The following is a 107252-nucleotide window of genomic DNA, read 5'->3' as shown; positions in this document are numbered from 1 at the left end:
TTTCCCGGCGCCGTCGATACCGAGCGTCTCGGGGATGAGGAACAGGCGTGACTCCCGACCCAGCAGTTCACGGACCGCCTCGGCCGACGGCGTCGACTCCAGCGTGACGTTGACGCTGTGGGTGTGCATCTGCGTGGTCGGCACCTTCATCCCCATCGTGTCGATGTCGAGGTCCGGGAACACCGTCTTGACGTCGGGGCCGTGGTGGGAGGGAATCTCGACGGGGTCCGGGAGTGTGTCGTTGATGGGGCCGCGCGAGGTCTGTCCGGGGTCGCCACCCCGGCGGACCAGTGTGACGCGCGCCTTCTCGATGCCGTAAGTCTCCTCTAGAGGGGCGAACAGGCGTGAGAGACCGGTCGTGTTGCAGGAGACCACGCGGGCGCTGTCGGCACCCACGGCGGCGTCGTAGTTGGCGCGAGCGACGAAGCTCACGTCGGCGACGTCGGGGTCCTCGCCGCCCTGGAAGATGGCCGGCGTGTCGTGGTCCTCGTAGATTTCGGCGTTGGATGCGCCGACGCCGCCCGGCGTCGTGTCGACGACGACGTCACTGACCTCGACGAGGTCGTGTACCGTGCCGGCGGTGTCGAGACCGGCGGCGTCGAACGGAACCCTGCCGTCCTCGCCGGCCGCGTAGAGGTCGTAGCCGCGGTCGTCTGCGATAGTTGCCTCGAAGTTCGGGGAGCGCTTGGAGACGCCCGCCACCGTCATATCCGGCTGGACACGGACCGCGTCAGCGACCCGTTTGCCGATGGTGCCAAAGCCGTTGATGCCCACGTGGAGCATGGACGACTGTTCACGGGGTGAGAGGATATTCTTTGCGGTTAATGATGATAGAAATTAACTCGGATAGTTGTACTATCGGACCCTGTTACCACGACACACGGCGGTGGTTTCGACGTTCGTCCACCCCCGAGTTTCCACCAAGAGTTAATCCCGACCGGGCCGAGGCGTCCGTATGGACAACTCCTCCCTTCGCGCCCCGGCGGAGACGGCCGTCAGGCAGTGCATGAACCTCCAGTCCGACGAGTCGTGTGCCGTCGTGACCGACGACGAGCGCGAGGCCATCGGCGAGGCGCTGTACCGTGTCGCCGCCGAGATTACCGACGACACCGTCTTCCTGCGCTACCCGCCGGGGAGCCAACACGGCGAGGAACCGCCCGCCCCCGTCGCCGGCGCGATGCGGACCGCCGACGTGGTGCTGGCGCCGACGACCAAGAGCCTGAGCCACACCGAGGCCCGCAGCGAGGCCAACGCCGCCGGCGCGCGGGTCGCCACCCTCCCCGGTATCAGCGAGGGCGTGTTCCTGATGGGGCTAGACGCGGACTACGAGGCCATCCGACAGCACTGCGAGGACGTCCTCGCACAGGTCGCGGACGCCGCCGAGATTCGGGTCACCTCGCCGCAGGGCACGGACATCACGTTCGGCGTCGGATCCCGGGAGTGGAACGTGGACACCGGCATCGTCCACGAACCCGGCGAGATGTCGAACCTCCCGGCCGGCGAGGTGTTCCTCGCCCCGGAGACGGCCGACGGCACCTTCGTCGTCGACGGGACGATGCGCCCTCACGGGAAACTCGACGGGAGGGAACTCCGCTTCGAAGTCGCGGACGGCTACGTCACCGACATCGACGACCCGGCTATCCGCGAACAGGTCGAGACGGCCGCCGACGAGGTGGGCCGGGACGCCTACAACCTCGCGGAACTGGGCATCGGTACCAACGTCGCCGTCACCGACCTCGTCGGCTCCGTCCTGCTGGACGAGAAGGCCGGCGGCACCGTCCACATCGCCATCGGCGACGACCACGCCATCGGCGGCGACACGCACGCCCCCATCCATCTGGACGGCATCCTGACCGAGCCGACCGTGTACGCGGACGGGGTGGAAGTGGACCTGCCGCGGGGCGAGTGAACGGTCGGGCCGGCGACCGGTCCGTGCCACGGAGAACCACGACGAGAGCCGTGGCGACGACCATTTAGGCCCGGGCGGTCAACACGGAGGTATGACCGAAGCGACACCCGGAGAGCGCGTCGCGCTCCCCTGTCCGGCCTGTTCGCCGGACTTAGAGACCGTCCACGAGGTCCTCAAACCCGGCGGCCACGTCACCGTCCGCTGTACCGACTGCGACCACGTCCACAAGGAACAGTTGCCCGAGGAGACCACGCTCCAGAGAGACGTCGTCGTCTCCCAGGACGGCGAATCGTTCACCGCGCAGGTCGACGTCCCCGAGGACGCGGACCTCGCCGTCGGCGAGGAGTTCCTGCTGGAGACCGAGGAGGCCGTTCTCACCGTCCGCATCACGAGTCTGGAGACCGACGAGGGCCGCGAAGAGGAAGCCTCGGTCGAGGCCGTCGAGACCATCTGGTCCCGCGCGGTGGGGAACGTCGCGGTCAACGTCACGATGCACCCGAAGGACGGGCGCCACGACGAGACCGAGAGCTTCAAACTGCAGGTGCCCGGCGACTTCGAGTTCGTCGTCGGCGAGACCGAGGCGTTCGGCGACGAGGAGTTCACGGTGGAGGGCATCCACGTCCGCGACGACGCCCACGGCTACGACCACAAGAAGATGGACTTCGACGGCGACAGCGCAGTGGCGAAAGACATCAACCGGTTGTACGTCCGCGACGAGTCCTCGACGGCCTGGTCCGCCTGGTAGGATGCCCGACTGGGCCCGCGCTCGCACCGAACTGGTCGACCGACTCCGGGAGGGACGCGTCGACGACGAGCGAGTTCTCGAGGCGATGGAGGCCGTCCCACGACACCGGTTCGTGCCAGAGGAGTACCGGACCGACGCCTACCGCGACCGGCCACTCCCGATAGGCCGAGACCAGACGATCTCTGCGCCCCACATGGTGGCCATCATGGCGGAACTACTCGACCTCCAGCGAGGCGACCGCGTCCTCGAAGTCGGGACCGGATGTGGCTACCACGCCGCCGTCACCGCCGAACTCGTCGGTTCGGCCGACATCTACACCGTCGAGTACCACGACGAACTGGCCCGGCGAGCACGCGAGACGCTCGCAGAGACGGGGTACGGCGACGTCTCGGTCCGCGCGGGCGACGGGAGACAGGGGTGGCCAGAGTACGCCTCCTACGACCGCGCGTACCTGACGTGTGCGGCCTCGAAGTTCCCGAGCGCCGTCGTCGAACAGGTCCGGCCCGGAGGGCTGTTGCTCGCACCCGTCGGTGGCCAGCGCCGACAGACGCTGGTCCGTGCCCGTCGACGCCCCGACGGGTCGCTGGCCCGTGAGGACCACGGCGCCGTCCGGTTCGTCCGGTTGCAGTAAGCCGACGATACCGCGGCGACCCGCGGGGCGCGTGATTCATATAGCTCCGGCCGGAATCTCGGATATGGACCCTGCGGTACTGCGCGGCGACATGGTCGACAGCCTGCAACACGACAGCAAGGGTGTCGTCCAGAGCGCGTGGCTGTCGGCGGCGATGCGTGCGGTCCCGCGCGAGGCCTTCGTCGGGGAGCAACAGGCCTACTCCGACCGCCCGTTCGAACGACTCGGAACCCGCGTCCTCTCGCCCAGCACCGCCGCCCGGTTGCTCGAAGCGCTGGCACCCGAGGACGGCGACGAGGTCCTCGTCGTCGGGGCCGGCGTCGGCTACACTGCCGCCGTCCTCGCCGAACGGGTCGGCGCCGCGAACGTGCAGGCCATCGACATCACCCGTCGACTCGTCATCGACGCCCGGCAGAACCTCGCGAAGGCCGGCTACGAGGGCGTCCTCGTCGACCGACGGGACGGCGCCGACGGCCTGCCGGAGTACGCCCCCTACGACCGGATTCTGCTGGAAGCGGCGGCCATCGAACCGCCCCGTGCCCTGCTCGCGCAACTGGCCGACGACGGGCGACTGGTGATGCCGCTGGGCGCCAACCAGCAGACGCTGGCCATCGTCGACGCCGACGGCGAGGCCCAGCGGCTCGGCAGCGTCGCGTTCCGGCCGATGCTCGTCGAGGGCGAACAGGCCGACACCGTCGAGCGCAACCGGACCCGCCGCGAGGACCAAGAGCACGCCCGACGGAACGCCCAGTCCCGCACCGGGTGGGAGCAGGACTGGATAGACTGGGACTAGCCGCGCACGACGAGCAGGTCCGTGTTCGACCGGCTGTCCCGATAGCTGCTGCTCGCCGGCGGTTTCACGTCGAAGACCACCGTCCCTTCCTGCTGGTTCGCCCCCAGCGACGGCGACAGCGAGAGGGTGGCGTTGCCGGCCGCCCCCGTCTCCGCCGTCGCCACGCTGTCGAGCGTCGCCGTCCCGCTCTTCGCGACGACAGTCGCGCCGGAGACGGGCGCGCCTTCGGGGTCGACGACGGTGACGGCCACCTCGCGCTCCCCGGGCGTCGTCACCTCCGGGTGGGGTTGCACGTCGACTTCGGTGACCTGCAGCGTCTCGATGCCGGAGATGGTACTCATCATCACGCTCAGGCAGGCGACGCCGACGACCAGCGCGATGACCAGCCGAATCGGCAGTCCCTCGATAGCCCGTTCGTCGCGCCACAGTGAGTCGCTCATGGGGTGGCGTGGTCCCGGCTCCGCACTTGAACCCTCGGCCGGAGGTTCAAGTCCGAAGGCACGGCCAGCGCCGGTATGGTCGTCGTCGGACGAGCGGCCGAGCGCGGGCCCACGGCGCGTCTCGGTCACTACCGAGCGAGAGACGGGAGCCACGGCGCGCCGGTGGACGTAGACGTCGACCGGCCACACGCGGGGCTGGTCGTCGGCAAGCGCGGGTCTGGCAAGACGTACACGCTGGGCGTCCTGCTGGAGGAACTGGCCGCCACCGAGGGCGTCGCACCCGTCGTCGCAGACCCGATGGGCGCGTTCGCCCCGCTCTCGGACGCCGCTATCGACGCGACGGTGGTCGAGCCACGGGTCCGGGCCGACGCGCTGGACCCGTCGCTGTGGTGTGCGCTCCTCGGACTCGACCCGGCGAGTGGTCCGGGGTCGCTGGTCTGGCGGGCGGCGACCCGGCGGGAGACGCTGACGGGGATGGCCGAGTGGGTCGACGGGAGCGACGCCGACGCGGCCACGAGGCGGGCCGCGAGCAACCACCTCTCGCTCGCCGCCACGTGGGATGTCTTCGACCCGACGGGACTGTCCTTGGAGTCGCTCTGCGGCGGGCGCGTGACGGTCCTCGACCTCTCTGGCGTCGACCGCGCGCCCGCGAACGCCGTCCTCGCGGCCGTCGCCGGGACGCTGTACGACGCCCGTGTGGCCGAGAGGACGCCACGACTGCCGTGGCTCCTCGTCGACGAGGCCCACGCCTTCACCGACGGCGTCGCGGGCCGGGCGCTCCGTCGCCTGCTGACGCGGGGACGCCACCCGGGCGTCAGTTGCTGGCTGGCGACGCAACGCCCGAGCGCCCTGCCGTCGGTCGCCGTCTCGCAGGCCGACCTGCTGCTGGCCCATCGGCTGACCAGCGAGGCGGACGTGGCGGCGCTCGTAGAGGCGCGGCCCACGTACCTCGACGGCGGTATCGAGGGCCGCCTCCCGACGGCGACGGGCGCGGCGCTGGTCGTCGACGACGTGACCGAGTCCGTCCACCACGTGCAAGTCAGAGAGCGACGGACGCCTCACGGAGGCGAGAGTCCGCGCGTCTCCGAGCGGGTGAGCGGCGCACATCACAACTGACGAGTAGGGCCACCGCGAGGGGTCGGTAATGACCGAATCGCACGCCCTCTCGCGGGCCGAACCGCTCCTGTTGGTCGCGCTCGGGGGGTTCGTCGGGGCGGTCGCGCGCCACTCCGTCTCGATTGCGGTGCCCGGGGGAGGGACCGTCGACGGCGCCGTCGTCGGGACGCTCCTCGTCAACGTCGCCGGGAGTTTCGCGCTCGGGGTGTTGCTGTACGAGGCCCACCTCGCGGACGTCCTCTCGGCGGAGACGCGTCTGGTCGTCGGCACGGGCTTTCTCTCCTCGTTCACCACGTACAGCACGTTCGCCGTCCAGACGAGCGGGCTCCCCCCGATGCTCGCGGTCGGGAACGTCGCGGCCAACTACGCGCTGGCGTTCCTCGGCGTCGTCCTCGGCCGCCTCGTCGCGAGGTGGGTGTCGTGAACCCCCTCCTGCTCGTCGGCCTCGGCGGGACGGCGGGCGCGCTGGGCCGTCACCTCGTCGGGACGCGCCTCGAACGCAACCGGGCGGACACGCTCACGGTGAACGTACTGGGGAGCGTCCTGCTGGGCGCACTCGTCGTCGCGCCGGTCGGCGAGTCGGTCGCGCTAGCCGTCGGCACCGGGTTCTGTGGGGCCTTCACGACCTTTTCGTCGTTCGCCTTCGAGACGGTACGACTGGCCGAACTGGGCCACCCCCGCGAGGCGGCGCTGTACGCGGGCGGGACGCTCGTCGTCGCCCTCGTCGGCGTCGCGCTCGGCGGGGTCGTGGCGACGGCGCTGGTCTGACGGCGAGAGCGACTCAGTCGGCGGTCGACTCGTCCTCGGCCGAGATGCGGCCGACGTCCGCGGCCGTCGTGTCGCCGAGGCGACTGCGGAGTTTGCCCGCGAGGACGGTGACGACGTATATCGCGACGGCGACGAGGACGATGACGCCGCCGGCCGTCGCTTCGCCGTAGTAGGCGACGCCGATGCCGAGCGTCACGGCGAGTTCGGCGAGGACGACGGAAGTGAGCAGCGACGAGCGGAAACTGCTGGCGACCTGTGCCGCGCTGGCGACCGGGACGACGAGCATCGCGGCGACGAGGATGACGCCCATTATCTGCATCGCGCCGACGACGACGAGCGCCGTCAGCATCACCATCAGTCGGTTGTACCAGCCGACCGGGATACCCGAGACGGCCGCCGCCGTCTCGTCGAACGTGACGTACAGCAGTTGGTTGCGCGTGACGGCGACGGTGGCGACGACGACGCCGAACAGGACGAGCAGGATGGCGGCGTTCTCGGCCGAGACGGTCGAGAGATTGCCGAAGAGGTACTGGTTGATGCCGACCGCGAGGCCGCCCGCGTTGAGGCTGATGAGGACCGTCCCGAGGGCGAACCCCGTCGAGAGGACGATGGCCATCGAGACGTCGTTGTACGCGTCGGTCGCCTCCGAGATGAGTTCGATGAGCAGCGCCGACAGCATCGCGACGACGACGGCGGTGAGGTACGGCGACACGCCGAGGTCGACGACCGCGTTGAGGAACAGGCCCACGGCGACGCCGGCGAACGCCGTGTGCGCCAGCGCGTCGCCGATGAGCGCGAGTTGCCGGTGGACGAGGAAGGTGCCGATGAGCGGCGCCATCACGCCGATGCAGAGGCCGACGAGGACGGCGCGGTGCATGAACCCGTACTGGAGGAGTTCGAGGCCGGTGACGCCACCCAGCCACGACAGGAACGCCGACCAGAGGCCGAGCAGCCAGTACAGCGGCCAGAGGACGGCGTCGGTCGGACTCGACTGGAGTAAGAAGGCGGGCGCGCCCATCAGGCGTCCCCCCCGACCGGCATCGCCGTCCCGAAGGCCCGGGCCAGCGCGTCGCTCTCGACGAACGCGTCGGTCGGGCCGTCGAAGTACACCTCGCGGTTGAGACAGACGACGCGGGCGGCGTGTTCGGTGACGGCCCGGAGGTCGTGTTCGATGAGCAGGACGGTGATGCCGTCGGCGTGCAGCGATTCGAGGAGGTCGTAGAAGGCGTCGACCGACTCGGCGTCGACGCCGACGGTCGGTTCGTCCAAGACGAGGAGGTCCGCCTCGCTGGCCAGCGCCCGGGCGATGAACGCACGCTGGCGCTGACCACCCGACAGGTTCGTGATGCGGCGGTCCGCGAAGTCGTACATGCCGACGGTGTCGAGCGCTCGGTCGACGATTCGGTGGTCCTCGGCCGAGAGGCGGCCGAACCCGACGTGCGGGTAGCGGCCCATCCGCACGACTTCACGGACCGTGATGGGCATCTCCTTCGAGGCGCTGGCCTGCTGTGCGACGTAGCCGATTCGGGCGCCGTCGTCGAACTTGTGGGCCGGGTCACCGAACAGGCGAGCGGTCCCCGCGTCCGGCCGCAGGAGACCGAGCACGAGTCGCATGAGCGTCGACTTCCCGGAGCCGTTGGGGCCGACGACGGCGACGTACTCGCCGGGGTCGATTCGCAACGAGACGTCCTCGACGACGCGGGCGCTGGTGTAGCCGAACGACACGTCGGCGAGTTCGACGACCGGGTCGGCCTCGCTCATTCGAAGTTCCTCCACTCCTCGGCCCAGCCGTCGTACCCGGCCTCGGCTGGCGGTTTGTTCCCGAGGACGACCTCGAAGGTAGGCATGTTGATTCTGTAGGCTATCTCCTCGTAGCCCCAGTTGTTCTCGACCCAGTCCTCGCGGACCCCGGCGTACGGCGTGACGGGGAAGTACGCCTCCACCTGCGTCTCCGCCAGAAGCTGTTTCGCGGGCTTGCGGGACTCGAAGACGCCGTTGGCGATGTACCGGATGTCGTTGTCCTCGATGACCGCCTTGGCCTCGGTGATGTCGGAGGGCTTCACGTCGCCGCTGGCGGCGAGGTTCGTCACGAGCGGCCGCATCCGGACGCCGTAGGTGACGCCGATGTACTGGAACGCGTTGTGGGCCGCGAGCTGGACGACGTCGCGGTCGGCCGCGTCGAAGATAGCGCGGTAGTCGGCGTCGATGCGCTGCAGGACCTCGGACTTGTACTGCTCGGCGTTGCTCCGTAGCGTCTCGGCGTGGTCGGGAGCGAGTTCGACGAACCCGTCGGCGATGTTGTCGACCGACGTGGCGGCCCGTCCGGGGTCGAGCCAGAAGTGGGGGTCCTTGCCGCGCTGTGCGCCGACGCCCTCCTCGTCGCGGTCGAGCGTCGCCGCGAGGTCGACCAGTTCGATGCCCTCGCGGACGTTGACGAGGTGAGTGTCGGCGTCGTCGTCTTCGAGCGTCTGGATGGCCCGGTCGGCCCACGGCTGGAAGTCTTCCCCGACGTGGATGAACGCGTCGGCGTCGACGATGTCCTTCGTGACGCTGGCGTTCGGCTCCCAGCCGTGCCCGTGCAGCCCCGTCGGGACGAGGTTCTCGACCGTAATCGGCGTGTCCGCCGCGACGTTCCGTGCGAAGTCGTAGAAACTGAAGAAAGACGCCACCGCGACGGGACCGTCGCCCGACTGTCCCGACCCGTTCTCCGCACTATCGGACCGACCCGTGCTACCGCCGATACAGCCGGCGAGTCCCGTCGCGAGCAAGCTGCCACCGGCGGCGAGGGCCTGTCGTCTGGATACTCCTCGCCCGTGACTGCGCTGACCGTCGTCGTTCGACATGGAGGAAAGAGAAGGGGCGAACTAAATAATAGTTGTGTTCTAAGGCAAAGTTTAGACCAGTCTAATTCTCTGAGACAACCACGGCACAGCGCTCAAGGCGCCGGCCCTCCTGACACCGCTATGGACCCTGCGGAGCTTCGTGCGGCGATACCCGCACTGGACCGGTGTACCTACTTCAACACGGGTGCGAGCGGCCCCAGTCCCCGGCCCGTCGTCGACGCGGCGACCGACTTTCTGGAACGACACGCCTTCGAAGCGCCCGCCGGCGAGGGCCCGTACGCCGTCGCGTGGGACGCCATCGCCGCCGCACGGGAGGTGGCGGCCGACCACATCGGCGCTCGGCCCGACGACGTGGCGTTCACCCGGAGTACCGCCGACGGCGTCAACCTCGTCGCGAGTGCCATCGACTGGCAACCCGGCGACGTGGTCGTCCGCACCGACCTCGAACACCCCGCCGGGACCCTGCCGTGGGACCGACTCGCCGACACGCACGACGTCGAGGTCCGGGTGCTCGAGACGGAGCGGGGCCGTCTCGACCTAGACGCGGTGAGAGACGCCGTCGCGGACGCGCGACTCGTCGTACTCAGTTCGCTGACGTGGACCCACGGCACCCGGTTGCCGGTCGGCGAGGTGGTCGACATCGCCCACGACGCCGGCGCGCAGGTACTCGTCGACGCCGTCCAGTCGGTCGGCCAGCACCCCGTCGACGTGACAGAGTGGGGCGCGGACTTCGTGACGGCCGCGGGCCACAAGTGGCTGCTGGGCATCTGGGGCGCCGGCGTGCTGTACGTCGACCCGGGCGCGCACGACCGACTCCGACAGACCCGCATCGGCTACCGGAGCGTCGAGGAGATGAACGCCGACGAGTACGCCTACCACACCGGCGCCAGACGGTTCGAGGTCGGGACCACCTCGCCGGCACCCTACGTCGCGCTCGCGGCGGCCATCGAGACGATGGAGTCGGTGGGCCTCGACACCGTCGAGACGCGGGTCGAGCGCCTGACCGATCGCCTGAAAGACGGCCTCGACGACCGCCTGCTGAGCCCCGAGCGGTACGAGTCCGGCCTCGTCACGTTCGCCGTCGAGGACCCGGAGGCGACCGTCGAGCGACTCGCCGCGGACGGTATCGTCGTCCGGTCGCTCCCCCACCCCGAGGCCGTCCGGGCGTCGGTCCACGCGTTCAACGACGAGGGCGACGTGGACCGGTTGCTCGACGCGCTGTAAGTCGGTCAGGCGCGCGAGCCGTGTTCGACGATCAGGTCGCCGAGGTGCCGCACGCGAACGAGCGGCGTCACGGCGGTCCGTAGTTCTCCGACGTCGGTCTCGACGGCCGGCGGGACGTCGGCGAGCGACGCCGGGTCGTCCGCACCGTCGGGAGGTCCCGCGTCCCCGTCACCCGCACCGAGCGTCCGTGTCTCCACGGTCGCCGTTCGTGTCGACAGTTCGAGCGTCAGCGTCTCGCCCGGCGAGACGCGGTGGCGGTCGCTCCCGAGACCGACACGGGCCGCCTCGCCGACGCGGGACACCGACGGGCGGCGAACGGCCAGCGGCGCGGCCAGTCGGACCGCGGCGACGGGACGGTAGTCGGACGCGAGTCGCCTCGGAAGCCACCGGACGGTCTCGTCCCGAGCGGCCAGCGCCGTCGAGAGGCGGTCGCCCGTGTCGGTCACGCCGGCGGCGTCCCGCACGACGAAGGCCGCGTCGTCGAGTCGCCTCCGGTCGGCGGCCGTCAGGGTACCGTACGGGTCGGTGACGAGTCGCCCTTCGTCGGTCGCGACGCGGTAGGGGGGCGCCCCGTCGACGTGCAACGCCCGGAGGGTGGTGTCTGGTGGGGTGTCCACGTCGAACTCGACCGCGACGTCGACCACCCGCGTCGTGGTCCCCGCAGACGCCGTTCCGGCGACGCCGAGGAGCGATCCACCGCCGAGGACGCCACCGGCCCTGAGGACACTGCGTCGGGTCGCGGTGACCCGTGCCGTCGAGTCGTCGCTCATCCCTCACCCCCGAATACCGCCTCGGCCGTGCGCTCGACCGCTAGCTTCGTGCAGTCGGTGTAGTTCGGGTCGTACCCCCGGAAGTGCGGGTGGCCGTTGGCACAGGCCCCGTGGGCGGCGTGGCTGTCGTGGTAGGTCACCGCCATCGGCGACACCTCGCCGGAGGGGGAGACCACGCCCGTGTCGTGTTCGTGCATGTGGCTCCCGCGCTCGACCAGCACGCTCGTCTTCGCGAGGTGGCGGTAGCCGACGAGGGCGTGTCCGAGTTCCTGCTTGGTGAACGCCTCGACGCGGGCGGCGTCCTCGGAGGCCGTCCCCACGACCATCCGGCAGTTCGTGGTGAAGGCGAGTTCGTCGAGTTCGTCGGCGCTGAACCCGCCGCCGCCGTCGAACCCCCCGGCGACGCCGTAGTGCAGCCCCCGAGCGCCGTACAGTTCCGGGTGGCGCTCCGTGTACGTCTCGAAGGCGTCGACGAAGGCCGCCTTCGTCGTGTCGTCGTAGTCGGCCCCGCCGTCGTCGGCCACGAACGGTTCCGAGGGCGCCAGCGTGAACGCCGCGTACCCGCCCAGCGCCCCGAACTCGACGAACTGGTCGAGGCCGTCGACGACGGCCGCCGCCACCGGGCCGCCGTCGACCCACTCGTCGTAGACGGCGTCGTCCGCGGGGTAGAGGAACACGGCAGTGCGGGGACGGCGGCCGAACTCGCCGTCCAGCAGGTCGAAGTGCGGTGTCGTGTCTGCCACGTCGACACAGAGGGACCACAGAATCATATAGTCTCGCCGTCACTTCGGGCGGGAGCCGGGGTCGCCGACTCGACTGCGGCCTCCGGTTTGATTGGGACCGGGAGCCTACGCGAACGCATGGACGAACGGGCAGTCGTCACCGCGTTCCTCCGCAACGACGGCGAGGTGTTGCTCCGCCGGCGGAGCGACGCCGTCGGGTCGTACCGGGGTCGGTGGGGCGGCGTCGCCGGACACGTCGTCGACGACGAACGGGAGCGCGAGCGACGCGACCCCGAGACGGCGGCGTGGGCCGAGATAGCCGAGGAGACCGGCCTCGCCGGAGCGTCGACACTCGTCACCGGCGGCGACCCGTTCCCCGTCGAGGACGCCGACCGCGACATCCGATGGCTCGTCCACCCGTTCCTGTTCGACTGCGACTCGCGGGCGGTCGAGACGAACGAGGAGACGACGGCGACGGCGTGGGTCCACCCGCCGGAGATACTCCGCCGCGAGACGGTCCCGCGCCTCTGGACCTCCTACGACCGGGTGCGGCCCCGCGTGGCGACGGTCCGGGACGACCGGACCCACGGGTCGGCGTGGCTCTCGCTGCGGGCACTCGAGACCCTGCGCGACGAGGCGGCACTGGCCGCCGAGGGACGGGCGGACGAACTCGAATCGGCCGACCGCGACGGCGACGACTGGACGGGGCTGGCGTCGCTCGCGCGACGACTCCGGGACACCCGGCCGTCGATGGCCGTCCTCGCCACCCGCGTCGACCGCGTGATGTCGACAGCCAGCGACGACCGGACGCCCGCGGCCGTCGAGACGGCGGCCCGGCGGGCCATCGAACGGGCCGTCGACGCCGACCGTAGAGCGGCCGAACGGGCCGCCGAGACGCTCCCGGGCCGTGTGGCGACGCTCTCGCGGTCGGGTACCGTCACGGCGGCGATTCGGGCGGCCGACCCCGACGCGGTGCTGGTCGCCGAGTCCCGGCCCGGCGGCGAGGGCGTCGGCGTCGCCGAGTCGCTGGCCGACGGGACGGCCGTGACGCTCACCACCGACGCCGCCTTCGCGTTCGAACTCGCCGACTGGGACGCCGACGCCGTCCTCGTCGGTGCCGACCGAGTCCTCCCGGACGGCCGCGTCGTCAACAAGGTAGGGACCCGCACGGCGGCGCTGGCGGCGGCCGCGGCGGGCGCCGACTGTCTGGTCGTCGCGTCGAGCGACAAAGTCGCGACGACGGCCGACTACGACCTCGAACCCCGCGACGCCGCCGAGGTGTACGACGGCGACGCCGACCTGACGGTGGCGAACCCCACCTTCGACGTGACGCCGGCGGCGGCGGTGACCGCCGTCGTGACAGAGCGGGGCCGACTCGACGCCGACGAAGTCGGGGCCGTCGCCGCCACGCACCGGGAGTGGGCCGCGTGGGACGAGGAGGGCGACTGAGACGGCGCGGTCAGTTCTCGTCGAGGACGACTGGGACGCCGGCCTCGGCCACGTCCGCGGCGAACTCGCGGGAGTCGGCTTCGAGGTTCGAGAACGTGTTGTAGTGGACCGGCATGACCAGACGGGGTTCGATGGTCGCGGCGAGGGCGGCGGCCTCGTGGCGGTCCATCGTCGCCCGCGGGCCGATGGGGGGACAGAACAGCGAGGTGTCCAGCGTGCGGTGGCCCGGCAGCACGTCGCTGTCGCCGGGGTAGTAGACGCGGGTGCCGTTCACCTTGACCATGAACCCACACCCGAACCCCTCGGGGTGGTACGGCGTGCCGTCGGAGAGGGTGTGCGGGCCGTCGGGTTCGTTGTGGGCCGGCGTCGTCCAGATTGGGACGTCGCCGACGGTCACCTGCGCCTTGGCGTCGACCTGCCGGACCTCGTAGGGCAGGTCGACGATGGCCGGGAGGTCGCGTTCGACGTCGCGGCCGTCGATACCTTCGAAGGCGACGACCGTCGTCTCCTCGTTGGCGACCCGGTCGATGCCGTCCGGGTCGTAGTGGTGGACGTGCGTGACACAGACCACGTCGGCGTCTTCGGGGCGGTAGTCGGTGCTCGGCGGGTGACCGACGCCGTCCGCGTACGGCTCCCACTCCCCCGTCAGGACCCCGTAGCGTCCGGGGTCGGTGTAGACGACGGTGTCGTCGCCGGCGACGCGGATGGTGGCGTACCCGAGCCAGTCGACGGTCACCCCCTCGTGGTGGACGGTCATTGCCTGCCGTACGCACCGCGGGACGGATAAGTCGGCGGTTTCGGGCGGCGGCCTCACTCCGCCGGCCGACCGTCGACCGTCGTCTCGACCGTCTGGTCGCCCAGTTCACCGTCGCGGATGGCGGTCCGCAGGGCGAGTTCGGCGACGTTCCCGCCGTGTTCGGCGGTCCGACGGATGCTGTCGAGGACGTGGGTGAGCCGGTACGGGGCGGTCGGCGACTCGAACAGGCGGCGGTCGAGCGCCTCGACGTCCGCCCGGAGCGCGTCGCGGGCGTGGAGCGCCTCGCGGGCCGACTCGACGCCCGCGTCGCCGACGATGGCGCGGACCGCGTCCTCGACGACGTCCCGGGCCGTCGCGGCGAGGTCGGCGACGGACTCGGCCGTGGCGTCGTCCATCGGGTCGTCGAATGCCTCGGCCGTCGTCGCGATGCGCTCGGCGTGGTCGGCGACCCGTTCGAGTTCTCTGGCCGTGACCCAGCAGACGAACAGTTCCGAGCGGGTCAACCCCAGCGCGTCCATCTCGTCGAAGCGGGCCAGTCCGCGCTCGAAGTAGCGGTCGACCATGGCGTACAGGCGGTCGGCCTGGTCGTCCCTGTCGGCGGGGCTGTCGACCGTCGTCGGACCGGTCAGGGCCGCCGTCGCGTCGCGGTGCATCGACAGCGCGACGAACTGGAGTTGCCGGACCGACTGTCTGATGGACACCTCGTCCGCGTCCAACAGCGTCCGGACCGTCATCGTCGTCGGCGTCGACTCGGTGACGGTGACGCCGGTGAGCGTCCGGGCGACGCGCTCGACGGCGCGCTGTTGTGCGTCGCCGAACCCGTCGGGCGCGTCGAGTTCGAGTACGTCGACGCCCGCGGCGTAGGCCGCGCGGAGGGCGCGTTCGATACACGTGGGGTCGGCGTGCGGGACCGTCAGGCTGAGGCGGCCCGTCGTCTCCCGGTCGCGCTCCTGTGCCTGAACGACGAGGACGCCGTCGATGTGCGTGTGGAGGTCGACGACCGACCCCGTCTCGATGCCGGCCACCTCGGCCCACTCTTTGGGGAGCGAGACGGTGTACGTGCCGCCGCCGACCTGCTGTATCTTGCGTGTTTCCATCGGTCGTGTGTCGTGGTAGTCACACCCACGCGGCGGGACGACGCCTCGCGTAGGGCACGATACGGTCGTGGTCGGTGCGCCGGACGCCGGCGCCCCGAGGCGTTCACCCGAACTTGCCGGTGATGTAGTCCTCGACGCGCTGGCTCTCGGGGTTCTCGAATATCTTGTCCGTGTCGTCGTACTCCACCAACTCGCCGCCGGTGAGGAAGACGGCCGTCTGGTCGGAGATGCGGGCCGCCTGCTGCATGTTGTGCGTGACGATGACGACGGTGTACTCCTTCGAGAGTTCCTCGACGAGGTCCTCTATCTTCGAGGTGGCGATGGGGTCCAGCGCCGACGCCGGTTCGTCCATCAGGATGACCTCGGGGTCGACGGCGAGACAGCGGGCGATGCAGAGCCGCTGTTGCTGGCCGCCCGACAGGCCCAGCGCGTTGTCGTCGAGTCGGTCCTCGACCTCGTCCCACAGCGCCGCCTGCTTCAGCGAGCGCTCGACGAGTTCGTACTCCGCCTCGGTGTCGTCGCGGCCGAACAGGCGCGCCAGCAGTCCCTTCTCGATGTTGCCGTGCTTGCGCGGGCCGTAGGAGATGTTCTCGCGGATGGACTTCGGGAAGGGGTTGGGCGACTGGAACACCATCCCGATGCGTTTGCGCAGTTCGACGAGGTTGGCGTTCGGGTCGTAGATTTCCGTCCCTTCGAGTTCGACCGACCCGTCGATTCGGGCGGCCTTGATTCGGTCGTTCATCCGGTTGAGACAGCGCAGGTACGTCGACTTCCCACAGCCCGAGGGACCGACGAGCGCCGTCACGGAGTTCTCGGGGATGTCCATGGAGACGTCCTTGAGCGCGTGGTCGTCCCCGTACCAGACGTTCAGGTCCTCGACGGAGAGCTTCGGCGTCCCCGCGAAGTCGTAGTCGGTCCACGCCTCGCGGACCCGCTCGTCGCTCTCGCCGGCCGTCGTCGTGGTCGTCTGGCTCGCTGTACGCCCCGTCGTCTCCGTCTCGCTGTCGTCAAGCGCGTTACTCATAGGTTAGCTTCCTCCGGAAGTAGGTCCGCGCCGTGATACCCACGGCGTAGAAGGTCAGTACGACCAGCAGCAGGACGAACGCCGACGCCCACCCCATCGAGGGGGAGCCGCTGACGCCGGCGGCGATGACCGCCCACACCTGCGTCGGCAGGGAGGCCGACGCCGAGAGGAGGGCGTCGTTGGCGACGAACGGCGGTTGCGCGGTGAAGCGGAAGCCGTCCAGCACCTGTGCCGACTCCGTCGCGTTCAGCGTCGACCCGAGCACGAGGATGAGCGGGGCCGTCTCGCCGGCGATGCGGCCGACGCCGAGGATGACGCCGGTGATGACGCCGGGCATCGCGGCCGGCACGACGACGCTCTTGATGGTCACCCACTGGGAAACGCCGAGCGCCGCGCTCGCGTCACGGTACTCGTCGGGAACGGCCTTGACCGCCTCGCGACTGGTGATGAGCACCAGCGGCAGGAGCATGAACCCGAGGACGAGCATCCCCGCGAGCAGGGACTCGTCGCCGCCCAGCCGAGGGATGAGGAAGGCGGCCCCGAACAGGCCGAAGACGATGCTCGGCGTACTCCAGAGCGCGTTCGTCGCTATCTCGACCAGCGCGGTGAAGCGGCCCTGTTCGGCGTACTCGGTGAGGAAGACGGCCGCGCCGACGCCCAGCGGCACCGCGAACAGCGTCGCGCCGGTGACCAGCCACACCGTGCCGACGACGGCGGGCAGGATGCCGCCGGGTTCGGCCCCCAGCGGGACGTACGTCTGCATCGTCATCGGCCACGAGAGTGTGCCGGCGTTGGCGACGCTGACGCCGAGGGCGGTGAACGACACCTTCGTCACGGCGACGTGCAGCCCCAGCAGCGTCAGGAAGCCGGCGACGCCGGTCAGGCCGAGAGACGTCTCCTCGCCCAGTAAGCGCCGCTGGAGCGTCTCGTCGGTCCGGCGTTTCGCGCGGGCGACCAGCGCCGTGGCCGCGAGTGACGCCACCGCGCCGGCCAGCGCGACGGCCGGGACGACGTTGACCGGGCCGACGCTGGGCGTGACCGTCGCCGTCGCCTGCAGGAAGAGGGCCGCCGTCAGCAGGGCGAGACCGCCGAACACGCCGAGCGTGAACAGCGTCGCGGCGTCCTGTGCGCGGTCGGCCAGCGCGCCCTCGCCGACGAGGACGCCGCCCAGCGGGAGCGCCGAGAGCGCGAGGGCGGCGAGGGCGGCCAGCACGACCACGGCGAGGCCGAGCGTCCCGCCCAGCGGGAGGCCGAGCGGGGTCGGGCCGACCAGCAGGAACAGGCCGGTCAGGGCGACGGTCCCCGCGACGGCGAGCGGGAGCGTCCGCCGAGCCGTCTCGACCCACTCGAAGCGACGCCCGACGTTGCGGAGCGAGCCGTACGACCGGAAGAAGTAGACCGACAGCGACAGCGCCGGGACGACGAGCAGGAGCGACCCGACCGTCGGTTCCGGCGTCACGGCGAGTGCGGTGTCGAGCGACCGTTGGGCCCGGTTGACCTGTACCGAGTAGGTGAACGGGTAGGCCAGTCGGTCGCCGGTGAGGAGGACCGAGAGGAGGACGGCCGCGACCGAGCCGACGGCGGCGAGCGGCAGGAGTCGGAACAACTGGCGCGCGCCGGTGTGCCAGTCACTCGTCCCCGCAGGCGTCCGCGCGGCGTTCGCCACGACCACGAGGAGCGGCGCGAGCAGGACGAGCGCCGAGAGCGCCCCGATGGTGAACCCGTGGAGCGCGTAGCCGACGCCTTTCACCGTCACGAACACGACGATGGTCGCCATGACGGCGACCATCAGGAACGCGTTCAGGTTGATGACGAGGAAGGCGCCGAACTCTCGGCCGCGGGCGCCGAACCCGGCGCGGCACTTCGCGGCCGCCCACGCCGAGAGAACCGCCCCGACGAGGACGAACAGCGGGACGACCGCGCCGCCGGTGAACCCGCCCGACAGCGACTGCGGGTTCCACTGCCAGCCGACGCCGACGGCGGCCGTGGCGATAGTGAGACCGAGCGTCCCGACGACGAGCGCCGCCGGAACCGTCGACCCGACGTCCTCGCGCGGGAGGACCGTCAGGGCCGTGAGCACCAGTCCGGCACCCAGCGCGACGGCGACCCACGCCGGCGAATCGAAGCCGACGAGCGAGCCACCGACTGCGGTCCCGATGGCCAGTCCGAGCGCGCCGAAGACGACGCCGGCGAGCAGGCCGGCGCTCGTGTTCGGACCGGTGTCGACCGCCTCCACGCGCGAGGCGAGGCCGGCAGTCGCGACGGCGACGGCCTCGACGACGAGCGTGAGGCCCAGCAGCGTCGCCAGCGTCACCGGGACCGCGTAGGCCAGCACCGTCAGACCGAGCGTGCTGCCGACCAGTCCGAGCGCGATGCCGCGGACCCGATGGGATTCGACGGGCGTGACGTTGGCCCACGAGGAGACGCCGACGATGCCGACGCCGCCGCCGACGACGGCCAGCACCGTCACGAGCGACTCGCCCAGTGCCGCGCCGCTGGCGTTCAGCGGGACGGCGTCGACGAGCGTGACCATCCCGAGCGCGAACGTCAGGACGCTCAGCCCGATGGCGGCGTCGAGGCCGCGGTCGTAGACGTTCGACTCCGCGTTGACCAGTGTCGTCTCGTCGGCGTATCCCTCGCTCATGCTTCACCCCGGAGTTTCTCTCGCATCTGGCGCTCGATGTACTGGGAGACGACGCTCATCCCCGCGACGATGACGAACAGCATCACGCCCGCGACGAACAGTACGTCGACCGTACTCTCCGAGGCGCTCCCGTAGTTGACCGCGATGAGGCTCGTCAGCGTCGCGCTCGCGTCGAAGAAGTCGAACAGCGGGTTCGCGAGGCCGACGCCGGCGGCCATGATGGCCGCGACGGCCATCGTCTCGCCGATGGCCCGGCCCAGTCCGAGGATGACCCCGGCGGAGATACCCGAGAACGCGGCGGGGATGGAGATGCTCTTCATCGTCTGCCAGCGAGTCGCACCCATCGCGATGGAGCCGTCACCCATCGCGTCGGGGACGCTGGAGAGGGCGTCCTCGCCGACGGAGACGACCGTCGGGAGCGCCATCACGCCGACGACCACGCCCGCGATGAGGAAGCTCGCGCCGTCGTCCAGGAACGACCGCTGGACGAACCCGTTCAACACCTGAAAGCCGATGAACCCGTAGACGATGGAGGGAATCCCGGCCAGCACCTCGACGCCGGGTTTGATTACCTCGCGCAGTCCGTCGCTGGCCACCTCGGCGATGAACAGCGCGCCGAACAGGCCCAGCGGTCCGGCGATGGCGCCCGCGACGAGCGTGACCATCACCGTCCCCCAGATGGCGGGAATCAGCGAGTAGGCCCCGCCGGCGGGGTTCCAGTAGCTCTCGCCGACCGGCAGAACGGATTCGAGCCAGAAGAACCAGCGCACCTCCCCGCCCTGAATCGGGACGAGCAAGAGCCCCAACCCGTGTTCGACGAACGCCGGGAGGGCGCTGGCGAAGAGGAAGATGGTGATGAAGGTGACAGTCAACACCGTCAACACGGTGGCGATTAGCGTCAGCAATCGTGCTATCTCGGCTTGGTACGTGACCCACCCCAGTGCGGTCACGAAGATGAACGCGCCGACCATCGGGACGGCGATGGCCGGGCGGAAGAGGAACACCAGAATCGTCGCCGCGAGCGTCGCCGCCGACGCGCCGACCGCCAGCAGTGACCCCTCTGTCGCGTCCCCGCCGAGTATCGTCTCTCGTGTGTTCGTTCGTACGTCGTCTATCATGTCGTTGTATCAAAAATCGATGCGGAAGTCGTGGTCTCTCCCCGACTGCTGTCCTCGACTCGCAGCGGTCAGACCTGGTCGGGCAGCTTGGCGCGTTGCTCTTCCAGACGGCGCTGACCGAGCGTGAAGTAGTTGTTCGGCGCGACGAAGGTTTCCTGCCCGAACGGGTGCAGGCACATGTTGATGACGGAGGCCTCCTTCTCGGAGGTGCCCTCCCAGGTGTATATGTGCAGGTCGCGCGAGAGCGGGTACTCCTTGGAGTCCAGGCCGTTCTGCTCGTCCTGGTAACTGTAGGTCGTCCCCTCCCACTCGAGGGCGATGGGGGCGAGGCCGTCCGTGTTGATGAACGCCAGCGCGAGGTAGCTGATGGCGTTGTCGGCCTGTGCGATGGCCTGTGCGAGGCGCTGGTTCTGGCCGTAGCGGTTGGCGACCTGCGTGTCCTCTTCGGGGTTGCCGAAGACGTTCGAGACGAAGGAGGTGCGGGTCCCCGAGCCCTTGACGCGGCCGAGCACCTGAATCTCCTTGTCCGGGCCACCGAGTTCGCTCCAGTTCGTGATGCGACCCTTGTAGAGGTCTTTGAGCTGCTGTCCGGTGATCTGCTCGACGCCGGCGTCGGCTATCTCCTGGGAGACGACCAGCGGCTGGCCGTCGACGGCGACGACGTGGTCGACGAACTGCTCGTAGGAGTCTCGGTCCGGGAGTTCGTCCTCGACGTTCCCCGAGGAGTTCCCGATGTCGTGCTGGCCGTTCATGACCTTCTCGACGCCGGTCCCGGAGTGCGAGAGGCCGACGGCGAAGGTGAACGGCGGGTCGCCGTCCTCGCCGGGTTCGAAGCCGTAGAGGCCCGCCCAGTAGTCGGCGAGATTCTTGTCGGTGTCGATGTCGTACTCGCCGTGAGGCCAGTATTCGGAGTCGCTGGCCGGTCGGTTGGCGTTCCAGTAGGACGCCGCGGTGTTGGAGACGGGGTAGACCGTCGAGGACCCACCGGCCTCCAGCGGGGAGATGGAACCGGACTCGCTCCCGCTGTCGGTGCTGTCGGTGTTCTCCATGCTCTCCGTGGACTCCCCGCCGGAGCTACCACCGTCGGAGCTACCGCCGTCGGAGCTACCGCCGTCGCCGCTCGAACACCCGGCGATGGCTGCCGCACCCGAAACCCCTGTGGCCGCGATGAACTTGCGCCGCGAGACACGGTCGGACAGCGTCTTTGAGTCCTGCGTCATCACCTGAAACAGGCCGGAGGAGTATTAAACTCGTTTATAATAGGGGTATTTTGGAGTATGAGCGGCCCGGTCCGCTCCGTATCGAGCGTAGTGGTACAGTCGGCTATATAGGCCGTGTAGCTCTCGGTTCGGGGCCGCACGTCGACGGTCGGTTCGGTGGGCGACGTCGCTCGCCCCGCCCCGACTCGGGCTCGTTTACAACGGGGGTTGTGGTCGTCTGCAAAATCTATTTACTATCCCTCTGGATAGTGCTGGTATGCCCCATCCTGGGCCACCGAGGTTTCTGGCTGTCGGAGAGGCCACACAACTGGCCCCACGCGACCCGGACCCGGACGCGACGTATCGCTGGCGAATCGCCGAGCAACCGGCGGCGAGCGCGGTCACACTCGACGACGCCCCGGTCGTTCGGTTCGAACCCGACGCACCCGGCGTGTACACCGTCGCACTCGACGCGCCCGAGGAGAGCTACGAACTGACCGTTCGCGTGTTCCCCGGAGACCTGTCCGTCCCCGGCCACTTCCTCGACGAGTTCGCCGGGCGGAGCGGGGGCGCGGGCGACGGAACCAACACCGGCGTGCCGATGAGCGCGAGCGGGAGCGGGTCCGGCGTGGCCGCCCACGCCGGCCGCCGCGGCGGTGCAGGCCGGCCCCGTGTCGACCTCTCCGTCGACGTCGACGACGGCGTGGTGACGGTGCGGGCGGACGCGACGGCGGGCGTCGGCGGCACCGACGACGGGACGCTCGGCGTCGACTTCCGCGTCGACGACCGTGACTCGACCCCGCGCAGTTTCCGTGTGAGCACTCGGAAGGCCGTCTTCGGACTCGACGACGTCGACGGCTCGGTCCGGGTCCACGCCGTCGCGCTGGGCAAGCAGTACGGCGTTCCCACCGTGGTCACGGTACACGGAGACGGCACCGTCGAGTTCCCCAACGAACCGCCGACGTGGAGCACGGAGATGTCCGTCTACGAAGTGTACGTCCGGGGGTTCAAAGACCCCGACCCGGACCAGTCGGTGTTCGAGGTCATCGCCGAGAACCTCGACTACGTCCAGAGCCTCAGCGTCGACACCCTCTGGCTGACGCCCGTCCTCCAGCACGACGGGTTCGACCACGGTTACAACATCACCGACTTCCACTCGGTCGCCGACGACCTCGGCACGGAGGCGGAGTTCGAGCGGTTGGTCGAGGCGGCCCACGAACGGGACATGCACGTCCTCTTCGACCTCGTGTTGAACCACTCGGCGCGGGACCACGAGTTCTTCCAGCGGGCCGAGAGCGGCGACCCAGAGTACCGGGACTGGTACGAGTGGGAAGACGACGGGAGTCCCGCGACGTACTTCGAGTGGCCGTACATCGCCAACCTGAACTTCCGGAACCTCAAAGTCCGGCGCCACCTGCTCGACGCGGTCGAGAAGTGGGCCGGCTACGTCGACGGCTTCCGGTGTGACATGGCGTGGGCCGTCCCCATCTCGTTCTGGCGGGAGATTCGGGACCGCGTCCGCGCGCAGGACGAGACGTTCCTCCTGCTGGACGAGACCATCCCCTACGTCGCCGACTACCACCATCTGGCCTTCCAGACCCACTTCGACACCGAACTGTACAGCGCGTTCCGGTCCGTCGGGGCGGGCGACGCCGACGCCGAGGCCATCACGGACGCCATCGACGAGCGGACGCTGACCGGGTTCCCCGACGGCGCCGGGTTCCTCTGCTACGTCGAGAACCACGACGAAGAGCGCTACGTCGACGCCTGCGGTCGCGCCGCGACGGAGGCCGCCGCGGGCGCGCAGTTCACGCTCCCCGGCGTGCCGATGCTCTACGCCGGGCAGGAGATAGGCGAGCGAACCCGCCGGGGCGAGATTCACTGGGACCACGCCGACGAGGACCTGCGCGAGCACTACCGACGGCTCGCCGAGACCCGCGAGACGACGCCGGCGCTGGGGCCGGCCGGCGACTACGAACCGGTCCCCTACGAGAGCGACAGCGACGCCGTCGTGGCGTTCGCCCGCGAGGCCGACGAGCGCTACGTCGTCGCGCTCCACTTCGGCGAGGGGACCGCGTCCGTCTCGGTCCCCGGCGAACGAGTGGCGACGCGGGACGTGGTGACGGGCACGGACGTGGCCGGCGACGGCGACACCGTCACCGTCGAGAGCGTCGCCGTCCTCCCGACGGAGAACCAGCGAACTGACACAGGAGATATCTAAGTATGATACCGACCTACGACGAAGGATGGCACGAGGACGCAGTCGTCTACTCGCTAGACGTCAAGACGTTCAACGACAGCGACGGCGACGGCTGGGGCGACTTCCAGGGCGTCATCGACCGACTCGACTACCTCGACGAACTGGGCGTGGACTGTCTGTGGCTGCGCCCGTTCTACCCGAGTCCGCTCCGGGACAACGGCTACGACGTGGCCGACTACCGCGGGGTCGACGACCGACTCGGGACGCTCGCGGACTTCCAGGAGCTGTGTGAGCGGGCTCACGACCGCGACATCCGAATCCTGACCGACCTCGTGTTCAACCACACGTCGAGCGACCACGAGTGGTTCCAGCGCGCCCGCGAGGACCCCGACTCGGAGTACCACGACTACTACCTGTGGACCGACGACCTCGAGGGCGCCTACGAGACGATCAACATCTTCCCGGACCGCGAGGACGGCGTCTGGACCTACGACGAGGCCGCCGGGAAGCACTACTTCCACCAGTTCTACCACTTCCAGCCGGACCTCAACGTCGCGAACCCGGCGGTGCAGGAGGAGATATTCGACGTGTTGCGCTTCTGGATAGACCAGGGCGCGGACGGCTTCCGCATCGACGCCGCCCACCCGATGCAACAGGCCAAAGGCCACCACGGCCACCGGCTGGACGACCCGATGGGGCTGTTCAAGGAGATGCGCCGGGTGGTGCGCGACGAACAGGGCGACGCCGTCCTGCTGGCCGAGGCCGACGACCAGCCGGAGAACCTCGGCCACTACTTCGGCGACGGCGAGGCGTTCGACCTCCTGTTCAACTTCGTGCTGAACGTCCACCTCACCTACGGCGTCGGCGTCAAGGACACGTGGCCGCTGTACCGGGCCAACGAGATTCTGCCCGACATCGAAGGCTTCGGCCAGTGGGCGACATTCCTGCGGAACCACGACGAGTGGAACCTCCTCAAACTCCCGAACGAGACCATCGACCACGCCCGCGAGTACTTCGGCGACGAGGAGGGCGACTCGTGGATATTCGGCCGCGGCCACCGCCTCCGACTGGCCGACATGTACGACGCCGACCACGACCGCATCGCGATGGCCCACAGCCTCCTGCTCTCGCTGCCCGGGACGCCGGTGTTGCTCTCGGGCGACGAGATCGGGATGGGCGCGGATCTCTCGCTGCCCGAACGGGAGTCGGTCCGGACGCCGATGCAGTGGGACGACAGCGAGAACGGCGGCTTCTCGTCGGCCGACCCAGCGGACCTGTACAACCCCGTCGTCGACGAGGGGCGGTTCAGCTACGAGCACGTCAACGTCGCCGACCAGCGCGACGACCCCGACTCCCTGCTCTCGCGCGTCCAGCGACTCGTCCACGCCCACCACGACCACCCGGTCATCAACGACGGCGAGTACACTATCGTCGACTCCGGGCACAAGGACGTCTTCGTCCACCGTATCGACCACGAGGGGACGGCCCTCATGTGTGTGCACAACTTCGCCGACGAGTACCGCGAGCCAGTCGTCGGGTTCGAGGTGCCCGACGTCGCGACGGAGAAAGTCGTCGGCACCGGCGGCTACCACGTCGAGGACGGCGGCGTCACCTTCCTGCTGGACCCGTGTGACTACGTCTGGCTCGAAGCGGACCTGTAGCACGGGCGCACACTGCGCCCGCTCGGTCCGACCACGACGTCCGGACGCAGCGGGGTCGGCGGGGCGTCGGTCCCGAGTCGGACACCAGCGGCCGATGGACGACTTTTTCAGCGTCGGTAGTGTACCCAGTGTCGGTGGCGATGACGAGCAGTTACCCCCGCTGAGCCCCTTGTGACGATGCGTTTTTCGACCGAGCCACCACACTCTCACCGAACAGCGAGGGCTATCGAACGACCACGGTCGGCGATAGACGGCAGCTTCGAGTTTGTTCGTCTCCGGCGTCGAAGTGCCTCTCAGAGACACGCACAGACGACGGTTCGACGGTTCGGCGAGGGCATCGAGGCGTATCCCGAGGGCCAGTCACTCGGTGAAGTCGTCCGGTTCGCCCGCTTCCTGCGGACCTGTCACGAGTGCCGCCGCGACGCCGAGATGGCCGACTCAGAACGGGGCGTCCGGGCCTTCGTCGGCCGCTGCTTCGGCCGCCTCTGCCGCCGTGGCGTCTTCGAGCGGCCCGTCCCACCCGTCGAGGCCGGGTCCGAAGCTCTCGACCGTCCCGTCGAACCCTTCGTAGGAGGCCAGCAGGCGGGCGGCCTGCACGCTCGATTTCCCGTGGGGACACACCGTCACGACGCGGTCCGCGCTCTCGAACCGTTCGACCTCGTCGACGAGCGACTGGAACGGGACGTTCTCGCTGCCGGGGATGTGGCCTCGCTGGAAGGCCGCCGGCGGGCGGATGTCCACGACACGGGCGTCCTCGTCGTCGAGTAGCGACCGGAGTTCCTCGGTCCCGATTTCGCCGTCCATGTGGGACTGCTAGCGGTCGATACCTAAACGTTCACCGGACGTAGACGCCGACGCCCACCGACTCAGAGCAAGTCCTCGGCCCGTGCGAGCAGGATACCCTCGATAGTGGCGTCGTTGGCAGGTTCGCGGCGGGCGACGTCGAGTGCGTCCGCGATAGGGACCGTCGTCACCGAGAGGAACTCGTTGTCGTCGAGGCTCTGGTCGACCGGCGTCAACCCCTCGGCGAAGACGATGCCGCGTCGGTGGCGCAACACGCCCGTCGAACACCAGAACTCCTCCAGCAGCGAGACGCCGCTGGGTTCGAACCCCGTCTCCTCGCGGAGTTCGCGGGCGCCGGCGGTCGTGTAGGACTCGCCGTCCTCGACGATGCCGGCGGGGAGTTCGAGACACTGCTCGCGGATGGTCGGCCGGAACTGGTCGACGAAGACGAGTTCGTCGCCCGTTCGCGCGACGACGACGACGGCGTCGGGCAGTTCCGCCCAGTAGTAGTCCTTCTCGGAGCCGTCGGGTTGGCGCACGCGGTCGTAGCCACCGGTGTACCACCCCGTCTCGTACTCCGCTTCGGATTCGACGACGGGCCAGTCGTGGGTCGGCTCTCGGCTCATGGTTGCTGTGTCACCGCGAGGCGGTAAAGCGTACCGTCGTGGCGGACCAGCACCGTCTCGTCGTCGGCCGCCTCGGGCACTCGCTGGCGGAGGGCGTCGAGTTCGTCGAACGGCGAGTGCGTGAACGCGCCTTTCAGCCCGACTGGGCCGCGCCAGTAGGGGTCGGATCGGCCAGCCCCGTCGCTCCCGTTGGCCGTCGCGTTTGCGAGCGCCGCCGTCGTGTAGGGGTACCGCTGGGCCGAGAGGGCGCTCGCGTTCACGGCGCTCCCGTTCGCGTCGACGGCACTCGCGTTCTCGGCCGTGGCGGTGAGGTAGTACGGGTCGCCGCTCTTGAGGTAACTCGGGAGCGCCCCCAGCGCCAGCAAGAGGACGACGACGACGGCCACGCCGATAACGAAGTTCCGGGTGACCGTGCGCATCAGACGACCTCGCTGTACACGCGACCGAACGCCTGCCGGCGGAGGGTCCCGACGGCGGCCCTGCGCTCGGACTGGAACGTCGCCGCCACCGCCTCGTCGGCGAACGGCGGGGCGTGCCAGACGACGTTGTCGACGTTCTCGGACCCGACGACGGTGACCTCGTGGTCCGTGTCGGCCCGCCACGACTCGAACTCCTCGCTGGTCCCGACGGTCACGGCGAGCGACTCGGCGAAGAGGACGTCACGCGCCGTCTCGACCACGTCGCTCGTGACTCGCTCCTCGTACTCGTCGGCGTCCAGTCCCATCGCCTTCGCGACTTCCTTGACCACGACCTGTGCGGTCGGGCCGAACGACTCGTAGCGGTCACGCGCCTCGGCGACTGTGGTCGGCGAGAACTGCCCCTCGGTCTCCATGCGCGGGTCTAGGGGACGGCGGGCTTATTCGGTTTCGCCTTCGGACGCGTCGTCCGCCTCGTCGTCCAACATCTCGCGGGTGAGGTCACGGGCCTCGGCGAGGACTTCCCGGTCGTCGTCGCTCATCGACCGCCCGCGCTGACTGTCGGCCCCCGGCGGCAGGTCGCTCGTCGGGGCGCGGTCGTGTCCGTCGCCGTGGTCGTGGTCGTGGTCGTCGAGGCCGCTCTCCTCGAACACCTGCGGGAACTCCGTCTCCTCGGCGTGGTCGACGACGGCCTCGGCCAGTTCCGATTCGCCCATCTGGCCCCAGTCGTCGACGGTGTCGTCCAGCCACGTCTCGTGGTCGTCGCCACCGGTCAGCGCCGTGAAGGCGAGGTGGTTCGCGAGGTGGCCGGCGTCTGACTGCGGGTCACCACACACTGGACAGGCGTATCCCATCGTACGTCCACAGAGACGGCCCGGACGTATATGCCGTCGGGTCTCAGAGCAAGCGGACCATCACGAGCGCGTTCTCGCCGTTGCTGTAGTAGTTCGGGATGGTCTTGCGGTGTTCGAAGCCGAACTGTCGATACAGCCGTCGCGCGCCGTGGTTGTCGGCCCGGACCTCCAGTTTGACCGACCCGGCGCCCGTCACCGCGAGGACGCCGAGGGCCCGTTCCAGCAGTGCGCTGGCGACGCCCTCGCGCCGGTACTCGTCGCGGACCGCGATGTCCTTGATGTGCCCGAGCGGCGTCCCGTGGTTCGGGACGGTGTCGGCGACGACGTAGCCCGCCACCGACGGGACGTCCTCGGGGCCGTCGGCTTCGGCCACCAGGAATCCCTCCTCGCCGAGGTAGCTCTCAAGCGCCGAGAACGGCCACGGTTGCGGGAACGCCGACTGCTCGATGCGGTGAATCTCCAGCAGGTCGGCCCGCTCTGCCTGCCTCACCCGTGGGCTGTCGGCCCCGTCGGGTCCCTCCGGTGCGACGGTCGTCACGTCTCGGGGTATGGTGTGATAGCACAAAGGTGTTGCCGCCGATTCGTCGGCCAGAACGCGACCGTGTGCAGAGCGGAGTATCGCGTTTGAAATTCAGGGGAGACGACGTATCGCGAGACGGCGAGGCCGGAAGCTTCTTAATTATCACCGTCGAAGCTACGGGTGCACCCACTTTGGGTGCCACCACCCCCCACCCCCACCCCCTCTTTCCGATCTCTACCGTTCCGAGTGCCGACGCGAGTCCGACAGCCGTGTGGCCGGGCGTCGAGTCTGTCGCGTCGGCGTCGGACGAGATGCGTGGCGTCGGTGACCGCCGCTCACGACGTTCGCGGCTGCTCGCGACGCTCGAACCCCCTTACTCCCACCGAAACTGCCCGTCCTCCTGTACGATTTCCCCGTCGACCTCCAACCGCGACCCTTCGCCCATCGTCGTGATGAGGTCCTCGTGGACCGCGCTGTCGTTGCCGGCCGCGCCCTCGGGCAGGCAGGCGTCGTAGGCCCGTCCCAGCGCCAGATGGACGGTGCCGCCCATCTTCTCGTCGAAGAGGATGTTGTCGGTGATGCGGTCGACGCCGCGGTTCATCCCGACGCCGAGTTCGCCGAGGCGGCGCGCGCCCTCGTCCGTCTCCAGGACCTCCTCGACGACGGCCTCGCCCTGCGCGGCCGCGAAGTCGACGACTGCGCCGTCCTCGAAGGTCAGTTCCACGTCCCGCACCCGCCGACCCTGAATCGTCATCGGCACGTCGAACGTGACGACGCCCTCGGTTCCCTCGGGGGCGGTGAACACCTCGCCCGAGGGGAGGTTGTGCGAGCCGTAGGCGACGCTGGCCGCGGAGTTGACCGCGGTGCGGCCCGCGATGGACATCGTGAGGTCGGTGCCGTCGGCGACGATTCGCACCGTCTCGCCGTCGTCCAGAATCGTCTTCAGTCGTGCCTGTTCCTCGGCCAGCGCCTCCCAGTCCCGGAGCGTGGCGTCGTAGACGAAGTCCGCGTAGGCCTCGTAGGCCATCCCGGCCTGCTGGGCCATCGCCCGCGTCGGGTGCTGGGTCGACACCCAGTCGGTGTCGAGACGGGCCTCGCGGATGCCCCGCCGGGCCTTCGAGTGGGCCTGTCGCCGGTCGCTGGGCACGTCGGCGGTGCCGGCGGTGTTGTGCGTGCCCTTCAGAATCAACACGCTGTCGGCCCGGTCGTACATCGCGAGTTCGTACTCGGGGTCGGCGTCGAACTCGCCGTCGTGGGCCCGGAGGTAAGCGCGGCGCAGTTCGTCGGACCCGTACGTCGCCAACAGATTGGCGTCCCGCCGTCCGAGTTGCTCGGCGACGGCGACGGCGAGGTCGTGTGCCCCCTCGTCGACCTGTACGACGACGTCGTCGCCCGCCTCGATGCGGGCGCTCCAGTCCACCAGCGTCCGTGCGTGTTCGCGTACGCGGTCGTCCATGCGCCCGTCGACGGGCGGCGAGTGGGAAAGCGTACCGCTGTCGGTCGGGTCACCCGATTCGCGCGAGCGTCGACGCGCGGTCGTGTGCACCCATCTGGCTGGTACGGACGCCGCAGTGACGAACAGGGGAGAGCGGACTCGCTCGGAGTTGAAAAACGCCCCCAACATCGCGGGCCGCCGTTGACCCGGAAATCGTCCCTAGGGCCCGCCATGAGTGGGAAGACGCTCACACGGCTCGGGCACCGGTCACTGCCTGCGCTGACGGGTGACAACCGGTTTCTCACGGTGTCACGGGTGGGACTGGTCGCCGTCTGTCTGGCGTTCCTCGGCCTCCGGGCGGCGGGCGTGTCGCTGTCCCTGTCGACGCAGGCGGGCATCTACCTGTTCGGGATGGTCGCGCTGAACCTGCCACACGGAGGCTACGAACACTTCGCGAACCTCCGGCGGCGCGAACTCGACTTCCGGTGGCGCTACCTCGGCTGCTATCTGGGGCTGGTCGGGGCGTTCGTCGCCCTGTTCGTCGTCGCGCCCGTCGCCGGACTGGCGCTGGCGATCGGCGTGGCGGTGGCGAAGGGGGGATTCGGTGGCCTCGCGGTGCTCGACGCGACCAGCGGCACCGACCACCTGCCAGCGCGGTGGCAACGGGCGCTCGCCGCCCTCGTCCGCGGCGGCGCGGTGATGGCCGTCCCGCTCGTCGCGTGGCCCGGCGTCTTCCAGACGTTCAGCCACCACATGGTCGCTATCTTCGACCCCGGGGCGCTGTTGCCGTACACGCCGTACTTCGAGACGACGCGGTGGGTCGTCGGCGGCGGGTGGCTGGCGGCGGCGCTAGCACACGTCGGCGTCGGCTTCCGCCGCGGCGGCGGCCGGTCGTGGCTCGTCGACGCCGCCGAGACGGCCCTGCTGGGGGCGTACTTCGTCGTCGTCCCCGTGGTCGTCGCCGTCGGCCTGTACTTCCCGCTGTGGTACTCCACGCGGCAGGTGGGCCGCGACGTGGCTATCGACGCCGCGCGCGGGACCGGCGGCCCGGACGTCCTCGACTTCGAGGAGCCACAGCGCGTCGCGCTGGCGGCGTGGGGCCTGCTGATGGCCGGCGCGGTGCTGACCTTCCTGCTCGCCGGCCTGCTGTACCGCTTCGCGCCGAACCCGCTGGGGTCGGCCTCGCCGCTAGTCGGCGGCGTCGCCTTCTGGAGCGTCTTCGTCTCCATCGTCGCCCTCCCCCACGTCGTCGTCGGCGACTGGCTCGACCGTCGGCAGGGCATCTGGTTCGTGCCCTGAGTCCACGCTCGGAACCGGAACCCCTACTTGTCCGCTCGGCGAGTCCTGCCGTATGGAACTAGGCGTCATCGGACTCGGACGCATGGGACGTATCGTCGTCGACCGCGTGCTCGACGCGGGCCACGACGTCGTCGTCTTCGACATCGACGACGCGGCGGTGGCCGACGCCGCCGACGCGGGCGCACGGGCGGCGGACTCTATTCCGGACCTCGCCGACTCGCTGGGCGAGGACAAGCGCATCTGGCTGATGGTCCCCGCCGGCGACCCCGTCGACGCCGCGCTGGACGAACTCGACGGACTGGTCGACGGCGACGACGTGGTCGTCGACGGCGGCAACTCCCACTTCGAGGACTCGGTCCGCCGGGCGAAGGCGACCGACGCCGCCTATCTCGACTGTGGCACCTCCGGTGGCCCGGCCGGTGCGGAACTGGGCTTCTCGCTGATGGTCGGCGGCCCCCAGTGGGCCTACGACGAACTGACGCCGGTGTTCGACGCCGTCGCCACCGGCCCGGCGGGCCACGACCGCATGGGGCCGGCCGGGTCGGGCCACTACGTGAAGATGGTCCACAACGGCGTCGAGTACGCCCTGATGCAGGCCTACGGCGAGGGGTTCGAACTGCTGGCGAACGGCCGGTACGACCTCGATTTGGAGGCCGTCTCCCGGACGTGGAACAACGGCGCGGTCATCCGTTCGTGGCTCTTAGAGCTGTGTGAGGAGGCGTTCCGCGAGGAGGGCAACGACCTCGGCGACGTCGCCGACCGCGTCGAGGGCGGGTCGACGGGGACGTGGACGGTACAGGAGGCCCTCGAACAGGAGGTGCCCGTGCCGCTCATCTATCAGGCGCTGGCCGAGCGGTTCGGCTCTCGCGCCGACGACGGCCGGTTCTCCCGCCGCCTCGCCAGCCGTCTCCGGTACGGGTTCGGTCGCCACGAGGTCCCGCGACGGTCCGAGTAGCCGTCCGAGACTGCCGGTTCGCACCTGTGGTTCGACCCGCGTCGACGTCGAGTACCCATCATTCTGCGGTACGCTGGCGCGAACGACGGCCGCTCGAACCGGAACAGAACGCGGCGAAACGGGCGAATCCAAAGCTTAGTTAAACCAGTACTCCATAGCCGCGCACATGGTTGAACTCGCAGGGCTCCTCGGCGGGGCCACGCTGACTCTCATCGTGGTGGCGTTCCACTACGCGAAGGGGACCGGCTGGGAGGCGCCGGAAGACATCTCCCAGGAAGTCCTCGAACAGCGCGCCGCGTCGGTCCAGGAGACCGACTTCGCCGAACCGTACAACCGCTCTATCGGCGGTGGCGGTGCGGCCGCCATCCCCGCCGGCGGTGCGGAGGGTGAACTCGCCGAGGGCGAAGAAGCCGAGGAAGAAGACGAGGGCTTCGACCCCGAGGACATCGCCGACGACGAGGTCGAGTACTACGACGTCGAGTTCGCGAAGGAAGGCGAGACCATCGAGGTCGCCAACAACGAGACCATCCTCGACGCCGGCGAAGAGGAAGGCTGGGACCTCCCCTACGCCTGCCGGCAGGGCCAGTGTATCTCCTGTGCCGGCCACATCCAGGACGGCCCGGCCGAGGACTACATCCGCCACAGCCAGAACGAGTCACTGTTCGAGGACGACATGGACGACGGCTACTGTCTGACCTGTGTCGCCTACCCCGTCGACGACTTCACCATCGAGACGAGCGAATCGCCCTGACTCGCGGGTTCACAACTCTTACAAGCGGTTGCGGAGTATCTGGAGACGTGGGCGGCTAGTTCAGCGGACAGAACGCCTGGTTCCGGACCAGATGGTCGGGGGTTCGAATCCCTCGCCGCCCGTATTCTGTCGCTCGCAAATCGCGAGCGACGTATTCGGTACGAGGGAGTTGAATCACGCGAGACGAGCGAAGCGAAGTCTCGCACCGGGTTCGAATCCCTCGCCGCCCGCTTTCTGCGACGGACGTGCGGAGCGCGCCCCCGCCAGCGGAAAGCGGGTTACGGGTCTCTGCGCTGGTCCGCGGCTCTCGACGTACCGAGAGGGACGAATCCCGACGGGCGACGACGCGCCGGTCGTGGGACACGACGACGGAGAAGGTCGTATGGGTTCTATCGTATCTGCGTCACATCCCACTATCGAACGGCAATACGTGGACTGTATCTGTGGCCAAGGAGAGCCATCCGACAATCACGGTTATTTGTCATCGATGCGTACATTATGGGTGCTATGCCACTGTTCATGGACGTCCACAGAGACGTCGAGGCGAGCGTCGAGGACGTCGTAGAGGCCCACAAGAAGGACCTCGAGACCCAAGAGAAGTACGACGTCGACTATCGGAACTACTGGTTCGACGAGGAGGAGGGTGCTGTCTTCTGCCTCTTCGAAGGCCCGAACAAGGAGGCTGGTGAGAAGGTCCACCGGGAGGCCCACGGGCTGACCGCAGACGAGATATACGAAGTCGAACAAGGGGAGTGACACCGACCGCCACGGGCGGTGTCGTGGACTCCCGAACCGGACCGTGACCGTTGGAAACGCGGCGCATATTTTTCACGACAGAAAGCCAGAGAGACCGTATGGTCGAAGAGCGCACCGGTCCGGACGGGCCACTCCGCGCACTCGGTGTCGCCGCCGGGTTGCTCGTCGCCGGACTGGCCGTGAGCGTCGTCTTCGGCGTCGTGTTCACCGTGCCGCTCGTGTTGTTCGGCCCGTCCGTGGGCAGTCCGGGTGGGTTCCTCGTCCTCGCCGCGGCCGGCCAACTCGCATTCCTCGTCGTCGGCTACCTGTACGTTCGACGGCACGGCGGCGTGCGGGTTCGCTGGCCGACGCGGGTGGACGTTCGCTACACGGTCGGTGGACTCCTCGTCACCCTCACCGCCGCAGTCGGCCTCAGCGTCCTGTTCGCGTCGCTGGGACTGGCGCCCGAGGGGAGCGTGTTCGAGGGCCCCATCATGGCCGACCCGCGGGTGGCGCTCGGACTGGCGGCGCTCTCTATCGTCCTCGTCGCACCGGCCGAGGAACTGCTCTTCCGCGGGGCGATTCAGGGGCGACTCCGGCAGTCGTTCGGCCCCACCCTCGCAGTCGTACTGTCGAGTCTCGTCTTCGGGAGCATCCACCTGCTGAACTTCACCGGGTCCGTCGCCGGTGCGCTGGCCGGCGTCGCCGTCGTCACCGTGGGCGGCCTCGTCTTCGGCACCATCTACGAGCGGACGGGCAATCTGCTGGTGCCCATCGTCACACACGGCAGTTACAACGCCCTCCTGCTCGTGGGGACGTTCCTCTCGATGTGAGCGGCGACGGGACGGTTTTATTCCTTCGACGGGCGTCGCTGCCGGCATGACAGTCCGAATCGGTGCCATCGGCCTCGGCGGACTCGGCCGGCGGGAGTGTCGACAGTACGCGGGCTTCGACGACGTCGAACTCGTCGCCGGCGTCGACGTCGCGGCCGAGGCCCGGACGACGTTCGAGGACTCGTTCGACCGCCCGGCCTACGAGTCGGTCGGGGAACTGCTCGCCGGACACGCCGACGAGTTGGACGCGGTCAGTGTCTGTACGCCACACACCCTCCACCACGACCACGCGATGGCGGCGCTGGAGCGGGACCTGCACGCGTTCGTCGAGAAGCCGCTGACGACGGAACTGGCGACGGCCCGCGAACTGGTCGAGACGGCCGCCGACCGGGACCGGGTGTTGCAGGTCGGGTTCCAGCGACACTTCGACCCGTTGTTCGCCGAACTCCGGCGCATCGTCCAGTCGGGCACCATCGGGACGCCGCACACGGTCAACGCCTATCTGGGCCAGCGGTGGATAGCCGAACACGAGGGGACGTGGCGGACCACGCCGTCGCTCTCCGGCGGCGGCCAACTGTTCGACTCCGGGACCCATCTCGTCGACGCGACGCTGTGGGTGCTGGACGCGGAACCGACGGCCGTGACCGGCGTCGTCGACGACAGGGGCCACGACGTGGACGTCAACAGCGCGCTGGCGGCGACGCTCGACGCCGACGGCCGGCGAGTCACGGCGAGCGTCTGTGTCAGCGGCGACGGCACCGACATCGTCCCCGACGACGGAATCTCTATCTGGGGCACGGAGGGCCACGTCTCGCTCGCCGGCGGCGACCTGACAGTGACGACGCCCGACTCGACTCGCGAGGTGCACGTCGACGGCGACCGGGATTTCGAGACGCTGACCGAGCGGAAACTCCGCAACTTCGTCGACGCCGTGGAGGGGACGGCCGACTCCGTCGTCACCGGCGAGTACGGACTGGCTGTGACGGCGTTCCTCGAAGCCGCCTACGAGGCGACCCAGCGGGGAGAGACGGTCCACGTCGAGGACCTCACAGGTCGGTAACGACTTCGATGCCCTCGGTGTCGTAGTCGGACATCGCCGCCAGTCGGTCCGAAACGTCGTCCAGCGCCACCCGTCGCGTGACGAGTTCGCCGGGGTCGACGGTGCCGTCGGCGACCAGCGCCAGCAGTTCGTCGTACCGTGAGGGCGGCATCCCGCGGGACCCGAGGAAGTCCACGTCCCAGCGCGTCATCCGGTCGGTGGGAAGGGGTACCTCGCCGCGTTCGGCGTCGGTGGTCAGCCCGACCTGCACGTGTCGCCCTCGCGAGCGGAGGCTCTGGACGCTGTTGCGACAGGTCTCGGCCCGCCCCAGCGCGTCCACGGAGACGTGTGCGCCGCCGTCGGTCAGGTCCCGGACCGCCGTCGGCACGTCGTCGGACGCCGAGGCGTCGACGGTGGCGCTCGCACCGACGGCGCGAGCCAGTTCGAGCGGTGCGTCTCGCACGTCGACGGCGACGACGCGGGCGCCCAGCGCGTTCCCAATCTGCACCGCCGCGAGGCCGAGGCCGCCACACCCGTGGACAGCGACGCGTTCGCCGGCAGCCAAGTCTGCCCGGTGGGCCAGCGCGTGGTAGGCCGTGACGTACCGACAGCCCAGCGCCGCGGCCGCCCCGAAGCCGACGCCGTCCGGGAGGTGCGCGAGGTTGTAGTCGGCGCGTGGCACGGCCACCCGTTCGGCGAACGCGCCGGGCGCGTCGGGTTCGAACCCTAGCGCCCACCCGTCCGCACAGACGTTGCCGTGGCCGTTCCGGCAGTGCCGACAGGTGCCGTCGCCGAGGTTGAACGGGACGACGACGCGGTCACCGACGGCGACGGACTGGACCTGTGTGCCCGTCTGGACCACGCGGCCGGCCGGTTCGTGACCGAGCACCTGCCCCAGCGGTACGTCGTCGTCGGCCCACTCGCCGTGACCCTGCCACGCGTGCCAGTCGCTCCGGCAGATGCCACAGGCTTCGACGGCGACGACAGCCCCGTCCGGCGCTGGGTCGGGCGGGTCGACATCGCGAATCGTCAGCGGGTCGCCGTACCCCGTCAGTACTGCTGCGCGCATGGCTCCTCGTTGGAGCGGGACGGTGAAAACGGCGGGGGCAGGGCGGGGATTAAACCGCGTCCGGCCCCCAGAAGCGGGTATGACCGACAGCGAGTGGATAGGCGAGACGTTCACCAGCGACGTCGGCTGGTCGCATCTGGAGACGCTCGTCGACGTCGGCGACCGGATGGCCGGGAGCGAGGGCGAACGCGAGGCCGCCGTGAGAACACGGGACGCGCTGGGCGAGTACGCCGAGGACGCCCGCCTCGAACCGTTCGACGTGCAGGGGTGGGTCCGCGGCGACAGCAGCATCGCCGTCGACACCGCCACCGTCGCCGCGGCCGACCGCGAGGTCATCGCCCTGCCGCGCTCCCCGTCGGGGTCGGCCACCGGTGAACTGGTCGACGTGGGGTACGGCCTGCCGGAGGACTTCGAGGACGCCGACTGCGAGGGGAAGGTGGCGATGGCCCGGTCGGACGTGCCCGACTGGTACGAGCGCTACATCCACCGCCGGGAGAAGTACTACCACGCCGTCGAGGCCGGGGCGGCCGCCTTCGTCTACCGGAACCACGTCGAAGGGATGCTCCCGCCCACCGGAAGCGTCGGCACCGAGGACGCGCCCATCGGCGAGATACCCGCCGTCGGCGTCGCCAACGAGACGGGTGCACGACTGGCCCGCCGTTACGAGGGCGACGCCGTGACCGTCGCCGTCGACTGCGAGACGCCCGCCGCGACGAGTCAGAACGTCCACGCCGAACTCGGCCCGGACACCGAGGAGCGGGTGCTGGTGACGAGTCACGTCGACGCCCACGACATCGCCGAGGGCGCCAGCGACAACGGCGCCGGCACCGCCGCCGTCGTCGAACTCGCCCGGGCGCTGGCCGCCCGCAAGGACGAGTTGGAGAGCCGCGTCGAGTTCGTCGCCTTCGGCGCGGAGGAGGTCGGACTCGTCGGGTCGGGTCGACTGGCCGAGACGCGCGACTTCGAATCGATACGGGCGATACTGAACCTAGACGGCGTCGTCCGCGGCCGTACCCTCCAGTTCTTCACGCACGGGTTCGACGCGCTGGGCGAGGCCGCCGAGTCGGTGGCCGACCGGTTCGACCACCCCGTGACGACGAGTCCGGAACAGAGCCCCCACAGCGACCACTGGCCGTTCGTCAAGTGGGGTGTCCCCGGAATCCACGTCATGAGCGAGACGGGCGAAACGGGCCGTGGCTGGGGGCACACTCACGCGGACACGCTGGACAAACTGGAACCTCGCACCCTCCGCGAACAGGCAATTTTGCTGACCGAGCTCGCCGTCACGCTCACCACGGAGTCGTACGACCGGGCAGACCCCGAGACGATAGCCGCGGCACTCGAAGCCGAGGCCCTCGCGGAAGGGATGAAGATTACCGGCGACTGGCCGTACGACGACTGACCGCGCCGGGGTGAGCCGCACCGAGCGGGTGAGTTTTTCCGGCTATAGAGTGTCTAAGAGTGGCGTTTTCGAGACCACCACTCGGAGTTAAAAGCTGGGCAACAACTATTAATGCACCAACCGTAGTTATAGTCTAGTGATAACGCATGACGCCCGGTGACGACAGCCACTCGGCGCTCTCGCTCGACGCCGGGGACTTCGATGGCGAGGGGGTAGGTCCGCCGCCCGACGAGCTTTTCAAGGCGCTGGCGAACGAGAAACGGCGACGCCTGCTCGCGATACTGACGGAGGAATCGACCGCCTCGCTCGACGACCTGACGGACGTCCTCGTCGGCTGGGAGGCCACGGACAGCGGGCCGGCGGGTCCCGACGAGTGGGCCAAGATGAAGATAGAACTCGTCCACGCACACGTCCCGCTGCTGGCCGACACCGGCCTCGTGGACTACGACGAGAGCACCGACGAAGTACGACTGGCGTCGCTCTCCGACCCCGTCTGCGACCTGCTCAGGTTCGCCACCGAGTACGAGCGGGCCGTCGAGACGGGACAGGCACCGACACCCGACTCGTGATACGACACCCGTGTCGATGACGCTCGGGTCGATTCTCGCCGACGTCGCCGCCGAACGGAAGCGGGTCGTCGTCTACGCCCCCGACGACACAGGAAGCGACCTCTCCGAGACGCTCGCGACCAGAAACTTGAGCGTCGAGCACCGGAAGATACCCACCATCAGCGCCGAGGCGTTCGTCGTCGTCAGGGACGACGGCCGGTTCCGTGGTGCGCTCTCGCTGTCGGACCTGCTCGTGTTTCTCGCCCCGCCCATCAACCGGCCCGAGGACCTCGACTCGGCCGACGCCGAGTATCGCGCCCTGTTCGAACTGCTCGACCAGACGGTGTTCGTCACCCTCGACCGGCGCCAGTTGCTCGCCACCTCACGCGAGATAGAGGACCGGGCGTGGCGGACCGGACGGGGGCGACTCTACGTGGGCTTCCAGTCGGTGGCGGCGTTCGAGGCGCAGGCGACCCTCTACCGTGACCTCGCGGCGACCAGCGACGTCGACGTCCACGTCTACGTGCCCGATGGCGCGCCCGACGGCTACCTCGACGACGCCCCGTTGACGGCCCACACGGACGTCGACACGGAACTCGCCCGGTACTGGTTCGTCCTGTTCGACGCCGGCGGGGACAGTCAGAGCTGTGCGCTCGTCGCCGAAGCGACCGACGAGGACCACTACCGCGGCGTCTGGACGTACGACCCCGACCTCGTCGCGCGCGCGTTCGACGCGGTGACCTGACGTGGTGCCGCGCTCGGGCGGCGAGGGGAGTCATATAACGAACGAGACAATATTCGAAATATGTTTTTCCCGGGTAGATAGCGTGTAGCTCGCCTCCTCGGTGGTGAAAGAACTTACTCGGTTTGAAAGTAACATATTTCGTAGACTATTTACCGGAGCGACGTCTGTGTACCGGTGGCGGGCCGTCAGGCCGACTTCGGCGACCGGGCTTCCCACCCACCAGCCGGTCGCCAGACCCCATGCCCACATGGCGTCTACACCATTTCCACGGCCGACCCATGCCTGCCGTCGTCAGTCAGCCTAACGTGACCGCTCTCGTGTCAGGAGCGGTCCCGTGCACCAATCCAATCGCTGGTGCCGCGCCGACCCCACCACGGCGTGGCACCGACCTGCCAACGTCTCCGAGCGCCGCCGATACTCAGTCCCCGAACGCCCGTTCAGCGTCGGCTTTGGCCTGCGGGATGACGCGCTGTTCGGCGCGGCGCATCGACCGGACGGCCTCGTCGGTGAACTCCACGGTCAGCGACGGCAGCGCCCGTGCGAGTCCGCCCAGCACCTCACCGGGGTCTATCTCCAACTCGAACGCGAAGGCGTCCCGTTCGTCCCGAAGCGGCGTACTGAACTCGAAGTGTTCCTCGACGACGTCGACGGCCTCGTCGTAGTCGTAGGCCTCGACGACGGCCGCCCAGAAGTCGTCGCTGTCGGCGGCGACGAGGGGGACGAGGGCGTCCCCGAACGCCCGCTGGCGGTCCAGCAGTCGCCGGCGGATGGCGTCGCGTCGCTCGCCCCGGACCGACGGCCGAAGCGCGTTCCAGTACAGGTCCCGGGCCAGTACCTCGTCTTCGTACGCCTCGAACGACGCCTCGGTGTCGGCCGCGTAGTCCAGCACCGGGTCGAACTGGTGGAGGATGGTCCGCTGGTACTCGCGGAGTTTCGGCCGGACGACGTGGCGTTCGAGGGGGTCGCTGTTCTTCAGGAGTTTGCTCGCGGCGCGACTGCCGCCGCTGCGTGACCCACGCAGGACGGCGGCCACGTCGAACGCCGCGTACGTCTCGTCGACGAGGTCCGAGAGGTACGTCTCGAACCCGTCTTCGACCGCTCGTCGTGTCACACCCCTCCCTGAGGACTGCACCGACCTATCGTTTGCGGCGGGTGCGCACCACACACGGTGTCTGGCCACGGTCCGAGGGGTTTATCTCCGACCTCGGTAATCACGGAGTATGACTCAGCGAATATCGTCCGTCGAGGACCCGGTCGCGACGACCGGCGAGCGGGAGCTCGTCGTCGGCGGCGACCGGCCCATCCGCATCTCGGCCGGGCATCGGCTCATGCACCACGACGGGAAGTGTTCGCGCCCCCACGGCCACAACTACGAGGTGACGGTCCGCGTCACCGGTACCCTCACCGACGAGGGGTGGGTCGTCGACAAGGGCGACGTGACCGGCGTCGTCGACGAGTGGGACCACCGGTTCCTCGTCGAACGAGGGGACCCCCTCGTCGAGGCGTTCGAGGCCAGCGGCGACGGCGACGCCCTCGTCGTGTTGGACCACCCGCCGACGGCCGAAGTGATGGCCGTCGTCCTCGAGTCGCGTCTGACCGACCGCCTCCCGGACACCGTCTCCGACGTCTCGGTGTCGGTCCGGGAGACGAGCGAACTCCGTACCCGCTGATGCCGGTCGCCGACGACGCCGACGGCGTAGACGAGGCCGTCGACCGCTCCGGTTCGGCGGGCGACCTGCCCGTCAACGAACTGTTCTGCTCGTTGCAGGGCGAGGGCCGTCTCGCGGGCGTCCCCTCCGTGTTCGTCCGTACCAGCGGCTGTAACCTCCGGTGCTGGTTCTGTGATTCGTACCACACCTCGTGGGAACCGACCGGCGACTGGTACAGCGTCGAGGACGTGGTGGCCGCCGTCGAGGGGTACGACGCCGACCACGTCGTCCTGACCGGCGGCGAACCGCTGGTTCACGAGGCCAGCGTCGACCTGCTGGACGAACTGCACGACCGGGGGTACCACACCACCGTCGAGACGAACGGGACCATCTATCGGGACGCCCCGATCGACCTCGCGAGCGTCAGCCCGAAACTCGCCTCCAGTACGCCCACCGCCGACCGGGACCCGAAGGGCGACGGCGAGTGGGCCGACCGTCACGAGGACCGGCGACTCGACGTGCCGACGCTGTCGGAACTGGTCGAGAGCTACGAGACGCAACTGAAGTTCGTCGTCACCGGCCCGGAGGACGTGGCCGAGATAGAGAGTCTCGTCTCACGCGTGCGCGAGGCGGCCGACGCCGCCGTCCCCGACGACCGCGTCCTTCTGATGCCGGAGGGCCAGACCCGAGACGAACTCGAAGCGACCCGCGGGGTCGTCGCCGACCTCGCCATAGAGTACGGCTACCGGTACACACCGCGCCTGCACGTCGACCTCTGGAACGACGCGCCGGGCACCTGAGACTCTACCAAGATGACACACGACGACCGCGCCGTCGTCCTCGCCTCCGGCGGGATGGACAGCGCCACGGCGGCCTACGAAGCACAGTCCCGCGGGTACGACGACCTGTACCTGCTCCACACCAGTTACGGCCAGAACACCGAGCAACGCGAGTTCGAGTGCGCGCGAGCGCTGGCCGACCACGTCGACGCGGCCGACTTCTGTCACGTCGAGACGAGCCACCTCCAGCAGATAGGCGGGTCGTCGCTCACCGACGACGAGATGGCCGTCGCCGACGCCGACACGGAGAGCGACGAGATTCCGAGTTCCTACGTCCCGTTCCGGAACGCGAATCTGCTGTCGATGGCCGTCTCCTACGCCGAAACCAACGACTGCGGGGCGGTGTTCGTCGGCGCCCACAGCGAGGACTTCTCTGGGTATCCCGACTGCCGCCCGGCGTTCTTCGAGGCGTTCGAGCGGGTGGTCGACGTGGGGACCAAACCCGAGACGGACATCGGCATCGAGGCCCCGTTCGTCGAGGACTCGAAGACGGACATCGCCGAGCGCGGACTCGAACTGGGGGTCCCCTACGCCGACACGTGGTCCTGTTACCGGAGCGACGAACCGGCGTGTGGCACCTGTGACGCCTGCGCCTTCCGTCTAGAAGCGTTCCAGCGGGTCGGCGAGCGCGACCCGATACCGTACGCGGAGCGGCCGGAGTACGCCGACTGACGGCGTCACTCCGCCTCGGCGTCGGCGGCGACACCCTCTACGACGTACTCGGCGGAGGTTCGGGTCGTCGCCATCGGCACGTCGTGGACGTCACAGATTCGCAAGAGCGCAGAGATGTCCGGTTCGTGTGGCTGTGCGGTCAGTGGGTCCCGGAGGAAGACGATGGCGTCCATCTCGTCTTCGGCCACCAGCGCGCCGATTTGCGTGTCGCCGCCGAGGGGACCGCTCTGCTTCCGGTCGACGTCGAGAGTCGTCTCCTCCATGATTCGTTTCCCGGTCGTGCCCGTGCTGACGAGGTCGAACTCCGAGAGGATGCCCTCGTACGCCGTCACGAAGTCTATCATCTCGGGCTTCTCGTCGTCGTGGGCGATGAGTGCGACGCGTACCATGTCGCGGCCAACGTCGGCGGCCGGCAAAGTGGTATCGCCCGTCAGGCCACGGTGACGTCCCCGTCGGCCGTCACGGTCACCTCGTGGCCCGCTACCTCGAAGCTGATTCGCTCGCGGTCACCGTCGCCGACCACCGCTCGGAGGTCGGCGGCGTCGACGTACGACTCGATAGCGTCGACGTCGTCACGGTCGAGGTCCGTCGCCGCGACGACGGCGTCGACGATGACGTCGGCCGCAGGTTCGGGGCTGACCCACTCGTCGCTGCCCTCACCGGCGGCCCCGCCCCGTATCATGTACACTGTTCCGTCGTCCGATTTCATGGTCACACCTATCCCGTCGAAGGGTATAACCAGCTATGCGTGGTTTCAGAACGTGAAACAACCGGCCCGACGACGAGACGCCACGGTGCGTCTCAGTTGTTCGGGAGTCCGAGCTGGTGGCGGTCCGGTGCCGCGAGCGTCTGCTCGACGAGCGTCCCCGTCCCGCGTCGCAGTCGCTCGGAGGCCGCCTGACTGGAGATGTCGAGGACGCTGGCCAGGTCCGAGAGCGACGCGTCCCGCGGGACGGTGAAGTACCCCGATTCGAGCGCGAGCAAGAGCACCTCCCGTTGCGGGCCGGTGACGCCGAACGTCTCCGTCGCTTCGTCGGCGTCGTCCTCGACCATCGAACGGACGTCGACGTCGAGGTTCTCCGCGACGACGTGTTCGCGGAACGTGAGGACGGCACTGCGGTCGGGGAACCGGCCGCGGACCGCCCAGCCGTCGTCGTCGAACGTCGAACGGACGAACACGCCGTCGGTACGCAGCAACCCGTCACCGACAGTGTTCAGCGGCGCGTTCGTCGTGTGAACGACGTACCAGTGACCCCCGGCCTCCGGTCCGACGTGGACCGCTCTGGCGACGCTGTCGTCGCGGACCAGCGTCGCGTCGACGCTGCTCTTCTCGTCCGTGCCGACCCAGACCACGGCCCGACACCCGTCCTCGGTACACTGGAGATGTTGCATCGTGACTCCGTCGTCGGCCGACCTGCCGACGTCACGAAGGAACCCTGTCTCTACGTGAAATTCCACAATCATGTCCTCACGTCCGGGCGGCGGCGACATAAAACTCAGGCAGACGACCGTCCGACAGAAAACCGGTGTCCGGGTGGACCGAGGGAACGTGCTGTCAGAGGCGTGGCCCGGCGGTCCGAGACACCAGTGAGTATTACTCCGTAGTATTACTTAAATATGCCCGTCGAGTCCGGCATATCCGCACCACCTACCGTATCCGGACGCCGGCGCAGGTCGGTCCGGTACCGACGACGCTCAGTCGAGGTTCTCGCGCTGGTAGCTCCCCTCGTAGGTCCCCTCGTGGGCCGCCTCCGCGAGGACCAGTTGGGCGATGCGGGCGCCGCGCTCCAGTTCGACGGGGTGGTGGACCTCCAAGAGCCCCTCGCCACGGCCCTCGTAGCCCGCGTCCCAGACGGCCGTATCCAGCATACAGGAGTTCCGGAGCAGCGAGGACCGGGGGTACAGGAAGCCGACGTGTCCCTCCGGGACGACCACCCGGTCGGCGTACTCGACGACGTAGCCGCCTCGCTCCAGCGAGTAGACGCCGTCTTCCGGGTCGAGTTCGCGACGCTTGCCGACGGTCTTGCCGTCTCGTTCGATACGCCCGGGTTCCACTTGCTCGTACACCGCACCCAGCGTCAGGTCGACGCCGTTCGGCTGGACCTGTGCCTCCCGCACGTCGCCGAGCCTGTCGGCGACGAACGCGCCACTCTTGAACATGACGGTGGGTCGACCCCCACGGCGAAAACGCTGCTGTTTGCCCGCCGCAGCAAATCGACCGACGCCGGTAGCGGTCGATGAAAAATAGGGCGGAATACGCGGGATTTATACGCGCTGGCAATCGACATGGGGACGTTATGGGACAGACGCTCACGGAAAAGATTCTCGACGACCACCTCGTCGAAGGGGAGCTGACACCCGGAGAGGAGATCGGTATCGAGATCGACCAGGTACTCACACAGGACACGACGGGGACACTCGTCTGGCTGCAGTTCGAGGCGCTGGGCCTCGAAGAGGTCCAGACGGAGCTGGCCGCCCAGTACTGTGACCACCAGACCTACCAGTTCGACTTCAAGAACACGGACGACCACCGCTTCCTGCGCTCGGCGGCAGGGACCTTCGGCGCGCACTTCTCGCGCCCCGGCAACGGTATCTGTCACAACGTCCACAAGGAGAACTTCGCCGCGCCCGGCAAGACGATGCTCGGCTCGGACTCCCACACCCCGACCCCCGGCGGCCTCGGCGAACTCGCTATCGGGTCCGGTGGGCTGGACGTCGCCGTCGCGATGGGTGGCGGCGCCTACTACATCGACATGCCCGAAGTCGTCAACGTGCGTCTCGAAGGCGAACTGCCCGAGTGGGCCACCGCCAAGGACGTCATCTTGGAGCTGCTCCGCCGCCTGTCGGTCAAGGGCGGCGTCGGCAAGGTGCTGGAATACACCGGCCCCGGCGTCGAGACGCTGACCGTCCCCGAGCGGACGACCATCACCAACATGGGCACCGAACTGGGTGCCACCTCCTCCATCTTCCCGACGGACGAGCAGACGGAGGACTACCTCGAACGCCTCGGCCGCGAGGACGAGTTCGTGGACATCGGCCCCGACGAGGACGCCGAGTACGACGACGAGATCGTCGTCGACCTCTCGGACCTCGAACCGCTCATCGCCGAGCCCTCCATGCCGGACAACGTCGTCCCCGTCCGCGAGGTCGAGGGCGTCGACGTCGAGCAGGTCATCATCGGCTCCTGTACGAACGGTGCCTACGAGGACATCCTGCCCTCGGCGAAGATGCTCGAAGGGCGTAACATCGACAAGAAGACCGAGATGATCGTCGCTCCCGGGTCGAAGCAGGCCTCCGAGATGCTGGCCCGACAGGGCTGGACCGCGGAGATGATGGCCGCCGGCGTCAACTTCTCCGAGGCGACGTGTGGTGCCTGTATCGGCATCGGCCACGTCCCGGCTTCGGATTCGGTCTCCCTGCGGACCTTCAACCGCAACTTCGAGGGTCGCTCCGGTATCGAGGACGACAACGTCTACCTCTGCTCGCCGGAGGTCGCCACCGCGGCGGCCATCAAGGGCGAAATCGTGGACCCGCGCGACCTCGCCGACGAACTCGGCGACCTCGAAGCGCCGGGTCTGGAGATGCCCGACGAGTACATCGGCAACTCCGAGTCGGACCTCATCGCTCCCGACGAGGCCGTCGACGACGACCTCATCAAGGGCCCGAACATCGGCGACGTCCCGCTGAAGGACCCGCTCGAGGCCGACGTCGGCGGTGAGGCCCTCCTCAAGATGGAGGACAACATCACCACGGACCACATCATCCCGGCCACGCAGGACATCCTGATGTACCGGTCGAACGTCCCGAAGCTCTCGGAGTTCACGCTCTCGCGCGTCGACGACACGTTCGCCGAGCGCGCGCTGGAAGCCGACGGCGGCGTCCTCGTCGCCGGCGAGAACTACGGGCAGGGTTCCTCGCGTGAGCACGCGGCGCTGTGCCCGATGTACCTCGGTATCGAGACCGTCCTCGCACAGAGCTTCGCCCGCATCCACAAGGCGAACCTCTTCAACTTCGGGATCGTCCCGCTCACGATCGACGAGGAGACCTACGAGCGCATCGAGCAGGGCGACGACGTCAAGATCGTCGACGACACCGCCGAGGCCGTCCGCTCCGGCGACGAGGAGTTCACGATCCGCGTCAACGACGACTGGGAAGCGACCGGCTACCTCGACGCCTCCCCGCGCGAGCGCGAGATCCTCGCCGCCGGTGGCAAGCTCTCGCACACGAAACAGCAGCACGAAGAGGGCAGCGGCGCGCCCGCAGACGACTGAGCGGAATCCACAATCACGGTTTTTCTTTCGCTGCGTCCGTGAGCGACGGGACTGTCGATACCGGGCCAGTCGGCCGTGAACGAGTGGACCGGCGTACCGGTCCCGAGCGAAGACGGGGAAAGGCAGGCCGCCCAGCGTGAGCATCCGGCGGCGCAGCCGCCGGTTCGACCGCGGCGAGCCGACCACCGCGCCGAAGGCGCGACGGGAGGCGATGCCGCGATTTTCCCCCACGTTTTTGCCCGAGCGAGCGCGCCACCGCCGCGCTCGCGACGGTGCAAAAAGTGGTCGCTAGATAGCGAGGAACTGCGTCACCAGCCACTTCGTGAACGTCCCGGTGATGGCACCGATCCACGAGAGGACGACGAAGTGCATGTAGGTGTTGGCCTTGTGGCCGCCATCGACGGTCCGAATCATCAGCGCCGACAGCATCGCCGAGAACATGATGATGACGACCAGCAGGAACTCGATGAGCGGGATGTTGTAGACGCCGGTGTTGATGAGGGAGTTCACGTCGAGTCGGCTCCCGGCGTTCAGGTCCAGCGACATCTGGGCGAGGATGTTGACGACCTGCAGACCGATGAAGAAGGCGAAGGTGGACGCGGCCGTAATCCCGTACAGCAATCCGACGAGCGTCGTCGTCGCCTGTTTGCGCTTCTGGCGCAGCTGGAGGACCTGATTCATGTTGGCGGCGATGAGTTCGCCCAGTTGCTTCGGCGACCCACCCATCTCCCGACCGATGAGGTACATCTCGGAGAACGTCTGGATGAGGTACGAGCGACAGTCGGCGGTGAAGAAGCGCCACGCCGCCGTCGGTTCGATGCGCATGTTCAGGCGTTTGTACAGGTCGTCGATGTTGTGGGTCAGCGGCCCGAAGTCCTTCTTCCGGAGGGTCCGGAGCACCATCCCCGTCGTCGACTGTTTCGCCCCTTCGGTGGCCCCCAGCGCGCGGATGAAACTGGGGAACTCGTCGTCGCGGGCCTTCACGCGCTGTTCTTCCTGCCGGAAGACGATGCCGGGGACGAGCATCGGGGTGATCGGGACGACGGCGTAGAACGGCAACGGCACCGAGTCGAGGAAGAACAGCAGGTCGTTCAGCGTAACGGGCGAGACGCCGAACAACCCGCCGACCGTGACGAACGCGAGCAGTGCCGAGAGGCCGACGCCGACGTACATCGACTTGTCCAGCCGCTCCTCGATGGGCGAGGGGTACTCCTCCGGATGGAACCACACCGGGTCGTAGGGCGCCATCGAGCGGATGGCGAGGAAGAAGCCCGACTGGACGAAGATGAACATCACGATGACGGCGCTGACGGTCATCGTCGGGTTCGTCCCCGTGAGGACGGGGAGGACGACGGCGAACACCAGCGCGAACGTCATCGAGAGAATCATCGAGAGGTAGAGGTCCTTCATGACCTCCAGACTGTCCAGCGAACTCCGGTAGACCGTGGTGTAGTGCTGGATGATCTGCTCCTGTTCGGAGAGCAGGTAGTCCTCCAGCGACTGACCGGCCCCGAGCGTGTAGGCCAGCCGGTCGAGGAAATCCGAGAAGGCGTCGCTGGGCACTTCCTTGGCGCGGCGTCGGCAGGCGTCGTCCAGGCTCTGGTTCCACGTGTCGACCAACTGGACGATGCGGTGCATCTCCATGGCGAGTTCCCCGTACTCCTCCTCCTGTGCGAGCGTGCGGAACACCTCCATGCGGTCTATCTTCGTCGTCGCCAGCACCGTCATGTGGGTGATGAGGAGGTGAAAGCGGTTGTTGAGTTCGCGCTTGCGCTGACTCAGCAGAATCTTCGGGTAGAAGACGGCCGACACCATCGCGAGAAAGCCCAGCAGTGGGATGGGTGCACGGACGGCCATCGGGAGGTCGAGTAGGAGTGCACCGACAGTCGAGAGAACGAAGAAGGCGACCGACGGAAGCAGGATGAAGAAGAGGTACCGCTCCAGCGGAATCGTCATCTGGCGGTACGACTCGACGAGACTCTGGATAGTCTCGGTGATGGTGAGGTCGATGCCGGTCTCGGCTTCGCTCTGGGCCATCGTCAGTTGGGCCTGGAGACGTTGAACGGGATGCCCTCGACGCCGTCACGCTGGAAGTCGGAGATGAAGTCGTTGACCTCGTGGTAGCCGAGGATGCCTTCCTGCATGGCGCGTTCGATGAGGTTCGCCCGGAACTGCAGGTCGTCGTAGATGTCGCGGGTGTCCTCGTACCCCAGCAGCGTCGCAATCTGCTCTTCGAGGACGTAGGAGTTGTTCATCCCCTGGAAGACGATTTCGTCCTCGACGGGGTCCCAGTTGAACACCTGCCGGGTGACGACGCCGTCCATCTCCTTGGAGTAGCCCTCTATCTCCTGGACGCTCGTGACCCGGCGCAGGACCTTGTCGCCCTGCTTGACGCGGTTCTGGAACAGGGCCACGTCGGCGACGTCCATGAACGTCTCGGGGACGTTGATGGGTTCGCCGGTAAAGCGCTGAATCATCGAGACGATGTCGCTGGCGTGGAAGGTCAGCATCACCGGGTGGCCGGTCTGGGCCGCCTGGAACGCCATCCGACCCTCTTCGCCACGGACCTCGCCCACGATGATGTAGTCGGGACGGGACCGGAGTGCGGCCGCCACGAGGTCGAACATGTCGATGCTGGTCCCCTCGTCCTCGCCCTCGCGGGTGAGCAGTTGCTGCCACGTGTTGTGCGGCGGGAGCACCTCTGCGGTGTCCTCGGCGGTGTATATCTTCGCGTCGTCGGGGATGAACGAGGTGATGGCGTTCAGCGTCGTCGTCTTGCCCGAGGCCGTCTCGCCGACGACGAACACCGTCTGTTCGTTCTCCAGACAGAGCCAGAGGTACGCGGCCAGTTCCGGCGAGAGGGTCATCCACTTCGTAATCTGGAACACCGAGAGGGGAATCTCGTCGCCCTGCCGGATGGTGAGCGAGGGCCCTTTCAGGCTCACGTCGTCGGAGTAGATGAGGTTCAGTCGCGACCCGTCCGGGAGCGTCGAGTCGACGATGGGGTCCGAGTCCGAGACGGGGTCGCCCATCCGTTCGCCCATGTTCCGAAGCCACTGGTCGAACGCCTCCTCGCTCTGCCACTCGACTGTCGTCTCCAGCATCCCGTAGACCCCGTGGTCGACGTGACACTCGCTCCGGCCGATGACGTGGATGTCCTCGTTGGCCGGGTCGCGCATCACCGGTTCGAGCGGTCCGAGACCGACGATGTCCCGGTTGAGGCGGTAGAGGATGTTCTCGTACGTGGACTGGGTGACCTCGACGCTGCCGACGTCGGTGAGGTTCGACAGGCGAGTGAGGACGCCGCTGTCGGTGTCCTCGTCGCGGACGCGCGTGGTCTCCTGCAACAACTCCTCGATTCGGTCGTCGTACTCCGCCTCGTCCTCGGGTGCGGGTTTGTTGACGCTCTTCTGGAGGAGTCGGTTTCGGACCTTCCCGAAGACAGCCTGTTCCTCCTGGTCCAGTTCCGGTTCGATGGCGTAGTACTTCGTGTCCTGTCCGACGTCGCCGTAGACGTGACAGAAGATTGGACCACCGACGGGGTAGAGGACGTTCGGGCGGTCGGACTCGAACTCACCGTCGGCCTCGTCGATGAGCATCGGGAACTCCCCGGTGATCTGTTTGAACTTCTTGAGGTGGTCCCGCAGGTGGGGGCGACGGGCGGCAATCTGTCGCAGTTCGTCCGAGGGTTTCGCGCGTCCGTGGTCTGTCATATCTTAGGTCACCTCCTATGCGACGCTCCGCGATTCGATGACGATGCCGGTCCCCGACCGCACCGAGAACCCGACGGTGTCACCGACCTGTTCTCCCATGCCGGCGAAACGCAGGACGTTTATCTGCCGGCGTACGTCGTTGCCGACCTCTATCATCTCCAGTTCGATGAACACGTCGGCGATGGCGCGGAACGGCCCGATGGCCTCCTCGTCCAGCGTCGACGGGTCGACGGTGAGCATGATGCACTTCCCCTGTGAGATGATGTCCCTGAAGAAGGAGATTATCTCCAGCGCCGCCTGTCGCTCGTCGTTCTGGCGAACCAGCGCCTCGAACTTCGGGTCGTTCCGGAGGATGGCGTCGAACGTGTCGATGACGACGACGTCGGCGTCCCACATCACCTCCGCCTCCATCAGGCGGCGGAGCAGTTCCTTGCGGTCCTGTTCCTCCTCGCCGCCCGAGAACGTGTTCGAGTCCCCGATGTCGGCGTGCAAGAACAGGACGTCCTCGTCTAGGATGTGGTCGACCATGTCGTACGACAGGGAGTGCATCTGGTCGAGGAAGCTCCCGACGGTGAGTTCCGTCGAGAGGTACGTCACGTCGTGGCCCTCCTCGCAGAGGCCGTAGGTGAACCGCTGGCTCATCGCCGACTTGCCGGCCCCGTAGTCGCCCTCGACGAGGATGATGCTGCCCGGCGGGATGCCCCCGCCCAGTTCCTTGTTCAGTCGGTCGTGGTCGTCCAGTCCCAGCGAGAACAGGTCGGTGCTTGCGAGACTCATACTCGGAACCTGAACACCTCCTCGTCGCCGTTGACGATGACCTTGACGCGGTGGTCGCCCGCCGACAGGCCGGACGTCGCTATCTCGACCCGGACCACCGTCCCGGGTCGCCAGACGCTCCCGCTGTCGAGCAGCGTCACCCCGAAGTTCGAGACGAACTGCCCGTCGAGGAACAGGTCCATCTGTCCGGGGTCGGCCCCGAGTGGTTCGGACCCGGTGTTCTTGACGTGGAGCGTGACGTTCTCGTCGCCGTTACTGTCGTAGACGGCGTCGCTCCCGCTGTCGGAGATGATCTCGACGTCGGTCCGGACGTCGCTACTGACGTCCAGTCCCTGTTCGGAGACGGCGTTGCTCAACTGGCCGATGCTGTCGGTGAACACGCCGGCGACGCTCGCCGCTATCATCATCGACGCGATGAAGATGATGAGGTGAGAGACGGAGACGCTCGCCATCTAGCTCACCACCTGCGTCGTCTCGACGGCCGAGACGCCGGGGCCGGTGACCACCTTCACCCGGCCGGGGTCCGTCGTCAGCCCCGTGGCGTTGACGACGAGTCGTTCCTCGGGGAGCCAGATGTCCGTCGTCTCGTCGCCGTCGACGGCGGTCCGGTAGCCGGTGAGGTACACGTTGTCCGCCAGCAAGTCCACGTCGGCGACGGTCAGGTCGGTCGACCCCGTGTTGACGACGGTGACGTTCAGCGAGTCGGCCGTCGTGTTGTAGGTCACGTCGGTCACGTCGATGGCGGTGTTCTGCTGTTCGAGCGTCCGGTCGGCCTGTGCGTCGCGGGCGTCGTTGACGTTCTCGAAGCCGTTGGCGGTCGCCGAGTAGAACATCCCGAAGCCGATGAACATGGCGACGAAGACGAGGGCCGCCGAGCCACTAACGCTGAAGCCCATCGGCACCACCCCCGACGAGTTTCGAGAGCGCGACGGCGTCGGCCCCGCTGTCGTCGTCCAGTTGCGAGATGTAGCGGAGGCTCTCGGTGTGGTGGTCGATGGTGAGACCACTGCCGGTGTCGTCCACGTCGTCGAACCCGCGGAGGTACTCCGTGAGGCTGTCGGCGACGGACGCGTCTATCCAGCCGATGGTCTCGTAGTAGTCTATCGCACGGGACGCCTCGCGGTAACCGGCCCGACTGACGAGGAACTCCAGCCACTCGACGACGATGAGGTCCGCCGCGAACCCCTCTGGCATCGTCTGGAGGTACGGTTTGCCGCCGTCGCTGTCGGCGTCGGGGTCCGCCTCGGTCGTCGGTTCGGGGTCCGGTTCTGGCTCCGAGTCGGGCGTGACTTCGGGTTCCGGGTCCGGCGCCTGCTCCGGGTCTGGGTCCGGCGTGGCGCCGGGTTCGGGCTCCAGCTCAGGGTCCGGGTCGGACGTGACTTCGGGTTCCGGGTCCGGTTCGACTGCCTCCGGGGCGTCGTCCATCGCGTCGTCCTCGATGACCTCGTCGAACAGGTCGTCGTTCTCGAGGCCACCGTCGTCGTCCTCCAACAGGTCGTCGTCCGCAGAGAGGTCCTCGTCGTCGTCCAGCATCTCGTCGCCCGCCTCCATCGCCGCCTCGTCGGCAGACTCCTCGCCCTCGGCCCAGTCGGCGTCGCCGGACTCGTACTCGTCTTTCAGTTCGGCGAAGGACTTGCCACCCTCACCGTCGTCACCGTCGTCGGTACCCCCCTCGTCCACGTCGAGTCCGTCGTCCATGCTCATGTCGTCGTCCTCCTCGAAGTCGTCGAACCCCTCGTCGAACGACCCGCCGTCGTCCTCGAAGTCGCCGCCGCCGAAGTCGTCGTCGGCGAACATGTCGTCGCCGTCGTCCATCGACATACTGCCGCCGTCGTCCTCGACGAGGTCCTCGTCGAAGAAGCCCTCCGCGTCCGCGGTGGCGACGTCGTCGTCGATGTCCTCCTCCTCGTCGCCACCACCGTCGTCGTCGAACAGACCGAAGGAGCCACCACCGCCCATGCCGCCGCCCATCCCGGCGTCGACGTCGTCCGCGAAGGGGTTGACCCCGCGCGTGACCATCTCGTAGATGTCCAGCAGTTTGCGGACGTTCTCCTGGACCTCGTCGACCGACTCGGAGATGGACTCGTTCTCCGTGCGGACAGTGTTGACCGTCGAGGAGAGACTGCCGACCTCGTTCTCCAGTTCGTCGATGCGGTGTTCCAGTTCGTCGGTGTCGGGGCCAGTCGCGTCCTCCATGTCCCCGAACTCGTCGTCACCGAACCCGCCCATGTCGTCGCCGCCGTCGTCGAGACCGCCGAGGCCGCCGAGGTCGTCGCCCCCGCCGCCCTCCTCGGCCATCAGTCCACCGCCGTCGGCCATCTCGTCGTCGCCGTCGTCGTCGCTCTCGTCGTCCGACATGATGGAGTCGAACATGTTCTTGATGCTCATACCGACGAGGCCCCCGGAGAGGAGCACCAGCAACGCGGGCACGAGTGCGACCACGTCCGGGGCCAGTGCCTGCAGCGTCGGCAGGAGAGCGAGACTACTCATTAGCCAGTTAATTGCCGCAAACGCCCTTGAATATTCCGTCTAGCCTATCATCGTTGATAATAAAAACACTATTTCCGACTTTTATGGTTTAAATTCCTTGTTCAGATTAGTGCATTTTTATCGGGAGGAACGCTTCGAGTGGAGATTGGCCGCGAAAGCGGCTGACGGGCGCGTTTCCGGCAGACGGGCGTCAGACATCGTCACCGATACTGGGGCGACCCCAGTTATCGGACGGCGAAATCAAAGCGTCGTCGACTCGGTGTTCGCGCTCTTGACCACGAAGTCGCCGGTGTCGGACTCCAGTCTGAGCGAGCGACCGTGGTCCCCGCCGACGTCTTCGCCGAGCACCGGGATGTCGAACGCCGCTAGCGTCTCCTTGACCTGGTCGGCGTTCCGAGAGCCGATAGAGGGGCCGTTCTCGGAGAAGTCGAGCATGTCGCTCCCACCGGCTATCTTCGCGCGCATGCCGTCACGCGAGGCACCCTCGGCTTCTAGCGCCTCGACGAGGGCCGCGACCCCCGTGTCGGCGAACTTCGCCCGGTTCCCGCCTTCGACGTCCTCCGCCGTCGGCAGCATGACGTGGACGAGTCCGGCGGCACCCGACACCTCGTCGTAGATGCCGACGCCGATACAGGAGCCCAGTCCACTGGTCGTCAGGACGGCCTCGTCGGTGGTCACCCGATACTCGGCGATACCGACTTTGATACGCTCTGGTTCGCTCTGTTGGGCACGCTCCGTCTGGCTGCCGTCGTACACTTTCATTATTCGAATATCTGTTCGACGTCCGCGTCGGTCTCGTCGGCGCGCTCTACGTCTAGGTCTTCGAGCGCTTCTCGCAGTTCCTTCTCGTTCGGCAGCGCGTGTATCTCGGCGTTGAACTCGATGTCGTCGGTCCGCATCGTCGAGTTGATGATGAACGCGTGTTCCTGATGCTGGCCGACCTGTGCCGCGAGGGGGTCGACGATGGACCGCCCCATGTCGTGGACCAGTCGCGGCGGCGTGTGGTCGACCGACGTCTGGAGGACGTTCGCCCACCCGTCGACGAACCCGCTGGTCATGATGTTGCCGAGTTCCTCGATGGCAGCCTTGTGCTGGTCGGTCACGCCGTCGCCCTCGACTTCGACGGGCATCATCGCCTCGGCGACGTTGACCGCCGAGACTTCGTCGAACAGCACCATCAGGTAGCCGCTGGGGGTGCCGGTGAACTCGACCACCGTCCCGACGTAGGTGTCGGTCCCGATCTGCTTCGGGACGTCCTCGATGGGCGCGAAGCTGATCTCGGTCACCTCCGCCGTCGTCGGGATGCCCGTCATCATCTCGACGTTGCCGGCGGCCTGTTGGGTGCCGCTCGTCGTCATCTCGTTGAACGTCTGGAGTTTGTCGATGGGGATGGCGTCGCCGTCGGTGTCGCCGTGTTCCATCATCATCTCCGCGAGCGGGTCGTACTCGGGGAGCATGTAGATGTAGAAGTTGACCGACTCGCCGACCCACTCTATCTCCGACTTGAAGACGAACACCTGCTGGTGCTCGTCGGGTTCTGGGGCGTCGGGCAACACGTCGGCACCCGACCGCTCGATGTACTCGGGCGGCGAGTGGTCGATGGTGGAGTCGAGGTAGTCGGCCCACCCGTCGATGAACCCGCTCATCATGATGTTGCCTATCTCCTCGACGCTGCTCTGGGCCATCGCGGGGTCGTCGCTCGCCCCCGGCATCAGTGAGTCGGCGATAGTGTCGGCCGAGTCCCGGTCGAAGACGAGGACCGTCTCCCCCTCGAGTGCCCCCTCGAACCCGAACTGGACACCGACGAACTCCGCCCCGGTGAGGTCGTCGCCGACGTCGGCCCGGTCCAGCAGCGTAATTTTGGTCACGTCGACGACGGCGTCGATGCCCGTCATCTGTGCCAGCGACTGTGTGGCCTGCTGGGCCCCCTCGTGTGCGAGTTGGTTGAACGTGCCGAGCGACTGGATGTCGACGTTCATCTATGACGGGACGACGTCCTCGATGGCCTCGATGACGCTCGGCTTCTGGAACGGTTTCGTGATGTACCCGTCCGCACCCGCCTTGACCGCCTCTTTCATCTTCTCCTCCTGACCGACGCTCGTACACATGATGACGTTCGCGTCAGGGTTACTGGACTTTATCTCGTCGGTCGCCTCGATACCGTCCCGGATGGGCATCACGATGTCCATCATCACGAGGTCCGGCGTCTCTTCTTTGTACACTTCGACGGCCTCCACGCCGTTCTCGACTTCCCCGACGATAGTGTGGTCCTCCTCGAGAATCTCCCGGAGGAGGTTGCGCATAAACTCCGAATCGTCGGCAATCAGTACGTCTGGCATGACCTATCGAGACGAAGTACCGTGATGAGCTAAATAAAGGTGTCCCGTAAATTATCGCCTCTGATACCGGTGTACTGCGGTCGGACGGGACGCTCGTCGTCGCCCCGCTCACAGCGTCGGCAACAGGTCGGCGACGACCCGGACGAGGTCGAAGGCGTAGGTCCCGTACTCGAAGTACACGAGTCCCGACAGCGCCAGAAACGCCGTCGTGAACCCGGCCGGGAGTGCGAGTCCGGCGGCGACGGTGCGGGTCGTGACGCGCTCTGGCGCGAGCGTCCGCCCGACGACGGCGAGTGCGCAGACGGTGGCCGCCGCGAGGTTCCACAGCGCGTGGTACTGCACGGCTTCCCCCAGCGCCAACCCGAGGCCCACGATGCCGCCGAGGACGACGGTGACTGCCAGCAGGAGACTCCCGACGTAGGCCCGCCACAACCACGCAGTCTCGTCGACGACGGCCGTCCGGACGGCGGGCACCCGGCAGACGCCGTACACCGCGAGCGGTACGACCGGGTGGAGGTATCGCACCGTCAGCTGGCTGAACAGCGGTAACCGGGGGAGGTAGACGACGGTCAGGACGACGGCGAGCGCCACGACCAGCGAGTCCGTCTGCCGGCGTGGCGAGAGCGTTCGGGGGTCGGGCGGGCGGAGCGAGTCGAACGTGACTCCGGTCAGTCGTCGCCCCGCGAGCACCGGTACCGCCAGCAACGCTCCGAGTATCGGCGTCGCCTCCAGCAAGGTGAGTTCTATCACCTCGTAGTCGTTGAGTCGATAGCTGACGCCCGGTACGTGCCCGCTGCGGACGAAGACGTGCGAGAGGCGGGCCGGTTCGTCGAGCGTGTCGACGCCGTCGGCGACTGCCCCGCCGGCGAACGTCCAGATGGGCTCGACCGCGCCGGCCGTCGACGACGCAGTGTCCACTGTCGACTCGACGAACGAACCGACGGGGTCGGTATCAGGTGGTGTACGTGCCGACTCGCCGTCCTGTGTGCCGCTCGTACCGTCCCCACCGCTTCCAGTACTACCACTCCCTCCGTCCGTACCGGAGTTCGCACCGTCAGTTCCCCCACTCCCGTCAGCCCCGCCGTCCGTGTCTGGCGAGAACTCGACGTCCCCACCGTCGACGTTCGGCAACAGGCGCGGCGGTTCCGCGGGGTTGCCGGAGATGGCGTAGTTCGTCGCCAGCATCGGCGTCGCCGCGAGCAGGAGGACGAGGCCGACGACCAGCAGGTCACGAGGCCGGTTCGACCGCGCGGTCAGGAGGTCGACGATTCCCAGAACGCCGACGACGAAGAACGCCTCGAACGCGTGGACCCACGTTATCGCGCCGGCGAAGGCGTACGCCGCCGCTCTGGCCCGGAGTGCGGTCCGGCCGTCGGTCCGTCTGCTCACGGCGAAGGCGTACACCGTCGCGAGCACCAGCGCCGCGACCAGCGTGTGCCGTTTCGGAATCGTGGCCCAGAAGCCGACGGGCGTCGCGAGGCCGAGTGCAGCGCCGGCGGCCAGCCCGATCCTTCGCCCGTGCCAGTCGGCGACCAGCCGGTACAGCAGGAGTCCGGCCGTCGCCGCCGCGGCCATCGTCGAGAGCTGGTAGGCCGCCAGCGCGAGTCGGTCGGGGTCCAGATTCGTCGCCGTCAGGACGCTCCCGGCGAAGAGGAGTGCGACGACCACCGAGCCGGCGGTGACCGTCCGCTCCCTGTCGACGCCGTCGAGTCGGCCGACCTGTGTGACGAACGCCAATCCGAGGCCGGCCCACAGGCCGGCGAGGAGGAGTCGCGGGTCGACCACCGTGGCGACCCCCTCCAGTGCCCAGACCAGTGGCACCGCCAGCGCGAGTTGCCCGTAGTTGCGCCCGTACAGCAGGCCGTCGTACCGGTGGAGTCCGGGCTGTGATCCCAGCGTGAGCGAGTAGCGAATCTCCGTGACGTGTAACTGCCCGTCGGCGAGTGCGACCAGCGTGTTCGCCGTCGCGTACGTGTCCTGGATGAAGACGCCGACGCGCCACGTCAGCCCGAACCAGCAGAGCAGACCCAGCCACAGGACCAGTCCGTACCGGTCGGCGAATGCCCAGCGTGCGGCCGTTCGGAGACGCCGCCGTACGCGCTCGGGGCCGCTCACGTCGCCACCTCCACGGTCACGTTCTCTCGGTAGACCGTGCGGTCGGCGGTGAAACTCTGGACGCGGACCGTCAGGGTGCCGTCGTAGGTCCCCGCGTCCGCAGTCCCGGTTGCCATCCCGTGGTCTTCGGGTTCGAGTCGATACGTTCCCGGTCCGGTTACGACTGTCGTCTCGACGAGTTCGACGTCTACGTTCGGAATCGAGACGAGATAGACGAGTCGCGGTCGCCCGGTGACCGACTCGACACTGACCGTCGCCGTCGGCGGTCGAACGTACTCCACGCCGGTTCCGAACCGACCGTCCGTCACACGAATCGACGCCGCCTCGACGTCCACCGACGAGACGGTCGCCGTCCCCTCACCGAAGTCAGTGGCTCGCTCGTTCGTCACGTCGGCGCCAGCGAGCGGACCCGTCGAGAGCGAGACGACTACCACGAAGAGTGCGACACCGGTCGTCAGATACCGTCGGACCATCACCTGACGGAGAACGACCCCGGCCGGAGTTAAAGTTCTCGGCGTTCAGAACTGCACGCCGTTCTGTGCTTCGACGGCTTCGACGAGGTCGGCGATGCTATCGTCGGGCGAGAGCCCCGTCGACTGCACCATCTGTTTGAAGCTCCCCGGCGGATACTTCACCGGGACGTTCGACTCCGACAGGAGGATGCCGAGCACGTCCTTGACCGGCGTCGACCCGTCCATCTGCCGGCCGTACCAGAGCATGAAGCTCTCGAAGGCGGTGACGATGTCGTTGGAGACGAGACGTTGCTGGTCGACGTCGCCGTCGAACTTCGCGGTCACGTCGAAGCCGTAGCGACTGTTCGAGTCGGCCATCTGCTCGGCGAGCCACTCGTGGACGTTCGCATCGGTGAACTCCGGTGTGTCCGGTTCCGGATTCGGCGCCGGTTGTGGGGCCGATTCTGACTCTGCAGAGACCTGATTGCCGTACGAGTCGTCGGTCCGCACGTCCGGCGAGACGACGTACCGACCCTCGTCTATCTCCGTGACGTGGTCGTCGTCCGCGATGTCCAACTCCTCCGGGGAGAGTATCTTGCCGTCCTCCGGATTCGGTTCGTCTGACCCCGGGGCCATAGCCACTAGTGCGTAAGGGAATGGTATAATTCCGTCGCTGGTGGGGGGTCACTTCCGAGAGACGCGTCGCTGGTGGGAGTTCGCTAGCGAGAAAAGAGAAAGTGCGCCGGCTTACAGCGTGACGGCGGAACTACCAGACAAGGTTTCTGGAACCACCAATCTAACCGTAGTGGTACCACCCGATTGCGTGTTAAGTCGGATGGTTGCAGTTTCACCTTCGGAAAGGCCGGACCCGCTACCGGAATCAGTGTTCTCCTGAATGTAGTGTGCGTTGAATTCTAGGGTAGCACGATCCGACGGATCGTTAAGAACTGGGCTAGAGCTGCCATCAGTGACAATAGAACCATCATCGTCTTGAACGCTAGTCACGGAATAAGTAGCCTGCCCAGGCCCAGTATTGTCGTAGGTCAAGTCTTCTGATCCAGATGAATCAACCCACTGTGCGATAGTACTTCCTAAGTCAATGTTGTCAGCACCGGGTGCCTTCTTCACCGTGACTTCCACCTCATCAACGGTGTTGCCAGAAATGCCGACACCGACTGCACTGACAACCTGCAGACGATTCGTAACTTGTTCGCTGCTCTGCTGACCAGTCTCCTCCGCACTGCTCTGGAGGAAACCAGCCGTGTTGATCAGGACGCCCGCGGCGATTGCGGCGACCAGCACCATCGCGATGAACACGATGAGGGTACCGATACCGACCTGCCCGCGGTCGTCGTCGTTTCGTAGTTCCGTGAACATTGAATATTCCGGGCCTGTCTGACCCTACTATCACCCAAACTTTCGCCAGTAATAATACCTCCCCCCAAAATATCTATCCTGATAACGCAGTCCTCAGACCCTAACACAGCATTTCACGTGAATTCGGCCGTCGGAATCGGCCCGTTACAGACGGTGAACCACATCGTGTGAAAACGGCGGGTAGGCGGTTCCGAACTGTCCGGTCCACAGTGAACACCCGCTTCCGTAGCCACTGTCGCCGTCGCCGAGTAGTGGTAAATACGTAGTTAATTGGTTACGAGTGTCAGAGAGACTAGATGAATAGCGGAGAAGGGCCTGCGACACGACAGACGGGCACGTGTCGACTGGTGGTTACTCGTAGGTGACCAGACTGTACATCACGAACAGGTACCCGAACGTCGTCAGTCCGCTGTTGACCAGGAGCAGTGAGCGCACCCCTTCGAAGTCGTTGACGAACGCGCTAATCATCGTCGCAGCCGCACCCGCGACGGCCAGCGAGAACCCCAGCGAGAGGTGGAGCATCGCTTGCCGGGACGTCTGGACGTACGCCCGCATCGCCATCCCGACCATAGTGAGGCCGGCAACCACGAACACGAGCGTCGAGATGGCGTAGAGGAGTTCTATCATCGGCACTACCAACGGCTATGCGAAACCCGTTATTAAATCCACCCTCTAAAATATCTGTCCTGATAATCAGAAGATAACGCCGGTGCTGACCCTATCCGTCCGAGAGCGTCCGCCACGCCTCGTCGAGTTTGTTGGTCACTTCCGAGCGCTCCTCGACGTGGACGCTCAGGTCGTCCTCGAAGTCGACGCTGACCTCGTCCACGTTCCGCCGGTACACCTTGATTCGACGTCGGTCGTCGGAGAGAATGTTGTCGTGGAGTTCCAGCAGGTCGTGTTTGGTGAGTTCGTCGATGCGGCGGTAACAGGTAGCGATGGGGATACCGAGTTCGTCGCTCAACTCCTGCGCTGAGACCGGTTCGTCGGTAGCGTCGAGAATCTCGGCGCTGTATTTGTTCCCCAGCGTCTGGAGAAGATCCGCTGAAGCCATCGTTATCAAAACATGAATTTGGCATTTAATAAAGCTATCGCCGATGATACTACGTGAGTTCGGCCGAAACAGTCGGTTAACCGAGGGATCGGCTAAAACCCCTTTTCAGACCCTGAAGCGTGCGTTTCATCGATTAATAACGGCTTAAGCTCGCCCTATATCGGGGACTCTTCTTCGCTCATCATCGAGAACGCGCTGGCGTTCTGGTGGACCTTGATGCCACCCCAGTCTATCTCCATCGGGTAGATGTCGGTCTCGATGTTCTGTTTCCGCATCTTCGCGACCCAGACGTAGCGGTTGACGCCGGTGTCCGTCGGCGTCTGTATCAGGTAGATGTTCCCGTCGGTGAGGAAGTTCTCGAGTCCGATCTCCGTGTCGGGGAACACCGCTCCCTGTTCGTTGGTCAGGAGCGTCGTCAGCCCGTTCTCCCGGAGGATATCGGTGAACTTCAGGAGGTAGGTCCGTTTCTCCTTCTCGTTCTCGAAGAACAGTTCGAACATCGCCAGCGAGTCCAGGACGAGTCGGTCGTACTCCTCGTCTTCGAGGTCGTCGAGGAGGAGGTCCATCGACGAGGAGAAGTCGTTCTCGCGGAGGAGGACCTGCTTGTCGTACACCTTGATGTCGCCGTTCTCGACGAACTCGGGCCACTTGTCGAAGCCCAGCGACTCCGCGGCCTGTCGGAGGTCGGACTCGTTCTCCTCGAACGAGAGGTAGATTCCCTTCTCGCCGAACTGTTCGACGCCGTTGTAGAGGTACTGGAGACAGAGAATCGACTTCCCGGCACCGGGGTTGCCGCTGATGAGGGTCGTCGAGTTCGTCACGATACCGCCGTTGAGGATGTCGTCGAGGCCGTCGATGCCTGTCTTAGTTTGCTCTATCATGTTGTATGAGTCGGAAGGAGGTTGTGTAAGCCTGTGTCGTAGGTTGTGAAAAGCCTTGTTCACGAACGCCCGGGAATAGCGGTTTCAGCCCTCGCTATGGACGATAGCGGGGTCGACCCAGATGACGAAGTCGTCGTCTCGCTTGACGACGCCGCGGATGGACCCCGTGTCGTTGGCGGGCGACTGGTCGACCTGCTCGGGCGATATCTGGACCACCTGGAACACCTCGTCGACGAGCCATCCCGCCGCCCCCTGACTCTGGACGATGGCAGGGTCGAAGACGATGATGCGTTTGCCGTCGGCGTCGTCGTCGATACCGAAGACGACCTTCGGGTCGACGATGGAGGTGGTGCGACCGCGGAGGTCCATGACGCCCTCTACGTGTGCCGGCGCGTTGGGGACCTGTGTGAGGTCACCGACGTCGACGATTTCGGTCACGTAGTCGATACTGACGCAGTAGGTCTCCTCGCCGAGTTCGAATTCGAGTACCTGGCCGGTTGTGGCTGACTGGGCTGACATAGGTCCCGGAGTACCAGAACGTGGTCCGTAGGTGTGTATAAAGATGTCTGCTGGGCTATCAACTTTGATTACGTGGGCGGAGTCTTTATTTCGGGGCGAACGGGAGTACGGGACAGGAATGCAGATGCTCCGCCCGCGAACGACGACCACGTCACAGGAGCACGCGTGACGATGGCCGGTGGTGTGCGTGCAGTCGTCGCCGACGACTCCCACTTCATGCGAAGTGTCATCTCCGACATCTTGTCGGAGGGGGAAATCGACGTCGTCGCACAGGCCCGGAACGGACGGGAAGCCGTCGGGGCGGTCGTCGAACACGACCCCGACGTGGTGACCATGGACGTCGAGATGCCCGAGATGAACGGCATCGAGGCCACCGAGCGAATCATGGCCGAGCGACCGACGCCGGTCCTGATGCTGTCGGCCCACACCGACGAGAACGCCGACGTTACCTTCGAGGCCCTCGACAAGGGGGCAGTCGACTGCTTCACCAAACCGGGCGGCGAGGTGTCGATGGAGATGTCGCGGCTGAAAGACCAACTCGTCGACATCGTCGCCTCCGTCGCCGAGGTGGACGTCGGCGGGGGCGGTCGGTCGACACCGCGGGCGACGGACCAAGCGAGTGGCCGGTCCGGGACCGAGACGGCGGCGTACGCGGCGAACCCGACGCTCGTCGTCGGGTCGTCGACCGGTGGGCCGAAGATGGTCGAACAGGTGTTGTCGTCACTGCCGCTGTCGGCGGACCTCCGAATCCTCGTCGTCCAGCACATGCCCGAGGGGTTCACGGGCCGGTTCGCTGAGCGCATCGACGCACGGAGCGACTACGACGTGAGAGAGGCGACGGACGGCGCACGGATCGGCGGGGGCGAGGCACTCGTCGCCGCCGGCGACCGTCACATGGCGGTCAAGAACTACCGGAACGGACGCCTCCGCGTGAAACTGACGCAGGGCGAGCCGGTCAACAGCGTCCGGCCGGCCGTCGACGTGACGATGGCGACGGCCGCCGACACCATCGAGGACCCCCTCGTCGGCGTCATCCTCACGGGGATGGGCGAGGACGGTGCGGACGGCATCCGGCGCATCAAAGCCGCCGGTGGCCGAACTATCGCGCAGGACGAGGCCACGTCGGCCGTCTACGGGATGCCGAAGCGCGCAGTCGAGACCGGCTGTGTCGACGACGTACTCCCGATAGACGACGTCGCGACCGGAATCTTGGACACGATTACGACAGAGGTGACTCAATAATGGACGACCAGTATCTCGACGCATTCATCCGCGAGAGCGAGGAGGCGATAACGGAGCTCAACAACTCACTGCTCGAGTTGGAATCGGACCCCTCCGACGAGGAGGCGATGGACTCTATCTTCCGTACCGCACACACGCTGAAGGGGAACTTCGGTGCGATGGGGTTCGACGACGCGGCCGACCTCGCGCACGCGATGGAGGACCTGCTCGACGCGATGCGGCAGGGCGAGATGGCGGTCACGTCGGACGTGATGGACCTCGTCTTCGCCGGCGTCGACCAGATAGAGGTCATCGTCAGGGAGATAGAGGCCGACGGCGAGTCACAGACCCGGACCGACGAGACGGTAGCCGAACTCCGGGCCGTCCTCGACGAGGGTGCCGAGGCCGCGGGCGACGCGGCGGCCGACGGGACCGGCGACAACGGTGCCGACGCCGAGATAGCGACCGACGTCGACCTCGACCCGAGCGAGGCCGACGGTCGGGTCGTCCACGCCGTGGTCGGGGTCGGCAACTCCGACATGGTGGGCGTCGACGCGATGCTGGCGCTGGAGGCCATCGAAGACGTCTTCGACATCCTCGCGTCGGACCCGGACCGGGCGGCCATCGAGGACGGCGAGTTCGAGGCGACGTTCGACCTCTATCTCGACGCGTCCGACGCCGCGACCGTGGACGCGGAACTAGGCACCGTGGGCAAGGTGGCCACTTTCACCGCGACGGACGTGACCGACGACCTCGCGGGCGGGCGCGCCGCTCCGAGCGCCGAGTCGGACCCGGCACCCGCCGCCACCGAGGGCGAGGGCGAGGAACACAGCGTCGACGAGATAAAGTCGGTGCGAGTGGACGTCGACCAGTTGGACGACCTGCACGGCCTCGTCGAACAGCTGGTGACCAGCCGTATCAAACTCCGGCGGTCGGTCGAACAGGAGGACCTCGACTCGGCCGGCGAGACGCTGAACGAACTGGACAAGATTACGGCGAACCTCCAGAACACGGTGATGGACATGCGGCTCATCCCACTGAAGAAGGTGGTCGGGAAGTTCCCGCGGCTGGTCCGTGACCTCGCCCGCGAACTCGACAAGGACATCGAGTTCGAGATAGAGGGCGAGGACATCGAACTCGACCGGACCATCCTCACCGAGATCTCGGACCCGCTGATGCACATCCTCCGCAACGCCGTCGACCACGGCATCGAACCGCCCGCAGAGCGTGCGGCCGCCGGGAAACCCGAGACCGGCCACATCACCCTGCGGGCCTCCCGGGAACGCGACCACGTCATCATCGAAGTGGTGGACGACGGCGCGGGGCTGGACGTGACCGGTATCAAGGAGAAGGCCATCGAGAAGGGGGTCCGCTCGGCCGAGGAGATAGAGGCGATGGACGACTCCTCGATATACGACCTCGTCTTCCACCCCGGGTTCTCGACGGCCGACGAGGTGACCGACACCAGCGGTCGCGGGGTCGGGATGGACGTCGTCCACGACACCGTCACGCAACTCGACGGGTCGGTCAACGTCGAGTCCACCGAGGGCGAGGGGACCACCGTCGCCCTGCGTCTCCCCGTGACGATGGCCATCGTGAAGGTGCTGTTCGTCGAGGTGGGCGACGAGGAGTACGGCGTCCCCATCAAGAACGTGGACGAGATTACGTCGACGGAGGCCGTCAAACAGGTCAACGGCAAAGAGGTCATCAAGCACAACGACGACATCTACCCCGTCATCCACCTCGACGACACGTTCGACGTGCCCGGCGAGACGGCCAACGGCGACGGCATGCTGATTCGCATCCGCGAGTCCGAGCGACAGGTGGCGCTCCACTGTGACTCGGTCAACAGTCAGGAGGAAGTCGTCGTCAAACCGCTGGAGGGCATCCTCTCGGGGACCCCCGGCCTCTCCGGGACGGCCGTGCTGGGCGACGGCAACATCGTCCACATCCTCGACGTGGTGACCCTATGAGCAAAGGTACCGACCGTCAGTTCGACCGTCTGCTGGAGTTCATCGGGGCGGAGATGGACTTCGAGTCGGGGTTCTACAACGACGCCTACCTCGACCGGCGCATCACGGCGCGGATGCGCCGGACCGACTCGGACACCTACCGCGAGTACGAACGCCTCCTCGAACGCGACGACGGGGAGCGCGAACAGTTGCTCGACTCCCTGTCTATCAACGTCACCGGCTTCTTCCGGAACCCGGAGGCGTGGGAGCGGTTGCGCCCGGTCCTGCGCGACCTGACCGCCGAGAACCGCCGGGTGCGACTCTGGTCGGCGCCGAGCGCCGACGGGCGTGAGCCGTACTCGGCGGCGATGCTGGCGCTCGACGACCCCGAAATCGACGCCAGTCGCGTCGAGATTACGGGGACGGACATCAACGCCGACATCCTCCGGGAGGCGCGACGGGCCACCTACGAGACGTCACAGACGACGGACATCGCCGAGGAACTGGCACCGCTGGACGACTACAGCGAGTACGTCGAGGAGGACGGGAACACGTTCCGGGTTCGGGACGTCGTGACGGACATGGTCACGTTCCAGCAACACGACCTCATCCGCGGGAACCCGAAGCGGGACTTCGACCTCGTCTTCTGCCGGAACCTGCTCATCTACATCGACACCGAGTACAAGGTCCCCATCTTCGAGACCATCCGGGGGTCGCTCCACGAGGGCGGCTACCTCATGATAGGGATGACCGAGACGTTGCCGACGGAGTGTCGGGACTCGTTCGACCCGGTCGACAAGCAACACCGCATCTACCGACGGGTATGAGCCTCTACGAACTCGAACGCGACGGCGAGGTCCAGGAACTCATCCGTCTGCTCCGGGAGAGCGACAACGAGCGAGTGCAGGTCCGGGCGGCCGAGTTACTGGGGAACTTCCCGGAGCACGACGACCGCAGAGACGTGGTCAACGCGCTCGTACAGGCCGCACAGGCCGACAGCGACGCCATCACGGCGGCGGCCATCGACTCGCTGGACGAACTCGGCGGGGACGCCATCGAGCAACTCATCGGCGGGATTGCCGGCATCGACCTCGACGACGACGCGGCCGACTGGGTGCGTGCGAAGGCGTTCGTGCAGGCGCTCGACGCCGACGTGCCGGAGTTGCGGATGGCCGCCGCCAACGGCCTCGGCCGACTGGACCAGACCGACGCCGTCCCGAAACTCGCGGCACGCTTCGAGGACCCCGACCCGCGCGTGCGGGCACGGGCCGCCCGGTCGGCCGGGAAGATAGGCGACTCGCGGGCGACCGGACCGCTCGAATCCCTGTTGACCGACCCGAAAGCGGCGGTACGCCGGGAGGCCGCCGAGGCGCTGGGCAACGTCGGGAACCGGCAGGCCCTGCAGGCCCTGCTTCCGATGTACGAGGACGACAACGAACAGGTCCGGCGCATCGCCGTCGGCGCGTTCGGCAACTTCGAGAACGACCGCCCGGTCGACTACCTCGTGGAAGCGCTCTCCGACGAGTCGCCGGGCGTCCGCCGGACCGCCGTCTACTCGCTCGTCGAACTGCTCTCGAACGTCCCGACCGAGCAGAGCCACGCCATCCGTGAGACGGTGGTCGAGAAGCTCTCGAACACCGACGACCGGAGCGTGGTCGTGCCGCTGGTCGAGATTCTCGAAGAGAGTACGCAGGCCGCCCAGCGGCGCAACACCGCGTGGCTACTGGGCCGAGCGACCAGCGAGGAGGAACGGGGACGCGTCATCGACGCCCTCGTGAACGCCTTGCGCGACGACGGCCAGATGCTCCGGCAGTTCGCCGCGACGAGTCTGGCGGAACTCGGCGGCGAGGACAACATGGTCGAGCGCCGCCTGCTGCGGGTCGTCCAGGACGACAGCGTCGACCCGCAGGTCCGCGGACAGGCCATCTTCACGCTGGGGAAGGTCGGGGGCGAGCGCTCCCGGAAGGTGCTGGACAAACTCATCGACGAGACGGACCACGACGTCGTCCGGAAGAAGGCCTTCTCGGCCATCTCGAAACTGGGTGGGCGGCGATGACCGACGGCCGGCCGGCACAGCCGGGCAGACTAAGGCCGACCGGACCGAACCACCGGGCGATAGCTGAGTAGCGATGGCCGACGGAGAACACCCACTGGTCGACACGAAGGGGAAGTTCGTCCAGGTCGTCAAAGACGGGCGCAAGCGCAACGACATCGAGTGGCTCCCCGGCCGTATCCTCCTGTCGAACAAGCGGCTGGTGCTGGCGACCAACGACGGCAAGCGGACCATCCCCCTGTCGAAACTCACCAGCGTCTCCGCCAGCCAGATGAACCAGTCGCTGGCACAGGTCGACGGCTACGTCAAGCTACGGGCCGGCCGCGACGTGACGCTCGTCGCGGCACAGGCCGACGACGAGTTTCAGGAGGAACTGTACCGGGCGCTGCTGGACCAGATAGTCGTCCTCGTGAAACACCCCGCCGTCGAGGGCGGCGTCGTACGGGACACCGGGTGGGAGAAGGCGCGCCTGAAACTCGACGACGAACACGAGGACACGCTCAACCTCGCCATCGCCAGCGGCACGTTCGTCGAACTCGACATCGACGACGTCGGCACCGTCGAGGCCAAGACGAAGGCGATTCGCGGGACCGAGCGCCCCCTGCTGGAGGTCGAACACACCATCGACGGTACCAGCGTCGAGACGCACATCTCCGGCGGGCGGCGCCACGTCTCGCTCGTCGAGGGACTGGTCCGGCAGGGCGAACAGCGCAACGCCGCCGACGACGTCGACCTCGCGCCCGAGGAGACGCAGGTGCTGATGGCGCTGTACTCCGGCATCTCCCCGTTCAAGATTCCCGACTTCGTCGACATGGACGTCGACGACGTCGAGGCGGTCTACGACCGACTCGTCGAGGCCGACATTCTCGAACCCGTCCGAACCCGCCGCGAGGTCCAGTTGGAGGCCCGCGGGCGCTCTATCGCCGGCGACGCCATCGCCGACCAGTAGTCAGACCGGCGGCGAACTGCCCAACAACCGCGCGTAGTGTATCTGCTCGCTGAGCGCACGCGAGACTGGCAGGAGGAACTCCCCACTGCTGGGGAACAGCGACAGACCCGCGATACCGAGCGGTCCGGCGGCGACGGCGGCGACCACGACGACCAGCGAGAACCCGGCGAGCAAGCGCCGCTCCATAGATACCGGCGGTTGGCAACGGCGGTATATGACTGTGGTGGGGCGGTTATCAGGTCGGAGAACCGGCGCCGGGTCAGTCGGTGGCGTCGGTGCCGCCGTCGGTCACCGTCGCCCGGCCGGCGTCCGCGAGACGGTCGAAGTCGAACGACGCGTCGGAGACGCGGGCGGCGACGACGGCGACGGCCGTCGAGACGAGGAAGGCGCCGGCGAAGGAGGTGAGATACAGCGGGTCGGCCGCCGGGAGGAGGTCCCCGACGACGGGAACCGCCGTCGTCACGCCGCGCAGGTCCGGGAAGTACGCCAGCCCGACCGCGAGGCCGGCGAGACTGCTGAGGAGGGCGCCGGGCCCGGTGAGGCCGCGGGAGTAGAGCCCGTAGACCAGCGGGAAGGCGACGGCGGCGCCCAGCAGGTCGGCGAAGAAGAACAGGCGCAAGACACTCCGAGCGCGCAGGCTGACGTAGACGGCAGCGACGGCGACGACGACGGTGAGCGCCCGTGCGCCGAGTCGGAGGGTGCGGTCGTCCGGGTCCGCGAGCAGTCGCGGGAGGTCGGCCGTGACGAGACTCGCCAGCGCCGAGAACAGCGAATCGACGGAACTGACCACGAGCAAGAGTGCGAGGAGGACGACGCCGAGGAGGAGCCACTCGCCGAACGCGCTCTCGACGAGGACGAAGAAGGCCACGTCGGCGTTGTACGCCGAACTGGAGATGTCGGTGACCACGTCGGCGTGGCCGGCGGCGACGACGCCCAGCAGTGCCGCGACGAAGACGATAACCCCGTTGAGGAGGGTGGCGTTGCGGAAGCCGCCGGCGACCGTCTCGCTGTCGCGGGCGGCGTAGATGCGCTGCCACCACGTCTGGTTGACGAGTTCCGCGCCGAGGATGGCGAAGGCCAGACCGAGGCCGAACTGGAGGCCCGGGAGGAAGCCCGGGTCGACGAGCGTTGGGTTCGTCGCGACGACGCCGTCGTAGACGGCGGCGGGGCCGCCCAGCGAGAGGAGGACGCCGGCGGCGACGAGTGCGAGGAGGGGGAGCACGAGGACGGCCTGCACTGTGTCGGTGACGATAGTCGCCCGGAGGCCGCCGTACCCCGTGTACAGGAGGACGAACCCGCCGACGAGAATCGCGGTCTGCCACTGCGGGACGCCCGCCACGAGCGAGAGCGCTCCCGCGATGCCGGTGAGTTCCGCGGCGACGAAGACGAACATGTACAGCGCGCTGACGAGGACGACGAAGCCGTACATCGCCGATCCGTAGCGAGCGTGGGCGTACTCGGTGAGCGAGTGGCCCTCCGGGAGGAGTTCGCGGACGCGCGGGCCGAGTTTCGAGTAGGCCAGCATCGGCACGGCCTCGCCGACGGCGTAGCCGACGACCGCGGCGATACCGAACCCGGCGCCGGCCTCGGGCGCCGAGAGGAGTATCCAGACGCCCATCACCGAGGCGACGAGCGTCGCCGTCGTCCGCCCCTCGCCGACGGAGTTGCGGGCGGTGAGGAAGTCGTCGGCCGAGCGGTCCTGTCCACGGGTGTACCAGACGCCCAGCGCGGCGAAGGCGACGAGAGTGACGACGGTCAGTCCCAGCGCGACGGCGGTGGTCACCACGAGCGGTCACCCCCGTCGGTCGCCGCCGTGTCGGCCCCGTAGGCGGCGTCGAAGAACGCGACTTCGAGGTCGACGGTCCGGCAGAACAGGTCGGCGAGGCGGGCCTGTCGGCGCTCGCTGGCGGCCGCGCCGGCGCGGTCCAGTTCCGTCCGAAGCCACGCGACGAACGACTCGAAGGCCGGGACGGCGTGGAGGTCGACCCACTCGGCGAGGTAGAACCGCTCCGGCCGGTCGGCGTCGCCCGCCGCGGTCGCCCACGCGAGGTACACCCACTCCGCGGGGACGAGGACGGCCAGCGTCTCGGCGTACCCGCCCTCACGCGAGGCTCGCAGGAGGAGGTCCCGGAACGCCGCCGTCGTCTCGGTCAGCACCGGGTCCTCGTAGGTCGACTCGGGCACGTCGAGAGCGTCGAACGAACGCTCGAAGTAGTCGTTCTCGTCGTCGGTGAGCGTCCCGAGAAAGTCGACCAGTCGGGACTTGGCGGCCATCGACGGCGCGTCGCCGACTGCGTGACCGAACGCGCCGACGAGCGTCTCCAGAAAGGCGTAGTCCTGCACGAGGTACCGCCGGAAGACGGCGTCGTCGAGCGCGTCGGCGTGGAGTTCGCGGGTGAACCGATGGTCGGTGGCGGCGTCCCACGACGACCCCGACTGTGCGCGAAGCCAGTCGGTGAATCTGGGGTCCGGGCGGTTCTCGGCGTAGGCGGCGTAGGTGTCCGGCACCGCCGACGGGTCCCCGGTCACACCGACCACTCCTCCTCGCGCCACGCGGCGTCCCAGAAGCGGTACTCGTAGCGGGCCGACGTCTCGAAGATGTCGCGATAGCGCTCGCGTTCGGCCGCGGTGGCGTCGGCGGCCACGTCGTCCATCAGGTCCTTGCACCACTCGGCGAGGTCGGCGAACTCCTCGCCCACGTACATCTCTATCCACGCCGCGTACTGCTCGTGGTCGGGGCGGCCCCGTTCGTCGAGTCGCACGGCCGTCTCGTGGAACCCCCACATACACGGCAGGAGTGCGGCCACGAGGTCACCGAACGTCCCGGTGGCGGCGACGCGCACGAGGAAGTCCGTGTACGCCCGCGTCGTCGGCGACGGGTCGGTCGCCTCCAGTTCGGCCTCCGAGATACCGAACTCGGCGGCGTACTCCCGGTGGAGGTCCATCTCGGTGTTGATGGTCGCGTCCAGCAGTTCCGCGAAGGTGCCCATCCGTTCGAGGTCCGGGGCGTTGGCGGCCCCCAGCGCGAACACCCGTGCGTACTCCACGAGGTAGACGTAGTCCTGTCGGACCCAGTAGCGGAAGGGGGCCTCGTCCAGGGTCCCCTCCCCGAGCCGTTCGACCATCGGGTGGTCGACGACGGCGTCCCATATCGGGTCGCCCACGTCGGCCAGTTCGTCGGTGAAACTCATGGATGTGCGTCGTCGGCCCACGGCAATATAACTTGTTGATACAACCCGATTATAAACGACGGGCCGCCGATGTCGAACTGTTAAGCCGCGGGTCGTCCAATCCCGTGGTATGTCGCTCCGGTTGCCGAGCGAGATCGTCGTCGAGGACGTGTTGCCGACGCTCCGGGTGTTGCTGGCCCGCGAACTCGCGGACCACGGGCTCACCCAGCAGGAGATAGCGGCGCACCTCGGCGTGACGCAGGCGGCCGTCTCGACGTACGTCAGCGGCGACCCGGCGCTGGAGCCACGTATCGTCGACCACCCGCGGACCGCGGCGACCGTCGAGCGAGTCGCCGACGGACTGGCGACCGACGAGATGGACCCCTACGACGCGCTCGCGGCCGTCTTAGAACTCGTCCGCGCGTTCGAGGACCGGGGCCCCATCTGCGAACTCCACGAGGAGGCGATGCCGGGCCTCGAAGGACTGGGCTGTGACCTCTGTGTCCGGGGCGCGAACCCCGAACTCCGAACCGAGCGCGCGGTGCTGGACAGCGTCCGCGAGGCCAGTCGCGTCCTCGCGACCACGCCCGGCCTCGCCGCGTTCGTCCCGAACGTCGGCACGAACGTCGGGACGGCGCTCCCGGACGCCGAGCGTCGCTCGGACGTGGCCGCCGTGCCGGGCCGCATCTACGTGATGGACAACGGCGTCGAAGTGCCCGCGAACCCCGAGTTCGGGGCCTCGAAACACGTCGCGACGACGATTCTGGCCGCGATGGCCGTCGACCCCGAGCGCCGGGGGGCGCTGAACCTCGCGACCGACGACGCCCTCCTCGCGGCCGCCGAGTCCCGCGGCCTCGACACGATGGAGTTCGACGCGGGCTACGAGGACCGCGGGGACCGTCTGCGAGAGCAGTTCGAAACGCGCGGCGCGGTCCCGGACGTCGTCTTCCACCGCGGCGCGTTCGGCATCGAACCCATCACGTACATTCTGTCCGAAACCGGCGCGGACACGGCGCGACTGGCCGCCGAGTTGGTCGAGGCAGCGACCGAGGGGTAGCGATTCGCGTGCAGAGACGGTCTGGCGGTGCGGTGGCCGGGAGCGAGTGGCGCGACGCATCGCGCCCGAGCGACCCGGGGGCAGGCAGGGCTCACGCAGGACACCGAACTCGCGGCGTCGCCGCGACTTCGGCCGTTTTTCCCCAAGTTTTTGCAAGCGGGGGTGCCCGCAGCGCCGACGGCGCGAGGACACCCCCGCAGTAAAAAGTGGGAGCCTAGGCGTTGACGTCCTCTAGGAACCGACTCGCCACGACCTGTCCCTTCGGCGTGAGCGTCGGGCCGTCCGACCCGTCCTGAATCAGGCCGTCGGCTTCGAGGTCCTGCAGGAGCATCGACACCGCGGCCGAGTCCTTCCCGAGGATGCTCGCCAGCGGCATCCCCTCCATGTCGCCAGTCGAGTACATGGCGACCAGCACCTCCTTCTTGTCCTTCGTGAGGTCGACGTTCTGGAGTTCCTCCATGAGGCCGGAGTACTCCCGGCGGAGGTACCGCCCGAGGATGGCCATCTTCCGGCTGGAGGCCAGTGCCGCGAGCGTCGTCACCGCGGTGCCGTCCTGCATGTGCCGGACGACGAGCACCGGCCGAGACGCGCCGGCAATCTCTCTGGTCGTCCGCTCGAAGTCGGAGACCGTCTCAAGGGCGATAGCGAAGGTGTCGTCGCCGCGGCGGAACTCGACGGTGCCCGGCGTCAGGTAGAGGCGGGCCGACTGGAACTCGTCGTCGGTGACCCGGCCGCCGACCCGGGCGCGCTCTTTGACCGTCGTCTCGGTGCCGTTGACGATAGCCTTGAACAGAAGCGTCCCGAACTTCTCTATCTTCTCGTCGTCGGCCTCGACGGCGGCGACGAGTCGACGGCCGTTCTTCTCGAAGGCGATTGTCACCGTCGACTTGAAGAAGTCCCCGAGGTCCGGCGGGACCTGGCCGATGGCGATGTCGAAGATGGAGTCCAGCGGAATCGTCAGTTTGTCGTCCTCGCTGGCGGCGAGGACGAGGCGTTTCTGCGAGAGGACGACGCGCCCCTTGATGGGGTCACCGCGGCTGGCCACCTCCGAGTTGAACTGGCCGACGAAGTCCGCGATGACTGATTCCGACATGTCGCTCGTGGTACCGGTTACAGCCGCCGGTCTATTGAGCGTTTCGCGCCAGTATCAGTCGGGAAAACCGAAGTCGACGGCGTCATCCGTCCAAATCTTGTGCGATGTCGGACAACGACGAGTCGGGGGCGTCCGTCGCGGTGTAGACGACGCGAGTGCCCGGTGTTCGGAGGCCGTACTGGTGGCCGGCAGTGACGACGTCGAGGTGCGCCGACCCGCCCAGCGAGACGGTGCCGTCGCGGACCCACTCGGCGAGACGGTTCTCGCCCTCGTGGTCGCGTGCGACGCGTCGGTTGTCGGCGACGTGGGTCACGACGACGTCGCCCTCGATGCTGGTCTCGACGGCCGCGTAGTAGTCGTCGCCGTCCAGCGCCATCTCGACCACGTCGCCGTCCTGCAGGTCGACGGTGTCGGGGAGGACGACTCGAGGGCGGTTGGTGCGGCCGATGGCCTCGACGGGGACGCGGTGTGTCTCGACGGCGTCGTGGTCGCTCGGAACGCGCTCGCTCACTCGTCGTCGGCGCCGAGGAGGTCGTCGACCGACTCGCTGCCGCGGCCGACGATTTTGGCGTTGATCTGGCGGGTGTCGTCGCTGACCTCGCGGCCGCGGATGGTGATGCGCTTTCGCTCGCCGTCGGTGGTCGGTTCGAAGCCGACGCCGCCGTCGGACATGATGGACTTCGTCTGGGACCCGCGAACGTCCGGTCGCATCGGTCGGCCGGCGGTGTCGGAGCCACCGGTGAGTTCGAGCGTGTAGCCGTCGAGGCCGACGGCACCGGCATCTACCTCGTCGCCGAGTTCGCGGCCGATGAAGCGGTTCGCGTCCTGTCCGTCGACGTCGATCTGGTACGTGTGGCCGCTCTCCGGGTCGGAGACAGCGACAGTGAATTCAGCCATACCTGTTGTGTATCTATGACGCTTCAAAAGCGCATCGAAGCGTCGGTGCCATCCCTCGTGACCGTCCCCCACGGTCTGTCGAGGGCAGTCTGCGAGGTCGAAACGCTAACTGGTTAGGTACTGCCGGCACCAGCGGGTGGTGCGTCGGTGGGTGTATGGACGAGACGGCGGCGACGGACGAGCGAATCGGCAGCGACGAATCGGCACGGGACCTCGGCGACGCGATGGGGACGCTGAGCGAGTCGATGGACGGCTTGAGCGACGAACTGACCGCGCTGAACGAGGCAGTGGTGGCTCTGCAGGCGACCACCTGCCGGGCGAGCGACCACCAGCGAGCGGTCTCGACGTCGCTGTCCCGGGCGGCCGAGACGCTGTCGGGCGACGCCCCGACGCCGACGCCACGGGCCGGCCGCGACGGGTCGGCGACCGCCGCGTCCTCGGCCGTCGCCGACGACTGACTCACTCGTCGGCGGCGACGATAGTGCTGATGCGGGCGTTCTCCTTGAGTTCGAGTCCGGCGCCACCGACCGAGAGCGGGACGCTGGGCAGTTCGTCGACGTGGAGCGTCGGGTGCGTCGCGCCGCGTTCGAGGAGTTCGGTCCGTGGCTGGACGGTCACCGTCGCCTCTCCGGTCAGCGACTCGTTGAACGCGACGAGGTACTGGCCCTCGCGGAGCGTCCACCACTCGTAATCGTCGTCGGGGTCGCGTTTCGCGCTGGCGTGGGGCGTCGTCGTCGCCGGTTCGAGTTCGCCGCCGCCGAAGTCGACGCGGCCCGGTTCGACCACCTCGGACACCGCGGCGACGGTCAGGTCGAAGCCGGGACTGTCCGTCTGAGTCGGTTCGTGGACGACGTCCGTGACGTACTCGCTGAGGTCGACCATACGTGGCCGTGTCGGCCCGGCGGCGCAAAACTGTGGGGGCGGTCGGACAGTCGATGCGTCGACGCCGACCGCTCACGTGATGTCGATGCGTCGCCCCTCGCGCGCCCGGTCGTCGATGGGGAGCGTCACTTCCAGCACGCCGTCCTCGATGGTCGCCGTGATGTCGGCCTCGCGAATCGGGCGCGGGAGTCCCACCGAGCGGTGGAAGACTCGCGAGCGCTCGCCCGGTTCGTGACGTTCGGCCTCGACGTGGAGCCGCCGGTCGTGCCACCGCAGGTCGACGTCCTCGCGGTCGAACTCCGACAGTTCGACGAGGACGACGAACGCGCCGTCCTCGCGGTACAGTTCGACACCTTTGGCGGGATGGTGCGTCACCATACGTGTTACTTCGGCAACAAGAGTGAAAAAGGCGATAGGCGATTCTCGGCGACGGAGACGGCGTCCGGAGCGGACTGAACCGGAGAACGCCGTGCTTTTGCGTTCCGAACGACTCGGAGCCAGTATGAGCAAGCACACGGAGTTTCTGGCGGGCGAGCGGCCCGACGACGTCCTCTTCTTCCTCCACGAGGACGCCGTCTCGAACCCCGGCGCGCTGGCGGAGTACGCCGAGAGCGTCGAGGACGGCCACGTCCTCGTCCTCCCCGGCGACGACGGGCGCAACGCCTTCCAGTCGGCCACCGGCATCGACCCGATGGGACTCGCACAGGAGGCGATGGGGACCGAAGGCCACGTCAGCGACGACCTGACCGGCGCAGTCTGTCCCGTCGAAGAGGAAGAACCGGAGGAGAACCACACGACGCGGTTCGTCTTCGCCTTCGCCGAGGCACAGAACGAGGAGGTGGGCGGCCTCTACGCCGAGGGTGACGTGATTCACGCCTACGCCGTCTGTGCCTGCGGCGAGCGGTACAGCGACAAGTGGGTCGTCGACGAGTAATCGCGCCTCGACCCGCTACCGCTCGGTGTCGACGCCTTCTTCGTCCTTCACGGCTCCCTTCGGTCGCCGTTTCGGTTCGAGGCCCTCGCTTCGCTCGCGCCTCGCTACTCCTCTTCCGGCAGTCGCTTGAACGCGTCCACGATGGCCTGTTTCGCCACCGCACCGTGAGTCGTCCGAGTCCACCTTTTTCTTCGTCGGGTGGTCTCGCTCCGCTCGACCACCACTCCTCGAAAAACGTGGGCGAAAAAGGCGCTCGCTCCGCTCGCGGACCTACCGCTCCGTGTCGACGCCTTCCTCCGCCTCTTCCGGCAACCGCTTGAACGCGTCCACGATGGCCTGTTTCGCCACCGCACCGTGAGTCGTCCAGTGGTGGGCGTAGTCCATCATGTCGTCGTAGATGTCGGGTTTACAGCCGGCGGCTTTCGGGTGGCCGCCGCCGTTGACCTGCCGGGCGACTTCGTGAGCGCGTTCGAAGTTCTCGGTGCCCCGGATGGAGGCCGAGCCGGCGGGTTTGACGACGACGGCGGCGTCGGCACCCTGTTCGCGCAGGGCCTCGGCGACCTCGTTCTGCGAACAGCGGCCGTAGGTGACGCCGACGGTCCACCCGCCGACCTCGCGCAGTTCCGCGCGGTCGACGGCCTTCTCGATGAGGGCCTCCTTCTCGACGCGCTTCTCCGCCAGGAACTCGTGGACCTCGGGCGAGAGGTCCGGGCCGTGTTCGGCGACGGCCTCGATGTACTCCTCGGGGTCCGACCAGTACGAGAAATCGGCGAGGTCGTCGCTGCGCTCGTCGTCCCGAATCCAGAGGTCGTGGTCCCGCGTGACCGCCGCGAGGTCGGCCCATCGCTCCTCGAACTCGTGGTCCAACTGTTCGAGGGCGACGTCGGCGGTACACACCTCGTCGCTCTCCCCGACGGTCCGCTCGACGCCGGCCTCGTCGACCAGTTCGCCGAGGGCCTCGTCCCACTGGTGGTGGTCGAACCACGCGACGCGTTCGACGCGGGCGACGAGGTCCGAGAGTGCGCCGAGGTCCGACTCGCTGTCGGGACAGAGGTCACAGACGAAGACGGTCGCCTCGGGTTCGGCGTACTCGGCGGTCCACGCGAGCGCCTCCTGCAGTTCGTGCGGGCCGGCCGGGAGCAGGGCGCCCTCGCCGTGGGCTTCGCGAATCAGGGCCGTGCAGGCCAGTCCGTCGGCGTCGGGGTCGGCGACGACCACCACGCCGGCGTCGGAGAGCGTCTCGGCGGCCTCGGCCTCGGCCTGTTCTTCCTCGTAGGAGTCGGGGATGAAGAAGCCCTCGCCGGGGAGGACAGACTTACGCTCGATAGAGAGACGGTCGTCGTCGATGAGCCAATCGTCCATGCCCGTACGTGCCGGCCGGCGGCAATGAACCCGGCGGTCCGTCTCAGACCGCTTCGCGCTCGGGGTTGGCCTCGCCCTCTAGCTGGCGCACCGAGAGCACCGGCATCGGCGCCTGTCGGACGATTTCCTCGGCGACGCTGCCGAGCAGGAAGCCGTGTTCACCGTGTCGCCCCCGGGTCCCGGTGGCGACGACGTCGGCGCCGTGGTCGACGGCGTACTGGCATATCTCGTCGGCGGGGTCGCCCTGCCGGACCGCGGTGACGACGTCGTCGTCGGCCTCGGCGGCGGCGGTCTCCCGGACGAACGAGAGGGCGCGCCCGCCGGTCGTCGCCAGCGCGCGTTCCAGTTCCTCCCGCACCTCCTCGGGCGTCGCATCGACTTCGCCGGAGTCGACGACGTACAGCGCGTGGACGGTCGCGTCGAAGTGCGCGGCGAGGTCGAGGGCGGCTTCGACGGCCCGTTCCGCGCTGCCGGACCCGTCTGTCGCGATGACCACCGTGTCGAACATGTCTCGGCCTACCGGGGGGACGACCAAAAAGCCGCCCCATCGGCCCACAGCGCCCGCGAGGGGGTGGCTTTTTGTCCGGGCCGGTCACAGAGACAGGTGATGGACATCGACCTCGTACTCGTGCCGGTCGACGGCAGCGACCGGTCCGAGCGGGCGGCCGAGTACGCTATCGCCATCGCCGAGCGATACGACGCCGACCTCCACCTGCTGTTCGTGCTCGACGAACGCCTCCGTCGGGACATCGACGACGGGCACGTCGACGCCGAGGCCGTCGCGGAGGAACACCGGGCGTTCACTGGACGGGTCCGTGAGGCGTTCCGGGACTCCGGCCACGACGGCGCTCTCGACACCTCGACCGCGACGGCGTTCTCGGAACACCGCCTGATGCAGACGCCGGGGAGCGTCGTGCTGGACGTGGCCGAGGACGTCGAGGCCGACTTCATCGTCGTCCCGCGAGAGGGCGACGGCGGGGAGGCGGTGGGCCGCGCGGCGCTGTACGTCTTAGAGTACGCGAGCCAGCCAGTCCTCTCGGTCTAGAGCCGTATCGCCATCTCTATCTCGAAGCTCTCCGCGTTGCTCGTCTCGAACCCGACCTTCCGGTAGAGGTTGGCGGCGGCGTCGTTCCACCGCTCGACCGTGAGCCACACCTTCTCGATGCCGGCGTGTTGGCCCTGTCCCAGCAGCGTCTCGACGAGGGCGGTGCCGATGCCGGCCCCCTGAAACGACTGGAGGACGAAGATGGCGAGTTCGTGTTCGCCGTGTCGGTCCGGCACGAGCGTCGCGTGACCGACGACGTCGCCGTCGTACCGGGCGACGACGTTGACACAGTCGCCGTCCAGAATCGTGTCCAACCAGTCGCGGATGCCCGCCTCCTTGGCCGGCGGGATGCCCTGTGCTCGGTCGGCCGGGTCGAAGTCGACGTACATCGCGACGACGGCCTCGCGGTCGGCCTCGTCGGCAGGGACCAACTCGACGTCGCGGCCCTCCTTGTCGGTGACCGTCCGGGGCGGCGTTGGGAACTCACCGGCCGGTTCGTCGGGGTAGGTCCGGCTCATCTGACGAGCGTGACCGGCGTCTGGGCGTTCAACAGGACGAACTCGACGACGGAGCCGAGTTGAATCTTCCCCAGCGTGGAGCGCTCGCCGCCGCCCAGCACGATGCGGTCGAACCCTTCGCTCTCGGCGATGTCGACCAGTTCGCTGCCGGGCGACTCCCCGCCGATGTACCGTATCGACGCCTCGAAGCCGGCCTCGGAGAGCGTCGACTCGACGCGTTCTCTGACCTCCTCCGCGTCCGTGTCCGCCTCCTCGTTGTCGAAGATGGCGATAGTGAGGTCGTCGTCCGTCTCCTGTGCGCGGTCGATGGTCTCCTCGAGTGCGTGGTAGGACAACTGGCTGCCCCCGACGCCGAGCAGGATGTGCATACGAGTGGGTTCGGTCGGCATCGCTGAAAAAGCCACCTGACGAGCGAGCGCGAGCGGTCGGGGCGATACGCTTTTTCGGCGCGGGCACACACTGACGGCCATGACACCGCCGGACAGCGACGAGGAGCCGACACGGGTAGTCAGGCCACACGAACCAGACGACGCGCCCGACGACGGGGCAGAGGGGTCGGGCGCCGAGGACGCCGTCGACGGCGGCGTCACGCCGGCCAGCGACGTGCCCGAGGACGTCCGGAAGTACGAGCGGTTCACGAAGATAGAGGGGGGCACCTACGACCGCGCCAACGAGTTCCTGCGCGAGCGGACGTACGTCACCGCCCGCGAGTGGGCCATCGCTCGCCTGTGTGCGGACTTCCGCACCGAGACGGGCGTCGAGATGACCAAAATCGGCGAGAACCTCCCCGAACTCGTCCCGTTCATGACCGACACGTACACGCCACAGGCGGTCAACCAAGCACGGGCGTCCTTCGAGGAGAAGGTCCGTAAGGCCGGCGCGACGTTCCTCTACGGCGCGATGTCGGACTTCTTCACCGCCGAGGAACTGGACGACGTGATGTACGAGGCCACCGAGGTGGCGAAGTTCCTGCTGGAGGTCGAGGGCGTCGACCTCGCCGTCGAGGAGGAGATGGAGGCCGAGGACCGCATCTCGACGGTCATGCGCGAGGTCCGCGAACACTCGGCGGCGCTCCGGCACGACGAGGTCTGCTGTCCGGAGTGTGGCCACGAGTTCGACGTCGATGACCGATGAGTCGCGAGCGGTCCTGAAGAACGACCTGCTCGTCGGTCTCGCGGTCCTCGCCGTGGCGTTCTTCAGCGACGGGGTCGCGGCGGTCACGGCGGTCCCCGCCGTCACGGTGGCGATGGCCGGCCTGCTCGCCGTGGCACTCTACGTCGTCGAACACGACGCCGTACCCGGCCTGTTCCCGGAGGTCGTCGCACTCGCGTCGCTCGTCCTGCTCGTCAGCGTCGCGGCCGGGATGGCGGTCCTGCTCCCGCACCCGGTCGCCGTCGTCGCGACGGCGGCGCTGGTCGGCTTCGGCGTCGGCCTCGTCGGGTACAGAACAGTCTACGGACTGCTCCGGCCGGTCCCCCAGTACCGTCTCGACCGACAGCGGTAGCCTCAACTCACGCCGAGGACCTTCCCGCACTTCTTGCACCGGTAGACGTCACGGATGTCGACGCCGATCTGGATGCGTGGCGGCCCCTCTCCCTCCTCGACGAGTGTCAGTTCGTCGACCTCGTCGTGTTCGAGGTCGTCGGCGGTCTCGAGTTCGGCGCCGCAGTTCTCACAGCGTGGCATACGTTCCTCTCACCGTGTCGAGGTAAGACCACAGCGCGGGTATGCGTTGTGTACACACACCCCGAGACCGGGCACGGTGCCTCACTCCAACACTTCGCCGTCGGCGTCCCGGACGTTCTCGCCCTGCTGGTCGTAGAAGACGTCCTCGTCGATGTCTCGTTCGTACACCATCGTCCCGCGGACCATCGTCCACTCGGGGAAGACGGCCTCGAAGCCCTCGAAGGGGGTCCAGCCACAGTCGGTGTGGAGGTCGTCGCCGCGAATCTCCGTCGTCTCGGTGGTGTCGACCAGTACGAGGTCGGCGTCCTTGCCGGGTTCGATGGCGCCCTTCTGTGGCACGTCGAAGACGTCGGCGGGGTTCGCGGCGGTGAGGTCCCGGACGCGCTCGTAGGTCAGTTCCGTGTCGGGGTCCCGTGCTTCGGCCAGCAAGAGTGGGAGGACCGTCTCGACGCCCGGCACGCCGGAGGGGGCGTCCCAGATGCTCGCGTCCTTCTCCTCGCGGGTGTGGGGCGCGTGGTCCGTCGCGATCATGTCGACGGTGCCGTCGGCCACGCGGTCGTACACCTCGCGACGGCGCTTCTCGCGGCGGAGCGGCGGGTTCATCCGCCCGAACGTGCCCAGTTCGCCGAGGTCCTTCCGCGAGAGCAGGAGGTGGTGGGGCGTCACCTCCGTCGTCATACCGGCGTCGGCGGCGACGTCGATACCCTCCGGGGTCGACGTGTGGGCGACGTGGATGCGGGCGTCCATCCGCTGGGCGGCCTCGCAGGCCCGCTCTACGGCCTTCGCCTCCGCCTCAGCGGTCCGGTAGGCGCTCCACGCGTCGGCGTCCGTGCGAGCGCGGGCGTCGTCGTTGAAGTAGTCGGCGTCCTCGGCGTGGACGGTGACGGTGACGCCCTCGTCGGTCGCCAGTTCCAGCGCCTCCTCGAAGAGGTCGGTCTCGATACCCATGTCGCCGGTCGAGTCCGCGAGGAACACCTCGCCCAGCGCGAACAGGCGTCGGCGCAGGAGGACGTTCGGTATCCAGTCGGCCGTGACGCCGCCGTTGATGCCCCAGTCGACTATCGAGTCGGCCGCGAACTCGGTCTTCCGGTCGAAGGCCTCGCCGTCGACGGTCGGCGGGTCGGTGTTGGGTTGGTCGACGACGGTGGTGACGCCGCCCGCGGCGGCGGCCCGAGAGCCGCTCTCCCACGTCTCTTTGTGTGGGTAGCCGGGCTGTCGGAAGTGGACGTGTGCGTCCACCATTCCGGGGAAGAGTCGCTTGCCGGTCGCCTCGATGGTGTCCTCGTCGTCGGGTTCGAGGTCGCGGCCGACCTCGGCGACGGTCTCACCACGCACCCGGACGTCCCGTTGCCGGCCGTCCGCGAGCGTCGCGTTGCGGATGAGCATACCGTCCCTCGTCCGGGCGCACCCCTAAGTGTCTCGGAAGACGCCCCGCCCGAGTCAGCCGATAGTCTCGCGGGCGGTCACGGACCGGTCGCCGACGAGTGCCCGTTCGAGCGCCTCGACGACCGTGTCCGGGTCGCCGCGGCCGCCTGCACGCGACACGCTCCCGACGGCGTCGGGGTCGAACGGGACGGCGAGCGCCTCGTACACCGGGTCGAGCACCGCCGCGACGGCGTCGTGGTCGCAGACGACGACGATACCGGCGGTGAGCGCGACGTTCTGGCGAACGCGCTGGGCGAGGCCGGCGATTTTGCCGTCGGCCTGCAAGGAGTGGGTGCCCGGACAGAAGGAGTCGGGGGGTTCACCCTCGACGGCGTCGACGCCCACGTCGCCGAGAGCGCGCTGGACCGCCGCCGAGACGCGGTCGTAGCGGCCCCCGATGTCACCGCGTCCGCCGTCGACCGGTTCCGCGAGGGCGAACGCGACGGTGGTGCCGGTGTAGGCGACGGCGCGCCCGCCGACGGCCCGTTCGAGGACCGGGTAGCCCCGGGACTCGGCGGCCTCGCGGGCGCGGTCGTACCCCCCGGCACGGCGGTCACGCCGACCGAACGCCACCTGTCGGTGCGGCGTCCAGACGCGGAGTGCGGGCGTCGCGTCGTCGGCGACACCGGCGACCATCTCGCGGGTGCGCTCGTAGTCGCGTTCGTAGTCGCTCGTCCGGCCCCGGAGGAGTCGCATAGCGGTCGTAAGGCCGACGTGAACTAAACGCTCCCGCCGGTACGTGGTTGCGGACAGGCGACACACGGCGGTCACGACGGGACGTGTCGCACACCCGCGGCCCCCGTCGCGGCGGGACTCAGCGCACTGCCGGCCGTGGTCCCGTCTTCGGGCATAAACTCTCGGACGACAGGCACATGCCCCGCGACACCCAAACTGTGGCCGATGGCCGTCACCGTCGCCGCGGACGTACTCCACCGGTACTACCGCTTCTCGCTGTACAACTCGCCGTTCGACGCCCACGACGAGGGCTGTGCGATAGACCTCTACCCCGAGGGAGCGCGAGCGCCCTCGCCCGTCGCCGGCGAGGTGCTGGACACGAAGGCAGTGCGTGCGCCGCCGAAACCCTACGCCGCCGAACACGACCACCTGATTCTGGTCGACACCGGCGACTACGTCGCCCGCCTCCTGCACGTCGACCCGAGCGTCGAAGCCGGTGACAGCGTCGCCGTCGGCGACGACGTCGGGGAACACGTCAGAGCGGGCTTCTTCGCGCCGTGGGTCCCGAACCACGTCCACCTCGGGTTTCGGGATCACGACGCCGACCCCTACCGGGCGTCAGGGTCGCTGCCCGTCGACGTGGCTGTCGACGTCGAACCGCTGGCGTGGGACGGCACCGGCACCGTCGTCGAGACGGGCGAGACGTGGGCGCGACTCGACAGTCCCGCCCATCCCGCTCCGGGCGAGCGATTCGCGGGGGTGGCGAACGACGCGGATGGCGTCCTCGACGGCGGCCTCCCGCACTACGAGTGGGGCGGGCTACTGGGCGCCGGTGTGGGCGACGGGCCGAGGCGAGCGAGCGTCGCCGGCCAGCAGGTCGGCACTGCCGAGGGGCGAACGGTCGCGTGGGACGACGTGACCGTCCGCGCGAACGGCGACCCGGTGACGGGGCTGGCGCTGTTCTGTTCGCGGGACGACGCCGGCGTGAAACTCGTCGGCGAGGGCGTCGATTTGGCGATGGGCGACGCCGTCGAGGTGACCGTCGACCCCGCTTAGGCGAACGAGATGTCGTCCCGTTCGGCGAGTTCCCCGAACAGCCACTCGGCGTGTTCGAGGGCGTAGTCCCGATGTTCGGCCTCGATGAAGCCGACGGCGTCCTCGGCGAGGATGGGGCGATAGTCCCGCAGGCCCGCACTCGACGCGGTGTGCAGGACGCAGACGTTCGCCAGCGTCCCGCAGACGACGAGGTCGCGGACGCCGTGGGCGTCGAGCCACCCGCCCAGTTGCGTCTCGTAGAAGGCGTCGTAGGTGTGTTTCTCCACGACGAGGTCGGCCGCGTCGGCGTCCAGTTCGTCGACGAGTTCGGCCTCCCACGACCCCTCGACGACGTGTTCGCCCCACCGCTCGAACTCGTCGTAGTAGTGGTTGTCCTCGAACTGTTCGGCCGGGTGGACGTCGCGGGTGAAGACGACGCTCGCGTCGGCCTCGCGGGCCCGGGCGACCAGTTCGCCGACCGGGTCGATGGCCGCCTCGCTGTCCGGTGCGTAGAGGCTGCCGTCGGGGTGACAGAACCCGTTCTGCATGTCCACCACGACGACGGCCGTCTTAGTCGGGTCCAGTTGCATACCCGATAGTTCGGCCGCGAGGCCTACCAACCTTACTCCGGGCGTGTGACTTTTCACCGCGCTCCCCTTCAGTAGGGTAGATGCGCCGCCAGTCCGCCGTCCTCCTGTGTGCCGTCGCCCTCCTGCTCACCGGGTGTCAGGGGTTCGGGAGTAGCCTCGGTTCGCCCGACCAGACGGCGACGCCGTCGCCGACGGCGGACGAGGTGTTCACGCTGGAACTGGACACCAACGAGAGCGACGGCGACGACCGTGCGAGCGAGACGGCGCCACCGGACCCAGAGACGGACGTCCGCGGCTGGGAGAACGGGGTCTGGCACAACGAGACGCTGGCGGTGACCACCGAGGACGGCCTCAACGAGAGCGAGCGCGAGGCCGTCGTCGCCCGGTCGATGGCTCGCGTCGAGTTCGTCCGGGAACTGGAGTTCGAACGGACGGTGCCCGTCACCGTCGTCTCTCGCGAGGAGTACCGTAACCAGAGTCGCGGCGGCGACCCCGGCGAGTCGCTCCGCCGGTTCGACAACGCGAAGTTCGAGGCGCTGTTCCTCGTCGGGGAAGACCGGGACTCCATCGCGGTCCAGCGGAGCCAACTCGGGTCGAGCGTGCTGGGATACTACAGTTCCAGCCGAGAGGCCATCGTCGTCGTCTCCGACGCGGAGACGCCCACGATAGCGGAGTCGACGCTGGCACACGAACTCGTCCACGCGCTACAGGACCAGCGGTTCGGCCTCGACAGTGACGCCCGGACGCGAGACGCGATACAGGGGCGCAACGGCCTCGTGGAGGGCGACGCCGTGGCGACGACCGACGACTACACCGCCCGCTGTGGCGTCCAGTGGGAGTGCCTGCCGAGTGCGGCCGGTGGCGGCGGTGGCGGTGACCGACACTTCGGTATCGGTTTCCTGCTGTACTTCCCGTACAGCGACGGGGCGGGGCTGGTCGAGGACCTCCGCGACCGCGGTGGGTGGGCCGCCGTGAACGACGCCTACGACGAGACCCCCGACGGCGCTCGCGAGGTCGTCACGCCGGCCGAGTACCCCGACTGGGAGCCACGAGACGTGACACTGGCCGACCGCTCGACCGACGAGTGGGAGCGCGTCAGACCGTCGACCGACCGGGCCCGGCCCGACTACGCCGTCGTCGGCCCGTCGGCCATCGCCGCGACGGCGGCGTACACGCTCGCCGACGACTACAACGAGTCGGCCGTCGTCACCCAGCGCGACGTGTTCAACTACGACGGGAACGGACTCGACGACACCGACCCGTACAACTACGCGCTCCCCGCGACGACCGGGTGGGACGGCGGCCGGATGCACGTCTACACGAACGGGTCGGAGACGGCCTACGTCTGGCGTACGGCCTGGGAGACAGAGGCAGACGCCGCGGCGTTCGCTCGGACGTGGACGGCCGTCCTCGCACACTGGGGCGGGACCCAGACCGCAGACGAGACGTGGGTGCTAGCCGAGTCGAGTCCGTTCACCGACGCCGTCGCCGTCCACGTCTCCGGCGACACCGTCACCGTCGTCAACGCCCCGACGGAATCGGAACTGAACGAGGTCTACGATGCGTAAGGAACTACTACTCGTACTGACTGTCGTCCTCGCTGGCTGTACCGTCCCCGCCTTCGGCGGCAACGACCACCCCGACGCCCCGAACGGCGAGGACAGTATCGGCTGGGAGAACGGCTACTGGTACGACGACCCCGTCGACGTGACCACCGAGGACGGCCTCAACGAGAGCGAGCGCGAGGCCGTCACCGCCCGGACGATGGCCCGCATCGAGCAGATTCGGAACCGCGAGTTCATCGAGTCGGTGCCCGTCGACGTCATCTCGCGAGCGGAGTACCGCAACCGCTCGCGGGGCAACGGGAGTTCGGGCGGCCCGCCCGAGGACCCGTGGAACGACCAGGTGTGGGAGTCGCTGCTGCTCATCGGCGAGGAGTCGGGGAGCAGCGAGGCCATCGACGACACGCTCTCGACGTCAGTGCAGGGCTTCTACTCGCCGAGTCGGGACGAGATCGTCATCGTCAGTCCCACCGAGACGCCACACATCGACCGGCGGACGCTGGCACACGAACTCGTCCACGCGCTGCAGGACCAGCAGTTCGGACTGAACGGCTCCGCCGAGACCCAGGATCAGCAACTGGCCCGCGACGGCCTCGTGGAGGGCGAGGCGAACTACGTCCAGTACCTCTACCAGCGCCGCTGTGAGGACGACTGGAGCTGCGTCGCCCGCCCCGAGCGGAGCGGTGGCGGCGGCGGTAGCGGCCCGCGGTACCCCGGCCTGTTCACCGTCATCTACCAGCCCTACGCGACGGGGCCGGCGTTCATCGACAGCGTCTACGGCGACGGCGGGTGGGACGCCGTCGACGCCGTCTACGAGCAGTACCCCGAGAGCACCGAACAGGTCATCCACCCGGAGAAGTACCCCGACGAGGAGCCCGAGAACGTCACCGTCCCGGACCGCTCGAACGACGAGTGGAACCGCTTCGACCACGACCCGGTGGCCGACACCGTCGGTGAGGCCTCCATCTTCGCCACGATGTACCACAACAACCAGACCGACGCCAGTCGCTACCGCTACGAGAGCGAGCCATCGGCCGGGTGGGGCGGTGACAGCGTCGTCCCCTACCGCAACGCGTCGGGTGCCGGCGGCTACGTCTGGGTGAGCACGTGGGACTCCGAGGAAGACGCTCGCCAGTTCGCACGGGCCTACCGGGCGGCGCTGGTCGAGGAACACGGGGCGACCCAGCCCCGGACGAACGTCTACGTCGTCCCCGACAGCAGTTCCTTCGCGGACGCCTTCCGGGTCACGCGGTCGGGCGACACCGTCCGCATCGTCAACGGCCCGACGGTCGAGGACTTGGACGGGATTCACCGGCCGCGCGGGTCCTGAGCGCGGTCGGGTAGTCCTATCCGTTTCGGGGGGTCTTTTATACGTCGGTCGGTCGTACCGTGTCTCAGTGACGGGTGACCGAGGGGGCAGTAGTTACGGATGGCGCACAGAGGCTGGTCGCTAATGCCGACGCTGACGGCACGACGCGTCGTGGTCGGGGCAGTCGTCGTTCTCACCGGGGCCGGAATCCTCGCGACCGGCGCCGGGGACGTCTACGCCGACGCCATTACACAGGACGACCCGCTGTGGACGACCCTGCTCGAGAACACCGTCTCGCTGAGCATCGGCCTCTCGCTGGTCGTCGGGGGGTACTGGTTCGCGACCGAGGCCGACCGCCTGCAGGTCGAGCGGATGAGCCGCTGGGTCGGGGTGGCCGTCGGTGCAGTCGGTGTCACGGCGGCCCTCGTCCTCGGCGCGCAGGCGTTACAGTCCCGGTTCAAACCACTCATCGTCGTCGTCGCCATCACTGGCCTGACCGTGCTCTCGGGCCTCGGCCTCGGACTGTACGACGCGGGCAGACTGGCGACGGAGCGAGCGCTGGCGCGTGAGCGAGACAAGTTCGTTGCCCTGTTCGAGAACGTCCCGAACCCGGTCATCGCCGTCCGGTTCGAAGACGAGGAGGTCCGAGTCGAGATGGTCAACCCCGCGTTCGAGGACGTGTTCGGCTACACCGAGTCCGACCTCGCCGGACGGGACCTGCGCGACGTCCTGCGGCCACCGGACGAGGAACCGGAGCGTATCGACGGCGAAGAACGGTCGGTGGCCCCACAGTCCGCCGCCGGGGCCGACGAGAGCGACTGGACCGAGGTCGAAGTGACCCTAGAGACGGACTACGGACAGCGGGAGTTCGTCCGCGTGACGGCACCCATCGACGACGAGACCGAGGAGGAGGAGTACGCCTACTACGTCGACGTCACCGACCGGAAGCAACGTCGAGAGCGCCTCCAAGTCCTCTCACGGACGTTGCGCCACGACATCCGTAATCGAATGGACGTGGCGTACGGGACGGCGGAGGTGCTGGAGGACACGCTCGACGGCGAGTCCGAGTCCCTGGCCGGGAACATCCAGGGCGCTATCGACGACCTCCGACAGATTAGCGAACAGACCAGAGAGGTCGAGAAAGTCGTCTCCGGGGAGTACGAACCGTACGCGGCGGAACTGGCCGACGTCGTCACCGACGGAGTCGAGCTGGTCCGAGCCGACCACCCGAACCTCGACGTCACCGTCTCGCTCGCGGACACGCCCGCAGTCAGGGGGAACGACGCGTTGCCGGTCGCCGTCGGCAACGTCGTCGAGAACGCCGTCGTCCACAACGACACCGACGGCTCGTCGGTCGAGATTAGCGCCGAGGTCGCCGCAGAGAGTGGGTACGTCGACCTGCGAATCGCCGACGACGGACCCGGTATGCCCGACCGTGAGGTCGAACTCCTCAAAGACGAACGGGACCGGTCACAACTCGAGCACACGAGCGGCCTCGGCCTCTGGGAGGTCAGTTGGATTCTCCGTGACCTCGGCGGGTCGCTCGACTTCGCCGACAGAGCGCCGCGCGGGACGGTGGTGACTCTGACGCTGCCGGTCGCCGACGCACACGAGTGAGGACCGGCGGCCGGCGAATGCGTCGTCGAGCGCGTCGGGGAGGAACGCGACGCGGAAGGTCAGTTTGATAGACAGATTATTGTAGCTTGGGCAACATCATCCAGACTGATGCACACATCGCCACAGACGATGGAGCACCCCGAGACGACGTACGCCTGCCCACTGTGTGAGCATCGCAGTGAGACGGCGACCGACGTCTACGTCCACCTGCAGGTATCACACCGCAAGAGCGAGATAAGCGAGGCGCTCATCGAGGCGACGACCGACGCGGGCACGCGGTCCGAACTCGCCGACCGGTGACCGTCGGCACCGCGAGCACCTCCTGCGACCCAGCGAGCACGCCGTGACGACCGGTGGACCGGGGTCCTTTTTGAACTACCTTCCGAAAGCCGGGTATGAGCGAGGAGTTCGACGTCGTCCCGCCCGAGACCATCCGCGAGGGTCGGGCGACCGACGCCTACTTCGACCGGACGATGGAGGCACTGGAGCACGCGGGGAAGAACCCCGACGTGGTCGCCGAGGTGACGGCCAACCAGTTCGCCACGGGGGCGTGGAAGTTACTGGCCGGCCTGAAAGACGCCGCGCACCTGCTGGAGGGGCGGGCGATAGACGTCGACGCCCTCCCGGAGGGCCAACTGTTCGACGGCGGCCCGGTGATGCGCATCGAAGGCCCGTACCGGGAGTTCTGTCGGTTAGAGACGGCGCTGCTGGGCTTTCTCTCCCACCCGACCGGCGTCGCGACCCGCGCGCTCGAAGCGCGCCGGGCGGCCCCCGAGACGTCGCTCCTCTCCTTCGGGTCCCGGCACGTCCACCCGTCGCTGGGCGCGATGATAGAGCGGTCGGCCCTGCTGGGCGGCCTGGACGGCTTCTCGAACGTCGCCGCCGGCGACGTCCTCGGTCGGGAGGCCGGCGGGACCATGCCCCACGCGCTGGTCATCTGCTTCGGCCGCGGGCAACAGGAGGCGGCGTGGCGGGCCTTCGACGCGGCCGTCCCCGAGTCGACGCCGCGCATCGCGCTGACCGACACCTACACCGACGAGGTGGACGAGGCACTGCGGGCGGCCGCCGCCGTCGACGACTTAGACGGCGTCCGACTCGACACGACCGGCTCTCGGCGCGGTGACTTCCGCCACATCGTCCGCGAAGTGCGCTGGACGCTGGACGCGCACGGCCACGAGGACGTGGACATCTTCCTGTCGGGCGGCCTCGGCCCCGACCAACTCCGGAGTCTCCGGGACGTGGCCGACGGCTTCGGCGTCGGAAGTTACGTCTCGAACGCCGACCCGCTGGACTTCTCGCTCGACATCGTGGAAGTCGACGGCGAACCCGCGGCCAAACGCGGGAAGTTGACGGGCAAGAAGTCGGTGTACCGGACCGCCGACGGCGGCCACCACGTCGGCCTCGCCAGCCACGAGGGCCCCGACGACGCCGTCTCGCTGATGGAACCGCTGCTCCGGGGCGGCGAGATAGTCCGCGAGTTCGACCTCGATTCGGCCATCGAGCGCGCCGCCGCCGACGCGGAGACGGTCGGCTTCACCGACGACTGACCGACCGACCGTCTCTGCCGGGTACGCGACCGACGGTCGCTGCCAGCGAGGACCGAGAGCGCAGGCGTTTAGACCACGACGCGCCAACGCTATCGCATGGCAGACCGCATCATGAAGGTCAACGCGTACACGACGTTCGACCTGCTCGACGGCGAGGTAGAGGGCCACGGCTTCGACGAGGAGGCGCTGGCGGTGCTGAACGTCACCGCCCCGCGGAAGAACCCCGACCACGTCGAACTCCAGTTGGAGATGGACAACACGCAACTGGACGCGGTGAAGCCCCACGCCGACACGGTCACCCTGTCGGCGGCACAGGCCCGCGAACTCGCGGCCGAACTCGAAGAGTACGCCAGCAAAGTCGAGGCCGCACAGTCCGAGTAGACCGCTGTCGGGCGGTCGTCACCCACCGTGAACGACCCGGTAGTTCTTTGATGTGTCGTCACTTACCACGGGCCATGTCGACCGACACGCCCGGCAACCCCGCCGCACGGGAACTGGGGTACTGCCCGTGCTGTGGCTACCGGACACTCCCGAAGGGGCGGCCGGGGTCCTACGAGGTGTGCCCAGTGTGTCACTGGCTCGACGACCCGACCCAGTTCGGCGACGTCGACTACGTCAGCGACACCAACCACGTCTCGCTGGCGACGGCACGGGAGAACTTCCGGAAGCACGGGGCCTGTGACCCGGACGAGGTCGAGGCCTGCGTCTCCGCCGACGGGTTCGACCGGGACCCGAACTGGCCCTACGACCGCTAGGCCGCGAGCGAGATGTCCAGATACAGCATGACGATAGCGCCGGCCATCAGCCCCAGCGTCGCCACCCGTTCGTGGCCGCTCCGGTGGGTCTCCGGGATAATCTCGTCGGATATGACGAACAGCATCGCCCCCGCCGCAAAGCCCATCGCGTAGGGGAGTAAGGGTTCGACCAGCGTGACGGCGACGGCCCCCAGAATCGCCAGCGGAATCTCGACGACGCCGGCCCGGACGCCCGCGACGACGGCGTAGAGGCGGCGGTCAAGGCCCGCGTTGACGGCCGCCACCGACACCGCGAGGCCCTCCGGGACGTTCTGGATGCCGATGGCGAGCATCAGCGCCAGCGCACCACCCAGTTGTGAGGGGTCGGTGGCGGCCGCGCCGAACCCGACGCCGACGGCCAGCCCCTCGGGCATGTTGTGGAGCGTAATCGCGAGGATGAACAGGACGACGCCGGCCAGTCGCTGGTCGTCGACCGGCAGCGACTCGCTCGGGTGGGCGGCGTCCTCTCGCTTGCTCCCGGTCAGGAGGTAGTGGGCGTGGGGGATGAACCGGTCGGCCTGGTCCAGAAAGAGCGCCCCCAGTCCGACGCCGACGAGCGTCGGAATCGGGTTGCCGCCGGAGTACTCCTCAATGCCGGGGATGATGAGGCTCGTGAACGCCGCCGCCAGCATGACGCCGGCGGCGAACCCGAGTGCGGTGTCCAGCGCCTCCTGGGAGGGGTCTCGCCACACCAACACGAGCGAGGCCCCGAAGAGGTTCATCCCGGCGATGACGAGGCCGCCGACCAGTCCCGTGACGAGTGGGTCGGTGCCGACGAGCGACGAGAACGCCTCGGCGAGTCCTGACTGCATCGTCGTGGCCTGCGTCGGCGTGGCCTTTGTAGCTACCGCCCGCCGACCCCGGAAGGCTTTTTTCCGCCGTCGGCGGAGACGGGGGTGATGGAACGTGCCACGCGCGGTGCCGCGCTCGTCGCTCTGAGTTGCCTCCTCCTCGTCGGAACGCTCGCGGTCGGTGCGGCGACGGCGCCGGACCGCGGCGTCGCCGGCGACGGGAGCGAGGGGGCGACGCTCGTCGGGTCACAGGGCGGTGGCCCCGGGTGGCACGAGAAAGGGAGCGTCTACCTCGTCGAGAACGGCTCTATCGCGTGGCGCGAGGACAGCGCCGACAGCTACTTCGACGTGACGATGCTGCCGAACGGCACCGTGATGGCCGGGTTCATGCACTCGGGGTACGACTCCGGGTGTGGCCCCTACGAGGCCCCGTGTACGAAGACCGGGTTCCGCATCATCGACCCCGACGCCGACGGCGGGCCGAGCGTCGTCTCCGAGTACGCCTTCCCCGTCCGCACCGCGAAGAACAGCGAGACCCACGACGTCGAACGGCTAGACTCCGGCGAGTACCTGCTCTCGGACATGGAACACGAGCGCGTCTTCACCGTCGAGGACGGGACGGTGACGTGGCAGTGGAACGCGTCCTCGTTCTACGACGCGCCGCCGGACGTGACCAAGCGCGACTGGTTGCACATCAACGACGTGGACGCCGTCAACGAGACGCACTACCTCGTCTCGGTGCGTAACGCCAACCAGATTCTGCTGATAGAGCGCGGCGAGGGCGTCGTCGAAGTCATAAACGAGGACCGCGGGAGCGACGACAGCACCTGCCGCGTCGGCGGCCAACTGTCGGACTTCGACGGTGACGGCGACATGCGCTGTGGCAACCCCGAGGTTCTGAACCACCAGCACAACCCCCAGTGGCTCGGCGAGGGGGCAGTCCTCGTCGCGGACTCGGACAACGACCGCGTGGTCGAACTCCACCGCGAGGACGGCCGCTGGGAGCCGGTCTGGACGCTCGAACGGGCGGGCGGCATCGACGTCCACTGGCCCCGTGACGCCGACCGGTTGGACAACGGCAACACGCTGGTCACCGACACGCTGAACAAGCGCGTGTTCGAGGTGACGCCGAACGGCACCGTCGTCTGGAGCACGGGGACGCCCAGCGACTCACCCATCCCCTACGAGGCCGAGCGACTCCCCGAGGGCGAACGGGTCGGCGCGCAACTGTACGGGACGGCCGACGGGGCGGCCGGGACCGGAACCGCCACGGAGGCGGCGACCGGGACCGGGACGGCCACCGACGGCGGCCGGATTCCGGGGCTCTCGCTGGCGTTAGTCGGCGTCCGGGCCGTCGCGCCGTGGGTCCCCTTCTGGTTCGGCGAGGCCCACCTCGCGCTCTCGGTCGTCGCGCTACTCGGGGTGGCCGCCGGGAGCGTCGACTGGTACCGCCAGCGCGACTAGAACGGGTCGCCGGTCCCGACCAGACGACGCATCTCCATCGCCGAAGAGAAGTCCTCGCGGGAGACGACGTGGACGCCGTCCGGCCCCTCGACGAGAGCGGCGCTCGCCCGGGACGTGTCGAGTTCGACCAGCGCGTCGAACGCCGAGAGGTCGGCGGCCAGCCGTGGCAGGTCCGTCTCCATCAGGTCGGCGACGGTGTCCGAGGAGCGTTCTGCCTGCGAGAGGGCGTGGAAGTCCGCGACGGTGACGACGCCGACCACCTCACCACCCTGCGTGACGGTGAACTCCGTCGAGCGGTCGGCGAACATCCGGTCGACCAGGTCCTCGACGCTGGCCTCGGCCTCGATGGTCAGCGCCGCCGGTCGGGCCACGTCGCCGACGGTCAGGCCGTCGAGCAGGTCCGACAGCGCGACGGTCCGGGACTCGCCCGTCGCGGCGGCGTAGATGAACAGCGCGAGCAAGAGGAGCAAGGGACTGAAAGAGAGCGCACCGACGACGGCGAAGAGGACGGCGAAGGCCGTCCCGATGCGGGCGGCGATGCGCGTCGCGGAGGCGTACGGGCGGGAGCGCGCGAGCAACGCCCGCAGGACGCGGCCACCGTCCATCGGGAACGCCGGGAGCATGTTGAACACCGCGAGGAAGACGTTCGTCACCGCCAGCCAGCCGACGACGAACAGCGTGACGGTCGCACTGGCCGGCAGCGCCAGCAGGCCGGCGTAACAGACGACGCCGACGAGGATGCTGGTTATCGGGCCGGCGACCGCTATCCAGAACTCGCGGTTCCACTCTCTGGGCATCTGCTTGAAGCTCGCCAGCCCGCCGAGAATCCACAGCGTGATGGACTCGACTTCGAGGTCGTAGCGCATCGCCGCCCACGCGTGGCCGAGTTCGTGGAGCGTGACGCTGACGAACAGTCCGACTGCCGCCAGCGTCCCGACGAGCCACGGCGTCGACCCGGCCTGTAAGCGAGCGAGGTCGAGCGTCGTCCCGGCGAGGCCGCCGACGAGGCCGGCGTACAGTTCTATCTGTGACCCGCTCCCGATGAGCCACGCGAGCACCGGCAAGAAGACGAGCAGTGAGATGTTGACGCGGATGGGAATGCCCCACACCGTCGTGACGTGGAAGTTTCGCACGACCGAACGAAGGCGTGCTTGCGAATAATACCTTTGGCACAGGACCGTCACAGACCGCAAGAGACAGGCGTAGCGCCGACCGACCGGCGACCATGGTCGACTGGGACGTGTATCTGGTGACCGGCGAGTCGCTGTCGGCGGGGCGGACCACCCGGGAGATAGTCGAGGCGGCCGTCTCGGGCGGCGTCGGCGTCGTCCAGTTGCGCGAGAAGGACCGCACCGTCCGCGAGCGCTACGAGATGGGCCGCGAGATTCGCGACCTGACCCGCGAGGCCGGCGTGCCCTTCGTCGTCAACGACCGCGTGGACCTCGCACAGTCGCTCGACGCCGACGGCGTCCACCTGGGCGACGACGACCTGCCGGTGGCCGCGGCCCGCGAGATACTCGGCGAGGACGCCATCGTCGGGCGCTCGGTATCGACCGTCGCGGACGCCGAGGCCGCCGAGGCCGCCGGCGCGGACTATCTGGGCGTCGGCGCGGTGTACGCCACGGGGTCGAAAGACGACATCCCCGACGAGGAACACGGCATCGGGCCGGAGCGCGTCGCCGACGTCGCCGCCGCCGTCGACCTCCCCACCGTCGCCATCGGCGGCATCACGGCCGAGAACGCCGCCGAGGTGGCCCGCGCAGGGGCCGACGGCGTCGCGGTCATCACCGCCATCACCGGGGCCGACGACCCCGAGGCGGCGACGGCGGCGCTCCGCGAGGCGGTCGAACGCGGCCGGGCCGAGCGGTGACTACGCGGTCAACTTCCGACGCAGTCGACGCTCGTCGACGCGGTACTTGAACGCCGGCGACCCGTCGAGCAGGACGTAGGGGACGCGTTCGCCGTACCGTTCGCGCAGTTCCTCGTCGGTGTCGACGTCGACCAGCGAGAGGTCCAGTTCGACGCCCTCGTCGGCGGCGACCCGTTCGATGGTGTCGACGGCCTCCGCACAGAGGTGACAGTCCTCGCGCGTGTACACCGTGACGGACACGTCGCTCATCACCCGGCCGTACCCGCTCGACGGGCAAATGCCCATCTGTTTCGCCGAGAGGTTTCTGTGTGTCCGGTCCCAACGAGGGTCCATGGCAGGCTGGACCGCCGACGACATGCCGGCGATGGAGGACCAGACAGTAGTCGTGACCGGGGCCAACAGCGGCCTCGGCTACGAGGGGACGAAGGCGTTCGCCCGGAAGGGCGCGACCGTCGTGATGGCGTGTCGGAGTCTCGACCGGGGTGAGCGGGCCGCCTCGGAGATTCGCCGCGCCGACGGCAGGGGCGAACTCGACGTCCGGGAGTGTGACCTCGCCGACCTCGACAGCGTCGCGGCGTTCGCCGAGGTCGTCCGCGAGGAGTACGACGCCGTCGACGTCCTCTGTAACAACGCCGGCGTGATGGCCATCCCGCGACAGGAGACGGCCGACGGCTTCGAGATGCAACTGGGCGTGAACCACTTCGGCCACTTCGCGCTGACGGGCCACCTGCTCCCCGCGCTCCGAGCGAGCGACGGCGAGGCCCGCGTCGTCACGCAGTCCTCCGGCGCCCACGAGATGGGCGAGCTGGACTTCGCGGACCTCCAGTCCGAGCGGGACTACGGGAAGTGGTCGGCCTACGGGCAGAGCAAGCTGGCGAACCTCCTCTTCGCCTACGAACTCGAACGGCGGCTGGACGAGAGCGGCGCCGACGTCCGCAGCGTCGCCTGTCACCCGGGGTACGCCGACACGGACCTGCAGTTCCGCGGCCCTCGCGAGATGGGGTCGTCGCTCCGGATGGCCGGGATGAAGGTCGCAAACGCGCTGTTCGGTCAGTCGGCCGCACAGGGGGCGCTGCCGATGCTGTACGCCGCCACCGCCGAGGCGGTCATCGGCGGCGAGTACGTCGGGCCCGACGGCTTGCTGGACATGCGCGGCCACCCCGAGTTCCAGCAGTCGAACGCGGCCTCGCGGGACGAGGCCGACGCCGAGCGACTCTGGGACGTCTCCGAGGAGTTGACCGGCGTCACCTACGACTTCGGCGGGTGAGCGGGACGGGCGGACCGGCCGCCGACTTGGCGCTCGGGCCGACCGCTTTTGTTCGCCCGGCTACTGGGGGGAGGTATGGACGGTACACTCGACCACACGATGATTCGCGTCGCCGACCTCGAGGAGTCGCTGGACTGGTACCAGACACATCTGGACTACGAGGAGAAGGACCGCCACGAGGGCGACGGGTTCACCATCGTCTACCTCGGGCCCGAGGAGATGCACGAGGACGGCGCGATGCTGGAGATTACCCACAACGAGGGCGAGACGCCCGACATCGGGGACGCGTGGGGCCACATCGCGGTGCGGGTCCCCGAGGGCGAACTCGAAGCGGCGTACGAACAGCTGATGGAGGAGGGCGTCGAGGACTACCGCGACCCCGAGTCCTGCGGCGGGCGCTACGCGTTCGTCAAGGACCCGGACGGCCACGAGGTCGAAATCGTCCAGCGCGACCACGGCGCGAAGTGGAGCCTCGACCACACGATGATTCGCGTCGAGGACGCCGACGCGGCGCTGGGCTTCTGGACCCGCAAGTTCGGCTACGACGAGGTGGGGCGCTGGGAGTCCGACACCTTCGCGAACTACTTCGTCGAACCGACCGACGCCGCCCCCGAGGAGATGTCCGTCGAACTCACCTACAACTACGACGGCCGGAGCTACGAGATGGGCGACGGCTGGGGCCACCTCTGTGTCCGACTCGACGACCTACAGGACGACTGGGACCAGCTAATGACCCGCGAGGCCGCGGACTACCGCGACCCCGAGAGCTGTGACGACATGTACGCGTTCACGAAGGACCCCGACGGCCACGAGATAGAACTGCTGGAGCGGGACTCCGAGGCCGACTCGCTGTTCCCGTTCTGACCGGGCGAGCCGGGGGCATCGGCGCGGTTCCGTGCCCGCTCGATGACAGTACTTTTTCCCGGGTCGAACGAGAACCCACGGCCAATGCAACCCGTCGAGATAGCGGTCAGACTGCTCGCTGGCCTCGGCCTCATCCTCGCCAACGGCTTCTTCGTGGCCATCGAGTTCGCACTGACTCGCGCCCGGCAGTTCACCGAAGGCGAGTTCGTGAACGACGGTAACGCCGCCCTGGAGCGAGCGTGGGAGATGACCAACGACCTCGAGATATATCTCACCACCTGTCAGGTCGGTATCACCGCCTCCTCTATCGCGGTGGGTATCGTCGCCGAACCAGCGCTCGCGGCCATCTTCGAACCGGTGTTCGCCGGGTCGCGACTGGCCGGTATCGGTCTCGGTGCGCTCATCGCCTTCCTCATCATCAACCTCGTCCACCTGACCCACGGTGAGCAGACGCCGACGTATCTGGGGGTCGAACGAGCGCAGTTCGTCTGTCGCTACGGGGCGACGCCGCTGTACTGGTTCAACTGGCTCATCTCGCCGCTCATCACGCTGGGCGACGCCGTCGCGAAGTGGACGCTGGGACTGTTCGGCATCGAGATGACGGGTGCGTGGCTCGAAACCGAGGAGGACGTCATCGAGTCCCGCGCGGACCTCCGGAACAAACTCGGGTCGGTGCTGAGCGAGGGCGACCTCTCCGAGGAGCGCCGTGAGGAGGTGCTGGCAGCGCTCCACGCCGGCGACCAGCAGGTCCGGGACGTGATGGTCCCCCGCGATGAGATGGTCGTCCTGTCAACGACGCTCGGCGAGACCGAGAACGCCCGCCGGGTCGCCGAGACGCCACACACCCGGTACCCGCTGGTCGGCGAGAGCCTCGACGAGTTCCTCGGCATCGTCTACGTCCCCGAACTCGTCCGCGAACAGGGCGAGGAACCGCTGGACGGCACCCTACTCGACGGCATCGACCTCGAGGCCGTCGCGGCCCCGCCGATGACGATGACGGCGAACACCAGCGTCAGCGACGCCATCGACCGGTTTCAGGCCGAGAGTCAGGAACTCGCGCTGGTCATCGAAGACGGCGAGGTGCTCGGGATGCTGACCGTCACCGACGCGCTGGAGGCCGTCGTCGGCGACATCCGCGACCCGATGGACGAACAGGCCGGCGTGGCCTAACGCGGCGGCGTGTAGAAGTTGACCGTCTCCAGCGGGGCCTCGCCGTCGTTCTCGATGCCGTGGCGTTCGCCGGCCTCGATGCGGACCAGGTCGCCCGCGTCGACGCGTTCGGTCGCCCCGTCGACGGTTACGAGGCCGGTGCCAGAGGCGACGAACAGCCACTGGTCGCTGTCGGCGTGGTAGTTCTCCGGGCCGCCGACGCGCCGGCCGGGGTCGACGGTCATCTCGGCGGCCTGTGCCTCCTCTGTCTCCATGACGACCTCGAAGTAGCGGTCGAAGTCGAGACGCGTGCGTTCCATGCCCGTGCGTTCGGTCGCCGCCGTGGTGTCGGTTGCGGGCCGTCACTCCTCGCGCCGGGCGAGGGCCCCGACGCGGTCGGTGAGCAGCGTAGCGACCCCCTCGAAGTGAGAACTTGACCAGAGCGCCACGACGACGGCCCCGACGGTGTTGAACACGAGGTCGTTGACGATGTCCGTCGTGCCGTACTGGGCGAGGACGGCCTCGCCGCCGACCAGCGTCGCGAGGCCGCCGCTGGCGAACTCCAGTATCTCCCAGCCGACGCCGACGGCGAGGACGAACAGGACGACGAACGTCGCCCGGAACTCCCGGTCGAACGACACGGCGCCGGTGTGGTCTTCGACGGCGCGGGCGACGGCGTAGCCGACGCCGGCCACGAGCGTCGCCGACAGCGTGTGGGTCAGGCTGTCGTACCAGCCCAGCGACTGGTAGAGACCGACGGCGCCGACGGCGTGGAGCGTCGACGCGAGCGCGAGCCACAGCACCAGCCCCCCGTGCATCCGATAGCCGTACTCCCGCCGGAACAGAGCGGGCAGGAGCGTGACCGCCAGCGGCCCGCCGCTGTTGACGAGCAACGTCGGGTCCCGCCGGAGGAGTGCGACCCCGCTGATACCGACCAGCCCGAACTGGAGCGCCCGGGTGGCGAGGCGGGCACGCCGGTCGCCGTCGGACGACGTCGTCGGCCCCTCGGGTGCCGTCGACTCGCGGTCGGCGTCTTCCCGGAGGTGGTCGACGCGGGCCGAGTACTCGAAGTACTGGTCGAAGACGACGCCGGCGACGACGCCGACGCCGGTCGCGCCCACGAGGTCCCACATCAGTTCGGTCTTGTCCGTCAGGAACGCCGTCCCCAAGAGCCGGTCGGCGGCGAAGGCGGCCACCGCCCACGCGCCCGCGAACGCCATCGTCGTCACGACGACGAAGACGACGGCGAACCGCGGCGTCATCGACAGCGACGTGAACGCGTCGAGGGCGACGGCGACCAGTACGGCCAGCCCCGCGACGGCGAGGAACGGGGTCACGGTGGGCGCGAGACCGACCGCCCGGACCACGACGGGGAGCGAGACGGTCGCCACCAGTTCGCCCGGGAAGGTGGTCGCCGGGTCGCGTTCGTGGACCGGGACGACGAGGACGACGGCGACGATACAGAGGGCCAGCACCGCCCAGTCCGGTTCGCCGAGCAGGAGGAACCGCCCGGCGGAACCAGCCAACACCGCCGCCGAGAGCCACGCGACGAGCGCGTCGGACCGGTGGGACCGGAGGAGCGACCGGAGGGATGCCATCGTCGGACCCACCGGTCCGCGAGTGAAAAACGAACCGAGTCCGAACGCTCAACAGACGGTCGGCCGAACGGGGGACATGGAGTTACGGTCGCTCGTCGAGCAGTCGCTGGCCGAGTACGAACAGACGCAGGGGCTGGACCCCGACTGGTTGGACGGGATAGGCGCGACCTACCGCGAGCAGGGGTACCTCACGCGCGAGCAGTTGTACGACGTCGCGTACGCCAGTTCCACGCGGAGCGCCTACCACGTCGAGTCGAACCCCACGGAGCGGTGTCGGGAGGTCACGCGGAACGTCCGGCACGTCGACGGCGACTTCTCGAAGATTCAGCTCCTCTCCGGGCTCTCGGGGTTCAAAGCGCCGACGGCGTCGGCGGTGCTGACTGCGCTGGACCCCGAGCGCCACGCCGTCGTCGACACGCGCGTCTGGGCCTCGCTGGAGCGACTGGGGTATCTCGAGGGACGCAAAGAGTCGTTCGACGCGGCGGACTACGTGACGATGCTCGGCCCGATTCGGGACGTCGCCAGCGAGACCGGGTACGCCGTCGACGAGGTCGGGTACGCCCTGTTCGCCTACGACGTGGCTGAACGCGAGGGGACGTTGCACTGAACGGGTGTGCCGGCCCGTGTCACACGAACGCAGGACAGTCGTCTGACGAGAGTATTTACCCACCCGCATCCTGTTTCGAACCCGATGAACGAGACGTTCCTCGACCTCGAAGAGGTCGAACTCGAACTGGACGAGGAGTTGCTCGAGGCTATCGACGAGAAGGCCTTCGCCGACCACCGCGACAACCGCGACGCCGCTATCCGTGACCTGCTGGACGAGTGGCTGAAGACCCACGACGAGGAGTGAGCGCGGCGCCGTCCGCCCGGGTCAGAGTTCGACCGTCTCGCCGAGTTCGGGCGCGCTCGCAGTGAAGCCGTCGGCACGCAACGCCTCGGCGAAGGCCGCCGTCCGGTCGCCGTGGTTGACCAGAACCGCCGTGTCCCGGTAGCTATCGAGGAAGTCGAGTAGCCCCTCGCGGTCGGCGTGGGCCGAGAACTGGTGGAGTTCCACCTGTGCGCTCACCGGCAGCACCCGCCCGTCGAGTTCGGCACTGCCCGTCTCCAGGAGTTCGCGGCCGGGCGTCCCCTCGACCTGATACCCGGTCAACGCCACCTTGTTCGTCGGGTGCTGGCGGATGGCGGGGACGTAGGTCATCGCCGGCCCGCCCGAGAGCATCCCGCTCGTGGTGACGATGACGGTGTTCTGCTTCGCGATACGCTTCCGTTGGCCGTCGCGCCCGTCGACGAACCGCGCCGCCGAGGTCGCGCCCGAGAGCGCGTCGGCGTCCCGCAGGAACTCCGGGTGGCGTTTCAGTTGCTCGGTGACTCGCTGACCCATCCCGTCGACGTAGCAGTCGACGTCGTGGGCCGCACAGACGAGCATCACCTCCTGCGTACGGCCGATGGCGAACGCGGGGACGACGACGGTCCCGCCCTCCCAGACGGTCTGGCGGACGCTCTCGACGAACCGCTTCTCGACCGTCTCGCGGGCCTCGTGGGTCACGTCGGAGTACGTTGACTCGCAGATTACGGCGTCGACCTCGGGACGTGCGGTGGAGGGAGCGACGAGTCGCTGGGTCCCGGTGTGGAAGTCGCCCGTGTAGAGCAACTGCGTCTCGCCGTCATCGGACTGCGTCCGATTGCCCGAGGTACGTCGTACCTCGCTGTCGTCCACGAGGACGTGCGCGCTCCCGGGGATGTGGCCGGCGTTGTACAGCGTCACATCGTAGCCGGCCGCCTCGAAGGACTCACCGTAGCCGTGGGTCACCGACGCCTGCGTGAGACGGCGCACGTCCGTGTCGGTGAACGGACAGCGCGGGGTCGAGCCGTGGAGTTTCAGCGTGTCCTCGGCCAGCGTCGTCGCGAGGTCGCGGGTCGGCGGCGTCCAGTGGACCGGCGGCAGGTCCCCGCTGGACATCAGCGCCGGCACCGCTCCGGCGTGGTCTAAGTGGCCGTGGCTGACCACGACGGCGTCGGGGTCGACGTCGCCGACGGGGTACTGCGGTGGCGACTCGCTGGCCATCCCGTAGTCGAGCAACAGCGAGTCGTCCACGAGGACGGCGCTCCGACCTATCTCGTCGGCGCCGCCGAGGAACTGGACCTCCATCGCCCCGCAGTAGTCGTCGTGACGGTTTCCCTCCGTCGGTTCGTCACCGGAAGAGGACGGTCGGTCGGCGAGCGGCGTCTTCGACGGACGTCCGACGGTCGGCGAAGGCGTCGTACACCCGTTCGCGGCACTCGCCAGAGCCGGCGTCGATGTCTGTCACGGTCGGTGGCTCGCAACTGGGGCGATGACGAGCGGCTGTTGGGGTTCGACGGGCATGAGTCTGTGACCGACACGGACGGGTGTGTGGTCGCCGGTGGTTCCTCCGGCGCAGGAAAGGTAGTCTTCCTGATACTATGCCGTGGTGACACCCGACAGGGGGGTGGCTGGAGCGGCGACGTTCGGCCTGTCCGACCGGACGGCGTGTGACAGCGGCGAGGACAGTCGTGTTTCCCAAGCTATAGTTAGACGAGAAACCGCCGCAGTCTGGCGATATGTGTTACTTGGTAACACGTAATTTGTGCCTCGGTACCAGTAGCACATAAACAATTATTATGATTGGGCGATAAGGTGAACCTGTCATGGCGACACGCCAGCAGACACCGACGACGTACCACACGTGCAGCTGCGGCGAGGACTTCGAGACGACGGAGGCCCTCCTCGAACACGCACGAGAGGCACACGGACTCAGCGTATTCTGACTGGCGTATCGCGTCCCGTTTTCCCAGACTGCCGAGCGGCCGCTACGACCGGCTGTCGACGTCCGGCCGGACGCTGAACCGGGCGTAGCCGCCGTGTGAGAGGTCCAGCGCCCCCAGCCACCAGTTCCACCGCTCGACGAGCGAATAGTCGTCGGGCGCGTCCCGGAGGTTCCGGACGACGGTGTCGACGGTCAGTTCGCCGTCGAAGTCGGCGTCGAACTGCCCGGCCTCGGCCAAGTCGCGGGCCTGTCGCGCGACGACGGCGACTGGCTCGTCGTCCGCGTCGAACGTCTCGCGCAGCACCGCTTCGAGTTCCTGTCGGTCCACACGGTGTGCTTGGCGGCCGTACTCTTGAATCCACGGCTCGGAGGGGGCCGTCGCCACTGGCTCTGGCCCACGCGTGCTCGCCGTACGAACGGCGGCGTGGCTCACCGGGCGACGCGCGAAAGAATGGCGACGTCGAAAACTGGCCTCGGTCGTCGGCTTCGAGTCGAGGCCGACTCCCGTGCTACGTTGCTCGCGGGTCACTTCGTTCCCCGCTCGTTCGTTCCGAGAGCCTCGCTTCGCTCGGCTCTCGCGTCAGTCGTCCGCCTCGCCCTGCTTCACGGCTCGCTACGCTCGCCGTTCCGCCACGAGGCGGACGCCTTCACTCCGTTCAGTCGTCCGCCTCGCCCTTCTCGATGGGGGCGCCGACGAGGTTGCCCCACTCGGTCCAGGAGCCGTCGTAGTTGATGGCGTCGTCGTAGCCGAGCAGTTCGTGGAGCGCGAACCACGCCACGGAGGAGCGCTCGCCGATGCGGCAGTAGGCGACGACGGTGGAGTCACCGTCGATGCCTTCGTCGGCGTAGAGCGCTTCGAGTTCCTCGCGACTCTTGAACGTGCCGTCGTCGTTGGTCACGGCCGCCCACGAGATGTTCTTCGCGCCGGGGACGTGGCCACCGCGCTGGGCCGTCTCCTGCAGTCCTGGCGGTGCGAGAATCTCGCCGGAGAACTCCTCTGGCGAGCGGACGTCCACGAGCGGCAGTTCGCGCTCGATGGCGTTCTCGACGTCCTCGCGGTAGGCGCGGATGGACTCGCGCGGGCCGGAGGCGTCGTAGTCGACGGCGTCGAACTCGGGCACCTCGTCGGTGAGTTCGTAGTCGTTCTCGACCCAGTACTCGCGGCCGCCGTCGAGCAGTTTCACGTCGTCGTGGCCGTAGTACTTGAACTGCCAGTAGGTGTAGGCGGCGAACCAGTTGGAGTTGTCGCCGTACAGGACGACGGTGGAGTCCTCGCTGATGCCGTGCGAGCCCAGCAGGTCCTCGAAGTCGTCCTTCGAGAGGATGTCCCGCGTTGTCTGGTCCTGGAGGTCCGTCTCCCAGTTGAACCCGATGGCGCCGGGGATGTGGCTCTCGTCGTACAGTTCCGTGTCCACGTCCACCTCTACGAGTCGGTGGGCGGGGTCGTCGCTCTGGAACTCGTCCAGGTGCTCGCTGACCCAGTCGGCCGAGACGAGCACGTCGTTGGCGTAATCAGTCATTGTGCGACCAACCATTCGGCTACCACACATATATTACCACGAGTGGCGGCATGTACGGCCACTCCTCCCCCCTGACGGCATATGTTGCCTCTATCACACGAACGTCCAATGTGAACGAGACACACGACGGACGACCGGAACGGCGGACAGCGCGATGGTCCGGCCGGGCCACGGGACCCCGTCGCGACACACCCGGCAACAGTTGCCACCACCTTCGACCGGCCCCGATGAGAGTCTTCAAGCGGCCCGAGTCGGAACGGACAGCCAATGACAGACATCGTCTCCGCGGCGTGGGTCGCCGACCACCGCGAGGACGTCCGCATCGTCGACGTGCGCGACGCGTGGGAGTACGACGGCCTCGGCCACCTGCCGGGCGCGGTGAACGTCCCGTTCGACACCTTCCGTACCGGCGAGGGCGAGGCGGGGATGCTCCCGAGCGAGGACGACTGGGCTGCCATCCTGTCGGCGGCCGGCGTCACGGCCGACACCGACGTCGTCGCCTACGACGACCACCACGGCGTCTTCGCCGCCCGGTTTCTGGTGACGGCGGAACTGTTGGGCCACGACCCCGCGAGGCTCCACCTGCTCGACGGCGACTTCTCCAGTTGGCAACTCGAACGCGAGACGACGAGCGAGACACCCGAGGTGGCGTCCACGGAGTACACCGTCTCGCCACCCGACTCGTCGCCGCTGGTCGGCCCGGACGAGGTGGCCGCGGCGGCCGACGACCCCGAGGCCGTGCTGGTCGACACCCGCGAGGACGAGGAGTACGCCGAGGGCCACATCCCCGGGGCCGTCCTGCTGGACTGGCGCGACCTCGTCGACGACGAGACGCGGGGCCTCCTGCCCCGCGAGGAGGCACTCGACGTCCTCGAATCGGTCGGTATCGTCCCCGAGAAGCGCGTGGTGCTGTACTGCAACACCGCCCGGCGCATCAGCCACACGTACGTCGTCCTCCGACACCTCGGGTTCGAGACGGTCGACTTCTACGAGGGGAGCCTGACCGAGTGGGAGGCCGAGGACCGCCCGCTGGCGACCGGACTCGACGACTGATACCGGAGCGTCGGTGTCGTCTCACCCCAGCGCCTGCTGGCCCGGCCCGCGTTCCTCCGCGAGCAGGTTCGCCGCCTCGACGAGCAGGGCGACGATGACGGGCCCGGCGATGAACCCCACCAGCCCCAGCGACAGCACTCCGCCGGTGAACCCGACGAAGTAGAGGCTGGCCGGCATCCCCGTCGTGTAGCGGGCGAGGCGGGGGCGGATGACCGCGTCCGGCAGGAACCCGACCAACACGAGTCCCAGCACCGTCACGAGCAGTGCGCCGACGACGTCGCCGACGACCACCTCGGCGGCGGCGATGGCGAGGACGACCACGCTCGGCCCGACGACTGGGACGAACTGGAGGACGCCGGCGACGACGGCCAGCGAGAACGCACTGTCGTAGCCCAGCGCCGCGAACACGGCCCACGCCACGAGGAAAGTGCCGAAGGCCGTCGCCGCCTGCAGGACGTAGATGGCGTACAGCGTCCCGCGCAGGCGCTCGTGGAAGCGGGTGACGACGTCGTGGTAGGGGTGCGGAATCGTCCGGTACAGCACTTTCCCGGGTGCGCTGGGCTGCCAGAGCATCGCGTACACCAGAATCGTGAACAGCACGACCTTCAGCGCGATGATGGGCGTCTCGCTGGCGAGTCCCACCGCGAGGTCGGTCAGCGACCGCCGGAGGCCGACCAGCGCCGACTGGATGTCGAGCGTGTAACGCATCTCGCCGAGGACGACGGTGACGTCCTCGGGGAGTTGTCGGAAGAACGCGAAGAGGTCCCGGCGGCGCCGGTACAGGACGACGACTGGCGGGACGAGGACGAGCGACCCGCCGACGAAGGCGATGGCCGTCGCCGCCGCCGCGGCGAGTCGCTTCGAGAGGCCGTGGCCGACGAACCACTCGGAGAGCGGAAAGAGGACGTAAGCGACGGTTATCGCGAAGAAGACGGTCGCCAGCACGCTGGACAGCAACGCCGTCGTCAGCAGTGCCAGTGCGGCGAGCAGGCCCGCGAGTACGTACGTCCGCTGGCGAGTAGCCACGCACTACCTTTCGTATCGCCCGTCAAAAACGTTCCCGGAGCTGACAACTGTCCGAAACGACTCGGTCAGGGCGCGACGCCGACGGTGACCAGCGTCCCGAACTCGCGGTAGCGCTCGACCATCGCCTCGCGGGTGTCCCAGTCCTCGGTGGGGAACTCGCTAGCGGGCGGTATCTCGATGTCGCGGTCCGGGACGTTGTCCTGTACCGCCACCGAGAGGT

Annotated in this window: 121 protein-coding genes and 1 tRNA gene (2 of these 122 cut by a window edge); 52 read left to right on the top strand and 70 right to left on the bottom strand. The window is 68.1% G+C overall.

Translation table 11 applies throughout. The annotated features are described in order from the left end of the window. Nucleotides 1-783: the 5' portion of a type II glyceraldehyde-3-phosphate dehydrogenase gene (locus tag EGH21_RS07570; protein WP_220617866.1), read on the bottom strand. It extends 282 nt beyond the left edge of the window; only the first 783 of its 1065 coding nucleotides appear in the window; its start codon is at nucleotides 781-783; the stop codon falls past the left edge of the window. A gap of 172 nt (nucleotides 784-955) precedes the next feature. On the opposite strand from EGH21_RS07570, the gene EGH21_RS07565 reads away from it, so the two are divergent. From EGH21_RS07565 to EGH21_RS07550, 4 genes are all read left to right on the top strand, one after another. Beyond that, on the top strand, nucleotides 956-1909 hold the full coding sequence (locus EGH21_RS07565) for an aminopeptidase (protein ID WP_220617865.1): 954 nt from the start codon (nucleotides 956-958) through the stop codon (nucleotides 1907-1909). Nucleotides 1910-2000: 91 nt separating this feature from the next. After that, the gene (locus EGH21_RS07560) at nucleotides 2001-2654 is read left to right on the top strand and encodes an HVO_0476 family zinc finger protein (RefSeq protein WP_220617864.1); all 654 of its coding nucleotides are present in this window, start codon (nucleotides 2001-2003) and stop codon (nucleotides 2652-2654) included. 1 nt (nucleotide 2655) lies between these two features. Beyond that, nucleotides 2656-3285: a protein-L-isoaspartate(D-aspartate) O-methyltransferase gene (locus tag EGH21_RS07555; RefSeq protein ID WP_220617863.1), complete on the top strand. Its 630-nt coding sequence runs from the start codon at nucleotides 2656-2658 to the stop codon at nucleotides 3283-3285. A 64-nt stretch (nucleotides 3286-3349) separates the two neighbouring features. Beyond that, the gene (locus tag EGH21_RS07550) at nucleotides 3350-4078 is read left to right on the top strand and encodes a protein-L-isoaspartate O-methyltransferase family protein (RefSeq protein WP_220617862.1); all 729 of its coding nucleotides are present in this window, start codon (nucleotides 3350-3352) and stop codon (nucleotides 4076-4078) included. Here EGH21_RS07550 and EGH21_RS07545 read toward each other — a convergent pair. Beyond that, nucleotides 4075-4518, bottom strand: a complete 444-nt coding sequence (locus tag EGH21_RS07545) for a carboxypeptidase-like regulatory domain-containing protein (protein WP_220617861.1) — start codon at nucleotides 4516-4518, stop codon at nucleotides 4075-4077. The genes EGH21_RS07550 and EGH21_RS07545 overlap by 4 nt on opposite strands. Before the next feature lie 75 nt (nucleotides 4519-4593). Between EGH21_RS07545 and EGH21_RS07540 the strand changes: the two genes are divergently transcribed. The 3 genes from EGH21_RS07540 to EGH21_RS07530 are packed head-to-tail and all read left to right on the top strand — an operon-like array spanning nucleotide 4594 to nucleotide 6402. After that, nucleotides 4594-5634: an ATP-binding protein gene (locus EGH21_RS07540; protein ID WP_220617860.1), complete on the top strand. Its 1041-nt coding sequence runs from the start codon at nucleotides 4594-4596 to the stop codon at nucleotides 5632-5634. A gap of 28 nt (nucleotides 5635-5662) precedes the next feature. After that, nucleotides 5663-6058, top strand: coding sequence for a CrcB family protein (locus tag EGH21_RS07535; RefSeq protein WP_220617859.1), 396 nt, complete (start codon nucleotides 5663-5665; stop codon nucleotides 6056-6058). Continuing rightward, nucleotides 6055-6402 (top strand): fluoride efflux transporter FluC, encoded by a 348-nt coding sequence (locus EGH21_RS07530; RefSeq protein ID WP_220617858.1) that lies wholly within the window; start codon nucleotides 6055-6057, stop codon nucleotides 6400-6402. The genes EGH21_RS07535 and EGH21_RS07530 overlap by 4 nt, the downstream gene beginning before the upstream one ends. A 13-nt stretch (nucleotides 6403-6415) precedes the next feature. On the opposite strand, the gene EGH21_RS07525 is transcribed toward EGH21_RS07530, so the two are convergent. Genes EGH21_RS07525 through EGH21_RS07515 form a run of 3 tightly spaced genes read right to left on the bottom strand, consistent with a single transcriptional unit; the run spans nucleotide 6416 to nucleotide 9245 of the window. Beyond that, nucleotides 6416-7420: a metal ABC transporter permease gene (locus EGH21_RS07525; RefSeq protein WP_220617857.1), complete on the bottom strand. Its 1005-nt coding sequence runs from the start codon at nucleotides 7418-7420 to the stop codon at nucleotides 6416-6418. Further along, entirely contained in the window at nucleotides 7420-8163 is a 744-nt protein-coding gene (locus tag EGH21_RS07520; RefSeq protein ID WP_220617856.1) for a metal ABC transporter ATP-binding protein, read from the bottom strand. Before EGH21_RS07520 ends, EGH21_RS07525 begins: the two co-directional genes overlap by 1 nt. Next, complete coding sequence (locus EGH21_RS07515) at nucleotides 8160-9245, bottom strand: metal ABC transporter substrate-binding protein (RefSeq protein ID WP_220617855.1); 1086 nt, start codon at nucleotides 9243-9245, stop codon at nucleotides 8160-8162. The genes EGH21_RS07520 and EGH21_RS07515 overlap by 4 nt, the downstream gene beginning before the upstream one ends. Before the next feature lie 120 nt (nucleotides 9246-9365). Here EGH21_RS07515 and EGH21_RS07510 point away from each other — a divergent pair, with 120 nt between their 5' ends. Then, nucleotides 9366-10469, top strand: a complete 1104-nt coding sequence (locus tag EGH21_RS07510) for an aminotransferase class V-fold PLP-dependent enzyme (RefSeq protein WP_220617854.1) — start codon at nucleotides 9366-9368, stop codon at nucleotides 10467-10469. 5 nt (nucleotides 10470-10474) lie between these two features. Here EGH21_RS07510 and EGH21_RS07505 read toward each other — a convergent pair whose 3' ends face one another. Both EGH21_RS07505 and EGH21_RS07500 read right to left on the bottom strand, forming a co-directional pair. Further along, nucleotides 10475-11239 carry a hypothetical protein gene (locus EGH21_RS07505; protein WP_220617853.1) on the bottom strand — a complete coding sequence of 255 codons (765 nt, stop codon included), beginning with the start codon at nucleotides 11237-11239 and terminating at the stop codon, nucleotides 10475-10477. After that, nucleotides 11236-11982, bottom strand: coding sequence for a hypothetical protein (locus tag EGH21_RS07500; RefSeq protein WP_220617852.1), 747 nt, complete (start codon nucleotides 11980-11982; stop codon nucleotides 11236-11238). The genes EGH21_RS07505 and EGH21_RS07500 overlap by 4 nt, the downstream gene beginning before the upstream one ends. Before the next feature lie 117 nt (nucleotides 11983-12099). Here EGH21_RS07500 and EGH21_RS07495 point away from each other — a divergent pair, with 117 nt between their 5' ends. Further along, nucleotides 12100-13410 (top strand): eIF2B alpha/beta/delta subunit family protein, encoded by a 1311-nt coding sequence (locus EGH21_RS07495; RefSeq protein ID WP_220617851.1) that lies wholly within the window; start codon nucleotides 12100-12102, stop codon nucleotides 13408-13410. Between the two features lie 10 nt (nucleotides 13411-13420). Here the strand turns inward: EGH21_RS07495 and EGH21_RS07490 are convergent, their stop codons facing one another. From EGH21_RS07490 to EGH21_RS07465, 6 genes are all read right to left on the bottom strand, one after another. Beyond that, on the bottom strand, nucleotides 13421-14167 hold the full coding sequence (locus EGH21_RS07490; RefSeq protein WP_220617850.1) for an MBL fold metallo-hydrolase: 747 nt from the start codon (nucleotides 14165-14167) through the stop codon (nucleotides 13421-13423). Between the two features lie 53 nt (nucleotides 14168-14220). Next, nucleotides 14221-15264 (bottom strand): phosphate signaling complex PhoU family protein, encoded by a 1044-nt coding sequence (locus tag EGH21_RS07485; protein WP_220617849.1) that lies wholly within the window; start codon nucleotides 15262-15264, stop codon nucleotides 14221-14223. Nucleotides 15265-15367: 103 nt separating this feature from the next. Next, a complete protein-coding gene (pstB, locus tag EGH21_RS07480; RefSeq protein ID WP_220617848.1) occupies nucleotides 15368-16288 on the bottom strand; it encodes a phosphate ABC transporter ATP-binding protein PstB in 921 nt (306 codons plus the stop codon). Then, nucleotides 16281-18932 carry a phosphate ABC transporter permease PstA gene (gene pstA, locus EGH21_RS07475; protein ID WP_220617847.1) on the bottom strand — a complete coding sequence of 884 codons (2652 nt, stop codon included), beginning with the start codon at nucleotides 18930-18932 and terminating at the stop codon, nucleotides 16281-16283. The genes pstB and pstA overlap by 8 nt, the downstream gene beginning before the upstream one ends. Beyond that, entirely contained in the window at nucleotides 18929-20050 is a 1122-nt protein-coding gene (pstC, locus tag EGH21_RS07470) for a phosphate ABC transporter permease subunit PstC (RefSeq protein WP_220617846.1), read from the bottom strand. Before pstC ends, pstA begins: the two co-directional genes overlap by 4 nt. A gap of 68 nt (nucleotides 20051-20118) precedes the next feature. Further along, entirely contained in the window at nucleotides 20119-21270 is a 1152-nt protein-coding gene (locus tag EGH21_RS07465; RefSeq protein ID WP_220617845.1) for a substrate-binding domain-containing protein, read from the bottom strand. A gap of 256 nt (nucleotides 21271-21526) precedes the next feature. On the opposite strand from EGH21_RS07465, the gene EGH21_RS07460 reads away from it, so the two are divergent. Next, entirely contained in the window at nucleotides 21527-23470 is a 1944-nt protein-coding gene (locus EGH21_RS07460) for an alpha-amylase family glycosyl hydrolase (protein ID WP_220617844.1), read from the top strand. 2 nt (nucleotides 23471-23472) lie between these two features. After that, nucleotides 23473-25110 carry an alpha-amylase family protein gene (locus EGH21_RS07455; RefSeq protein ID WP_220617843.1) on the top strand — a complete coding sequence of 546 codons (1638 nt, stop codon included), beginning with the start codon at nucleotides 23473-23475 and terminating at the stop codon, nucleotides 25108-25110. Between the two features lie 438 nt (nucleotides 25111-25548). Here EGH21_RS07455 and EGH21_RS07450 read toward each other — a convergent pair whose 3' ends face one another. From EGH21_RS07450 to EGH21_RS07420, 7 genes are all read right to left on the bottom strand, one after another. Continuing rightward, a complete protein-coding gene (locus tag EGH21_RS07450) occupies nucleotides 25549-25914 on the bottom strand; it encodes a rhodanese-like domain-containing protein (protein WP_220617842.1) in 366 nt (121 codons plus the stop codon). A 62-nt stretch (nucleotides 25915-25976) separates the two neighbouring features. Then, nucleotides 25977-26519 (bottom strand): NUDIX hydrolase, encoded by a 543-nt coding sequence (locus EGH21_RS07445; RefSeq protein WP_220617841.1) that lies wholly within the window; start codon nucleotides 26517-26519, stop codon nucleotides 25977-25979. After that, on the bottom strand, nucleotides 26516-26938 hold the full coding sequence (locus tag EGH21_RS07440) for a hypothetical protein (protein WP_220617840.1): 423 nt from the start codon (nucleotides 26936-26938) through the stop codon (nucleotides 26516-26518). Before EGH21_RS07440 ends, EGH21_RS07445 begins: the two co-directional genes overlap by 4 nt. Beyond that, entirely contained in the window at nucleotides 26938-27351 is a 414-nt protein-coding gene (locus EGH21_RS07435; RefSeq protein WP_220617839.1) for a DUF5809 family protein, read from the bottom strand. The genes EGH21_RS07440 and EGH21_RS07435 overlap by 1 nt, the downstream gene beginning before the upstream one ends. Nucleotides 27352-27375: 24 nt before the next feature. Continuing rightward, a complete protein-coding gene (locus EGH21_RS07430; protein WP_220617838.1) occupies nucleotides 27376-27789 on the bottom strand; it encodes a DUF5810 domain-containing protein in 414 nt (137 codons plus the stop codon). 43 nt (nucleotides 27790-27832) lie between these two features. Beyond that, nucleotides 27833-28327, bottom strand: a complete 495-nt coding sequence (gene rimI / locus EGH21_RS07425) for a ribosomal protein S18-alanine N-acetyltransferase (protein ID WP_220617837.1) — start codon at nucleotides 28325-28327, stop codon at nucleotides 27833-27835. A gap of 355 nt (nucleotides 28328-28682) precedes the next feature. Then, the gene (locus tag EGH21_RS07420) at nucleotides 28683-29765 is read right to left on the bottom strand and encodes an aminopeptidase (protein WP_220617836.1); all 1083 of its coding nucleotides are present in this window, start codon (nucleotides 29763-29765) and stop codon (nucleotides 28683-28685) included. A 210-nt stretch (nucleotides 29766-29975) separates the two neighbouring features. On the opposite strand from EGH21_RS07420, the gene EGH21_RS07415 reads away from it, so the two are divergent. The 7 genes from EGH21_RS07415 to EGH21_RS07385 all read left to right on the top strand — a co-directional run bounded on the left by EGH21_RS07415 (nucleotide 29976) and on the right by EGH21_RS07385 (nucleotide 35377). Further along, nucleotides 29976-31043: a Brp/Blh family beta-carotene 15,15'-dioxygenase gene (locus EGH21_RS07415; RefSeq protein WP_220617835.1), complete on the top strand. Its 1068-nt coding sequence runs from the start codon at nucleotides 29976-29978 to the stop codon at nucleotides 31041-31043. Nucleotides 31044-31095: 52 nt separating this feature from the next. Next, nucleotides 31096-31998: a phosphogluconate dehydrogenase (NAD(+)-dependent, decarboxylating) gene (gene gnd, locus EGH21_RS07410; RefSeq protein ID WP_220617834.1), complete on the top strand. Its 903-nt coding sequence runs from the start codon at nucleotides 31096-31098 to the stop codon at nucleotides 31996-31998. Nucleotides 31999-32164: 166 nt separating this feature from the next. Continuing rightward, the gene (locus EGH21_RS07405; protein ID WP_220617833.1) at nucleotides 32165-32749 is read left to right on the top strand and encodes a 2Fe-2S iron-sulfur cluster-binding protein; all 585 of its coding nucleotides are present in this window, start codon (nucleotides 32165-32167) and stop codon (nucleotides 32747-32749) included. A gap of 49 nt (nucleotides 32750-32798) precedes the next feature. Then, nucleotides 32799-32871 (top strand) — tRNA-Arg (locus tag EGH21_RS07400). 385 nt (nucleotides 32872-33256) lie between these two features. Beyond that, entirely contained in the window at nucleotides 33257-33505 is a 249-nt protein-coding gene (locus tag EGH21_RS07395) for a DUF4242 domain-containing protein (protein ID WP_220617832.1), read from the top strand. Nucleotides 33506-33603: 98 nt separating this feature from the next. Further along, complete coding sequence (locus EGH21_RS07390; protein WP_220617831.1) at nucleotides 33604-34317, top strand: CPBP family intramembrane glutamic endopeptidase; 714 nt, start codon at nucleotides 33604-33606, stop codon at nucleotides 34315-34317. Nucleotides 34318-34363: 46 nt separating this feature from the next. Further along, nucleotides 34364-35377, top strand: coding sequence for a Gfo/Idh/MocA family protein (locus EGH21_RS07385; RefSeq protein WP_220617830.1), 1014 nt, complete (start codon nucleotides 34364-34366; stop codon nucleotides 35375-35377). Here the strand turns inward: EGH21_RS07385 and EGH21_RS07380 are convergent. Continuing rightward, nucleotides 35364-36425 carry a zinc-dependent alcohol dehydrogenase family protein gene (locus tag EGH21_RS07380; protein ID WP_220617829.1) on the bottom strand — a complete coding sequence of 354 codons (1062 nt, stop codon included), beginning with the start codon at nucleotides 36423-36425 and terminating at the stop codon, nucleotides 35364-35366. The genes EGH21_RS07385 and EGH21_RS07380 overlap by 14 nt on opposite strands. 79 nt (nucleotides 36426-36504) lie before the next feature. On the opposite strand from EGH21_RS07380, the gene EGH21_RS07375 reads away from it, so the two are divergent. The 3 genes from EGH21_RS07375 to EGH21_RS07365 all read left to right on the top strand — a co-directional run bounded on the left by EGH21_RS07375 (nucleotide 36505) and on the right by EGH21_RS07365 (nucleotide 39120). Further along, nucleotides 36505-37827 carry a M28 family peptidase gene (locus EGH21_RS07375; protein WP_220617828.1) on the top strand — a complete coding sequence of 441 codons (1323 nt, stop codon included), beginning with the start codon at nucleotides 36505-36507 and terminating at the stop codon, nucleotides 37825-37827. 146 nt (nucleotides 37828-37973) lie between these two features. Next, nucleotides 37974-38396, top strand: a complete 423-nt coding sequence (locus EGH21_RS07370) for a DUF7344 domain-containing protein (protein WP_220617827.1) — start codon at nucleotides 37974-37976, stop codon at nucleotides 38394-38396. Nucleotides 38397-38412: 16 nt separating this feature from the next. Then, nucleotides 38413-39120: a DICT sensory domain-containing protein gene (locus EGH21_RS07365; RefSeq protein ID WP_220617826.1), complete on the top strand. Its 708-nt coding sequence runs from the start codon at nucleotides 38413-38415 to the stop codon at nucleotides 39118-39120. Between the two features lie 418 nt (nucleotides 39121-39538). Here the strand turns inward: EGH21_RS07365 and EGH21_RS07360 are convergent, their stop codons facing one another. Continuing rightward, on the bottom strand, nucleotides 39539-40231 hold the full coding sequence (locus tag EGH21_RS07360) for a hypothetical protein (RefSeq protein WP_220617825.1): 693 nt from the start codon (nucleotides 40229-40231) through the stop codon (nucleotides 39539-39541). Between the two features lie 109 nt (nucleotides 40232-40340). Here EGH21_RS07360 and EGH21_RS07355 point away from each other — a divergent pair, with 109 nt between their 5' ends. The 3 genes from EGH21_RS07355 to queC are packed head-to-tail and all read left to right on the top strand — an operon-like array spanning nucleotide 40341 to nucleotide 42280. Then, nucleotides 40341-40790, top strand: coding sequence for a 6-pyruvoyl trahydropterin synthase family protein (locus EGH21_RS07355; protein ID WP_220617824.1), 450 nt, complete (start codon nucleotides 40341-40343; stop codon nucleotides 40788-40790). After that, complete coding sequence (locus tag EGH21_RS07350) at nucleotides 40790-41569, top strand: 7-carboxy-7-deazaguanine synthase QueE (protein WP_220617823.1); 780 nt, start codon at nucleotides 40790-40792, stop codon at nucleotides 41567-41569. The genes EGH21_RS07355 and EGH21_RS07350 overlap by 1 nt, the downstream gene beginning before the upstream one ends. A 12-nt stretch (nucleotides 41570-41581) precedes the next feature. Continuing rightward, nucleotides 41582-42280 carry a 7-cyano-7-deazaguanine synthase QueC gene (queC, locus tag EGH21_RS07345; RefSeq protein WP_220617822.1) on the top strand — a complete coding sequence of 233 codons (699 nt, stop codon included), beginning with the start codon at nucleotides 41582-41584 and terminating at the stop codon, nucleotides 42278-42280. Nucleotides 42281-42285: 5 nt separating this feature from the next. Here the strand turns inward: queC and EGH21_RS07340 are convergent, their stop codons facing one another. From EGH21_RS07340 to EGH21_RS07325, 4 genes are all read right to left on the bottom strand, one after another. Continuing rightward, nucleotides 42286-42669 (bottom strand): methylglyoxal synthase, encoded by a 384-nt coding sequence (locus tag EGH21_RS07340; protein ID WP_220617821.1) that lies wholly within the window; start codon nucleotides 42667-42669, stop codon nucleotides 42286-42288. A gap of 41 nt (nucleotides 42670-42710) precedes the next feature. Beyond that, the gene (locus tag EGH21_RS07335) at nucleotides 42711-42989 is read right to left on the bottom strand and encodes a HalOD1 output domain-containing protein (RefSeq protein WP_220617820.1); all 279 of its coding nucleotides are present in this window, start codon (nucleotides 42987-42989) and stop codon (nucleotides 42711-42713) included. Between the two features lie 92 nt (nucleotides 42990-43081). After that, nucleotides 43082-43744: a helix-turn-helix domain-containing protein gene (locus EGH21_RS07330; protein ID WP_220617819.1), complete on the bottom strand. Its 663-nt coding sequence runs from the start codon at nucleotides 43742-43744 to the stop codon at nucleotides 43082-43084. Nucleotides 43745-43975: 231 nt separating this feature from the next. Beyond that, nucleotides 43976-44440: a deoxyuridine 5'-triphosphate nucleotidohydrolase gene (locus EGH21_RS07325; RefSeq protein ID WP_220617818.1), complete on the bottom strand. Its 465-nt coding sequence runs from the start codon at nucleotides 44438-44440 to the stop codon at nucleotides 43976-43978. Nucleotides 44441-44577: 137 nt separating this feature from the next. Here EGH21_RS07325 and EGH21_RS07320 point away from each other — a divergent pair, with 137 nt between their 5' ends. Beyond that, nucleotides 44578-46551 (top strand): aconitate hydratase, encoded by a 1974-nt coding sequence (locus tag EGH21_RS07320; protein WP_220617817.1) that lies wholly within the window; start codon nucleotides 44578-44580, stop codon nucleotides 46549-46551. A 288-nt stretch (nucleotides 46552-46839) separates the two neighbouring features. Here the strand turns inward: EGH21_RS07320 and flaJ are convergent, their stop codons facing one another. From flaJ to EGH21_RS07235, 17 genes are all read right to left on the bottom strand, one after another. Next, nucleotides 46840-48588, bottom strand: coding sequence for an archaellar assembly protein FlaJ (gene flaJ, locus EGH21_RS07315; RefSeq protein WP_220617816.1), 1749 nt, complete (start codon nucleotides 48586-48588; stop codon nucleotides 46840-46842). A gap of 2 nt (nucleotides 48589-48590) precedes the next feature. Beyond that, nucleotides 48591-50264 (bottom strand): type II/IV secretion system ATPase subunit, encoded by a 1674-nt coding sequence (locus EGH21_RS07310; RefSeq protein WP_220617815.1) that lies wholly within the window; start codon nucleotides 50262-50264, stop codon nucleotides 48591-48593. A gap of 15 nt (nucleotides 50265-50279) precedes the next feature. Continuing rightward, complete coding sequence (gene arlH, locus EGH21_RS07305; RefSeq protein ID WP_220617814.1) at nucleotides 50280-51041, bottom strand: archaellum protein ArlH; 762 nt, start codon at nucleotides 51039-51041, stop codon at nucleotides 50280-50282. Then, nucleotides 51038-51493 (bottom strand): archaellum stator protein ArlG, encoded by a 456-nt coding sequence (arlG, locus tag EGH21_RS07300; protein ID WP_220617813.1) that lies wholly within the window; start codon nucleotides 51491-51493, stop codon nucleotides 51038-51040. Before arlG ends, arlH begins: the two co-directional genes overlap by 4 nt. Continuing rightward, complete coding sequence (arlF, locus tag EGH21_RS07295) at nucleotides 51494-51937, bottom strand: archaellum stator protein ArlF (protein ID WP_220617812.1); 444 nt, start codon at nucleotides 51935-51937, stop codon at nucleotides 51494-51496. It abuts the gene before it with no gap. Then, nucleotides 51921-53531, bottom strand: coding sequence for a FlaD/FlaE family flagellar protein (locus EGH21_RS07290; protein WP_220617811.1), 1611 nt, complete (start codon nucleotides 53529-53531; stop codon nucleotides 51921-51923). The genes arlF and EGH21_RS07290 overlap by 17 nt, the downstream gene beginning before the upstream one ends. A 240-nt stretch (nucleotides 53532-53771) precedes the next feature. Beyond that, nucleotides 53772-54293 (bottom strand): chemotaxis protein CheD, encoded by a 522-nt coding sequence (locus EGH21_RS07285; protein ID WP_220617810.1) that lies wholly within the window; start codon nucleotides 54291-54293, stop codon nucleotides 53772-53774. Further along, complete coding sequence (locus EGH21_RS07280) at nucleotides 54293-55510, bottom strand: chemotaxis protein CheC (protein WP_220617809.1); 1218 nt, start codon at nucleotides 55508-55510, stop codon at nucleotides 54293-54295. The genes EGH21_RS07285 and EGH21_RS07280 overlap by 1 nt, the downstream gene beginning before the upstream one ends. Beyond that, on the bottom strand, nucleotides 55511-55870 hold the full coding sequence (cheY, locus tag EGH21_RS07275; RefSeq protein ID WP_220617808.1) for a chemotaxis protein CheY: 360 nt from the start codon (nucleotides 55868-55870) through the stop codon (nucleotides 55511-55513). A gap of 108 nt (nucleotides 55871-55978) precedes the next feature. Continuing rightward, the gene (locus EGH21_RS07270) at nucleotides 55979-57985 is read right to left on the bottom strand and encodes a hypothetical protein (RefSeq protein WP_220617807.1); all 2007 of its coding nucleotides are present in this window, start codon (nucleotides 57983-57985) and stop codon (nucleotides 55979-55981) included. After that, on the bottom strand, nucleotides 57982-58458 hold the full coding sequence (locus EGH21_RS07265) for a hypothetical protein (protein ID WP_220617806.1): 477 nt from the start codon (nucleotides 58456-58458) through the stop codon (nucleotides 57982-57984). The genes EGH21_RS07270 and EGH21_RS07265 overlap by 4 nt, the downstream gene beginning before the upstream one ends. A 45-nt stretch (nucleotides 58459-58503) precedes the next feature. Continuing rightward, a complete protein-coding gene (locus EGH21_RS07260) occupies nucleotides 58504-59073 on the bottom strand; it encodes a DUF7500 family protein (RefSeq protein WP_220617805.1) in 570 nt (189 codons plus the stop codon). A 111-nt stretch (nucleotides 59074-59184) separates the two neighbouring features. After that, complete coding sequence (locus EGH21_RS07255) at nucleotides 59185-59814, bottom strand: archaellin/type IV pilin N-terminal domain-containing protein (protein ID WP_220617804.1); 630 nt, start codon at nucleotides 59812-59814, stop codon at nucleotides 59185-59187. 351 nt (nucleotides 59815-60165) lie between these two features. Then, nucleotides 60166-60441, bottom strand: coding sequence for a DUF7521 family protein (locus EGH21_RS07250; RefSeq protein WP_220618007.1), 276 nt, complete (start codon nucleotides 60439-60441; stop codon nucleotides 60166-60168). Between the two features lie 91 nt (nucleotides 60442-60532). After that, nucleotides 60533-60868 (bottom strand): ArsR/SmtB family transcription factor, encoded by a 336-nt coding sequence (locus tag EGH21_RS07245; protein ID WP_220617803.1) that lies wholly within the window; start codon nucleotides 60866-60868, stop codon nucleotides 60533-60535. Nucleotides 60869-61023: 155 nt separating this feature from the next. Continuing rightward, nucleotides 61024-61749 carry an RAD55 family ATPase gene (locus tag EGH21_RS07240; protein ID WP_220617802.1) on the bottom strand — a complete coding sequence of 242 codons (726 nt, stop codon included), beginning with the start codon at nucleotides 61747-61749 and terminating at the stop codon, nucleotides 61024-61026. An 84-nt stretch (nucleotides 61750-61833) separates the two neighbouring features. Beyond that, nucleotides 61834-62268: a chemotaxis protein CheW gene (locus tag EGH21_RS07235; RefSeq protein ID WP_220617801.1), complete on the bottom strand. Its 435-nt coding sequence runs from the start codon at nucleotides 62266-62268 to the stop codon at nucleotides 61834-61836. A 171-nt stretch (nucleotides 62269-62439) separates the two neighbouring features. Between EGH21_RS07235 and EGH21_RS07230 the strand changes: the two genes are divergently transcribed. From EGH21_RS07230 to EGH21_RS07210, 5 genes are all read left to right on the top strand, one after another. After that, nucleotides 62440-63510 carry a protein-glutamate methylesterase/protein-glutamine glutaminase gene (locus EGH21_RS07230; RefSeq protein WP_220617800.1) on the top strand — a complete coding sequence of 357 codons (1071 nt, stop codon included), beginning with the start codon at nucleotides 62440-62442 and terminating at the stop codon, nucleotides 63508-63510. Then, nucleotides 63510-65462 carry a chemotaxis protein CheA gene (gene cheA, locus EGH21_RS07225; protein WP_220617799.1) on the top strand — a complete coding sequence of 651 codons (1953 nt, stop codon included), beginning with the start codon at nucleotides 63510-63512 and terminating at the stop codon, nucleotides 65460-65462. Before EGH21_RS07230 ends, cheA begins: the two co-directional genes overlap by 1 nt. Further along, a complete protein-coding gene (locus EGH21_RS07220) occupies nucleotides 65459-66268 on the top strand; it encodes a CheR family methyltransferase (RefSeq protein WP_220617798.1) in 810 nt (269 codons plus the stop codon). Before cheA ends, EGH21_RS07220 begins: the two co-directional genes overlap by 4 nt. After that, a complete protein-coding gene (locus EGH21_RS07215) occupies nucleotides 66265-67497 on the top strand; it encodes a HEAT repeat domain-containing protein (protein ID WP_220617797.1) in 1233 nt (410 codons plus the stop codon). The genes EGH21_RS07220 and EGH21_RS07215 overlap by 4 nt, the downstream gene beginning before the upstream one ends. Before the next feature lie 73 nt (nucleotides 67498-67570). Then, nucleotides 67571-68443 (top strand): CheF family chemotaxis protein, encoded by an 873-nt coding sequence (locus tag EGH21_RS07210; RefSeq protein WP_220617796.1) that lies wholly within the window; start codon nucleotides 67571-67573, stop codon nucleotides 68441-68443. On the opposite strand, the gene EGH21_RS07205 is transcribed toward EGH21_RS07210, so the two are convergent. From EGH21_RS07205 to tenA, 4 genes are all read right to left on the bottom strand, one after another. Continuing rightward, a complete protein-coding gene (locus tag EGH21_RS07205; protein WP_220617795.1) occupies nucleotides 68444-68629 on the bottom strand; it encodes a hypothetical protein in 186 nt (61 codons plus the stop codon). A 73-nt stretch (nucleotides 68630-68702) separates the two neighbouring features. Beyond that, entirely contained in the window at nucleotides 68703-70229 is a 1527-nt protein-coding gene (locus EGH21_RS07200; RefSeq protein ID WP_220617794.1) for a sodium:solute symporter family transporter, read from the bottom strand. After that, nucleotides 70223-70981 carry a TenA family protein gene (locus EGH21_RS07195; RefSeq protein WP_425433297.1) on the bottom strand — a complete coding sequence of 253 codons (759 nt, stop codon included), beginning with the start codon at nucleotides 70979-70981 and terminating at the stop codon, nucleotides 70223-70225. Before EGH21_RS07195 ends, EGH21_RS07200 begins: the two co-directional genes overlap by 7 nt. Next, entirely contained in the window at nucleotides 70969-71634 is a 666-nt protein-coding gene (gene tenA, locus EGH21_RS07190; RefSeq protein ID WP_220617793.1) for a thiaminase II, read from the bottom strand. Before tenA ends, EGH21_RS07195 begins: the two co-directional genes overlap by 13 nt. Nucleotides 71635-71743: 109 nt before the next feature. Between tenA and EGH21_RS07185 the strand changes: the two genes are divergently transcribed. Further along, nucleotides 71744-72670, top strand: a complete 927-nt coding sequence (locus EGH21_RS07185) for a thiamine-phosphate synthase family protein (protein WP_220617792.1) — start codon at nucleotides 71744-71746, stop codon at nucleotides 72668-72670. 214 nt (nucleotides 72671-72884) lie between these two features. On the opposite strand, the gene EGH21_RS07180 is transcribed toward EGH21_RS07185, so the two are convergent. From EGH21_RS07180 to EGH21_RS07170, 3 genes are all read right to left on the bottom strand, one after another. Continuing rightward, nucleotides 72885-73763: a CheF family chemotaxis protein gene (locus EGH21_RS07180; RefSeq protein ID WP_220617791.1), complete on the bottom strand. Its 879-nt coding sequence runs from the start codon at nucleotides 73761-73763 to the stop codon at nucleotides 72885-72887. Between the two features lie 82 nt (nucleotides 73764-73845). Next, a complete protein-coding gene (locus tag EGH21_RS07175) occupies nucleotides 73846-74274 on the bottom strand; it encodes a DUF7112 family protein (RefSeq protein ID WP_220617790.1) in 429 nt (142 codons plus the stop codon). Next, complete coding sequence (locus tag EGH21_RS07170; RefSeq protein WP_220617789.1) at nucleotides 74271-74660, bottom strand: 30S ribosomal protein S6e; 390 nt, start codon at nucleotides 74658-74660, stop codon at nucleotides 74271-74273. The genes EGH21_RS07175 and EGH21_RS07170 overlap by 4 nt, the downstream gene beginning before the upstream one ends. Before the next feature lie 155 nt (nucleotides 74661-74815). On the opposite strand from EGH21_RS07170, the gene EGH21_RS07165 reads away from it, so the two are divergent. Further along, the gene (locus EGH21_RS07165; RefSeq protein ID WP_220617788.1) at nucleotides 74816-75118 is read left to right on the top strand and encodes a hypothetical protein; all 303 of its coding nucleotides are present in this window, start codon (nucleotides 74816-74818) and stop codon (nucleotides 75116-75118) included. A gap of 1 nt (nucleotide 75119) precedes the next feature. On the opposite strand, the gene EGH21_RS07160 is transcribed toward EGH21_RS07165, so the two are convergent. Together EGH21_RS07160 and EGH21_RS07155 are read right to left on the bottom strand one after the other, a co-directional pair. Further along, nucleotides 75120-75542, bottom strand: coding sequence for a dCTP deaminase/dUTPase family protein (locus tag EGH21_RS07160; protein ID WP_220617787.1), 423 nt, complete (start codon nucleotides 75540-75542; stop codon nucleotides 75120-75122). Between the two features lie 72 nt (nucleotides 75543-75614). Then, nucleotides 75615-75920, bottom strand: coding sequence for an Hsp20/alpha crystallin family protein (locus EGH21_RS07155; RefSeq protein WP_220617786.1), 306 nt, complete (start codon nucleotides 75918-75920; stop codon nucleotides 75615-75617). A 124-nt stretch (nucleotides 75921-76044) separates the two neighbouring features. Here EGH21_RS07155 and EGH21_RS07150 point away from each other — a divergent pair, with 124 nt between their 5' ends. Then, nucleotides 76045-76476 (top strand): DUF5807 family protein, encoded by a 432-nt coding sequence (locus EGH21_RS07150; protein ID WP_220617785.1) that lies wholly within the window; start codon nucleotides 76045-76047, stop codon nucleotides 76474-76476. A gap of 270 nt (nucleotides 76477-76746) precedes the next feature. On the opposite strand, the gene EGH21_RS07145 is transcribed toward EGH21_RS07150, so the two are convergent. Next, nucleotides 76747-77838 carry a DHH family phosphoesterase gene (locus EGH21_RS07145; protein WP_220617784.1) on the bottom strand — a complete coding sequence of 364 codons (1092 nt, stop codon included), beginning with the start codon at nucleotides 77836-77838 and terminating at the stop codon, nucleotides 76747-76749. A gap of 43 nt (nucleotides 77839-77881) precedes the next feature. Beyond that, on the bottom strand, nucleotides 77882-78346 hold the full coding sequence (locus EGH21_RS07140) for a universal stress protein (RefSeq protein ID WP_220617783.1): 465 nt from the start codon (nucleotides 78344-78346) through the stop codon (nucleotides 77882-77884). 99 nt (nucleotides 78347-78445) lie between these two features. Here EGH21_RS07140 and EGH21_RS07135 point away from each other — a divergent pair, with 99 nt between their 5' ends. After that, nucleotides 78446-78883, top strand: a complete 438-nt coding sequence (locus tag EGH21_RS07135; protein WP_220617782.1) for a universal stress protein — start codon at nucleotides 78446-78448, stop codon at nucleotides 78881-78883. Here EGH21_RS07135 and EGH21_RS07130 read toward each other — a convergent pair. Further along, nucleotides 78880-79401, bottom strand: a complete 522-nt coding sequence (locus EGH21_RS07130; protein WP_220617781.1) for a GNAT family N-acetyltransferase — start codon at nucleotides 79399-79401, stop codon at nucleotides 78880-78882. The genes EGH21_RS07135 and EGH21_RS07130 overlap by 4 nt on opposite strands. Next, nucleotides 79398-79769, bottom strand: coding sequence for a universal stress protein (locus tag EGH21_RS07125; RefSeq protein WP_220617780.1), 372 nt, complete (start codon nucleotides 79767-79769; stop codon nucleotides 79398-79400). The genes EGH21_RS07130 and EGH21_RS07125 overlap by 4 nt, the downstream gene beginning before the upstream one ends. Before the next feature lie 100 nt (nucleotides 79770-79869). Between EGH21_RS07125 and EGH21_RS07120 the strand changes: the two genes are divergently transcribed. Together EGH21_RS07120 and EGH21_RS07115 are read left to right on the top strand one after the other, a co-directional pair. After that, a complete protein-coding gene (locus EGH21_RS07120; protein WP_220617779.1) occupies nucleotides 79870-80535 on the top strand; it encodes a DUF5806 family protein in 666 nt (221 codons plus the stop codon). After that, entirely contained in the window at nucleotides 80525-80905 is a 381-nt protein-coding gene (locus tag EGH21_RS07115) for a hypothetical protein (protein ID WP_220617778.1), read from the top strand. The genes EGH21_RS07120 and EGH21_RS07115 overlap by 11 nt, the downstream gene beginning before the upstream one ends. A 2-nt stretch (nucleotides 80906-80907) precedes the next feature. Here EGH21_RS07115 and EGH21_RS07110 read toward each other — a convergent pair whose 3' ends face one another. The 3 genes from EGH21_RS07110 to EGH21_RS07100 all read right to left on the bottom strand — a co-directional run bounded on the left by EGH21_RS07110 (nucleotide 80908) and on the right by EGH21_RS07100 (nucleotide 83208). After that, nucleotides 80908-81087, bottom strand: coding sequence for a hypothetical protein (locus EGH21_RS07110; RefSeq protein WP_220617777.1), 180 nt, complete (start codon nucleotides 81085-81087; stop codon nucleotides 80908-80910). A gap of 81 nt (nucleotides 81088-81168) precedes the next feature. Next, nucleotides 81169-82473, bottom strand: a complete 1305-nt coding sequence (locus EGH21_RS07105; RefSeq protein ID WP_220617776.1) for a dihydroorotase — start codon at nucleotides 82471-82473, stop codon at nucleotides 81169-81171. A 54-nt stretch (nucleotides 82474-82527) separates the two neighbouring features. Further along, on the bottom strand, nucleotides 82528-83208 hold the full coding sequence (locus tag EGH21_RS07100; protein WP_220617775.1) for a lipoate--protein ligase family protein: 681 nt from the start codon (nucleotides 83206-83208) through the stop codon (nucleotides 82528-82530). A 204-nt stretch (nucleotides 83209-83412) separates the two neighbouring features. Here EGH21_RS07100 and EGH21_RS07095 point away from each other — a divergent pair, with 204 nt between their 5' ends. Next, a complete protein-coding gene (locus EGH21_RS07095; RefSeq protein ID WP_220617774.1) occupies nucleotides 83413-84243 on the top strand; it encodes a DUF8155 domain-containing protein in 831 nt (276 codons plus the stop codon). Here EGH21_RS07095 and EGH21_RS07090 read toward each other — a convergent pair. Continuing rightward, entirely contained in the window at nucleotides 84240-84812 is a 573-nt protein-coding gene (locus EGH21_RS07090; RefSeq protein ID WP_220617773.1) for a cysteine hydrolase family protein, read from the bottom strand. The genes EGH21_RS07095 and EGH21_RS07090 overlap by 4 nt on opposite strands. 80 nt (nucleotides 84813-84892) lie before the next feature. Between EGH21_RS07090 and EGH21_RS07085 the strand changes: the two genes are divergently transcribed. The 7 genes from EGH21_RS07085 (at nucleotide 84893) to EGH21_RS07055 (ending at nucleotide 91602) form a co-directional block, all read left to right on the top strand. Continuing rightward, nucleotides 84893-86380 (top strand): Hvo_1808 family surface protein, encoded by a 1488-nt coding sequence (locus EGH21_RS07085; protein WP_220617772.1) that lies wholly within the window; start codon nucleotides 84893-84895, stop codon nucleotides 86378-86380. Next, entirely contained in the window at nucleotides 86373-87704 is a 1332-nt protein-coding gene (locus EGH21_RS07080; RefSeq protein WP_220617771.1) for an Hvo_1808 family surface protein, read from the top strand. The genes EGH21_RS07085 and EGH21_RS07080 overlap by 8 nt, the downstream gene beginning before the upstream one ends. Before the next feature lie 123 nt (nucleotides 87705-87827). Further along, nucleotides 87828-89300, top strand: coding sequence for an ATP-binding protein (locus tag EGH21_RS07075; RefSeq protein ID WP_220617770.1), 1473 nt, complete (start codon nucleotides 87828-87830; stop codon nucleotides 89298-89300). Nucleotides 89301-89408: 108 nt separating this feature from the next. Further along, nucleotides 89409-89600 (top strand): hypothetical protein, encoded by a 192-nt coding sequence (locus EGH21_RS07070; RefSeq protein WP_220617769.1) that lies wholly within the window; start codon nucleotides 89409-89411, stop codon nucleotides 89598-89600. A 95-nt stretch (nucleotides 89601-89695) separates the two neighbouring features. Beyond that, nucleotides 89696-90847: a nicotinate phosphoribosyltransferase gene (locus EGH21_RS07065; RefSeq protein ID WP_220617768.1), complete on the top strand. Its 1152-nt coding sequence runs from the start codon at nucleotides 89696-89698 to the stop codon at nucleotides 90845-90847. A 96-nt stretch (nucleotides 90848-90943) separates the two neighbouring features. Further along, nucleotides 90944-91228, top strand: a complete 285-nt coding sequence (locus EGH21_RS07060; protein WP_220617767.1) for a DUF6360 family protein — start codon at nucleotides 90944-90946, stop codon at nucleotides 91226-91228. A 74-nt stretch (nucleotides 91229-91302) separates the two neighbouring features. After that, nucleotides 91303-91602 carry a CPCC family cysteine-rich protein gene (locus EGH21_RS07055; protein ID WP_220617766.1) on the top strand — a complete coding sequence of 100 codons (300 nt, stop codon included), beginning with the start codon at nucleotides 91303-91305 and terminating at the stop codon, nucleotides 91600-91602. On the opposite strand, the gene EGH21_RS07050 is transcribed toward EGH21_RS07055, so the two are convergent. Continuing rightward, nucleotides 91599-92453 carry a ZIP family metal transporter gene (locus EGH21_RS07050; protein WP_220617765.1) on the bottom strand — a complete coding sequence of 285 codons (855 nt, stop codon included), beginning with the start codon at nucleotides 92451-92453 and terminating at the stop codon, nucleotides 91599-91601. The genes EGH21_RS07055 and EGH21_RS07050 overlap by 4 nt on opposite strands. Before the next feature lie 87 nt (nucleotides 92454-92540). Between EGH21_RS07050 and EGH21_RS07045 the strand changes: the two genes are divergently transcribed. After that, nucleotides 92541-93896 (top strand): arylsulfotransferase family protein, encoded by a 1356-nt coding sequence (locus EGH21_RS07045; RefSeq protein WP_220617764.1) that lies wholly within the window; start codon nucleotides 92541-92543, stop codon nucleotides 93894-93896. Here EGH21_RS07045 and EGH21_RS07040 read toward each other — a convergent pair. After that, entirely contained in the window at nucleotides 93893-95029 is a 1137-nt protein-coding gene (locus EGH21_RS07040; RefSeq protein ID WP_220617763.1) for a site-2 protease family protein, read from the bottom strand. The genes EGH21_RS07045 and EGH21_RS07040 overlap by 4 nt on opposite strands. Nucleotides 95030-95121: 92 nt before the next feature. Here EGH21_RS07040 and thiE point away from each other — a divergent pair, with 92 nt between their 5' ends. Further along, nucleotides 95122-95766 carry a thiamine phosphate synthase gene (thiE, locus tag EGH21_RS07035; protein ID WP_220617762.1) on the top strand — a complete coding sequence of 215 codons (645 nt, stop codon included), beginning with the start codon at nucleotides 95122-95124 and terminating at the stop codon, nucleotides 95764-95766. Here thiE and EGH21_RS07030 read toward each other — a convergent pair whose 3' ends face one another. Beyond that, complete coding sequence (locus EGH21_RS07030; protein WP_220617761.1) at nucleotides 95767-96015, bottom strand: glutaredoxin family protein; 249 nt, start codon at nucleotides 96013-96015, stop codon at nucleotides 95767-95769. Between the two features lie 82 nt (nucleotides 96016-96097). Between EGH21_RS07030 and EGH21_RS07025 the strand changes: the two genes are divergently transcribed. The 3 genes from EGH21_RS07025 to EGH21_RS07015 all read left to right on the top strand — a co-directional run bounded on the left by EGH21_RS07025 (nucleotide 96098) and on the right by EGH21_RS07015 (nucleotide 99067). After that, entirely contained in the window at nucleotides 96098-97033 is a 936-nt protein-coding gene (locus EGH21_RS07025; RefSeq protein WP_220617760.1) for an oxidoreductase, read from the top strand. A 75-nt stretch (nucleotides 97034-97108) separates the two neighbouring features. Then, the gene (locus EGH21_RS07020) at nucleotides 97109-97897 is read left to right on the top strand and encodes a VOC family protein (protein ID WP_220617759.1); all 789 of its coding nucleotides are present in this window, start codon (nucleotides 97109-97111) and stop codon (nucleotides 97895-97897) included. An 84-nt stretch (nucleotides 97898-97981) separates the two neighbouring features. After that, a complete protein-coding gene (locus EGH21_RS07015) occupies nucleotides 97982-99067 on the top strand; it encodes a hemolysin family protein (protein ID WP_220617758.1) in 1086 nt (361 codons plus the stop codon). Here EGH21_RS07015 and EGH21_RS07010 read toward each other — a convergent pair. Both EGH21_RS07010 and EGH21_RS07005 read right to left on the bottom strand, forming a co-directional pair. Continuing rightward, on the bottom strand, nucleotides 99064-99366 hold the full coding sequence (locus EGH21_RS07010; RefSeq protein WP_220617757.1) for a cupin domain-containing protein: 303 nt from the start codon (nucleotides 99364-99366) through the stop codon (nucleotides 99064-99066). The two genes, EGH21_RS07015 and EGH21_RS07010, sit on opposite strands and share 4 nt — an antisense overlap. A gap of 42 nt (nucleotides 99367-99408) precedes the next feature. Further along, entirely contained in the window at nucleotides 99409-100644 is a 1236-nt protein-coding gene (locus tag EGH21_RS07005; RefSeq protein WP_220617756.1) for a DUF2238 domain-containing protein, read from the bottom strand. A gap of 76 nt (nucleotides 100645-100720) precedes the next feature. Between EGH21_RS07005 and EGH21_RS07000 the strand changes: the two genes are divergently transcribed. Then, the gene (locus EGH21_RS07000; protein ID WP_220617755.1) at nucleotides 100721-101251 is read left to right on the top strand and encodes a hypothetical protein; all 531 of its coding nucleotides are present in this window, start codon (nucleotides 100721-100723) and stop codon (nucleotides 101249-101251) included. Between the two features lie 84 nt (nucleotides 101252-101335). Further along, nucleotides 101336-101497 carry a ribbon-helix-helix protein, CopG family gene (locus EGH21_RS06995; RefSeq protein ID WP_220617754.1) on the top strand — a complete coding sequence of 54 codons (162 nt, stop codon included), beginning with the start codon at nucleotides 101336-101338 and terminating at the stop codon, nucleotides 101495-101497. A gap of 21 nt (nucleotides 101498-101518) precedes the next feature. Here EGH21_RS06995 and EGH21_RS06990 read toward each other — a convergent pair whose 3' ends face one another. The 3 genes from EGH21_RS06990 to EGH21_RS06980 all read right to left on the bottom strand — a co-directional run bounded on the left by EGH21_RS06990 (nucleotide 101519) and on the right by EGH21_RS06980 (nucleotide 104953). Continuing rightward, nucleotides 101519-102796 carry an MBL fold metallo-hydrolase gene (locus EGH21_RS06990; protein WP_220617753.1) on the bottom strand — a complete coding sequence of 426 codons (1278 nt, stop codon included), beginning with the start codon at nucleotides 102794-102796 and terminating at the stop codon, nucleotides 101519-101521. Between the two features lie 680 nt (nucleotides 102797-103476). Further along, nucleotides 103477-103791, bottom strand: coding sequence for a WNWW family protein (locus tag EGH21_RS06985; RefSeq protein ID WP_483867050.1), 315 nt, complete (start codon nucleotides 103789-103791; stop codon nucleotides 103477-103479). A gap of 298 nt (nucleotides 103792-104089) precedes the next feature. After that, nucleotides 104090-104953 carry a sulfurtransferase gene (locus EGH21_RS06980; protein WP_220617751.1) on the bottom strand — a complete coding sequence of 288 codons (864 nt, stop codon included), beginning with the start codon at nucleotides 104951-104953 and terminating at the stop codon, nucleotides 104090-104092. Between the two features lie 267 nt (nucleotides 104954-105220). On the opposite strand from EGH21_RS06980, the gene EGH21_RS06975 reads away from it, so the two are divergent. After that, nucleotides 105221-106006 carry a sulfurtransferase gene (locus tag EGH21_RS06975; RefSeq protein WP_220617750.1) on the top strand — a complete coding sequence of 262 codons (786 nt, stop codon included), beginning with the start codon at nucleotides 105221-105223 and terminating at the stop codon, nucleotides 106004-106006. 21 nt (nucleotides 106007-106027) lie between these two features. Here the strand turns inward: EGH21_RS06975 and EGH21_RS06970 are convergent, their stop codons facing one another. Both EGH21_RS06970 and EGH21_RS06965 read right to left on the bottom strand, forming a co-directional pair. Continuing rightward, the gene (locus EGH21_RS06970; protein ID WP_220617749.1) at nucleotides 106028-107032 is read right to left on the bottom strand and encodes an AI-2E family transporter; all 1005 of its coding nucleotides are present in this window, start codon (nucleotides 107030-107032) and stop codon (nucleotides 106028-106030) included. A 65-nt stretch (nucleotides 107033-107097) separates the two neighbouring features. Next, nucleotides 107098-107252 carry the 3' end of a class I SAM-dependent methyltransferase gene (locus EGH21_RS06965; protein ID WP_220617748.1) on the bottom strand. The gene runs 526 nt beyond the window's last position, so the window shows 155 of its 681 coding nt (coding positions 527-681); the start codon falls outside the window, past its right edge; it ends in the stop codon at nucleotides 107098-107100.

The sequence above is a fragment of the Haloarcula rubra genome (assembly GCF_019599465.1).
Taxonomy (GTDB): domain Archaea; phylum Halobacteriota; class Halobacteria; order Halobacteriales; family Haloarculaceae; genus Haloarcula; species Haloarcula rubra.
The sequence above is the reverse complement of the archived record's forward strand: the minus strand, read 5'-3'. Positions and strand labels throughout refer to the sequence as shown.

Excerpts from the sequence above, each read along its gene's own strand:
- arlF (WP_220617812.1), bottom strand. The coding sequence starts at position 51,937 with ATGGGCTTCAGCGTTAGTGGCTCGGCGGCCCTCGTCTTCGTCGCCATG.
- EGH21_RS07510 (WP_220617854.1), top strand. The coding sequence starts at position 9,366 with ATGGACCCTGCGGAGCTTCGTGCGGCGATACCCGCACTGGACCGGTGT.
- thiE (WP_220617762.1), top strand. The coding sequence starts at position 95,122 with ATGGTCGACTGGGACGTGTATCTGGTGACCGGCGAGTCGCTGTCGGCG.
- EGH21_RS07490 (WP_220617850.1), bottom strand. The coding sequence starts at position 14,167 with ATGACCGTCCACCACGAGGGGGTGACCGTCGACTGGCTCGGGTACGCC.
- EGH21_RS07385 (WP_220617830.1), top strand. The coding sequence starts at position 34,364 with ATGACAGTCCGAATCGGTGCCATCGGCCTCGGCGGACTCGGCCGGCGG.
- EGH21_RS07545 (WP_220617861.1), bottom strand. The coding sequence starts at position 4,518 with ATGAGCGACTCACTGTGGCGCGACGAACGGGCTATCGAGGGACTGCCG.
- EGH21_RS07380 (WP_220617829.1), bottom strand. The coding sequence starts at position 36,425 with ATGCGCGCAGCAGTACTGACGGGGTACGGCGACCCGCTGACGATTCGC.
- EGH21_RS07450 (WP_220617842.1), bottom strand. The coding sequence starts at position 25,914 with ATGGACGGCGAAATCGGGACCGAGGAACTCCGGTCGCTACTCGACGAC.
- EGH21_RS07255 (WP_220617804.1), bottom strand. The coding sequence starts at position 59,814 with ATGTTCACGGAACTACGAAACGACGACGACCGCGGGCAGGTCGGTATC.
- queC (WP_220617822.1), top strand. The coding sequence starts at position 41,582 with ATGACACACGACGACCGCGCCGTCGTCCTCGCCTCCGGCGGGATGGAC.
- EGH21_RS07050 (WP_220617765.1), bottom strand. The coding sequence starts at position 92,453 with ATGCAGTCAGGACTCGCCGAGGCGTTCTCGTCGCTCGTCGGCACCGAC.
- EGH21_RS07330 (WP_220617819.1), bottom strand. The coding sequence starts at position 43,744 with ATGATTGTGGAATTTCACGTAGAGACAGGGTTCCTTCGTGACGTCGGC.
- EGH21_RS07290 (WP_220617811.1), bottom strand. The coding sequence starts at position 53,531 with ATGAGTAGTCTCGCTCTCCTGCCGACGCTGCAGGCACTGGCCCCGGAC.
- EGH21_RS07070 (WP_220617769.1), top strand. The coding sequence starts at position 89,409 with ATGCACACATCGCCACAGACGATGGAGCACCCCGAGACGACGTACGCC.
- gnd (WP_220617834.1), top strand. The coding sequence starts at position 31,096 with ATGGAACTAGGCGTCATCGGACTCGGACGCATGGGACGTATCGTCGTC.
- EGH21_RS07025 (WP_220617760.1), top strand. The coding sequence starts at position 96,098 with ATGGCAGGCTGGACCGCCGACGACATGCCGGCGATGGAGGACCAGACA.
- pstC (WP_220617846.1), bottom strand. The coding sequence starts at position 20,050 with ATGATAGACGACGTACGAACGAACACACGAGAGACGATACTCGGCGGG.
- EGH21_RS07395 (WP_220617832.1), top strand. The coding sequence starts at position 33,257 with ATGCCACTGTTCATGGACGTCCACAGAGACGTCGAGGCGAGCGTCGAG.
- EGH21_RS07000 (WP_220617755.1), top strand. The coding sequence starts at position 100,721 with ATGGAGTTACGGTCGCTCGTCGAGCAGTCGCTGGCCGAGTACGAACAG.
- tenA (WP_220617793.1), bottom strand. The coding sequence starts at position 71,634 with ATGAGTTTCACCGACGAACTGGCCGACGTGGGCGACCCGATATGGGAC.
- EGH21_RS07125 (WP_220617780.1), bottom strand. The coding sequence starts at position 79,769 with ATGCACATCCTGCTCGGCGTCGGGGGCAGCCAGTTGTCCTACCACGCA.
- EGH21_RS07455 (WP_220617843.1), top strand. The coding sequence starts at position 23,473 with ATGATACCGACCTACGACGAAGGATGGCACGAGGACGCAGTCGTCTAC.
- EGH21_RS07135 (WP_220617782.1), top strand. The coding sequence starts at position 78,446 with ATGGACATCGACCTCGTACTCGTGCCGGTCGACGGCAGCGACCGGTCC.
- EGH21_RS07075 (WP_220617770.1), top strand. The coding sequence starts at position 87,828 with ATGCCGACGCTGACGGCACGACGCGTCGTGGTCGGGGCAGTCGTCGTT.
- EGH21_RS07235 (WP_220617801.1), bottom strand. The coding sequence starts at position 62,268 with ATGTCAGCCCAGTCAGCCACAACCGGCCAGGTACTCGAATTCGAACTC.
- EGH21_RS07110 (WP_220617777.1), bottom strand. The coding sequence starts at position 81,087 with ATGCCACGCTGTGAGAACTGCGGCGCCGAACTCGAGACCGCCGACGAC.
- EGH21_RS07325 (WP_220617818.1), bottom strand. The coding sequence starts at position 44,440 with ATGTTCAAGAGTGGCGCGTTCGTCGCCGACAGGCTCGGCGACGTGCGG.
- EGH21_RS07365 (WP_220617826.1), top strand. The coding sequence starts at position 38,413 with ATGACGCTCGGGTCGATTCTCGCCGACGTCGCCGCCGAACGGAAGCGG.
- EGH21_RS07155 (WP_220617786.1), bottom strand. The coding sequence starts at position 75,920 with ATGGTGACGCACCATCCCGCCAAAGGTGTCGAACTGTACCGCGAGGAC.
- EGH21_RS07430 (WP_220617838.1), bottom strand. The coding sequence starts at position 27,789 with ATGGGATACGCCTGTCCAGTGTGTGGTGACCCGCAGTCAGACGCCGGC.
- EGH21_RS07440 (WP_220617840.1), bottom strand. The coding sequence starts at position 26,938 with ATGCGCACGGTCACCCGGAACTTCGTTATCGGCGTGGCCGTCGTCGTC.
- EGH21_RS07230 (WP_220617800.1), top strand. The coding sequence starts at position 62,440 with ATGGCCGGTGGTGTGCGTGCAGTCGTCGCCGACGACTCCCACTTCATG.
- EGH21_RS07085 (WP_220617772.1), top strand. The coding sequence starts at position 84,893 with ATGCGCCGCCAGTCCGCCGTCCTCCTGTGTGCCGTCGCCCTCCTGCTC.
- EGH21_RS07335 (WP_220617820.1), bottom strand. The coding sequence starts at position 42,989 with ATGAAATCGGACGACGGAACAGTGTACATGATACGGGGCGGGGCCGCC.
- EGH21_RS07065 (WP_220617768.1), top strand. The coding sequence starts at position 89,696 with ATGAGCGAGGAGTTCGACGTCGTCCCGCCCGAGACCATCCGCGAGGGT.
- EGH21_RS07245 (WP_220617803.1), bottom strand. The coding sequence starts at position 60,868 with ATGGCTTCAGCGGATCTTCTCCAGACGCTGGGGAACAAATACAGCGCC.
- EGH21_RS07310 (WP_220617815.1), bottom strand. The coding sequence starts at position 50,264 with ATGACAGACCACGGACGCGCGAAACCCTCGGACGAACTGCGACAGATT.
- EGH21_RS07160 (WP_220617787.1), bottom strand. The coding sequence starts at position 75,542 with ATGGTCGACCTCAGCGAGTACGTCACGGACGTCGTCCACGAACCGACT.
- EGH21_RS07115 (WP_220617778.1), top strand. The coding sequence starts at position 80,525 with ATGACCGATGAGTCGCGAGCGGTCCTGAAGAACGACCTGCTCGTCGGT.
- pstA (WP_220617847.1), bottom strand. The coding sequence starts at position 18,932 with ATGAGCGAGGGATACGCCGACGAGACGACACTGGTCAACGCGGAGTCG.
- EGH21_RS07005 (WP_220617756.1), bottom strand. The coding sequence starts at position 100,644 with ATGGCATCCCTCCGGTCGCTCCTCCGGTCCCACCGGTCCGACGCGCTC.
- EGH21_RS07525 (WP_220617857.1), bottom strand. The coding sequence starts at position 7,420 with ATGGGCGCGCCCGCCTTCTTACTCCAGTCGAGTCCGACCGACGCCGTC.
- EGH21_RS07150 (WP_220617785.1), top strand. The coding sequence starts at position 76,045 with ATGAGCAAGCACACGGAGTTTCTGGCGGGCGAGCGGCCCGACGACGTC.
- EGH21_RS07565 (WP_220617865.1), top strand. The coding sequence starts at position 956 with ATGGACAACTCCTCCCTTCGCGCCCCGGCGGAGACGGCCGTCAGGCAG.
- EGH21_RS07030 (WP_220617761.1), bottom strand. The coding sequence starts at position 96,015 with ATGAGCGACGTGTCCGTCACGGTGTACACGCGCGAGGACTGTCACCTC.
- EGH21_RS07210 (WP_220617796.1), top strand. The coding sequence starts at position 67,571 with ATGGCCGACGGAGAACACCCACTGGTCGACACGAAGGGGAAGTTCGTC.
- EGH21_RS07560 (WP_220617864.1), top strand. The coding sequence starts at position 2,001 with ATGACCGAAGCGACACCCGGAGAGCGCGTCGCGCTCCCCTGTCCGGCC.
- EGH21_RS07020 (WP_220617759.1), top strand. The coding sequence starts at position 97,109 with ATGGACGGTACACTCGACCACACGATGATTCGCGTCGCCGACCTCGAG.
- EGH21_RS07120 (WP_220617779.1), top strand. The coding sequence starts at position 79,870 with ATGACACCGCCGGACAGCGACGAGGAGCCGACACGGGTAGTCAGGCCA.
- cheA (WP_220617799.1), top strand. The coding sequence starts at position 63,510 with ATGGACGACCAGTATCTCGACGCATTCATCCGCGAGAGCGAGGAGGCG.
- EGH21_RS07520 (WP_220617856.1), bottom strand. The coding sequence starts at position 8,163 with ATGAGCGAGGCCGACCCGGTCGTCGAACTCGCCGACGTGTCGTTCGGC.
- EGH21_RS07390 (WP_220617831.1), top strand. The coding sequence starts at position 33,604 with ATGGTCGAAGAGCGCACCGGTCCGGACGGGCCACTCCGCGCACTCGGT.
- EGH21_RS07320 (WP_220617817.1), top strand. The coding sequence starts at position 44,578 with ATGGGACAGACGCTCACGGAAAAGATTCTCGACGACCACCTCGTCGAA.
- EGH21_RS07355 (WP_220617824.1), top strand. The coding sequence starts at position 40,341 with ATGACTCAGCGAATATCGTCCGTCGAGGACCCGGTCGCGACGACCGGC.
- EGH21_RS07265 (WP_220617806.1), bottom strand. The coding sequence starts at position 58,458 with ATGGTCCGACGGTATCTGACGACCGGTGTCGCACTCTTCGTGGTAGTC.
- cheY (WP_220617808.1), bottom strand. The coding sequence starts at position 55,870 with ATGCCAGACGTACTGATTGCCGACGATTCGGAGTTTATGCGCAACCTC.
- EGH21_RS07465 (WP_220617845.1), bottom strand. The coding sequence starts at position 21,270 with ATGACGCAGGACTCAAAGACGCTGTCCGACCGTGTCTCGCGGCGCAAG.
- EGH21_RS07495 (WP_220617851.1), top strand. The coding sequence starts at position 12,100 with ATGGACGAACGGGCAGTCGTCACCGCGTTCCTCCGCAACGACGGCGAG.
- EGH21_RS06990 (WP_220617753.1), bottom strand. The coding sequence starts at position 102,796 with ATGGAGGTCCAGTTCCTCGGCGGCGCCGACGAGATAGGTCGGAGCGCC.
- EGH21_RS07240 (WP_220617802.1), bottom strand. The coding sequence starts at position 61,749 with ATGATAGAGCAAACTAAGACAGGCATCGACGGCCTCGACGACATCCTC.
- pstB (WP_220617848.1), bottom strand. The coding sequence starts at position 16,288 with ATGAGTAACGCGCTTGACGACAGCGAGACGGAGACGACGGGGCGTACA.
- EGH21_RS07220 (WP_220617798.1), top strand. The coding sequence starts at position 65,459 with ATGAGCAAAGGTACCGACCGTCAGTTCGACCGTCTGCTGGAGTTCATC.
- EGH21_RS06995 (WP_220617754.1), top strand. The coding sequence starts at position 101,336 with ATGAACGAGACGTTCCTCGACCTCGAAGAGGTCGAACTCGAACTGGAC.
- EGH21_RS07010 (WP_220617757.1), bottom strand. The coding sequence starts at position 99,366 with ATGGAACGCACGCGTCTCGACTTCGACCGCTACTTCGAGGTCGTCATG.
- EGH21_RS07165 (WP_220617788.1), top strand. The coding sequence starts at position 74,816 with ATGGACGAGACGGCGGCGACGGACGAGCGAATCGGCAGCGACGAATCG.
- EGH21_RS07080 (WP_220617771.1), top strand. The coding sequence starts at position 86,373 with ATGCGTAAGGAACTACTACTCGTACTGACTGTCGTCCTCGCTGGCTGT.
- EGH21_RS07350 (WP_220617823.1), top strand. The coding sequence starts at position 40,790 with ATGCCGGTCGCCGACGACGCCGACGGCGTAGACGAGGCCGTCGACCGC.
- EGH21_RS07060 (WP_220617767.1), top strand. The coding sequence starts at position 90,944 with ATGGCAGACCGCATCATGAAGGTCAACGCGTACACGACGTTCGACCTG.
- EGH21_RS07185 (WP_220617792.1), top strand. The coding sequence starts at position 71,744 with ATGTCGCTCCGGTTGCCGAGCGAGATCGTCGTCGAGGACGTGTTGCCG.
- EGH21_RS07015 (WP_220617758.1), top strand. The coding sequence starts at position 97,982 with ATGCAACCCGTCGAGATAGCGGTCAGACTGCTCGCTGGCCTCGGCCTC.
- EGH21_RS07285 (WP_220617810.1), bottom strand. The coding sequence starts at position 54,293 with ATGAAAGTGTACGACGGCAGCCAGACGGAGCGTGCCCAACAGAGCGAA.
- EGH21_RS07370 (WP_220617827.1), top strand. The coding sequence starts at position 37,974 with ATGACGCCCGGTGACGACAGCCACTCGGCGCTCTCGCTCGACGCCGGG.
- EGH21_RS06975 (WP_220617750.1), top strand. The coding sequence starts at position 105,221 with ATGACAGACATCGTCTCCGCGGCGTGGGTCGCCGACCACCGCGAGGAC.
- EGH21_RS07170 (WP_220617789.1), bottom strand. The coding sequence starts at position 74,660 with ATGGCTGAATTCACTGTCGCTGTCTCCGACCCGGAGAGCGGCCACACG.
- EGH21_RS07045 (WP_220617764.1), top strand. The coding sequence starts at position 92,541 with ATGGAACGTGCCACGCGCGGTGCCGCGCTCGTCGCTCTGAGTTGCCTC.
- EGH21_RS07215 (WP_220617797.1), top strand. The coding sequence starts at position 66,265 with ATGAGCCTCTACGAACTCGAACGCGACGGCGAGGTCCAGGAACTCATC.
- EGH21_RS07250 (WP_220618007.1), bottom strand. The coding sequence starts at position 60,441 with ATGATAGAACTCCTCTACGCCATCTCGACGCTCGTGTTCGTGGTTGCC.
- EGH21_RS07375 (WP_220617828.1), top strand. The coding sequence starts at position 36,505 with ATGACCGACAGCGAGTGGATAGGCGAGACGTTCACCAGCGACGTCGGC.
- EGH21_RS07540 (WP_220617860.1), top strand. The coding sequence starts at position 4,594 with ATGGTCGTCGTCGGACGAGCGGCCGAGCGCGGGCCCACGGCGCGTCTC.
- EGH21_RS07505 (WP_220617853.1), bottom strand. The coding sequence starts at position 11,239 with ATGAGCGACGACTCGACGGCACGGGTCACCGCGACCCGACGCAGTGTC.
- EGH21_RS07095 (WP_220617774.1), top strand. The coding sequence starts at position 83,413 with ATGGCCGTCACCGTCGCCGCGGACGTACTCCACCGGTACTACCGCTTC.
- EGH21_RS07420 (WP_220617836.1), bottom strand. The coding sequence starts at position 29,765 with ATGGACGACCGCGTACGCGAACACGCACGGACGCTGGTGGACTGGAGC.
- EGH21_RS07405 (WP_220617833.1), top strand. The coding sequence starts at position 32,165 with ATGGTTGAACTCGCAGGGCTCCTCGGCGGGGCCACGCTGACTCTCATC.
- EGH21_RS07180 (WP_220617791.1), bottom strand. The coding sequence starts at position 73,763 with ATGTCGGAATCAGTCATCGCGGACTTCGTCGGCCAGTTCAACTCGGAG.
- EGH21_RS07485 (WP_220617849.1), bottom strand. The coding sequence starts at position 15,264 with ATGGAAACACGCAAGATACAGCAGGTCGGCGGCGGCACGTACACCGTC.
- EGH21_RS07415 (WP_220617835.1), top strand. The coding sequence starts at position 29,976 with ATGAGTGGGAAGACGCTCACACGGCTCGGGCACCGGTCACTGCCTGCG.
- EGH21_RS07550 (WP_220617862.1), top strand. The coding sequence starts at position 3,350 with ATGGACCCTGCGGTACTGCGCGGCGACATGGTCGACAGCCTGCAACAC.
- EGH21_RS06980 (WP_220617751.1), bottom strand. The coding sequence starts at position 104,953 with ATGACTGATTACGCCAACGACGTGCTCGTCTCGGCCGACTGGGTCAGC.
- EGH21_RS07055 (WP_220617766.1), top strand. The coding sequence starts at position 91,303 with ATGTCGACCGACACGCCCGGCAACCCCGCCGCACGGGAACTGGGGTAC.
- EGH21_RS07205 (WP_220617795.1), bottom strand. The coding sequence starts at position 68,629 with ATGGAGCGGCGCTTGCTCGCCGGGTTCTCGCTGGTCGTCGTGGTCGCC.
- EGH21_RS07515 (WP_220617855.1), bottom strand. The coding sequence starts at position 9,245 with ATGTCGAACGACGACGGTCAGCGCAGTCACGGGCGAGGAGTATCCAGA.
- flaJ (WP_220617816.1), bottom strand. The coding sequence starts at position 48,588 with ATGGCCCAGAGCGAAGCCGAGACCGGCATCGACCTCACCATCACCGAG.
- arlH (WP_220617814.1), bottom strand. The coding sequence starts at position 51,041 with ATGAGTCTCGCAAGCACCGACCTGTTCTCGCTGGGACTGGACGACCAC.
- EGH21_RS07100 (WP_220617775.1), bottom strand. The coding sequence starts at position 83,208 with ATGCGACTCCTCCGGGGCCGGACGAGCGACTACGAACGCGACTACGAG.
- EGH21_RS07460 (WP_220617844.1), top strand. The coding sequence starts at position 21,527 with ATGCCCCATCCTGGGCCACCGAGGTTTCTGGCTGTCGGAGAGGCCACA.
- EGH21_RS07340 (WP_220617821.1), bottom strand. The coding sequence starts at position 42,669 with ATGGTACGCGTCGCACTCATCGCCCACGACGACGAGAAGCCCGAGATG.
- EGH21_RS07090 (WP_220617773.1), bottom strand. The coding sequence starts at position 84,812 with ATGCAACTGGACCCGACTAAGACGGCCGTCGTCGTGGTGGACATGCAG.
- EGH21_RS07280 (WP_220617809.1), bottom strand. The coding sequence starts at position 55,510 with ATGAACGTCGACATCCAGTCGCTCGGCACGTTCAACCAACTCGCACAC.
- arlG (WP_220617813.1), bottom strand. The coding sequence starts at position 51,493 with ATGGCGAGCGTCTCCGTCTCTCACCTCATCATCTTCATCGCGTCGATG.
- EGH21_RS07445 (WP_220617841.1), bottom strand. The coding sequence starts at position 26,519 with ATGAGCCGAGAGCCGACCCACGACTGGCCCGTCGTCGAATCCGAAGCG.
- EGH21_RS07145 (WP_220617784.1), bottom strand. The coding sequence starts at position 77,838 with ATGGACGATTGGCTCATCGACGACGACCGTCTCTCTATCGAGCGTAAG.
- EGH21_RS07260 (WP_220617805.1), bottom strand. The coding sequence starts at position 59,073 with ATGGCCCCGGGGTCAGACGAACCGAATCCGGAGGACGGCAAGATACTC.
- EGH21_RS07140 (WP_220617783.1), bottom strand. The coding sequence starts at position 78,346 with ATGTTCGACACGGTGGTCATCGCGACAGACGGGTCCGGCAGCGCGGAA.
- EGH21_RS07105 (WP_220617776.1), bottom strand. The coding sequence starts at position 82,473 with ATGCTCATCCGCAACGCGACGCTCGCGGACGGCCGGCAACGGGACGTC.
- EGH21_RS07555 (WP_220617863.1), top strand. The coding sequence starts at position 2,656 with ATGCCCGACTGGGCCCGCGCTCGCACCGAACTGGTCGACCGACTCCGG.
- EGH21_RS07435 (WP_220617839.1), bottom strand. The coding sequence starts at position 27,351 with ATGGAGACCGAGGGGCAGTTCTCGCCGACCACAGTCGCCGAGGCGCGT.
- EGH21_RS07535 (WP_220617859.1), top strand. The coding sequence starts at position 5,663 with ATGACCGAATCGCACGCCCTCTCGCGGGCCGAACCGCTCCTGTTGGTC.
- EGH21_RS07130 (WP_220617781.1), bottom strand. The coding sequence starts at position 79,401 with ATGAGCCGGACCTACCCCGACGAACCGGCCGGTGAGTTCCCAACGCCG.